Genomic DNA, 114,879 nt, shown 5'->3' with positions numbered 1-114,879 from the left:
TGATCTTCCCGCTGCTGGCCCCCGGCCTGATGTCGACCTCGCTGTTCGGCTTCATCACGGCCTGGAACGAGTTCCCGCTCGTCCTGTGGCTGAACAAGGAGCAGGGCAAGACCCTCCCGCTGTGGCTGTCCTCCTTCAAGACCGCCTTCGGGAACGACTGGGGCGCGACCATGGCGGCCTCCACCATGTTCGCCGTCCCCGTGCTGATCCTGTTCATCTTCCTGCAGCGCAAGGCGGTCGGTGGTCTGACCGACGGCGCCGTGAAGGGCTGAGCCACCGTGAGCATCCTCGTACCCACCGTCCCGGACAGCGACCAGCTCCACCGGGACGCCCTGACCGTCCTGCAGCCCGGCTTCGTCGGCACCGAGCCGCCCGCCTGGCTGCGCCGCCACCTGGCCGCCGGGCTCGGCTCGGTCGCGCTGTTCGACCGCAACGTGGTCGACCTCGACCAGCTCTCCGCGCTGACCGGCGCGCTGCGCGCGGAGAACCCCGACCTCCTGATCGCGATCGACGAGGAGAGCGGCGACGTCACCCGGCTGGAGGCCGGCTCCGGCTCCTCCTGGCCGGGCAACCTCGCCCTCGGCGCGATCGACGACCCGGCGCTGACTCGGGACGTCGCCCGGGAGCTGGGCCGGGCGCTGGCCGCGGCCGGCGTCAACTACAACTGGGCGCCCACCGCGGACGTCAACTCCAACCCGCGCAACCCGGTCATCGGCGTCCGCTCCTTCGGCGCCGACCCGGAACTGTGCGCCCGGCACACCGCCGCCTGGGTGGAGGGCCTGCAGTCGGCCGGCGTGGCCGCCTGCTCCAAGCACTTCCCCGGGCACGGCGACACCGCGGTGGACTCGCACCACGGCCTGCCGGTCATCGACGTCGACCTGGACGTGCTGCGCGCCCGCGACCTGGTCCCGTTCCAGGCCGCGATCGCGGCCGGCACCAAGGCCGTGATGACCGCCCACATCATGGTCCCGGCGCTGGACCCGAAGCTGCCCGCCACCCTGAGCCCGACCGTGCTGCGCGACCTGCTGCGCGCCGCCCCGGCCGACGGCGGCCTCGGCTACCAGGGCCTGATCGTCAGCGACGCGATCGAGATGGGCGCCATCGCCGACACCTTCGGGATGGGCGAGGGCACCGTGCTGGCGCTGGCGGCCGGCGCGGACGCGATCTGCGTCGGCGGCGGGCTGGCCGACGAGGAGACCGTGCTGATGCTGCGCGACGCCATCGTGGCGGGCGTGCGCTCCGGCCGGCTCACCGAGGAGCGGCTGGCGGACGCCGCCGACCGGGTGCGGGCGCTGGGCAGTTGGGGCCGGATCGCGGCCCAGGGCGAGCAGGCCGAGCCGGACCTCGCGGTGGGCCTGCGGGCCGCGCGCCGGGCACTGAAGGTGGTCCGGGCGCCGGGCCGCGAGGTGCTGCCGGTGAGCGAGCGCCCGTACGTGGCCTCGTTCTCGGACGAGCCGAACATCGCGGTCGGCGACGTGACCCCGTGGGGCGTGGCCGGGATGCTGGCCGACCGCTTCCCCGGGACCCGCACCCGTGCGGTGTCGGCCGCCGAGGCCGCGCCGGAGCTGCTGGCGGCCCTGGTCGCCGAGCTGGTGGCCGCGGCGGAGGGCCGCCGCCTGGTGCTGGTGGTCCGGGACGCCCACCGGCACGCCTGGATGGCCGCCGCGCTGGCCCGCCTGGTGGCGGCCCGGCCGGACGCCGCGGTGGTGGAGATGGGGCTGCCCCAGTCCGAGCCGGTCGGCGCGCTGTACATCGCCACCCACGGCGCCGCCCGGGTCTGCGGGCTGGCGGCCGTGGAGGTGCTCACCGGGCAGCCGGGAGCGATCGGCTGAGATCGGGGGGACGCCACCCGGCCGGGGCCGGGAGGCGTCGGCCGACGGGCCCGTCATGCGCATGTCGCATGGCGGGCCCGTTCCGTTTCCCCGCCGTCGACCTGAGTGTTCGTCGCGTGACCGTGCTCCCTCAAGTCAGCCTTAAATCCAGCTAAAGTTCTACCGAGGGTGACGGTCGCGCAACTGATCGCCACACGCTACAACGGCTCTGCAACGGCCCTGGCAGCAAAGCCTGTTGGCCGTTGACACCGCAGTTGGTCTAGGCCAGAGTCCATGCATCCGGTTCGAAATTGAACTCACCGGTTGTGGTATCGCGCCCCCCTCGAAGCTCTTCGCCGCCCCGGCCGGACTCTCCGCCGCGGGCGCCAATCACGCCGTCGGCGGGCACCACCGTTCTTGGACAACCCTCGGAGGATGGCGTGAAGAAGCGTCAGCTCGGTTCGACGCTCGGGATCATGGCGCTGGCCGCCGCACTGACGGCCTGTTCCTCGTCCGGATCACCCTCGGGGGGTGGCCAGAGCGCCTCCGCCGACCCGAAGGACGCCACCGGCACCGTCACCGTCTGGCTGATGGACGACGCCCAGAAGAACTGGCCGGACCTGGTCCAGCGGGTCAACGACGAGTTCGCGGCGAAGTACCCCAAGGCCAACCTCAAGCTGGTGTACCAGGGTTGGGCCGACAAGGTCGGCAAGCTCGACAAGGCCCTCGCCGACGGCAACGCCCCCGACGTGGTCGAGCTCGGCAACACCGAGACGATGAAGTACGTGCTCTCCGGTGCGCTGGCCCCGGTGGACCGCACCACCTTCGACAACTCCGACAGCTGGATCAAGGCGCTCGCCAACACCTGCACCTACCAGGACAAGCTGTGGTGCGTGCCGTACTACGCGGGCGCCCGGGTCGCCATCTACAACTCCGCCGCCTTCCAACAGGCCACCGGCAGCCCGGACTTCCCCAAGACCGAGGGCGACCTGCTGGCCGCCCTGGACAAGATCTCCGACAAGAACAAGTCGGACCGGACCTTCTCCCCGCTCTACCTGCCCGGCCCGTACTGGTACGCGGCGATGAGCTACGTGGCCGCATACGGCGGCAGCATCGCCAAGTTCGACAGCTCCGGCAACTGGCACGGCACCCTGCACGACGCCAAGTCCCAGCAGGGCATCAGCCACTTCGCCGACCTCGTCCGCAAGTACAACAAGGGCGACCTGACGCAGAACGAGCAGAACCAGTACGAGGCGATGGCGCGCGGCCACGCCGCGTCCTTCTACGGCAACGGCTACGAGGCCGCCAGCGTGGTCGCGCCCGGCACCGGCGACGCGAGCCTCAAGGACAGCGTCAAGGTCGCCACCATGCCCGGCCCGGACGGCAAGCCGCTGCCCACCTTCATCGGCGGCTCCGACCTCGCCGTCACCGCCAAGTCCCCGTCGGTGGCACTGGCCGCCGACTGGGTCCGGATGTTCACCAGCACCAAGTCCGAACAGGCGCTGGCCGACAAGGACATCCTGCCGAACAACCTCAACCAGCTGAACCCGCTGAAGAACAAGCCCACCACCGCCGCCGCGGCCAACGCCGTCCCGGACGCCTGGTTCACCCCGCTGGCCCCCGGCTGGGGCGCGGTCGAGAAGCAGAAGATCATCCCCGACATGCTGGCCGCGATCCTCAAGGGCAAGTCCGTCGACCAGGCCACCAAGGACGCCGACGCGGCGATCGACCAGCTGATCAACAGCCCGTCCTGACGCCCGGTCCGCCCCGGCACGCCGCCCCGCCCGCCCCGATCCGGCCCCCGGCCGGGGCGGACCGGGGGTGCCGCGCAGGGGGCCCGCTCGTAGGATTGCCCCGCAAGAACCGCAGCGAGTGTGCGGACTCGCCGCCGTAGAGGTCCCCGTCGGGCAATCCGCCCGGGCGGGGTGGACCCATCTCATCGGAGGCACCCAGATGTCCGACCCGCAGACCGCTTCCGTCCCCGGCCGGATCATGGCGGCGGAGATGGCCGAGCAGCCGGCCGTCCTCCAGCGCATCCTCGACGAGGGAGCGCCGAAGATCCGCGAGATCGCCGCCGGGATCGCCGCCCGCAGCCCCCGCTTCGTCCTGCTGACCGCGCGCGGCACCTCCGACAACGCCGCGCTCTACGCCAAGTACCTGATCGAGATCCTGCTCGGCAAGCCGGCCGGCCTGACCTCGATGTCCACCACCACCGCGTACGGCGCCAAGCCGGACCTCACCGACGTCCTGGTGATCACCGTCAGCCAGTCCGGCGGCTCGCCGGACCTGGTCGCCTCCACCAAGGCCGCCCGCGACGCCGGGGCGATCACCCTCGCCGTCACCAACAACCCGGACTCCCCGCTCGCCGAGGTGTCCGAGTTCCACATCGATGTGCTGGCCGGCCCGGAGAAGGCGCTGCCGGCCACCAAGACCTACACCGCCGAGCTGCTGGCGCTCTACCTCCTGGTCGAGGGCCTGCGGGGTGGGGACGGCTCGGCAGCCAAGGAGCTGCCGGGCCTGGCCGCCGGGGTGCTGGCCCGCCACGCCGAGGTGAAGGCGCTGGCCGAGCGCTACCGCTTCGCCCAGCGCCTGGTCATCACCTCGCGCGGTTACGGCTACCCGACCGCCCGCGAGGCGGCGCTCAAGCTGATGGAGACGACGTACATCCCGGCCACCCCGTTCTCCGGCGCCGACCTGCTGCACGGCCCGCTGGCCATGGTGGACAACGTCTCGCCGGTGATCGCGATCGTTCCGGACGGCAAGGGCGGCGAGGCCCTCCAGCCGGTGCTGGACCGGCTGCGCGGCCGCGGCGCGGACCTCGTGGTGATCGGCCAGCAGGCCCAGGTGGACGCCGCCTCGGCGGGCTTCGCGCTGCCGGCCGGCGTGCCCGAGGAGGTCCAGCCGATCCTGGAGATCCTGCCGCTGCAGCAGCTCGCCCACGAGGTCACCATCGCCCGCGGCCAGGACCCGGACGCTCCGCGCGCCCTGGCCAAGGTGACCGAGACCCACTGAATCCTCGCCCGCTCGCCCATGCGCCTCCGGGGCGGGAAGCGCCCGGAACGGAACCGGCCCCTGTCCACAGGCTGTGGACAGGGGCCGGTCCGCTGAGCGGCGGAAACGGGTCCGGAAAGCACTACGGGCCACGGCGCCGACACGGGACCCTCAACCCATGCGGCACCGCAGCCCGGAGCTGTCGTCGGGCACCGGTGTCGATCGAGAACTGTGCGGGGTCCTCGTTCGGCGGCGTCCGACCGAGGAGGAGCCGCGCGCGGTCAGGGCAGTTGCGCGGTGGGCCTCTCCTTGGTGCCCTTCCATTGTGGACTAGACCAATCTGGGTTGTCCAGGCCGCTCAGTGAATTGGTCTAAACAACTCCGGACAGTCATCCGGCGCCAGCGGACGGTCCGCCGAGCCCCCCGCCGACCGGCGGCGCTACGCTCGCCATGTGCCCTCGTTGAACGAACTCGTCCGCCGCCACACCACCCTGACCGGGGCGGACGTGGAATGGCTCCACATGCTGGTCTCGGAGTGGCAGCTGCTCTCCGACCTCTCCTTCGCCGACCTGGTGCTGTGGATCCCCACCTGGGACGGCATCCGCTATGTCTCGGTGGCGCAGATGCGGCCCAACACCGGGCCCACCTCCTACCAGGACGACATGGTCGGCCACCTCGTCCCGCGCGGCCGCCGGCCGCTGCTGGACGCCGCCTTCGACGAGGGGCGGATCGTGCGCGAGGGCGACCCGGAGTGGCGGGAGGAGGTCCCGGTCCGGGTCGAGTCGATCCCGGTCCGGCGCGAGGGCAAGGTGCTCGGGGTGATCGCCCGCAACACCAACCTGCTGACCGTGCGCACCCCCAGCCGGCTGGAGCTCACCTACCTGCAGAGCGCCTCCGACCTGGCCCAGATGATCGCGGCCGGGAGCTTCCCGTTCCCCGGCGTCGAGCAGGCCGACATGGACGCCGCGCCCCGGGTCGGCGACGGCCTGATCCGCCTGGACGCGGACGGCATCGTCACCTACGCCAGCCCCAACGCCCTCTCCGCCTACCACCGGCTGGGCCTCACCACCGACCTGGTCGGCAGCCACCTCGGCCGGGCCACCGCCGACCTCGTCCCGCCGTCCCGCTCGGCCGTCCACGAGGCGCTGGTGAAGCTGGCCAGCGGCTGGGCGCCCCGGCAGACCGAGGTGGAGGTGCAGGGGGGAGTGGTGACCCTGCGCGCGATCCCGCTCAAGCCCAAGGGAACCCTGACCGGCTCCCTGGTGCTCTGCCGGGACGTCACCGAGCTGCGCCGCCGCGACCGTGAGCTGATGACCAAGGACGCCACCATCCGGGAGATCCACCACCGGGTGAAGAACAACCTGCAGACGGTCGCCGCCCTGCTGCGGCTGCAGTCCCGCCGGATGGAGTCCGAGTCCGCCCGGGCCGCGCTGGACGAGGCGGTGCGCCGGGTCGGCTCGATCGCGATCGTGCACGAGACGCTCTCCCAGGCGCTGGACGAGCAGGTGGCCTTCGACGAGATCGCCGACCGGGTGCTGGCGATGGCGATGGAGCTGTCCCAGGACGGCCGGGTGGCGACCCGCCGGACCGGCAGCTTCGGCATCCTCTCCGCCGAAGTGGCCACCCCGCTGTCGATGGTGCTGACCGAGCTGCTGCAGAACGCCCTGGAGCACGCCTTCGGCCCGACGGCCTCCGGGAACCTGGAGGTGAGTGCTCTGCGCGGGCGGGCCCCGGCGACCGGCATGGGCTGGTCGGACAGCTGGAACGGCGGTGCCAAGCCGGAGGAGTACCTGCTGATCACCGTGCAGGACGACGGCCGCGGCATGCCGGCGGGCTTCGACCCGAAGACGGCCGGCAACCTCGGCCTGCAGATCGTCCGGACGCTGGCCACCGGCGAGCTGGGCGGCACCTTCGACATGGTGGCGGGCCCGAACGGCGGCACCAAGGTGATCCTGGAGATCCCGGTGCGTTGACGCGCTGCGTCGATGTGGCGCGTCGGTGCGTCGGTGCGTTGGCGCGTCGGTGCGTTGGCGCGTCGGGTCGCGCGACAGGGGCGCGCGCTCGGCGCAAGCGCCGGGTGCACGCTCCGTGCGCGGGGAGTGAAACCGGAGCGCACCCGGGTGCGGAAACAGAAACGAGGCCCTGTCGACCGGGGGGGGTGGGTCGACAGGGCCTCTCAACCCGTTCCGGCCGTCGGGGGGAGTCGGTCGGAACGGGGGCTCTGGGTGGTGCGACACCTCGCATGTGCGTTGCACACGGTGAGCGCCTCAGCTCCACAATATTGCTCTAAGTGAACAGTATCAAGTGGTTGGACGGTTCGGTGTCGCGGGACCTCGCGAGGCAAGGCCCTTGGTGCGGAAGGCTTCACCAGGAAGAGCAGGGAAGCCTTTGATCATGTGTTGATCGGTTGTTGATCAGTACTACGGTTACTGCTGGTACTACGGCGTGTGACCGGATGCTGCTGATCAGGCGGTGCGGGCGCGGTTGCGGGCGGCACGGCGCTTCATCGCGCGACGCTCGTCCTCGCTCATGCCGCCCCAGACGCCGGCGTCCTGGCCGGTCTCGAGGGCCCACTGGAGGCACTGCTCCATCACCGGACAGCGGCGGCACACGGCCTTGGCTTCCTCGATCTGCAGCAGAGCAGGACCGGTGTTCCCGATCGGGAAGAACAGCTCCGGGTCCTCTTCGCGGCAGACAGCGCGGTGGCGCCAGTCCATGGTCGTCCAACTCCTCCTGCCGCGGGGGGTGGCCCGATCGGCATAATCGAATGGCTTGTGAATGTGAACGCTTTCACGAATCCCACAACAGCAAAAGAGACCAAAGGCCTACCGGGCCCGGGTGGTCTGTGCTGGGGGGGATTCGGCGATTCGAGGGACACCCCGCGGTCGGTGCTCCTGTGGTTCCGGAGTCGCCGTCGCTGCGATGTGTCCCGATCGCCATGTAGAGGTTCGCAAACCTCGGGCTCGGATACAACCCCCTTCGGGGAGGAATTTTTGATTCTTCGGTGTCGCCTAGCTCACAGCCAGTACTTCTATGGAGTGAAGGGGGCTTGTGCGTTCGAGAAGAAGGGCGAAGCCCCCTTCCGGTCACACAATCACACGCAGTGCCCGCCGAACGCCTGTGAAACTGACGCGACTCCGGTCTCCAAGATGGTCCCCGTCCACCTGGAACGGCACAGGTTCCTGGGAAACCAAGGTGAAGTGTCTGACGTCGTGATAGGAGACGACGTGCTTCCCGGACGGGCCGGTCGGCGGGGCTCCGTCGCTCGAAGGCGCGTACGACCGCAGGATCTGACGGACCGTTCGAGCCGTACCGAACGCCGTCATCCGGGTGACGCCGAAGACGTCCAGATCCGTGTCGAAGGAGGCGAGGGGGGAGGGGTAGACCGGACGGTTGCCGAGGAACGTCCAGGGCGAGGTGTTGCTGACTATGGTCAGCACCAGGCCCGGAACGGCCTCGTGGCCCGGGATTTCCAAGGCCACCGGGCCCGAGCGGCGCTGCTCACGCTGGGTGAAGTAGTGCCGGACGGCCTGCCCGACGTAGAGGGCGTGGGTGGACTTGCGCCCGGCCCTGCGCTGCTCCTCGACCCGGCCCACCACGCCGGCGTCGAAGCCGAGGCCGGCGGTGAAGGTGAACCAGCGGTCCGGCAGCCCCTCGGTCATCGCCTTGCCCAGCCCGATCGGCCGTTCGTGCCCCTGCTCCAGCGCGTTCAGCAGGGCGCCGGTGGCCTCCACCGGGTCGTTGGGCAGGCCCAGCGCGCGGGCGAACACATTGGTCGAACCGCCCGGCACCACGGCCAGTCGCGGGATCTTCTCGCCCGGGCCGTGCGCCAGCAGCCCGTTCACCACCTCGTTGACGGTGCCGTCCCCGCCGAGCGCCACCACCAGGTCGACCGTGCCGTCAGCCGCCGCCTCCCGGGCCAGATCACGGGCATGGCCCCGGTACTGCGTCTCCGCGACCTCCAGCTTGAGATCACTGCGCAGCGCGTGGATCAGTACGTCCCTGGTCCGCCCACTGGTGGTGGTGGCCTTGTGGTTCACGACCAGGAGAGCGCGCATGGGGAAAGCCTACGGGGCCGTACGGACCGACCGGCGGCTACCCTGCTGGAGTGACCGCAGAATCCTCCGCCCCCGCACCCGCCCGTCCGGTCCCGCTCACCCTGGGCGCCGCCATCACCGCCCTGGAGGGCGCCGCGCTGGCCGTCGTCGGTGTCTCGGACATGGTGTCCGCACTGTCCGGCCAGGCCAAGCAGCTGGCCCTGAACGAGTTCGGCGGCCTGGTCATCGTGCTGCTCGGGGTGCTGCCGATACTGGCCGCCCGCGCGCTGCTCAAGGAGCGCCGCTGGGGCCGCAGCCCGGCCGTGCTGACCAACTCGATCTGCCTGCCGGTCGCTTACTACATGATCCAGAGCGGCGGCGCGATGATCGCGGTCGGCGCGCTGGTCGGCCTGCTCGGCCTGGTGGGCATCGGCGCGCTGCTGAACCCGAGGTCGACGGCGGCCCTGTACGCCCAGCCGGAGAGCTGAGCGCCGGGGCCGCCAAGAGCAGGAACAGCAGGAACAGCAGAACGGCCGCCCAGCTCCCGCCGGGCGGCCGTTCCGTCGTTCTCACTCCTCCACGAGGAGCTTCTCCCGCAGCTGGGCCAAGGTCCGGGCCAGCAGTCGGGACACGTGCATCTGGGAGATCCCCACCTCGGCGGCGATCTGCGACTGGGTCATGTTGCGGAAGAACCGCAGCACCAGGATCTTCTGCTCCCGGGGCGGCAGTTGGGCCAGCAGCGGCTTGAGCGACTCGCGGTACTCGACGCCCTCCAGCGCCTCGTCGGTGGCGCCCAGGGTGTCCGCCACGGCCGGCGACTCGTCGTCGCTGTCCGGGACGTCCAGGGACAGCGTGGAGTACGCGTTGGCGGACTCCAGGCCCTCCAGCACGTCCTCCTCGGAGATGCCCAGGTGCTCGGCGAGCTCGTGCACCGTGGGGGAGCGGCCGTGCCGCTGGGAGAGCTCGCTGGTCGCCGTGGTGAGCGACAGCCGCAGCTCCTGGAGGCGGCGCGGGACGCGCACCGCCCACCCCTTGTCGCGGAAGTGCCGCTTGATCTCGCCGACGATGGTCGGCGTCGCGTAGGTGGAGAACTCGACCCCGCGCTCGTGGTCGAAGCGGTCCACCGACTTGATCAGTCCGATGGTGGCGACCTGGGTCAGGTCGTCCAGCGGCTCGCCCCGGTTGCGGAAGCGGCGGGCCAGGTGCTCGACCAGCGGGATGTGCATCCGCACCAGCTGGTTGCGCAGCTCGACGCGCTCCGGGGAGCCCTCGGGCAGCGCGGACAGCCGGACGAACAGCGCGCGGGCGGCCTCCCGGTCCGGGGCGCCGGTGCGGTGCGAGCCCTGGGCGGGCACGGCGGGGCCGTGCGGGTCCGCGCCCTCCTCCGCCGGCTCCGGCGGGGGAGGGGAGGCGGGCGTCGGCTCAGACGTCGGCTCGGTCGGGTGGCTCATCCGGTGGGCGTCCTTCGGGTGCGCTTCGTCGTTGGCGGCGAGGCCGGAAACGCTCGCCTGGGTCGGTACGGCAGGTCCCGCCGTCGCGAGGCCGGTACGGTCCAGATCACTCACGGCCATTCCCCCGTTCCGTTCCGGGAGCACCGGGGCCGCGGCCCCGGCATCGTCTCGTTGGTCGTACCGCTGGGGGGCGGTACCGGGAGCCGCCCGCCTTGGGCCCCCGGAGGGGTGCGGCGGACGGCCCTTGCAGGGTGCTGCTCGGTGCCCGGTCAGTGGGCGGCGGACCCGCCGCGCTTCTTGTGCAGGCTGATCGTGACGGTGTTGTCCTCGGCGACCGAGGAGTCCACCTCGCCGGCCAGCGCGGAGAGCACCGTCCAGGCGAAGGTGTCCCGCTCGGGCGCCTTGCCGTCCGTGGTGGGAGCGGCGACGGTCACCTTCAACGAGTCGCCGACCAGGCGGAACTCGCAGGACAGGACGGAGCCGGGCACCGCCTGCTGGAGCAGGATGGCGCAGGCCTCGTCGACCGCGATCCGCAGGTCCTCGATCTCGTCGAGGGTGAAGTCCAACCGGGCCGCGAGCCCGGCCGTCGCTGTTCGCAGCACGGAGAGGTAGGCCCCCGCCGCGGGCAGCCGGACCTCCACGAAGTCCTGAACTCCGAGATCGCTGTCGATCTGGGACACCCTTGCCTCCTGGGTGACGCGCTGTGCTTGCTTGGTTCCCCCGGTGGGGGCCATTGCTACTGCTGTGCTACCGCTGTCGGCTTCGGCGCAGGCGCCCCTCGCGAGGGGCGTCGACGCGGTGGACCCGTCAGCGTTCCGTGGCCCCCGCAACCGGTGCGGGAGTTACTCATGGTAAGGCATTGCGACGCAGGGTGGCAGGGGCTTTGCCCGTACTCCGTGCGTCCGTTCAACGCTTCCCGGCGGCCGTGAGTGCCTCGTCGGTGAGCCGGTACACCGTCCACCCGTCCATCGGCACCGCGCCGATCGACCGGTAGAAGTCGATCGAGGGCTGGTTCCAGTCCAGCACCGACCACTCGACCCGGGCGTAGCCGCGCTCGACGGCGATCCGCGCCAGCTCCAGCAGGAGCGCCTTGCCGTGGCCGCCGCCCCGGGACTCCGGGCGGACGTAGAGGTCCTCCAGGTAGATCCCGTGGGTGCCGCGCCAGGTCGAGAAGTTGAGGAACCACACCGCGAAACCGACCGGCTCGCCGGTGGTGTCGTCCTCTGCGATCAGGCCGTACAGCGCCGGGTCGGCACCGAACAGCGCCTCGCGCAGTTGCTCCTCGGTGGCCACCGCCTCCTGGGGGGCCTTCTCGTAGTCCGCCAGTTCGCGGATCATGGCCAGGACGGCGGGAACGTCGGAGACGACGGCGGTGCGGATCATGCCGCGAGCCTACTGCTCGGGTCCCTTCTCGCCCAGGCCCGAAGCGGGGCCGGATCGGGGCCGGGGCGGAGCGGACCGGCGGGCCGGCCGGTCCGAGCGTGGGCCGGCGCCCCGGTCGGTGCCCCGGTCAGCGGGCCGGGACGGTGCGCAGGAACTCGGCCAGGGTGCTGATCGCGGCCGGGTTGCGCGGGCTTTCGACCAGGTCGACGTAGTCCATGACGAAGATCCGGTCGTTCCTGACCGCGGCGACGTTCGCCAGCGGCGGGAAGGACTTGAGGAACCTCCGCTTCTCCTCGGCCCCCGGGGTCGCGTAGTTGTTGATCACGATCACCTCGGGGTCGCGCTGCACCACGCTCTCCCAGCCCGCGGTGACCCAGGTGTCCGCGAGGTCGCCCATGATGTTGGTCCCGCCGGCCTTCGCGATGATCTCGTCCGCGGCGGCGAACTTCCCGGCGGTGTACGGCTTGTCCTGCCCGCTGTCGTACAGGAAGACGGACGGGCGGCGCTCCGGCCGGGGGACGGCGGCGATGGTCGCCCTCGACTCGGCGATCAGCTTGTCGGCCCGGTCCTTGACGTCGAAGATCGCGCCCAGGTTGGCCAGGTCGGTGTAGAGCGCCTCCAGCGGGTCCATCACCCCGCGCTCACTGCCCTTGCCGCTGCGGCAGGACTCGCTGAGCACGTAGGAGTCCACGCCGAGCGCCTTGAACGCCTGCGGGGTGACCCCGCTGCCCTCGTCGAAGCCGTAGTGCCAGCCGGCGAACACCAGGTCGGCCTTGGCGTCCAGGGCGATCTCCTTGGTGAGCACCTTCTTGGAGAGCCACGTGGTCTGCTGGTAGCCGTCCTTCCAGGCCACCTGGTCGACCCGGCCCTTGTCGTCGGGCATCACGTAGCCGGCCATCCGGTCGGCGAGGCCGAGGGAGAGCATCAGCTCGGTGATGTTGACGTCGTTGGTCACCACCCGGGCGGGCTTCTGCGCGAAGGTGAGCTGCTCGCCGCAGTTCTCCACGGTCACCGGGTAGTGGGCGGAGGCGGTGGTGGCGCCGGGGCCCGGGGTGAACTCGGCGCCGCAGGCGGTGAGTCCGAGGGTGAGCAGGGCGGTGGCGGCAACGGCCTTGGAGCGCATACGGGTTCCTCTCGGGGCTTCAACGGGGCTTCGGCGGGGCTTCAGGGGAGGCGGTCGAACAGCAGCTGGAGGGCGCCGGTCCCCGGGTGGCGGACCGGGGTGGCCCGGACGCCGAACACCTCGGCCAGCAGCTCGGGTCGGAGCACCTCACCGGGCTCGCCGGCGGCGACGATCCGGCCGGCCGCCAGCACGTACAGCCGGTCGCAGTGGCCCGCCGCCAGGTTGAGGTCGTGCAGCGCGGTGAGCACCGTCGGCCCGGCCTCGCGGGCGAGCGCCAGCACCTCCAACTGGTGCGCGATGTCCAGGTGGTTGGTGGGTTCGTCCAGCACCAGCAGGCGCGGTTCCTGGACGAGGGCGCGGGCGATCAGCACCCGCTGCTTCTCGCCGCCGGACAGGCTCGGGAAGGCGCGTTCGGCGAGGTGCCCGGCCCGGACCCGGTCCAGCGCGGCGGCGCAGCGCTCCCGGTCCCCGGCGGTCGGGCTGCCGCCCAGCCCGCGCCGGTGCGGCAGCCGGCCCATGGCGACCACCTCGGCCACCGTGAACTCGAACTCGGCGGGGTGCTCCTGGGTCAGCGCGGCCACCCGGCGGGCGGCGTCGCGGGCGGTGAGCGCGTGCAGGTCGTCGCCGTCCAGCCGGACGGTCCCGCCGGCCGGGCGCAGCACCCGGTAGACGCAGCGCAGCAGGGTCGACTTGCCGCTGCCGTTCGGGCCGATCAGTCCGATCACCTGCCCGGCGGCGGCCGCCAGGCTCACCTCGTGGACCAGCCGGGCGCCGGCCAGTTCCACCGAGACGCCGTCGACGCGCAGTTCCTCCGCCCCCGTCACCTCGGTGATCCCAGTCATCGCCGGCCCCCGAAGGCCTGGCCGCGGCGGCGCATCATCAGCAGGAAGGCGGGCACCCCGAGCACCGCGGTGAACACCCCGACCGGCAGTTCGGCGGGTGCCAGCAGGGTGCGGGAGGCGATGTCCACCCAGACCAGCAGCAGGGCCCCGGCGAGCGGCGCGACCACCAGCACCCGGCGGTGGCCGGCGCCGACCAGTATCCGGGCCAGGTGGGGCACCAGCAGCCCGACGAAGCCGATCGCCCCGCTGACCGCGACCACGGTGCCGGTGACGGCGGCGGTGACCACGAACAGCTCCCGGCGCAGCCGGTCCGGGTCCACGCCGAGCGAGGCGGAGGTCTCGTCGCCCATCGCGAGCGCGTCCAACCGCCCGGCGGCGCAGGCCAGGTAGGCCAGTCCGGCCAGGACGGTCCCGGCGGCGATCGGCACCGAGCCCCAGGTGGCGCCGCCCAGGCTGCCGAGCAGCCACATCATGGCGTCCCGGGCGGCCTCGGCGTGGTCGGCGGAGAAGACCATCAGGGTGGTGAGGGCGGAGAAGCCGTAGGAGAGCGCGGTGCCGGTGAGCACGAGGCGCAGCGGGGTGAGCCCGTACGCGGTGCGGGCGGCGAGGTAGACCAGCACCATGGCGAGCAGCGCGGAGCCGAACGCGGAGACGGAGATCGCCCACACCCCGAGCGAGGCGAAGGCGCCGAGCAGCAGGACGGCGTTGGCGCCGACGGCCGCGCCGGAGGAGATGCCGAGCACGAAGGGGTCGGCGAGGGCGTTGCGGACCAGGGCCTGGACGGCGACCCCGGTGGCGGCGAGTCCGCCGCCGACCACGGCGGCCAGCAGGGTGCGCGGCAGCCGGAGCTCCCAGACGATCGCGTACGCCGACGCGTCGTCCGGGTCCAGCCGTCCGCCCGTCAGTCCGGCGGCCAACAGCCTCAGGACGTCGGGGAGTTCGATCCCGGAGGCGCCGAACGCGACGCCGCAGACCAGGGAGGCCGCCAGGGCGGTGGCGAGGCCGAGGGCGAGGGGGACGGTCGGTATTCGGCGGACGGGGTCACTCACGTGCGGGCGCGCCTTGCCTCGGGCCGCGGGTGTGCCGGGGCGGGCGCCGGCCGGGGGCGTGCCCGGGCGCCTTCCCCTCGCAGTCCACGGCGAGTTGTCGGGAGTTCAGCGGCCGGGGGCGATCGGGCTGGCACGGCCCCGGGACTGCGGGCCGCGCTCACCGTTGCGGGTCAGCGCCGGACTCTCACCGGACTTCCCCCTCGGACGCCCTGGCAGCATAACAGCCACTCAGGGCAGGCAACCCTTACCGGTTTGGGGGGCGCGTGAACGCACGACCGCCCCCGTCCGACGGTGCGGACGGGGGCGGCCGGGTGGCGACGCGTCAGGCTCAGGCCTGCTTGGTCTCCCAGAAGATCTTGTCGACCTCGGCGATCAGGTCCAGCAGGGCCTGGCCGGTGGCCGGGTCCGTGGACGCCTTGGCGGCCGAGGCGGCCTTCAGGGTGTCGTTGATCAGCTGGTGCAGCTGCGGGTACTTCTCGAAGTGCGGGGCCTTGAAGTAGTCGCTCCACAGCACCGAGATGTGGTGCTTGACGGCCTCGGCGCGCTGCTCCTTGATGATGATGGCGCGGGCGCGGAAGTGCGGGTCCTCGTTGGCCTGGTACTTCTCCTGGGTGGCCTTGACCGACTCGGCCTCCAGCTTGGCCTGCGCCGGGTCGTAGACACCGCACGGCAGGTCGCAGTGGGCGTGAGCAGTGGCACGCGGTGCAAACAGACGAGAGAACATGGGAGTCCTTCCTTAGATCGTCTTCCCGCGCCCGAGATTACCCTTCCGGCCTCCGGGTTTCGCGGCCGGGCGGTGGGCCTAGGGCAAAAGACGGACCCGCAACCGGGGTAATCCGGACATCGAACAGATGACGGTCCGTACGGCAGACTGGGGGCGGTCGGACCGGGAGGAGGAGCCATGGTGCGGAGCACGGAGCCGCAGGGCGGCACGCGGGTCGGCGCGCGGGTCGGCGCGGTGCCGTTCGGGCTGGTGGACGTGGCGGGCCCGTCGATGGTGCCGACCCTGCGCGAGGGCGACCAGCTGCTGGTCCGCTACGGCGCCCCGATCCGGCCCGGCGCGGTGGTGCTGTTCCGCCACCCGCTCCAGCAGGACCTGCTGGTGGTGAAGCGGGCCGCCGAGCGCCGCCCGAAGGGCTGGTGGCTGCTGTCCGACAACCGTCCGGTGGACAGCGACAGCCGCAGCTACGGCCCGGTCCCGGACGAGCTGGTGCTCGGGCGGGTGCTGCTGCGGCTGCGCCCGAGCCCGGCCTGGCTGGCGCCGGGCCGCGGGCTGGAGCGGCTGCTGCTCGGCCCCCGGCTGGCCCGGGTGCCGGGCCTGGCCCGCCGCTTCGGGGTCTTCGTCGACGAGCTCTGAGGCGGCCCGGCCGGAGGGCCCTACTGCCCGGCGTTGAGCGCCGCCTCGGCCTCCTGCCGCTTGCGGGCCCGGTACGCGGCGACGTTGGCGCGGGTCGCGCAGCGGTCGGAGCAGTAGCGGCGGGAGCGGTTGGTCGAGGTGTCCAGGTAGGCGTTGCGGCACGGCGCGGCCTGGCAGATGCCGAGCCGGTCGGCGCCCAGCTCGGTGAGGTGCACGGCGAGGCCCATGCAGGCGACGGCGCTGAAGTGCGCGGTGGCGGTCGGCGAGTTGTCGGCCAGGTGCAGGTGCCAGCGCGGCCGGCCGGCGTCGTCCAGGTAGTCGTGCCCGGAGACCAGCGGGCTGACGGGGTACTCCATCAGCAGGCTGTTCAGCAGGTCGACGGCCCGGATCTCGTCCCCTTCCGCGGCGGCCTCGAACACCCCGCGCAGCCTGGTCCGCACCGCCCGCAGCCGGGGCACGTCGGACTCGTCGGCCAGCGCGGCGGCGCGGGAGGAGTCGGAGAACAGGGCGCGCACGGCGTCCACCGAGGTCAGCGTGTCGGTGCCGCGCTCGGGTTCCTCGGTGTTCACCAGCCGAACGGCGAGATCGGCGTACGAGGCGAGCTCCACGGCGGTCCTTCCAAGAGTGTCGGTAACGGGCCCGGATTGTTTCGGTAACGGGCTGGGCGCTTCCAGCCTATTACCCGGCCGGGGAAAACGTCGGCGCCCGGCAGGAACTGCCTGCCGGGCGCCGACCGTGCGGGCTCAGAGGACCTTGGAGAGGAAGGCCCTGGTGCGCTCGTGCTGGGGGTTGGAGAGCACCTCGCGGGGGTTGCCGGACTCGACCACCACGCCGCCGTCCATGAACACCAGCGCGTCGCCGACCTCGCGGGCGAAGCCCATCTCGTGGGTGACGACCACCATCGTCATGCCCTCCTCGGCCAGGCCGCGCATGACGTCCAGGACGTCGCCGACCAGCTCCGGGTCGAGCGCCGAGGTGGGCTCGTCGAAGAGCATCAGCTTGGGCTTCATGGCCAGCGCGCGGGCGATCGCCACGCGCTGCTGCTGGCCGCCGGAGAGCTGCGAGGGGTAGTTCTTCGCCTTGTCGGCCAGGCCGACCCGCTCCAGCAGGGCCATCCCGCGCTCGCGGGCCGCGGCCTTGCTCTCGCCCTTGACCTGGACCGGCGCCTCGATGACGTTCTCTATGGCGGTCATGTGCGGGAACAGGTTGAAGTGCTGGAACACCATGCCGATGTCGCGGCGCTTCTGTGCGACCTCGCGGTCCTTCAGCTCGTGCAGTCGGCCGCCCCGCATCTGGTAGCCGACGAGTTCGCCGTCCACCGAGAGGAGGCCGCCGTTGATCTTCTCCAGGTGGTTGATGCACCGGAGGAAGGTCGACTTGCCGGACCCGGAGGGGCCGACCAGGACGAACACCTCGCCCTTCTTGACCTCCAGGTCGATGCCCTTGAGCACCTCCACCAGGCCGAACGACTTGCGCACACCCTGCGCCTCGACCATCGGGACGCCTGCGGCGTCCTGCGGTTGCGGCTTCGTCAGATCGGTCATACGTGGCCACCTCCTTCGAGGCCGGGCACCACGTCGTCCTTCGCCGGCGGGACGGGCCGACCGGCGAACAGGCGGCGCAGCCGCTGCAGCGGCGTGGGCGGGAGCACCCGGTTGGCGCCGCGGGCGTAGTGGCGCTCGATGTAGTACTGGACCACGGTGAGGATCGAGGTCATCAGCAGGTACCAGATGCTGACGACGATCAGCAGCGGAATGGTCTGGAACGTGCGCGAGTAGATGTTCTGGCCGGCCCGGAGCAGTTCCTCCAGGGCGATCGACGAGACCAGCGAGGTGGTCTTCAGCATCGAGATGGTCTCGTTGCCGGTCGGCGGGATGATCACGCGCATGGCCTGCGGCAGGATGATCCGCCGCATGGTGTTGAACTGGCTCATGCCCAGTGCGTGCGCGGCTTCGGTCTGGCCGAGCGGCACGGACTGGATGCCGCCGCGGACGATCTCCGCCATGTAGGCGGCTTCGTTGAGGCCGAGGCCCAGCAGTGCGGCGACGAACAGCGGGATCGCCTCGTTGGTCGGCTGGGACCAGAAGGCCGGGCCGAACGGGATGCCGATCGAGATGTTGGCCCACAGCGTGCCCAGGAAGTTCCAGAACAGCAGCTGGACCAGGACCGGGGTGCCGCGGAAGACCCAGATGTAGAACCAGGCGGTGCTGGAGAGCACCGGGTTCGGCGACAAGCGCATGATCGCGAGGATCACGCCGCCCGAGACGCCGATCAGCATGGAGAGGAAGGTCAGTTCGAGAGTGACGCCGAGGCCGTGCAGGATCGAGGAGTCGAAGATGTATTTGCCGACGACGTCCCACTGGAACTGGGGATTCGTGGTGAGGGCGTGGATCAGCATCGCCGCGAGGAGTGCGACGACTGCTGCCCCGACCCAGCGTCCGGGGTGGCGGACCGGGACGGCCTTGAGGGTTTCGGGCCGTCCCGGGGGAACCGACCCCTGGTCGGAAGAGTTCACTGTGTGGCCTCAGGGGTTGTGGTCAGAGCGGCGGGATCAGCTGGTGGCGCCGTTGATGACGGACTTGTCGATCGCGCCTGCCTGCACGCCCCACTTCTCCAGGATGCTCTTGTAGGTGCCGTCGGCCATCAGGGACTGGATGGCTCCCTGGACGGCCTTGGAGAGCGGCGAGTCCTTCAGCAGGACGACGCCGTACGGGGCGGTGTCGGTCACGTCGCCGACCTTCTCCAACTGGCCGTTGGTCTGCTTGATCGCGTAGTCGACGACCGGGGAGTCGGCCAGCATGACCTGGTCGCGGCCGGAGACCAGGGCCTGGGTGACGTCGGTCTGGAGGTCGAACTTGTCGCCGTCGTTCGGGACGGTCGGCTTGCCGGCCTTGGTGCAGGCGGGGTTGATGGTGTCCGTGATGTCCTTGGCCTGCGTGGTGCCGGTCTGGACGGCGACCTTCTTGCCGCAGAGGTCCTTCGGGTCGATCTTGTCGGGGTTCCCCTTCTTGACCGCGGCGCCCGTGCCGGCGCTGAAGTAGGTGACCATGTCGACCGACGCCTCGCGCTCCTTCGTGTCGGTGAAGGAGCTCAGGCTCATCGTGTACTTGTTGCCGGTGATCCCCGGGATGATCGCGTCGAAGGTGGCGTTCTGGACGTCGGCGGTCAGGCCCAGCTTCTTGGCGATGGCGTTGGCCAGGTCCACGTCCATGCCGACGATGGCGCCCTTGTCGTCCTTGAACTCGTTGGGCGCGTAGGAGGCGTCGGTGGCGACCACGATCTTGCCGGCGGACTTGACGTCGGCCGGGACGAGGGCGGCCAGGGACGCGTCGGCGGTCACGGCGGGGACCGTCGCGTTCGGGTTGGCGCCGGTGGAGGAACCGGACGACGACGTGCTGCTGCCACAGCCGGTCAGCACGAGGGACACGGAGACGGCAGCCACGCCGGCCGCGAAGAGGCGGGTGCGCTGGGTACGGGCGGTCATGAGGGGGATCTCCTCCTGGGGAGAGAAATCGGGCGGAGCGCGCCGCGGGAGCGGCGCACCGGGGCAGCTGGCCGTACGGAGCCGTACGGGTGACATGTCGCGTACGTCGTCGTACGTGCGTTGCCGGGTGGTGCAGTTGGCTGGGCGCAGGGGGCCGCCCAGGGTGGTGCCGGGTACTGCTTCCGCCACCCTCCGCCGAGGTGGACGTCGACCTGAACCGCCTCGACCGGTGGTCGGCTCAATCCGAGATGGGGGGAATCCTGCCATCTGATGACGGTCAGGTGGCCCTCATCCAGATCAAAATCGGATAACGAGGGCGCGTGCTGTCCGCTATTCGGACGGATCGCGTGCCCCTGTCACCCTGCGTATAAGTATGCAGATCCGCCCGTGCTCTTCCCGGACGCCCCGCCGCTGCCCCGCCGCCCCGCCCGCGCCCCGCCGGGGTCAGATGCCCCCGTTGACCACCGCGTTCTGCGCCGCGCCCGCGCTCACGTTCCACTTGGCGAGGATCTTGTCGTACTCGCCGCCGCGGATCAGCTGGTCCACCGCCTTGGACAGGGTGTCGCGCAGCTCGGTGTCCTGCTTGCGGACCGCGATGCCGTACGGGTTGGAGGTGGACTGGGCGCCGGTCACCTCGAAGCGGCTCCCGCCGTCCGTGGTCTTCGCCGCGTAGGCGGCCACCGGGAAGTCGTTCAGGCCGGCCGCGGCGGTGCCGGCGGTGACCTCGGCCAGCGCCTTGGCGTCGCTGTCGAGGCGGTGCACGGTCAGCTGCTTGCCGGTGCGGGCGCAGACGGCGATCTGCCGGGTGGCGATCTCGTCCTGGGTGGTGCCCTGCTGGAAGGCGACCGTCCGGCCGCACAGGTCGTCCAGGGTCCGGATGCCCTTGGGGTTGCCCTTCGGGACGATGATCGAGGTGCCGGCGATGAAGTAGTCGACGAAGTCCACGCCCGGGTTGACCTGCTTGCCGTCGGCGTCCAGGCCCTCGCGGCGCGCGCGGACGTCGCTGATCGAGGACATCGCCACGTCGAACTGCTTGCCCTGCAGGTCCGGTATCAGCTTGTCGAACGGGGTGTCCACGAACTCGATCCGCACGTCGAGGATCCGGCCGAGGGCGGTGGCGAGCTCCGGGTCGAGGCCGGTCGGCTTGCCGTCCGGGCCGCGGAACTCCATCGGCGCGTAGTTGACGTCTATGCCGATGCGCAGCACGCCGGCCGAGCGCTGGGCCTTCGGCAGCTTGGCGCGGACGTCCTTGACCGGGTCGGCGGCGGCGGTGGCCTGCCCGCCACCGCCGCAACCGGTGAGCAGCAGGGCGCCGGCCGCGGCCAGGGCGGCCGCGGCGACGGCCGGGCGGCGGGCATGGGGGAGGTGAGGCATGAGGGTTGCTCCTGAGGGCGGAACCGTTGTCTCCGCGATGGCGCACTGGTGTACGCCGAGTGGCGGACAAGCGATCCTGCCATCCCACCCTGCCGGGCCCGGCGGCGGGTGTGTCAGAATTCGGTACCGGGTGACCCCCGAACGCTCGAACCAGACCGACGAGCCCCGACAGGCTCGGGGTGCTCAGGACCGGAAGTCATCACGTGGCTCCGTATCCGGGGCACCGATCCCCTGCGGATCTGCGTTCACACTTGCGGGTGCGCGTGCCTCAACGCCGTTGCCGCCGCCGGAGCCCGGCGCTTCCGACACCGGGCCCCAGCCGACGCGACAGCACGGCGATGAACTGCGCGTGACGAGGACGAAAAGGCATAGGTGCGATGCCTTGGTCCGACCTACGCTCGGCCCGGTAGCACAAGCGGACAACACAAGACCCCATAAAACCCTCATCCGAGGGCGCCACCCGACGGCAGCGCCCCCGCCCCGACCCCGGGTCCGCTTCGGCGTACCCGGTTTCCGGCTTACGGCCGGGGCGCCCGGTCCGTCGGCCGCGCACCTCGCCAGAACAATGACGAAGAGGTCATCGTGGCAGCGGAGATCATCAGCAGCACCCAGGACACCGACGATCCGGTCGACGCCGTTTTCGCGCTCCACCGCGGCGGCAAGATGGAGATCCGGGCGACCGTGCCGGTGCGCGACGCGGACGACCTGTCCCTCGCCTACACCCCCGGTGTCGCCCGGGTCTGCACGGCCATCGCCGAGCAGCCGGAGCTGGTCAACGACTACACCTGGAAGTCCAACACCGTCGCGGTGGTCACCGACGGCACCGCCGTGCTGGGACTCGGTGACATCGGCCCGGAGGCCTCGCTCCCCGTGATGGAGGGCAAGGCCATCCTGTTCAAGCAGTTCGGCGGGGTGGACGCGGTGCCGATCGCGCTCGCCTGCACCGAGGTGGACGAGATCGTCGAGACGGTGGTCCGGCTGGCCCCGTCCTTCGGCGGCGTCAACCTGGAGGACATCTCCGCCCCGCGCTGCTTCGAGATCGAGCGCCGGCTCCAGGACGCCCTGGACATCCCGGTCTTCCACGACGACCAGCACGGCACCGCGATCGTCACCACCGCCGCCCTGTGGAACGCCGCGAAGGTGACCGGCCGGGAGATCGGCTCGCTGCGGGCCGTCATCTCCGGCGCCGGCGCGGCGGGTATCGCCATCGCCAAGATGCTGCTGGCGGCGGGCATCGGCGACGTCGCCGTCTGCGACCGCAAGGGCGTGGTCTACCGGGGCCGTGAGGACCTGACGGACGTCAAGGCCGAGATCGCCGAGCTGACCAACCGTTCGGAGCTCAAGGGCTCGCTGGCCGACGCGCTGGCCGGCGCCGACGTGTTCATCGGCGTCTCCGGCGGCACCGTGCCGGAGGAGGTCGTGGCGACCATGGCCGAGGGCGCGTTCATCTTCGCGATGGCCAACCCCAACCCGGAGATCCACCCCGAGGTCGCGCACAGGTACGCGGCGGTCGTCGCCACCGGACGCAGCGACTTCCCGAACCAGATCAACAACGTGCTGGCCTTCCCGGGCATCTTCGCCGGTGCCCTCCAGGTGCGGGCCTCCCGGATCACCGAGGGCATGAAGCTGGCCGCCGCCAAGGCGCTGGCCGCCGTGGTGGCCGACGAGCTGACCCCGCAGAAGGTGATCCCCTCGCCGTTCGACGAGCGGGTCGCCCCGGCGGTCACCAAGGCCGTGGCCGAGGCCGCCCGCGCCGAGGGCGTCGCCCGGATCTGACGATCGGGCACCAGCCCCCGGGGCCGGGACACGCGTCACACCTACGCGTGGTTCCCGGCCCCGGCCGTCCCGGCTAGTGTCCGGGGCATGTTTGCTGCCTATGCCGCCCGTATCGACGCCGACGACCCGCTCAGCGGGCTGGAGTTGGGCGAACTCCCCGAGCCGCAGGCCCGCCCCGGGTGGAGCGTGGTCACGGTCAAGGCCGCCAGCCTCAACCACCACGACCTGTGGTCGCTGCGCGGAGTCGGCCTGCCCGCCGAGAAGCTGCCGATGATCCTGGGCTGCGACGCCGCGGGCGTCGACGAGGACGGCAACGAGGTGGTCATCCACTCGGTGATCGGCCAGTCCGGCCACGGGGTGGGCCCGAAGGAGCCCCGGTCCATCCTGACCGAGCGTTACCAGGGCACCTTCGCCCAGCGGGTGGCCGTGCCCACCTGGAACCTGCTGCCCAAGCCGGCCGAGCTGAGCTTCGAGGAGGCCGCCTGCCTGCCCACGGCCTGGCTGACGGCGTACCGGATGCTGTTCACCAACGCCGGGGTCAAGCCCGGTGACACCGTGCTGGTGCAGGGCGCCGGCGGCGGGGTGGCGACCGCGCTGATCGTCCTCGGCAAGGCGGCCGGCCTGCGGGTCTGGGTCACCGGCCGGGACGAGGCCAAGCGCCACCGGGCGGTCCGGCTCGGCGCGGACGCGGCCTTCGAGAGCGGTGCCCGGCTGCCCGCCCGGGTGGACGCGGTGATGGAGACGGTCGGCGCCGCGACCTGGTCGCACTCGGTGAAGTCGCTGCGTCCGGGCGGCACCATCGTCATCTCGGGTGCCACCTCCGGCCCCAGCCCGAAGGCCGCCGAGCTGAACCGGATCTTCTTCCTGGAGCTCAAGGTGGTCGGCTCGACCATGGGCACCAAGGAGGAGCTGGCCGGGCTGCTGGCCCTGTGCGCGAACACCGGGGTCCGTCCGGTGATCGACTCGGTGCTGCCGCTGGCCGAGGCCCGGGACGGCTTCGCCCGGCTCGCCAAGGGCGAGGTCTTCGGCAAGATCGTGCTCAACCCCTGACGCGCGGCGGCCCGGCGCCCCGACGGGGCACCGGGCCTGCGCGGCCGGCGGGGGTCAGCCGAGCAGCCGCTTCAGCCGCTCGCCGGCGGTGCCCAGCACCGAGCGGGCCTCGGCCAGCTTGTCGGCGCTCACCCCGCCGTCCCGGGCCGCGTCGCGGACCTGGTCGCGGAAGCGGTCGAGCAGCCGCTCCAGTTCGCGGGCCGGGTCGCCGTCCGGGTCGGTGCGCGCCCACGGCGGCAGGTCGGCGGGGGCGGTCGGCCCCTCCTGGCCCTGGTCGGCGGACGTGCCCGAGTCCGCGCCCGAGTCCTTGTCCAGGTCGATCCGGGTGACCGTGATCCGCTCGGACGCCTCGGACGTCCCGGCGGACGCGCCGGCCTCGCCCGTCGGGTGGCCCCAGCGGGCCGCGTCGGCCAGCCCGGCCAGGCCCTTGGTCAGCTCGGACAGGCCCTCGGCCAGCCCGGTCGGCCAGTCGCCCTTGGCGGCGTGCTCGCGCACCTGCTGCTCGACCCGGCGCTTGATCCGCAGCGCCTCCTGCTGGGCGGCGGTGCGGGAGGCCTTGGCCTGCTCGCGCAGCCGGCGGGCCTCCTCCTCGGCGGCCTTCGCCTTGGCCTTGGCGGCCCGCTCCTGCTCCCGGGCGCGCTTGGCCTGCTCCTTGGCCTGCCGCTTGAACTGGGCGAACTCCTCCTTGGCGCGCTGCCAGGAGTCGTTGTCGCCCCAGGGCCCGGCCCACGGGTCGCCGGTCTCGGCGCGGTCCGGCCGGGGGGCCTGCTTGGCGGCCTGCCAGAGCTCCTCGCGCAGGTCCTTGGCGCTGTCCCGGACGTCCTCCCGGATCGCCCCGGCGAGCTGGGCCACCGAGTCGTGGATCTCCACCTCCAGCTCGTCCAACTCGACCTGTCGGGCTTCGAGTTCGGCGCGCCCGGCGTCGGTCAGCCGGTAGACCTTGCGGCCGCCCTCGGTGCTGTGGCTGACCAGGCCCTCCTGCTCCAGCTTCGCCAGCCGCGGGTAGACCGTCCCGGCGGAGGGGGCGTACAGGCCCTGGAAGCGCTCCTCCAGCAGGCGGATCACCTCGTAGCCGTGCCGCGGGGCTTCGTCCAGCAGCTTCAGCAGGTAGAGCCGGAGCCGGCCGTGGCCGAACACGGGGGTCATCTCAGGCCTCCTTGGTGAGGTCGGGGCCGGTGGGCGCGTCGGAGACGGGGCCGGCCGGGAGCTCCCGGACCACCACCGGGGCGTCGTCCTCCGACTCGGGGCGGCGCAGCACGGTGACCGCGCCGGAGACGGTGGTGACGTTGAGGCTGCCGCGGCCCTCGCCGATCTGGCCGGTGATCTTCTTGGCGCCCCAGGTGCTGCTCATCTTGAGCTCGTCGAAGGTGCTGGAGACGTCGCCGCTGGTGGAGCCGGCCTCGACGGTGGCGTCGGCCAGCGAGGGGATCCGGACCACCACCGGGCCGCTGACCGTGTTGACCTTGACGTCGGTCTCGCCGGCCACGTCGAGGTCCAGGGTGACGGCGCCGGTGACGGTGTTGGCCTGGATCCGGTCGGCGGTGCCGGCGATCACCGTGAGCTGCCCGGAGACCGTGTTGACCTTGAGCTGGCCGCCGACCGCCTGGGCGTCCACGTCGCCGGTGACGGTACTCGCGTCGATCCGCCCGGTCACCCCGGCCAGGGTGGTGTCGCCGCCGGCGCTCTGCACCGAGACGTGGCCGTCGATGCCGCTGACGGTGGAGTGGGCCGAGACGGTGCCGACCTTGACCTCGGTGCCGACCGGCACGGTCAGGGTGATGTCGACGGAGCGCTTGCGCTTGAAGGAGTCGAAGAAGTTGCGGACCGAGCCGACCGACTTGATCCAGGTGCCGAACTCGCCCCAGCTGTTGATGTCCTTGTAGGTGACGGTCAGGACGCCGTCGACCAGCGTCAGGTGCAGCGGGTCGCCCTGGAGGCCGGTGACCTCCAGGCGGGCCGGGCCCTCGGCCGCGACCACGTTCACCGTGCCGTCGATGACGCGCACGTGCAGCGCGCGGACCGCGTCCTCGAACGTGGTCCTGCCGGGCCCCTCGATCGTCCACTGGCTCATCTCTGCCGCCTCCCGTAGCGGATCGCGATGTATCGCGTTCTCTTTCAAAGACGATATATCGCGTGCCGGGAAAAGCAAGCGGTTCACCCCTGAAGCCGTCCCTGACCCGGCCCGGACGCGCCCCGGAGCCGTCCCCTACAGGAGACGCGCGAAGGGCCCGGGAGGCGCTCGCCTCCCGGGCCCTTCGCACGTGCCGTCAGGACGTCACTCGTCGTCGTCCTCGTCGTCGAGCCGGGCCAGCCAGGTGGCCAGCCGCTCGACCGGGATCTCGAAGTCCGGGTTGAGGTCGACGAACTCGCGCAGGCGCTCGGCCAGCCACTCGAAGGTGACCTCCTCCTCGCCGCGCCGGCTCTCCAGCTCCTCGATGCCTCGGTCGGTGAAGTACACGGTTCGCTCCGGTCGGATGGGGATTGACCTGGTCAGGATAGTCGGGGCCGACCGCCGTCGTGGCGGCGATCGGCCGGTACGCCCGCGGCCCCGCCTCCCTGGTGGGGGGACGGGGCCGCGGGCGTCAGTGGTGCTGCGGAGCCTGCACGCGTCAGAGCGCGAAGATCTCCTCGATCAGCGCCTGCTGCTCGGCCGCGTGCCGCTTGGCGGAGCCGACCGCCGGCGACGAGGCCGCGGTGCGGGCCACCCGGCGCAGGCGGGCGTCGCCGCCGGAGCGGCCGATGACGACCTGCAGGTGGTCGACCAGGTTCATCGCGATGAACGGCCAGGCACCCTGGTTGGCCGGCTCCTCCTGCGCCCAGACGAACTGGACGTTGTCGCCGTAGCGGGCCAGCTCCTCCTGGAGCTCGGCCACCGGCAGCGGGTAGAGCCGCTCGACCCGGACGATCGCCGTGTCGGTGACGCCGCGCTCGGCACGGGCCGCCGCCACGTCGTAGTAGAACTTGCCGGCGGTGATGACCACCTTGCGGACCTGCGCCGGGTCGACGGTGGTGTCGCCGATGACCGGGCGGAACGAGCCGGACAGGAACTCCTCGGTCGCACTCGCCGCGGCCTTGAGACGCAGCATCGACTTCGGGGTGAAGACGACCAGCGGCTTGTGGTGCGGGTTGTGCGCCTGCCAGCGCAGCAGGTGGAAGTAGTTCGACGGCAGGGTCGGCATCGCGACCGTCATGTTGTCCTGCGCGCACATCTGCAGGAAACGCTCCGGACGGGCGGACGAGTGGTCCGGCCCCTGGCCCTCGTAGCCGTGCGGCAGCAGCAGGGTGACGCCGGAGTGCTGGCCCCACTTCTGCTCGGCGGAGGCGATGTACTCGTCCACCATGGTCTGCGCGCCGTTGACGAAGTCGCCGAACTGCGCCTCCCACATGACCAGCGCGTTCGGGCGGGTCAGCGAGTAGCCGTACTCGAAGCCCATGGCCGCGTACTCCGACAGCAGGCTGTCGTAGACGGTGTAGCGGGCCTGGTCCTCGGTGAGGTACTGCAGCGGGGTGTAGTCCTCGCCGGTCTTGCGGTCGATCAGGACGGCGTGCCGCTGGCCGAAGGTGCCGCGGCGGCTGTCCTGGCCGGCCAGGCGGACCGGGTGGCCCTCCATGAGCAGCGAGCCGATGGCGAGGGTCTCGCCCATCGCCCAGTCGATGGTGTTGTCCTCGACCGAGGCGGCGCGGCGCTGCAGCTGCGGCAGCAGGCGCGGGTGGACGGTCAGCCAGTCCGGCAGGTTGACCTGCGAGGCGGCGATCCGCTTGACCATCTCCTGGGAGATGCCGGTCTGGATGTTGACCGGGAAGTCGGCCTGCGGCTTGCCGCCGGAGGTCGGGGCCGGCGTCTGGGCCGCGTCGCGGACCTCGGCGAAGACCTTCTCCAGCTGGCCCTGGAAGTCCTGGAGCGCCTGCTCCGCCTCTTCCATGGTGATGTCGCCGCGACCGATCAGGCCCTCGGTGTACAGCTTGCGCACCGAGCGCTTCTTGTCGATCAGGTCGTACATCAGCGGCTGGGTGAACGACGGGTTGTCGGCCTCGTTGTGACCGCGGCGGCGGTAGCAGATGAGGTCGATCACGACGTCCTTGTGGAACGCCTGGCGGAACTCGAAGGCGAGCCGCGCGACGCGGACCACGGCCTCCGGGTCGTCGCCGTTCACGTGGAAGATCGGGGCCTCGATCATGCGGGCCACGTCGGTGCAGTACATCGAGGAGCGCGAGGACGCCGGGGCGGCGGTGAAGCCGACCTGGTTGTTCACCACGACGTGCACGGTGCCGCCGGTGCGGTAGCCGCGCAGCTGCGACATGTTCAGGGTCTCCGCGACGACGCCCTGGCCGGCGAAGGCCGCGTCGCCGTGGATCTGGATCGGCAGCACCGGGAAGGTGGTGCCGCCCTGGTCCAGGATGTCCTGCTTGGCGCGGGCGATGCCCTCGACGACCGGGTCCACGGCCTCCAGGTGGGAGGGGTTCGCGGCGAGCGAGACCTTGATGGTCTCGCCGTCCAGGCCGGTGAAGGTGCCCTCGGCGCCCAGGTGGTACTTGACGTCACCGGAGCCGTGCATCGACTTCGGGTCGAGGTTGCCCTCGAACTCGCCGAAGATCTTGCCGTACGGCTTGCCCACGATGTTGGCCAGCACGTTCAGGCGGCCGCGGTGGGCCATGCCGATGACGGCCTCGTCCAGGCGGTGCTCGGCGGCGGCGTCGATGGTCGCGTCCAGCATGGCGATCAGCGACTCACCGCCCTCCAGCGAGAAGCGCTTCTGGCCGACGTACTTGGTCTGCAGGAAGGTCTCGAAGGCCTCGGCCGAGTTCAGCCGGCGCAGGATCCGCAGCTGCTCCTCGCGCTCGGGCTTCGAGTACGGCTTCTCCAGGCGCTCCTGCAGCCACTTGCGCTGCTTCGGGTCCTGGATGTGCATGTACTCGATGCCGACGGTGCGGCAGTACGTGTTGCGCAGCAGGCCGAGGATGTCGCGGAGCTTCATCATCTTCTGGCCGCCGAAGCCGCCGACCGCGAACTCGCGCTCCAGGTCCCACAGGGTGAGGCCGTGGGTGGTGACGTCCAGGTCGGGGTGCTTGCGCTGCTTGTACTCCAGCGGGTCGGTGTCGGCCATCAGGTGACCGCGGACCCGGTAGGAGTGGATCAGCTCCATGACGCGCGCGGTCTTGTTGACCTCGTCGTCGTGGGTGGTGGCGACGTCGGTGGCCCAGCGGACCGGCTCGTACGGGATCCGCAGCGACTCGAAGATCTCGTCGTAGAAGCCGTTCTCGCCGAGCAGCAGGCGGTGGATCTCGCGCAGGAACTCGCCCGACGCCGCGCCCTGGATGACGCGGTGGTCGTAGGTCGAGGTCAGCGTCATGATCTTGGAGACGCCCAGGCGGGACAGGGTCTCCGGGGCGGAGCCCTGGAACTCGGCCGGGTACTCCATGGCGCCGACGCCGACGATGGTGCCCTGGTTCTGCATCAGGCGCGGCACGGAGTGCACGGTGCCGATGCCGCCGGGGTTGGTCAGCGAGACCGTGACGCCGGTGAAGTCGTCCATGGTCAGCTTGTTGGCGCGGGCCCGGCGGACGATGTCCTCGTAGGCCTGCCAGAAGCCGAAGAAGTCGAGGGTCTCGGCCTTCTTGATGGCCGCGACGACGAGCTGGCGGTCGCCGTTCGGCTTGACCAGGTCGATCGCCAGGCCGAGGTTGACGTGCTCCGGCTTGACCAGGAAGGCCTTGCCGTCCTCCACCTTGTAGCTGTGGTTCATGCCCGGGGCGGCCTTGATGGCCTGGACCAGGGCGTAACCGATCAGGTGGGTGAAGGAGACCTTGCCGCCGCGGGCGCGCTGCAGGTGGTTGTTGATGACGATGCGGTTGTCGATCAACAGCTTCGCCGGGACGGCGCGGACCGAGGTCGCGGTCGGCACCTCCAGCGAGGCGTCCATGTTGGTGGCGACGGCCTTGGCCGGGCCGCGCAGCTGGACCAGCTCGGGGCCGGCCGCAGCGGTGGCGGCGGGCGCGGCCGGAGCCGCGGCCTTGGGGGCCGGGGGCGCGGCGGGCGCGGCGGCGAGCGGGGCGGCAGCCGGGGCCGGAGCGGCCGGGGCGGCGGGCGCGGGTGCGGCCGGAGCAGCAGCAGCGGGCGCGGGGGCAGCGGCAGGGGTCGGCGTGGGGCCGGCCTGGGTCGCGGCCTGGGTCACTGGGGTCACCTCGGTACCGGGCTTGTAGTCGGCGAAAAAGTCCCACCAGGCTCGGTCTACCGAGTTCGGGTCCTGGAGGTACTGCTGGTAGATCTCATCGACGAGCCACTCATTGGGGCCGAAGCCAGTGGAACTTGCCGAGCTGTTGGGGGTTTCAGGGGACTGTGGCGACACGGCGGCAACCGCCCTCTTCCGCTTCCTTTTGGGATGTTTGGACAGCGGGGATTAAGGCTACGCCCCTGACCAGTGATCGCGCAGTCCCCGGGCCCCAGGCGTCGCCCAGATCACAGTCCTGACCTGCAGTTTGGCTGAAAAACTACGTTAGAAAGCCGTATCTGAGGGGAACCGATCGGGCCCGATCACCCACCAAACCGGGGCGAAAACGGACAAAGGGCCACACGAATCAATCGACGATCTTCGTATGCGGCTGTGTCGGATCTGTGACAAATGTCCCGGCCGCTCGGACTGCCCGCCCGGACTGCCCGCCCGGACTGCCCGCTCAGGACTGCCCGGGCAGTCTGACCTCGATCCGGCAGCCGCGCGGCGACTCGGCGACGGCGATCCGTCCGCCGTGCAGGTCCACCGCCCAGCGGGCGATCGCCAGGCCCAGCCCGGTGCCGCCGTCCGAGCCCGGCCCGGAGGCCGTGGCGGTGCCGCTGCGGCTGAACCGCTCGAAGACCCGGCTGCGGTCCGCCGGCGGGATGCCGGGGCCCTCGTCCTGGACCTCCAGCAGCAGGCCGCCGTCCTCGCCGTCGGGCCGGGCGCGCACCGTCACGGTGCCGCCGGGCGGGGAGTGCTTGCAGGCGTTGTCGACCAGGTTGGCGACCACCTGGTGAAGCCGCTCCGGGTCCGCCACGGCGGTCAGGCCGGCCGGGCTGACCTCCAGGGCCAGCCGGACGTCGCCGCGCCGGGAGAAGGCCCCGCCGGCCGTCGCGCCGTCCACGGTGACCCCGCGCAGCACGCCGTCCAGGAACTCGCGCACCTCGAACGGGCGGGCGTCCAGGTCGACCACGCCGTCGTCGATCTTGGAGAGGTCCAGCAGGTGGGTGACCAGGCGGCCGAGCCGCTCGGTCTGCTCCAGTGCGGCCCCCAGCGTCGCCGGATTGGGCTGGACGACGCCGTCCACCACGTTCTCCAGCACGGCGCGCAGCGCGGCGATCGGCGTGCGCAGCTCGTGCGAGACGTTGGCGACCAGCTCGCGGCGGTGCCGGTCGGCGGCCTGGAGGTCGGCGGCCATGCCGTTGAAGGCGGCCGCCAGTTCGCCGATCTCGTCGCGCGAGTTCACCTCGACCCGGCGGCTGTAGTCGCCGGAGGCCATCGCGCGGGCGGCGTCCGTCATCTCCCGCAGCGGGGCGGTCAGCCCGTGCGCGAGGAACTGCATGAACAGCAGCGAGGCGATCATGGAGAAGACCATGATGATCCGGATCTGGGTCTCGGACCGGATCGCCACGACCACCATGCCGGTGGCCAGGAACACGGAGACGATCACCAGCAGGGCGAGCTTGCCCTTGATCGAGCGGACCGGGTCGAGCGGACGGATGTCGGCCCAGACCCGGCTGGCCGCGCGGGCCGCGAGGGTCTGCGGGCGCGCGCCGTCGGCGTCCCCGTTGCGTTGCTGTGGAAAGGTCATTGGTCCCCTGTGGTCCCCGCGGGTCTGCGCTGCGGTGTTCGGACACGGGCCCCCCGGTGGCCCGTCGCCCGAAGTCCCGTCAGGAGAGCGGGGCCTCGAGTGCGTATCCGACACCGTGCACGGTGCGGATCCAGCTGGCGCCGATCTTGCGCCGCAGCGCCTTCACGTGGCTGTCCACGGTGCGGGTGCCGGACGCGTCGGTCCAGTCCCAGACCTCGGCCAGCAGCTGCTCGCGGGTGAGTACCGCGCGCGGCTGGGCGGCCAGGCAGGCCAGCAGGTCGAACTCGGTCGGCGTCAGGTGGACGTCGCCCGAGGCCAGCCGGACCCGGCGCTGCACGTGGTCGATCTCCAACTCGCCGAAGCGCAGGCTGCCCAGTGCCGGCGTACGGGCCGCCTGCTGGGCGCGCTCGACGCGGCGCAGCAGCACGTTGACCCGGGCCGCCAGTTCGCGCATGGAGAACGGCTTGGTCATGTAGTCGTCGGCACCGACGCCGAGGCCGACCAGCAGGTCCGTCTCGTCGTCGCGGGCGGTCAGCATCAGTACCGGCACCGGGCGTTGGGCCTGGATCCGGCGGCACACCTCCAGCCCGTCGAAGCCGGGCAGCATGATGTCCAGGACCACCAGGTCCGGCTGCCAGGTGTGGAAGCCGTCCACTGCGCCGGGGCCGTCGTGGGCCACGGCGACCTTGAAGCCCTCCGCGCCCAGTCGGGCCGCGATCGACTCGGCGATCGTGGGTTCGTCCTCCACCACCAGCACTCTGCGCTGGCTGCTCACAGTGCCGCCGGTGTTGGGGTTGTCCTGCTGAATTTCTGTCACGGTCACGCCACCGCCCCCAGGGCTGCGGGCCGGCCACCTGTGGGGATGGCGGGGCTCCGCTCGTAGTCTTGTTCCGTCGTGGACTGTGCCGGGTCCGCCGTCCCGTTTGATACGCCCGGGAGTGGAGGACGGATGGTCTTCCGTCCACTCCTCCCACGCACTTCGCAGCGTACGGACAGCGGATGCCTCCCGGCAGGCGGACCGGACGTTTCCGGCCCGCTGGGCCGGCTGTCCGGCCGCCCTCGGGCCCACCGCACGAGTGGGCACGGGCCGATACCTTACCCGGCGAATTTTCACTGCGTAACGGTACGTATGCAGTCCAGTTGACGCCAAGTCGCCGGTCAGAGGCCCTACTGACGCGTTAATCGGGAGAAGGTCTGGACCAATGCCGGGAATCCGGCCGGTCCCGGCGTCGACGGCCTTCACGGGCTTTTCTCAGGTGCCTCTCAGAACCTCGACGTAGCGTGGCCGCGACAACGCCCCGCAGCGCGGATTCCGGCCTCCGCGCCGGTGGGTCGGGCGCCTCCGGGCACCGGCGGCTGCGGGGGTGGAGCGGAGGCGTCATGGCTGGACTGCGGTGGGATGCCGGCGGGCGCGCGCCTTCGGCGGCGCGGTACGGAATGCTCCGGTACGGGCCGCGCGGCGGCGCCCTGGAATGGCTGCTGGAACGCGTGCCGACACCTCGGCGCACTCCCTTCACGATCGGATATCTCGCGGTCGTCGGAGTCACCTCGACCTTCGCCCGGATCGCCGATCCGGAACTCGTCCAGCGCTTGCAAGCGGCCTCCAGCTCGGACGGCCACAACCTGCTCCAGCACCCCCTGCGCGCCCTGGTGCTCAGCGGGTTCTGGGTGGCCGGGGGATCGTGGCTGCCCTACCTGTGGGGTTTCGCCCTCACCCTGGCGCCGCTGGAGCGCAGGGTCGGCCCGGCCCGGGCGGCGGCGGTGTTCGCCGCCGGGCACGTCGCGGCCACGCTGCTCTCCCAGGGTGTGGTGATCACCGCGGTGGAGGTCGGGCGGTTGGCGCCGGCGGCGATGGACCAGTTGGACATCGGGGTCAGCTACGGCGTGCTCGCCTGCCTGGGCGCGGCGGCGGGCGCCCTGCCGCAGCGCGCGCGGGTGGTGGCGCTGGCCGGCGTCGGGCTGATGCTCGCCCAGCAGATCGCCACCCAGAAGGACCTGGTCACGGCGGTCGGCCACCCGGCCGCGCTGCTCACCGGGATGGCGCTGTGGCGCTGGCTGGGCCGGATCGAGCGGCGCCCGCCCGGGCCGCGGCTCCGTGCGGCGCGGGCCCTGGCGGTCGGCTCCGCCGCCGCCTCGGCGGTGCGGGCCGGGGTCCGGCCGTCCACCGCGCCCTGACTCCTGGCTCCTGACCCCTGACTCCTGACGCCCTGACGTGCCGGCGCCCGGGTGTTCTTGGGGCGTTCTTTCCGCTCTCTTTTGACGCCCCCTCCCTCCGGCCGTTCCGGTGACAGGCCCGTTCGCTCACAGCGAACAAGAGGTCGGGAACATCCCGCGCTTGCAAATCCTTAGTCAGGTCGACTCAAGTTCACTGACCGGGGAGAGATCATGGCATCGACGTCCACACCGCTCACCCTGCCCGTGCTGCCCCTCGACGACGAGGTCGTGCTCCCGGGCATGGTCGTCCCGCTGGACCTCAAGGACACCGAGGTGCGCGCCGCGGTCGAGGCCGCCCGCGCCGCGGCCACCGGCTCCGGCAAGCCCCAGGTCCTGCTGGTCCCGCGGGTGGACGGCTCGTACGCGGCGGCCGGCACGCTGGCCACCGTGGAACAGGTCGGCCGGCTGGCCGACGCCCCCCATACCGTCGGCCAGCCGGTGGCGCTGGTGCGCGCCGTGCGCCGGGTCCGGATCGGGGTCGGCACCACCGGCCCCGGCGCCGCCCTCTGGGTGGAGACCACGCCGTTCAAGGAGTCCTCGGTCGGCACGCCGGTGGCCGGGCGGGCCGCCGAGCTGGTCAAGGAGTACAAGGCGCTGTCCACCCAGTGGCTGCGCAAGCGCGGCGCCTGGCAGATCGTCGACCGGGTGGCCCAGATCGAGGACGTCGGCGAACTCGCCGACAACATCGGCTACGCGCCCTTCGCCACCGCCGAGCAGAAGCTCAAGGTGCTGCTGGAGGCCGACCAGGTCGCCCGTCTGGAGTACGCGCTCACCCTGCTGCGCGACCACCTCGCGGAGGAGGAGGTCAACGACACCATCCGCAAGGACGTCGAGGAGGGCGTGGCCAAGCAGCAGAAGGAGTTCCTGCTCCGCCGCCAGCTGGAGGCCGTCCGCAAGGAGCTGGCCGAGCTGAACGGCGACCCGGCCGACGAGGAGGGCGACTACCGCGCCCGGGTCGAGGCCGCCGACCTGCCCGAGAAGGTCCGCGAGGCCGCGCTCAAGGAGGTCGACAAGCTGGAGCGCTCCTCCGACCAGTCGCCCGAGGGCTCCTGGATCCGCACCTGGCTGGACACCGTTCTGGAGCTGCCCTGGAACGAGCGCACCGAGGACGCGTACGACATCGCCGGCGCCCGCGCCGTGCTCGACGCCGACCACGCCGGCCTGGCCGACGTCAAGGAGCGGATCGTCGAGTACCTGGCCGTCCGCAAGCGCCGGGCCGACCAGGGGCTCGGCCTGATCGGCGGCCGTCGCGGAGGCGCGGTGCTGGCCCTGGTCGGGCCGCCCGGCGTCGGCAAGACCTCGCTCGGCGAGAGCGTGGCCCGCGCGATGGGCCGCACGTTCGTCCGGGTCGCGCTCGGCGGCGTCCGGGACGAGGCGGAGATCCGCGGCCACCGGCGCACCTACGTCGGCGCGCTGCCCGGCCGCCTGGTGCGGGCGATCAAGGAGGCCGGTTCGATGAACCCGGTCGTCCTGCTCGACGAGATCGACAAGGTCGGCTCCGACTACCGGGGCGACCCGGCCGCCGCGCTGCTGGAGGTGCTGGACCCGGCCCAGAACCACACCTTCCGGGACCACTACCTGGAGGTCGAGCTCGACCTCTCCGACGTCGTCTTCCTCGCCACCGCCAACGTGCTGGAGGCCATCCCCGAGCCGCTGCTCGACCGGATGGAGCTGGTCCGGCTGGACGGCTACACCGAGGACGAGAAGGTCGTCATCGCCCGCGACCACCTGCTCCCGCGACAGCTGGAGAGGGCCGGCCTGGGCGACGGGCAGGTCAGCGTCGAGGAGGAGGCGCTGCGCCGGCTGGCCGGGGAGTACACCCGGGAGGCGGGCGTGCGCACCCTGGAGCGCTCGATCGCCCGGGTGCTGCGCAAGATCGCCGCACAGGCCGAGCTCGGCGAGCGCGAACTGCCCGCCGCGATCGGCGCGGAGGACCTGCGCGCCCTGATCGGCCGCCCGCACCACGTGCCGGAGGCCGCCCAGGCGCCCGCCGAGCGGCGCACCGCCGTCCCCGGCGTGGCGACCGGCCTCGCCGTCACCGGCGCCGGCGGCGACGTCCTCTACATCGAGGCCTCGCTGGCCGACGCCGAGACCGGCGGCACCGGACTGACCCTGACCGGGCAGCTGGGCGACGTGATGAAGGAGTCCGCGCACATCGCGCTCTCCTTCCTCCGCTCGCGCGGCGCCGAGCTGGAGCTGCCGGTCACCTCGCTGCGCGACCGCGGCGTGCACCTGCACGTCCCGGCCGGGGCCGTCCCCAAGGACGGGCCGAGCGCCGGCATCACCATGACCACGGCGCTGGCCTCGCTGCTCTCCGGCCGCAGGGTGCGCACCGACGTGGCGATGACGGGCGAGGTGTCGCTGACCGGGCGGGTGCTGCCGATCGGCGGGGTGAAGCAGAAGCTGCTCGCCGCCGACCGGGCGGGCATCACCACGGTGATCATCCCCAAGCGCAACGAGGCCGACCTGGACGACGTCCCGGCCGAGGTGCTGGAGCGGCTCACCGTCCACCCGGTGGCCGATGTGCGGGAGGTGCTCAAGCTGGCCCTGGAGCCGGCCGGGGTACTGGTCGCCGCGGCCTGACGCGGTCGACGGGGGCGGCCGCGGGCCGGTCCGGCGGATCCGCCGGACCGGCCCGCGGCGTGCCACACTGCGGAGATGCCGTCCCCCACGCAGCGCGTCCTGGCCCGGGTGCCGGCGCGGCTGCGGCCGTTCCTGGTGCGGCACCGCCGGCTGGTGAAGTTCCTGGTGGTCGGCAGCGGCTGCTTCGCCCTCACCACGGTGATCGACGTCGAGCTCAAGTTCACCGTCCTGGCGCACGCGCCGGTGGCGGCCCTCACGGTGGCCACGGTGATCGCCACCGTCGTCTCCTACCTGCTCAACCGCCGCTGGGCCTTCCGGACGGACGGGCGCCGACCGGAGGCGCTGCTGTTCTTCCTGGTCAGCGCGGTGGCGATCGGCGTCAACGTCATCCCGTTGGCGCTCTCCCGGTACGCCTTCGACCTGCGTGAGCCGTACATCGGCCCGTTCCAGCAGGAGGTCGCCGACTTCCTCAGCGGGATGGTCGTGGGCACCTTCGTCGCCATGCTCTTCCGCTTCTGGGCGATGCGGCGCTGGGTCTTCACCAGCCCCGCCGCCCGGGCGCACACCGGGCCGGAACCCGGTTACGCTGCACCCGAGATGCCACGGGATGTGCCGGAAAGACCGTGAGGTGAGAGTTATGCGCGGGGAGCCGGACGGCGTCCGGACCGGGCCCGCCAGCCAGCAGGGGATGCGCCGGGCCAACCTGGCCCTGGTGCTCGGCCTGATCGCCCGCGGCCCCCGCTCGCGCGCCGAGGTGGCCGCCGGGACCGGGCTGACCCGGGCCGCGGTCTCCTCGCTCGCCGAACAGCTGATCACGGCCGGCCTGGTCGTCGAGGAGGGCCCGGCCGCCCCCAGCGGCAAGGTCGGCCGCCCCGGCACCGCGCTCGGGCTCAACCCGCTCGGGCCCGGCGGCCTCGGCGCCGAGATCGGGGTCCGCCACCTCGGCGTCTGCGTGGTCGACCTGCGTGGCGAGGTCCGCGCCTGGCGGCGCCAGGAGAGCGCCAACCGCGGCCGGGAACCCGCCGCCGTCATGGCCGACCTGGCCCACCTGGTGCGCTCGGCCGTCGTCGAGTCGGGCCTGCGCCCGGCCGGGCTGACCCTGGCCGTGCCCGGGCTGGTCGGCAGCGGCGGGGTGCTCCAGCGGGCCGCCAACCTCGGCTGGCGGAACGTCCCGCTGGGCCCCGAACTGCGCCCGGCGTTGCGCCTGGTGGGGGACGGCCTGGCCGAGCTGCCGGTCGAGGCGGACAACGAGGCCAACCTCGGCGGACTCGCCGAACGGTGGCTGGGCGAGGCCCCGGAGGACTTCCTGTACGTCTCCGCCGAGGCCGGCGTCGGCGCGGCCGTCGTGGTCGACGGCCGGCTGCTGCGCGGTGCGCGCGGCTACGCGGGCGAGCTGGGCCACGTGCCCGTCCACCCGGAGGGGCGGCGCTGCGCCTGCGGTGCGCACGGCTGCCTGGAGCAGTACGCGGGCGAGGAGGCGGTGCTGCGCGCGGCCGGGCTGGCCGGGGCGCGCGGCGACTGGGTGACGCTGCTCGCCGAACGCGCCGGCGCCGGGGACGAGCCGGCCCGGGCGGCGCTGGCCGGGGCCGGTTCGGCGCTCGGCATCGCCGCCGCCGGGGCGGTCAACCTGCTGGACCCGGCCGAGGTGGTGCTGGGCGGCGGCTACGCCCGGCTGGCGCCCTGGCTGCTGCCGGCGATGCGGCACGAGCTGGCCGCCCGGGTGACGGTGCGGCCCTGGGTGGAGGACCGGCTGAGGGTCTCCCGGTTCGGTCGGCGCGGGCCGCTGCTGGGCGCGGCGGTGGGCGTGGTGCGCGCGATCGTCGCCGACCCGGGGCGGCTCGCGGGCGGCCAGGGCCTGTCCTGACCCCGTCCCGTACCCCTTCGGAACGCGAACGGGCCCCGGCCGTGCTGGCCGGGGCCCGTTCGGTGCTGCGGGTGGCTCAGTCCGCGGCGGGGGCCTCGGCGGCGAGCTCGCGGTCGGCCTCGCGCGGGCCGCGCAGGACGGCCAGGAAGGCGACGCCGACGCCGACCACCGCCCAGACCACCAGGACCAGGATCGGCATGCCCAGGTTGGTGGAGCCGAAGTAGGCGATCGACTTGGTGGCGCTGGTGCCGGCGCCGTTCGGGATCAGCGAGCCGATCGCCCGCCAGAACGGCGGCATCATCGGGGCCGGGTAGACGCCGCCGGCGCTCGGGTTGCCGAGCACCACGAAGACCAGCACCGCGAGGCCGATGCCGATGATGCCGAACAGGCACTGCAGCGCCATGGTGAAGGCGCCGACCGTGAACACCACCAGGGCGCCGATGGCGGTCAGGGCCAGGATCGAGCCGGGCATCGCGTCCAGCACCGGTCCGGCGATGATCGTGCCGCCGAGGCCGGCGCCGACCGAGTACAGCGCCAGGACGCCGAGGCGGATCAGCAGGCGGTGGACGTTGGCCGGCTTGGAGCCGGCGCTGATGCCGAGGATGGAGGCGACCAGGTAGCCGCCGACGCACCAGCCGATGACCAGGTAGAAGGCGGTGAGGCCGTTGGTGTCGCCCTTGGCCAGCGGCACGACGTCCACGACCTTGACGGTGCGGCCCTGGGCCTTGTCCAGCGCGGTGGTGATGCTCTCGGCGGCCTTGGCCGCGGAGGTGCCGCGGGCGCCGCCGGTCAGCAGGGTGTCCTCGGTGCCGGTCGGGTTCACCACCAGCGCGGCGTAGATCTTCTGGTCCTTGATCTGCTGGGTCGCCGTCTCGGCGTCCGGCGCGGTGACCGGCTTGACCGCGTCGTCCGGCACCGACTCCAGGGCCTGGACCAGCTTGGGCGTGAGCTGCGGCGGGGCGACCACCGCGACCGACAGCTTGTGCGGGGTCGGGTGGTGCAGCGCCCCGACGTACGAGGTGATGAAGCCGAGCTGCAGCAGCAGCACGCCGATCACCAGCAGTGCCGCACGCGGCGTGACCGCGCCCTTCAATTCGGCGACGAATCCCTGCCCCGGGGCGGTCATCCACATCTCCTTGCGTATCGGCGGAAAACGGATACTTAATACCATGAACTAACTAGCTTGTCCTACCTCACGCGCCGGTTCTCGGCCACTGCCGCTGGGCGATACTGGCGCCGTGACGGACGAGGAACGCCTGGTGGCGGTGGAGCGCGAGGTCGGGCTGATGTTCCGGCGGGGCCGCGCCAGAGTGGCGGAACTCTCACGCCGGGTGCACCCCGAGCTGGACGGCATGGCGTACAGCATGCTCGGTTACATCGAGCAGGCCGGGCGGGTGCGGGTGACGGACGTCGGCGTGCACTTCGCGGTCGGCAAGGCGACGGTGAGCCGGCAGATCCGCGCGCTGGAGGAGCTCGGCCTGGTCGCCCGGGAGGCGGACCCGCTGGACCGCCGGGCGGCGCTGGTCTCGCTGACCGAGGACGGGCGGCGGCGCTACGGGTCCGCCCGGGACGTCCGGATGCGGCGGGTGCGCGAGGTGATGGCCGACTGGCCGAGCGAGGACGTGGAGCGCTTCGCCGAGCTGCTGCACCGGTTCAACGAGGTGCTGGGGGAGCCGCCCGCGGAGTGAACGGCCGGTCCTGGCGCGGACTTTACTGGAGCTTGAAGAAAGTTGCCTTAGTCAACCATCGGTCGTATGGTTGCTTAAGGCAACAAAATTTCATGCGCGCGTGCCCTCGCGTGCCCGCGCACCCCCGCCCACCGCGCCCCCACTCCGCCCGCCTCGCCGAAGGACCCAGATGACCGCGACCACCCAGGCCTCGACCGGCACCGCCGCCGCCGCCGTCGACGACCGTCCGATGACCCACCGGCAGGTGATGGAGGCACTGTCCGGCCTGCTGCTCGGCCTGTTCGTGGCCGTGCTCTCCTCGACCGTCGTCTCCAACGCCCTGCCGCACATCCTCACCGACCTGCACGGCGGCCAGTCCGCCTACACCTGGGTGATCACCGCGGCCCTGCTCACGCTGACCGCCTCCACCCCGATCTGGGGCAAGCTCTCCGACCTGGCGAGCAAGAAGCTGCTGCTCCAGATAGCCCTGCTGATCTACATCGCCACCTCGGCGCTGGCCGGCCTCTCGCAGAACACCGGCGAGCTGATCGCCTGCCGCGCCCTTCAGGGCATCGGCGCCGGCGGCGTGGTCGCGCTCGGCCAGATCTGCCTGGCCGCGATGGTCCCGCCGCGTGAGCGCGGCCGGTACAGCGGCTACTTCGGCGCCGTGTTCGCCCTCGCCACCATCGGCGGCCCGCTGATCGGCGGCGTCATCGTCGACACCTCCTGGCTCGGCTGGCGCTGGTGCTTCTACGTCGGCATCCCGTTCGCGCTGGCCGCGATCCTGGTGGTGCAGCGCACCCTCAAGCTGCCGGTGGTCAAGCGCTCGGTGAAGATCGACTACCTCGGCGCGCTGGTCATCACCGGCGCCGTCAGCCTGCTGATGATCTGGATCACCCTGGCCGGCACCGACTACGCCTGGCTGTCCTGGCAGACCGCGGCGATGGTCGGCGGCGGCCTGCTGCTGGCCGCGCTGGCCGTCGTGGTCGAACGCCGCGCCGCCGAGCCGATCATCCCGCCGTCGCTGTTCAAGTACCGCACCGTCACCCTGGCCGCGATCGCCAGCGTGCTGGTCGGCGTCGGGATGTACGGCGCGACCACCTTCCTCAGCCAGTACTTCCAGCTCGCCCGGGACAAGTCCCCGACGATGGCCGGCCTGATGACCCTGCCGATGATCCTCGGCCTGGCGGCCTCCTCCACCGTGGCCGGCCGGCTGATCACCAAGTACGGCAAGTGGAAGGCCTACCTGGTCACCGGTACCGCGCTGCTCGCGATCGGCTTCGGCCTGCTCGGCACCGTCCGGGTCGACACCGGCTACGGGCTGCTCTCGCTCTACATGGCGCTCACCGGCATCGGCCTCGGCCTGACCAGCCAGAACCTGGTGCTCGCGGTGCAGAACACGGTGCCCCGGCACGAGCTCGGCGCCGCCAGCTCCGTGGTCACCTTCTTCCGCACCATGGGCGGCGCGATGGGCGTCTCCGCGCTGGGCGCGCTGATGACCAACAAGGTCGGCCACTACCTGACCGAGAACCTGGCCGCGGCGCACATCCCGGCCGGGCACGCGGCGGCCGGCGGCGGCATCCCGGACCTGGCGAAGCTGCCGGCCCCCATCCTGCCGCTGGTGACCGACGCCTTCGGCCACGGCGTCGGCACCGTCTTCCTCTGGGCCGCGCCCTTCGCGGCGCTGGCCTTCGTCACCGTGCTGTTCATCCGGGAGACCGCGCTGAGGACCACCCAGGAGGGCTGACCGGCGACGGGGAACGCGCGGGTGCGAATGCCGACGGGCCGGGGAGAGTCGAACTCTCCCCGGCCGTCGGCGTTGTTCGGGCGCCGGTACGGCGCGGGTGCTGCTACGGCGCGGGTGCCGCCACGCCTTACGGCGCGGCGATCAGCACCAGTCCGTAGACCACGGCGCAGGCGCAGAGCGCGAAGCAGGCGTACGCGCCGGCCAGCAGGGCGGGCCTGCCGCCGCCGGTCGCCCGGCCGCCCGCCTCGCGGGAGCTCAGCGCGGCCTCCCGGCGGGACAGCGCCAGGATGCCGAGGGCGAAGACGGCCACCACGGCGACGGTGACGCCGAAGCTGATGCCGGCGGTCTGGGCCAGGGCGTTCCACTTGATGTGCATGGTGAGGACTCCTCAGCCTGCGGCGCTCAGGCCGCGACCGTGGTCGAGGCGGGGGTGGGGGCGGCGGTGGCCGGGGTGGTGGTGACCTCGACGGGGGTGACCTCGGGGACGTCGTTGACGTTGTCCGCGCTGACCGGCTGGCGGCGGGAGATCATCCACATCGTGGCCGAACCGGCCACCAGTACGGCGCCGACCACGGCGACGCCCCAGCTGCCCTGGCGGGCCAGCACGGCCGCTCCGCCGGAGACCAGGCCGGCGGCCGGCAGGGTCAGGCCCCAGGTGTAGACCATGCGGCGGACCAGGCTCCAGCGCAGCTCCGGCTTCGGGCCGCCGAGGCCGGCGCCCATGATGCCGCCGGTGCAGACCTGGGTGGTGGAGAGGCCGAAGCCCATGTGCGAGGAGGTCAGGATGACCGTCGAGACGGCCGACTCGGAGGCGAAGCCCTGCAGCGGCTTGATGTCCGCCAGGCCCTTGCCCATCGAGCGGATGATCCGCCAGCCGCCCATGTAGGTGCCGAGCGCGATCGCGGCGCCCGCCGAGACGATCACCCAGGTGGGGGGCAGCGCGCCGTGCGGCAGGGCGCCGACCGAGACCAGGGTCAGGGTGATGATGCCCATCGTCTTCTGGGCGTCGTTGGTGCCGTGCGCCAGCGAGATCAGCGAGGAGGAGAAGATCTGGCCGGTCTTGAAGCCCTTGTCGGTGGCCGCGCCGTTGCCCTTGCGGGTGATCGCGTAGGCCAGCTTGGTGGCGCCCCAGGAGGCGAGGCCGGCGACCAGGGGGGAGGCGACCGCCGGGATGATGATCTTGGTGATCACGGTGTCGAAGTTGACGCCGTTCATGCCGACGCCGACGATCGTGGCGCCGATCAGGCCGCCGTACAGCGCGTGCGAGGAGCTGGACGGCAGGCCGCGCAGCCAGGTCAGCAGGTTCCAGAGGATCGCGCCGGCCAGGGCGGCGAAGATCACCTCGGGGTGGATGCCGGCCTTCTCGTTGACGATGCCGCCGGAGATGGTGGTGGCGACCTTCACCGACAGGAACGCGCCTGCGAAGTTCAGCAGGGCCGCGATGGTGACCGCGACCTTCGGACGAAGGGCCCCGGTCGCGATCGCGGTGGCGGACGCGTTCGCGGTGTCGTGGAACCCGTTGGTGAAGTCGAAGGCGAGCGCTGTGATGATCACAACGGCTACCAGGAACGAGATGTGTTCCATACCCAAACAATCGTCGTAGTTGTCGCACGGACGTTGGTGACGTCGCGACCGTAGGTCTGTTTGGTAAACGGAAGGTGAACTGAGCCGGGAATCGTGGTTCCGTTGGTGGCCCACCGATGGCCGGGAGCTTTCGGAGGGGTGACCTGGACCGCGCTGAGCTGGACATTAGCGGAGAACATCCTGGTTCGTCCCCGTTTGCTGAGAGCTGTCTCACAGATGCCGCTCCGGTCGACAGTTCAATCGAGAATTAACCTCCTGGTCCGCGTGCGCTCTGTTTCCGCCGAGTAACCCGTGGGAGGATCTGCGGGATCGTCCCCGGGGGAGCCCGCGGACGGCGCCACCGGGCAGGGCAAGGGCAAGGGCGGGGAGGACCACCCATGGGCGGGGCTGGAGAGCGCACGGAGAGATCAGGAGTACGCCCCTGGGTGCGGGCGGCCCTGAGGTGCGGGGCCGTCCTCGCGGCCGCCGCGCTCGCACTGCCGGTCGCCACCCAGGCCGCCTACGCCGCACCCGACCCGGGCGCCGGCATCGCCGCCGCCCCCGGAACCGACCCGCTCGCCGCGGCCAAGGCCACCCTCGGCCCGCTGCTCGACCAGCTGCACGGGCTCTACCAGAGCGCCGAGGCCGCCACCGAGCAGTACAACGGCACGGTCGCCAAGGTCGCCGAGCAGCAGACCGCGCTCACCGACCTCCAGGGCCGGCTCGACCGGCAGCAGAAGCAGGTCGACGCCGGGACGGACATCGCCTCCCAGCTCGCCGCCGCCCAGTACCGCAACGGCGCCTCCTCCGCCTACGCCGAGCTCCTGCTCTCCAAGGACCCGTACGAGGCCGTCACCATCGCCGAACTGCTGGCCGCGGCCAGCCGCTCGCAGTCCGAGTTCCTGGACAAGCTGAAGGCCGACCGGGAGTCGCTCGACGGCCTGAAGAAGCAGACCGAGGAGGCCCTCAAGGCCTCCCGGGCGCTGGTCGTCCAGCAGGACGCCGCCAAGGCCAAGGTCGCGGCCGACCTCGCCTCGGTCGAACAGCTGGTCTCCTCGCTCACCGGTGCGCAGCGCACCGAACTCGAACAGCTGGAGAAGGCCAAGGCCGACGAGGCCCAGCTCGCCTTCCTCGCCTCCGGTGCCCTCGGCAAGGGCGAGCGCACCCCCTCGCTGACCGGTCGCGGCGCCGTCGCCTTCGCGCTCGCCCAGATCGGCAAGCCGTACCTGTGGGGCGGCACCGGCCCGGACTCCTACGACTGCTCCGGCCTCACCTCGCAGGCCTGGCTGCACGCCGGGAAGGCGATCCCGCGCACCAGCCAGGAGCAGTGGGCGCAGCTCCAGCACGTGCCGCTCAACCAGCTGCGGCCCGGCGACCTGGTCGTCTACTTCCAGGACGCCTCGCACGTCGCGATGTACATCGGCGGCGGACTGATCGTCCAGGCGCCGCGGCCGGGGGCCTTCATCAAGGTCTCGCCGATCGGCTCGATGGCGATCCTCGGCGCCGTCCGGCCCGACCCGGACGGCGCGGCCGACGACGCCGGCGGCGCCTGGAAGGTGCCGGACCTGCCCAAGGGCTGGGACTCCGTCACCCCGATCGCGCCCAGCCCGGCCAACCAGACCCCGGCCCCGCCGGCCCCCGGCGGCACCCCGGCCACGCCCGCCCCGGGCGGCACCGGCACCCCGACCGGGACGCCCACCGGCACCGGCACGCCGACGCCGACCGACCCGGGCACGCCGACCGGGACGCCCACCGGCACGCCGACGCAGACCCCGACCGGTACGCCGACGCAGACGCCGAGCGACAAGCCCACCCAGACCCCGACCGGAACCGGTACCCCGACCCCGAGCGGTACGGGCACCCCGGGCGCCACCGGCTCGTCCGGCGCCTCCGCGCCGGGCAGCCCCACGGCCACGCTGCCGCTGGGCCTGGGCGGCCTGCTGCACTGACCCGGCACCCACCGGGAGAGGCCGCCCCACGTCACCGGACGTGGGGCGGCCTCCGTGCCGTCCGGGGGCGCCTCGCTACCCGGCGGCGCCGCTGTCGGGTTCGAAGCGGACCACGACGGCCTTGGAGGTGGGGGTGTTGCTGATGTCCGCGGTGGAGTCGAGCGGCACCAGCACGTTGGTCTCGGGGTAGTAGGCCGCCGCGCCGCCCCGGGCGACCGGGTAGTGCACGACGCGGAAGTGCGGGGCACGGCGCTCGGTGCCGTCCGTCCACTCGCTGACCAGGTCGACGTACCGGCCCTCGACGAGGTCGAGCTCGGCGGCGTCGGCCGGGTTGACCAGGACGACCCGGCGGCCGCCCTTGATGCCGCGGTAGCGGTCGTCCAGGCCGTAGATCGTGGTGTTGTACTGGTCGTGGGAGCGCAGGGTCTGCAGCAGCAGGCGGCCCGGCGGGACCTCCGGGGCGGTCAGCGGGTTGACCGTGAAGTTGGCCTTCCCGGTGGCGGTGGGGAAGGTCCGGGTGTCGCGAGGGCCGTGCGGGAGGGTGAAGCCGCCGGGGCGGCGGACCTTCTCGTTGAAGTCCTCGAAGCCCGGCACGACCCGGGCGATCCGGGCGCGCAGGGTGTCGTAGTCGGTCGCGAAGTCCTCCCACGGCACGGTGTCCTGCGGGCCGAGGACGCTCCGGGCGAGGCGGCAGACGATCGCGGTCTCGGAGAGCAGGCCGGGGGCCGGCGGGCGCAGGCCGCCGCGGGAGGAGTGGACCTGGCCCATCGAGTCCTCGACGCTGACGAACTGGGCGCCGGCCGTGGTGACGTCCCGGTCGGTGCGTCCGAGGGTGGGCAGGATCAGGGCGCGGGCGCCGGTGACCACGTGCGAGCGGTTGAGCTTGGTGGAGACGTGCACGGTCAGCCGGCAGCGGCGCATCGCGGCCTCGGTGACCTCGGTGTCCGGCGTCGCGGCGACGAAGTTGCCGCCCATCGCGAAGAACACCTTGACCTTGCCGTCGCGCATCGCCCGGATGGTGTCGACCGAGTCGAGGCCGTGCTCGCGCGGCGGCTCGAAGCCGAACTCCCGGCCCAGCGCGTCGAGGAACGCCGTCGACGGCCGCTCGAAGATGCCCATGGTGCGGTCGCCCTGGACGTTGCTGTGCCCGCGCACCGGGCACACCCCGGCGCCGGGGCGGCCGACGTTGCCGCGCAGCAGCAGGAAGTTGACCACCTCGCGGATGGTCGGCACGGCGTGCTTGTGCTGGGTGAGGCCCATCGCCCAGCAGACGATGATCTTCTTCGAGGCCAGTACCAGCCGGCCGAGCTCCTCGATCTGCTCCCAGGGCAGGCCGGTCGCGGCCAGCACCTCGTCCCGGTCCGTCTTCCCGGCCTGCTCCTCGAACTCCTCGAAGCCGTGGCAGTGCTCGGCGACGAAGGCGCGGTCGACGCCGTCCCGCTCCAGGATGATCCGGTTGAGCGCGCGGAACAGCGCCAAGTCCCCGCCGAGGCGGATCTGCAGGAACAGGTCGGTCAGCTTGGTGCCGGGGCCGACCAGGCCGCGGGCGTTCTGCGGGTTCTTGAACCGCTCCAGGCCCGCCTCCGGCAGCGGGTTGACGCTCACGACGGTGGCACCGGCCCGCTTGGCGCGCTCCAGCGCGGAGAGCATCCGGGGGTGGTTGGTGCCCGGGTTCTGGCCGGCCACGATGATCAGGTCGGCCTGGTAGAGGTCCTTGAGGCTGACGCTGCCCTTGCCGACGCCGAGCGTCTCGGTGAGCGCCGAACCGGACGACTCGTGGCACATGTTGGAGCAGTCCGGCAGGTTGTTGGTGCCGAGCCGGCGGGCGAACAGCTGGTACGCGAACGCGGCCTCGTTGCTGGTGCGGCCGGAGGTGTAGAAGGCGGCGCCGTCCGGGGTGTCCAGGGCGCGCAGCTCCTCGGCGATCAGCGCGAAGGCGTCGTCCCAGGAGACCGGGGTGTAGTGGGTGGCGCCCTCGTCCAGCAGCATCGGCTGGGTGAGCCGGCCCTGCTGGCCCAGCCAGTAGCCGGAGCGGTCGGCCAGGTCGGCGACCGGGTGGGCGGCGAAGAACTCGGCCCGGATCCGGCGCTCGGTGGCCTCCTCGGCGACGGCCTTGGCGCCGTTCTCGCAGAACTCGGCGGTGTGGGTCTTGTCCGGCTCGGGCCAGGCGCAGCCGGGGCAGTCGAAGCCGTCCGGCTGGTTGACCTTGAGCAGGGTGGCGAGGGTGCGCCGGGCGCCCATCTGCTCGGCGGCCATCCGCAGGCTGTGACCGACGGCGGGCAGGCCGGCGGCCGCGTGCTGGGGTGCGGACACCTCGGGGGCGTCCTGCACCGGGTCGCTCTGCGGGGCCTGCTTGGCCATGACTGCGCTCCTCGGGGCTGTGCTGCTGCGAGCCGTCGCACCGTTGCGGGCTCTCCGCCCATCCTTCCACCTGGGCCATCAGGTGGGGAGGGCCGTCGGTCGTCGAGAGGGAGGGCCGTCGGTAGAGTCTGGGCGTCACAACGGGAGGGGGAGGGGCGCGTGCGAGTCGGAGACGTCCTGGACGGTCGGTACGAGCTGCAGGAGAAGCTCGGTCAGGGCGGATTCGGGGTGGTGTGGCGGGCCCAGGACACCCGGATGCGGCGGCCGGTGGCGGTCAAGGTCATCGGGCACCACGGCGGCGACCAGGCGAAGGCCGCGCTGCGCTTCGTCCGGGAGGCCTGCGCGGCCGGGAACCTCTCGCACCCGCACATCGTGACCGTGCACGACCTGGGGCAGAGCGAACTCGGCGACCAGGAGGTCACCTTCCTGGTGATGGAGCTGCTCACCGGCCGCACCCTGACCGAGGTGCTCCGGGCCGGCCTGCCCGACCCCGCGCTCAGCCTGCGCTGGGGGCGGGAGATCTGCGGGGCCCTGGCGGCCGCGCACGACGCCGGCATGGTGCACCGGGACATCAAGCCGGACAACGTGATGGTCACCGACGCCGGGCACCTGAAGGTGCTGGACTTCGGCATCGCCCAGCTGGACACCGGCGCCGGTGGGCTGACCACCACCGGGACGATCGTCGGCAGCCCCGCCTACATGGCGCCGGAGCGGTGGACCGGCGGCCGGGTGGACGGCCGGGCGGACCTGTACGCGCTGGGCTGCGTGCTGGTCGAACTCTTCACCGGGGCGCGGCCGTTCAGCGGTGACTCGACGCCGGTGCTGATGTACCAGCACCTCAACGAGCCGCCGCCGGCGCTGGATCCGGCGCAGTTCGGGCTGCCGCCGCAGGTGGCCGGGCTGGTCGCGGAGCTGCTGGCGAAGGAGCCGGCGGAGCGGCCGGCCGACGCCCGTACGGTCGAGCGGCGGCTCGCCGAGCTGGCCGGGTGGCCGGGCGGCGGGGCGGGGGCGGTGGCGGCGGAGCCGACGATGGTGGACCGGGCGGCTGCGGGCGGCTCCGGTGCTCCGGCTGCTGTTGTCGCGGTGGCACCAGTGGCACCGGTGGTGCCGGTAGTGCCTGTGGTGCCTGTGGTGCCGCCCGCTCCGGTGGCGCCGCCCGTCGTTCCCGCACCGGTCGCGCCGCCTGCGCAGCCCGTCCCGCCCTCGGCTCCCGTGCTGTCCCCGCTGACCACCCCGCCGGTGATCGCCGCCGGGGCGGCCGGGGACGCCGTGCGGGACGGGCTGCGCGCGCGCCGCTCGGCCGCGTACCGGGCCGCGACGGCGGGCGAGTCGGCGATCCTGCTGCAGACGATCGCCCAGGAGAGCGTCACCGCGCTCGGCGCGGGCGACCGGGACACCCTGGGCGCCTGGCGGGACTTCACCTGGTACCTCAGTCGGACCGGGGACCTGGACGGCGCGATCCGGCTGCTGACCAGTGTCGTGGCCGACATGCGCGCCACGCTCGGCCCGACCGATCCGGACACCCTGGGCGCCCGCTACCACCTCACCTGGTGCATCGGCGAGAGCGGCTCGGCCGTCACCGCGATCCGACTGCTGCGCGAACTGCTGCCGGACCTGACCGCGGCCTGGGGCCCCCAGGACAGCCGGGTCCTGAAGGGCCGGCACGACCTCGCCGTCCACCAGGCCAACCGGGGCGACCTCCAGGGCGCGGTGGTGCAACTGCACGCGCTGCTGCCCGACCTCGCCCGGACGCTGGGCGACCACCACCCGAGCACCGTCCAGGCCTGGCAGGACCTGGCCGGCTACCAGCAGCGGCTCGCCCAGGCCGGCCGCAAGGGCGGCGGCCACCGCCGCCGGGCGCCGAGGATGAGCCCGATCGAGGCCTTGGTGCTGGTCCGGCGGTTGCGGGTGTGGGACTTCGGCACCGACCAGGAGGGCGCCGCCTGCGTCGCCGCGCTGGAGCGGGGCATCGGCCTCAAGGGCGTGGCCGACCTGGTCTTCGAGGCACCGGACCACGTCTCGGACGAGGACCTGGTGGAGGAGATCTTCGGCCCCTGAGGCCGGTGGCTGAGGCCGGCGGCGCGGTGGCGCCGGACGCCCCCGCTAGAGTCGGTGGGTACACGGCCGACGGGGGAGGGCATGTGCGAGTCGGTGAGGTCCTGGACGGCCGGTACGAGCTGCGGGAGAAGCTCGGCCAGGGCGGGTTCGGGGTGGTCTGGCGGGCCGAGGACACCCGGGTGCGGCGGCCGGTGGCGGTCAAGGTCATCCGGCACGACGACGGCGACCAGGCGAAGGCCGCGCTGCGGTTCGCCCGGGAGGCGTCGGCGGCGGGCAACCTCTCGCACCCGCACATCGTCACCGTGCACGACCTCGGCCACAGCGAGTCCGACGACCAGCAGGTCACCTACCTGGTGATGGAGCTGCTCACCGGCCGCACCCTGACCCAGGTGATCCGGGAGGGCCGGCCGGATCCGCGGCAGGGCCTGCGCTGGGCGCGCCAGATCTGTGAGGCCCTGGCGGCCGCGCACGACGCGGGCATGGTGCACCGGGACATCAAGCCGGACAACGTGATGGTCACCGAGGACGGCATCCCGAAGGTGCTGGACTTCGGCATCGCCCAACTGGACACCGGTGCCAGCGGGTTGACCACCGTCGGAACGGTGATCGGCAGCCCGCCGTACATGGCGCCGGAGCGGTGGAACGGCGGCCGGGTGGACGGCCGGGCGGACCTCTACGCGCTGGGCTGCGTGCTGGTCGAACTCTTCACCGGGAAGCGGCCGTTCAGCGGTGACTCGACGCCGGTGCTGATGTACCAGCACCTCAACGAGCCGCCCCCGCCGGTGGATCCGGTGAAGTACCGGCTGCCGCGCCGACTGCCCGACTTGCTCGCCCAGTTGCTGGCGAAGGAGCCGGCGGACAGGCCGGCCGACGCCCGGACGGTCGCCCAGCGGCTCGCGGACCTGGCGGAGGGCCGGGAGCCGCCGCCGGCGCCCGCCGCCACCCGGACCGGGGCGGACCGGACGGCGGCGGCGGACCAGGCTCCCGCGACCCCGCCCGTCGAGCTGGTCGAGCCGGTCCGGCGGCGCGTCCAGGCGCGGGAGCCGAAGCAGCCGGTGCTCCGGCCGGTGGGGCGGCCCGCGCTGCACTACCTCCAGCCGGTGCCCGGCACCGCCCGGCGCGGACAGCCCGTCCCGCCGCCCGAGCCCGTCGAGGACGAGGCGGCTGTCCGGTCCCGGCTGGCGAAGGCCGAACGGGCGGCACGGGACGAGCGGCCCGCACTGGCCGTGCACCACCTCAGGCCGGCGGTGGAGGCCGCCGTGCGGGCGCTCGGCGGGGTCGACCCGGAGGTGGTCGCCGCCCGCCGGGACCTCGCCCGGTACCTCGGCAGGTCCGAGCGGCCCGCCGCGGCGGTCGCACTGTTGCAGGACCTGGCGGGGGAGCTGGGGCGGGCCCTCGGCGCGGCCGATCCGGTCGCACTGGAGGTCCGGTGGGAGCTGGTCGCGCTGGTTCGGGAGAGCGGCTGGACGGTCACCGCGATCCGCCTGCTGACCGAACTCCTGCCCGCGCTGGAGCTCGCCGGGGGACCGCGGGGGCCGTTCGTCCTCCGGGCCCGGGCCGACCTCGCGGCCTGCCGGGCCCGGCGGGGCGACTTCCAGGGCGCCGCCGAGCAGTTGGAGGAGCTGCTGCCCCAACTGGTCGAGGTCCACGGACCGGTCGACCGGCGTTGCATGGGGGCCCGGGCCGACCTGGCTGAGTACCGGAAGCGGGCCCGGTTCCACCGCTGGCCGCACCGGGTCGCCCGCGCCTGGCGGCCGCAGCTCGAGCGCGAGCGGGCGTTGCGACTGGTCCGGCGGCTGCGGGAGGTCGGGCAGCCCGTTCCGGAGCTGGTCCGCGAGCTGGAGCGCGGGACTGGTGCCGAGGGCGTCGCGGAGCGGGTGGTCTCCGCGCCGCCGTACGTCTCGGACGAGGACCTGGTGGAGGAGGCCTTCGGCCCGTAGCGCCCGCCCCGCCCGCCCGCCCCGCCCTTGCGCGCGCTCCCGTCCCGCCCGCCCGTCCTGCCCGTCCCGGCCCTCAGGCCGCCAGCACCGCCGCCGGGAGCGCCGCCAGGGCTCGCAGCAGGGCGCGGGCCGCGGCGTCGTTCTGCCGGAAGCCCGGCGAGTTGGTGCGCGGCCGGGCGAAGGCGGCGGCCGCGCGCAGGCTGGTGTGCGGGCCGAGCGCGGTGCGGCGCGGGTGCGGGGCGCCGCCCAGGGCCGGGTCGATCAGTCGGCTGTCGGCGGGGTCGATGGTGACCAGCCCGGAGCGGTGGGTGTGCTCCTCGTCGCTCACCACCTCCTCCGACACCCGTCCGGCGCGGTGCAGTTCGCCCAGCACCGGGTCGAGGGTGCGGGCCAGCGCGTGCTTGGGCAGGTAGGCCTCGACCAGTGCGGTGGCGGTGACGGTGTGGCCGGGCACGGTGGCGCCGGAGGCCCGCCAGGTGCCGGTGGCCTCGTCCCGTTCGACCCGTACGCCGGCGCCGAGGAAGCGCACCACCCCGGCCTCGGAGAGCGCGAGCAGCTGGCGCAGCCGGAAGCCGGGCGGGCCGGAGGCGAGAAAGCTGAAGTAGCCGAAGAACCACTCGTCCACGTCCTCGGCGACCGAGCGGGCGGTGAGCCGGCCGGAGGCCAGGATCCGGGGGAGCTGGCCGAACAGCGACAGCAGGGCGAGGAAGGCGCCCAGGTCGGCGCTGTGCGCCGGGTCGGCGCGGCGGTCGGCGTCGGCGGTGACGTACCCGCGCAGATGGGCCTGGAGCTCCTCGGCGGAGCCGAGTTCGAGCCCGGCCAGCGGGTGGTCGAGCCGTTCGAAGTCGATCCGGTCGGCCGGGTCGGGGACGGCCTCGGTGACCAGAGCGGTGAGTTCCGGTGAGTACCAGTCGTGCCGGTCGTACCGGGCCAGGAAGTCGGGCCAGGGCAGCGCGGTGCGGTCCGGGTGGGCGTGGAACAGTTCGTGGTAGTGCCCGAAGCCGATCTCCTTGGCCATCAACGGCCAGACGTCGCCCCGGAGTCGGAGCGGCCGGCCGGTGGCGAGCAGGGCGTCCACGGCGGCCGCGTCGAAGTACCGGGGGAGCGGGGCGGGCGGCCCCTGGAGCCGGTAGCCGGTCTTGGAGTGGTAGGGCACGCCGCGCCGGGAGCCCAGGTGCAGCACCGGTTCGCGGCCGGACGGCAGGTAGCGCAGGGCGGGCCCCTCGCCGGTGGGCTCGAAGCGGCCGCCGCGCCCCTCGGTGAGCATCGCGAGGAGGTCGACGGCGGCCAGGCCGAAGCCGCGCAGCACCACCTGCTCGCCGGGTGCGATCCGGGCCAACTCGGCCTCGGCGTCGGCGGAGAAGGCGGGCGGCAGGTGGAAGCGGCCGTGCCGGGCGGCGAAGGCGGCGTCGTCGGCGTACCGGGGGTGCGGGGCGGAGTCGAGGTGGCCCAGGGTGAGGGCTACGTGGTCGGCGGTGAGGGTGGCGCCGTCGAGGTGGACGGTCTGCGGTCCGTCGGCCGGTCCGTCGATCCGCCGTACGGTGCTCCGGTGCACGGTGACCGTGATGTGGGCCGGCAGGTCTGCGACGGCGCGGCGGAACACCCAGTCCAGGTAGGCGCTCTGGGCGCGCCGGGTGGGGAAGTCGGTGGGTGCCAGGGCGTCCAGCTCGGCCCGGACGGCCGGGTTGGCGACCTCCCGGTAGGGGGCGAACTCCCGTTGCCGGAGCGCCCATTCGGCCAGCGATGGGCCGGGGCGGACCGGGCCCTCGATGGTGGCGCGCTCGTCGGTGAACATGGTGACGTCCTCGGCCATCGAGTTCATCCGCAGCAGCGGGGACTGGTCGTGGCGCCAGATCCGGCCCGCGCCGGGCGGGTGCGGGTCGACCAGGTGGATTTCCAACGGCCGGTCGGCGGGCAGCAGTTCGGCGGCGTTGGCGGCGATCCGCTCCAGCAGGCCGGTGCCGCGCGGCCCGGCGCCGACGATCACGAGCGTCGTCATGCCCGGACCACCTTGCCGAAGGCGGCGCGGGCGCGCTGCAGCGGGGTGGGCGGCAGCCCGTCCCGGGTGGCGCCCTTGGCGAAGTGGCGCTCGACGTAGTACTGGCCGATCGACAGCACAGTGGTGACCACCAGGTACCAGAGGGTGGCGACCATCAGCATCGGGATGACCTGGTAGGACTGCAGGTAGACCAGCTGCACCGAGTAGAGCAGGTCGGAGACCGCCAGCACGCTGACGATGCTGGTGCCCTTGAGCGCGCCGATCAGCATGTTCCCGGCGGTCGGCACGATCGCGCGCATCGCCTGCGGCACCACGATCCGGCGCAGCACCCGCCACCGGCCGAGCCCGAGCGCGGCGGCGGCCTCCAGCTGGCCGCGGTCGACCGAGAGGATGCCGCCGCGGATCACCTCGGCGGCGTACGCGGTCTCCAGCAGGGTGAGGCCGATGACGGCGGTCAGGGTGGGGCCGATCAGGTTGACGGTCTTGACCGTGACGAACTCGGGGCCGAAGGGGATGCCGAGGCCGAGGGTCGGGTAGAGCGCGCCGATGTTGAAGAAGAACAGCAGCTGCACCAGCGGCGGGGTGGACCGGAAGATCCAGATGTAGCCCCAACTGAGCGTGCGCAGCACCGGGTTGGTGGACAGCCGCATGGTGGCGAGGACGGTGCCGAAGACGAAGCCCAGGGCGAGGGTGACGGCGGTGAGCCAGAGGGTCAGGGTGAGGCCGTCCAGGACGGACCGGGCGGTGAACCAGTCGGCGACCACGCTCCACTGGAAGGCCTTGTTGCGGATCACCGAGCCGACCGCCATCGCGGCCAGCAGCAGGGCGACGGCCGCGGCGATCCACTGTCCGGGCTTGCGGCGGGCGACGATCCGGGCCTCGGGGGCCGGGGTCGGCGGTGAACCCTCGACAAGGGCGGGGGCGGGGGCGGTTGAGGGCAGGACGTCCTGCGGGGTGGCCATGGCGGCGGCTCCTGGGCGGAGGGCGGGCGGGGAGAGGCACGGGTGTGATCGCGTACGGGCCCTCGGGCGCCGGCCCGCGTCCCTCAACGCGGTCGGCGCAGCGCACTGCACTCCGCTTCGATCGTACGCATGCGCGATCGACGGCTGTCAAGGGTGATCGGTGGACGATCGGATCGCGGAGCGGGGTGCGGTCACCGCCGCCCGCGGCGCGTAGGAAGAGCGACAGGAGATCGCAACAGTGCGGCAATGATGAATGGTTGACGTACCGCTCGGCCGACTGCTCAACTTGAACCCATGTACGCCGAGCAGCCCCTGGTCACCCGCGACCACATCGACTTCGGTCGGGTGTGGTCCGCGGCGTGTCGCGGCTGACCCGGCAGCGGGCCGCCCGTCCGGCCCTGATCCCCTTCGGGGAGTCCTCCCTCGGTGTGCCCCGTCGCGGGCCGGGAACCGTCGTCCGTCGCACCAGCTGACGGACCGTCAGGCGCACGCTGCCGCCTCGCACGTCACCACCCTCGTTCTGCGCTCCGGCAGTTCCCTCGCGTCCTCCTCCGCTCGCGCCCCCGCTCCCTCGTACCCCGTCACCGCCGCACCTCCCCGTGCCAGGCGGCCGCGCCCCACCGCGGCCGCCTCCGGTCCGCCCACCCGCGGCCCACCGGAGTCAGCCCACCCCGAAAGGTTCCGCCATGCCCGTCGAATTCCTCGGCATCGCCGCCACCGGCGACGGTTCGGAGACCAGCCCGCGCACCACCGCCTCCTTCGACCGCGACTACACCCTGCGGCTGGCCCGGGCGCACGAGGACCACGGCTGGGACCGGGTGCTCTTCGCGTACGGCTCCGGCTCCCCGGAGCCCGCGGCGGCGGCGGCCTTCCTGGCCTCGCACCTCGACAAGCTGCAGATCCTGCTCGCGCACCGGCCGAACGTCTCGTACCCGACCTTCGCCGCCAAGACCTTCGCGACCCTCGACCGGATCAGCGAGGGCCGGCTGACCGTCCACTTCATCACCGGCGGCACCGACCACGAGCAGCAGCGCGAGGGCGACTTCCTCACCAAGGACCAGCGCTACGAGCGCACCCGCGAGTACATCGGCATCGTGAAGAAGGCCTGGACCAGCCGGGAGCCCTTCGACCACGAGGGCCCGCACTACCGCTTCAACGACTTCGTCTCCGACGTCTTCCCCGTCCAGCAGCCGCGCCCGGCGGTCTCCTTCGGCGGCTCCTCGGACGCCGCCTACGCGGCCGGCGGGGCCGAGGCCGACATCTACTGCCTGTGGGGCGAGCCGCTGGCCCGCACCGCCGAGCAGATCGAGCGGGTGAAGGAGGCGGCCCGGGCCGCCGGACGGACCGACCTGCCGCGGATCCAGGTGGCGTTCCGGCCGATCATCGCGCCGACCGAGGAACTGGCCTGGGAGAAGGCGCACCGCACGGTGGCCGCCATCCGGGCCCGCCGGGAGAGCGGGGAACTCGCCCCCCGCCGCCGTCCGGCCACCGCCCAGCCGGAGAACACGGGCTCCCAGCGGCTGATCGAGATCGCCGAGGCCGGCGAGCGCTACGACCGCGCGCTGTGGACGCCGACCGCGGCTGCCACCGGCGGGGCGGGCAACTCCAACGCGCTGGTCGGCACCCCGGAGACGGTCGCCCAGGCCCTGCTGGACTACTACGACCTCGGCGTGGACATCCTCTCCGCCCGCGGCTACCACCTGCTGGACGACGCGATCGACTTCGGCCGGTACGTCATCCCGATCGTCCGCGAGGAGGTCGCCAAGCGGGACGCCGCCAAGGCCGAGGCGGCGGCCCGCGCCGAGCGGGACCGGCACCAGCTGATCGCGGTGCAGGCGTGAGCCCGGCACCGGCCCGGGAGTTCCGGCGGGTCACCCTGGCGGACCCGCTGGTCGAACCGCTGCTGCGCGAACTCACCCACGAGTACGTCACCCGCTACGGCCCCGACGCCCACCAGGAGATGACCCGCTACCCGGTCGACGCCTTCGCCGAGCCGCACGGAGTGCTGCTGCTCCTGCTGGAGGAGGGCGAACCGGTGGCCGGCGGCGCGTACAAGCGGTATGACGAGCACACCGCCGAGGTGAAGCGGATGTGGACCCACTCCGCGCACCGTCGCCGCGGCCTGGCCCGCCGGGTGCTCGCCGAACTGGAGCGGACCGCCGCGGCCGTCGGCTACCGCCGCGTCTACCTCACCACCGGCCCGCGCCAGCCCGAGGCCAAGGGCCTCTACCTGGCCGCCGGCTACACCCCGCTGTTCGACGTCACCGCCGATCCGCTGACCATCGGCCCGCTCCCCTTCGAGAAGCCCCTGCCCGCGCTGGTCCCGGCCCACTGACCTGCGCTGGTCCCGGCCCACCGGCCCGCGCTGGTCCCGGTCCACTGATCCGCCCCGGGCCGGGCCCACCGGCCCGCCCCGCCCCACTGAAAGGCCCCCCGTGAGAACCACCACCGTCCGCCGCCGCCTCCTCGCGACCACCGCCCTGCTGCCGGTCCTGGCACTGGCCGCGTGCGGCTCGGACCCGAAGATCGGGGGCCCGGCCGGGGCGGGCGGGCCGGCCGCCACCGCCACCGAGGACGTCGTCTCCGGCCTGGGGAAGTCGGAGGCCGCCGCCGCGCTGCTGCCCGAGGAGGTGCGCAAGTCCGGGGTGCTGAAGTTCGGTTCGTCCTTCGGCGCCCCGCCCAGCGCCTACTACGCCGACCAGGCCACCAAGAAGCCGGTCGGGGTCGACGTGGACTTCACCGACGCCGTGGCCAAGGTCCTCGGCCTGACCGTGCAGCGCCAGGACGCCGCCTTCGAGACCATCCTGCCCGCCCTGGACAGCGGCAAGTTCGACGTCGGCACCGGGAACTTCGGGGTCACCACCGCGCGCCTGAAGACCATCGACTTCGTCACCTACATCGACGACGGCCAGGGCTTCGCGGTGAAGAAGGAGAACACCGCGATCCAGCCGGTCACCGACCTGGCCCAGCTCTGCGGGCTGACCATCGGCACCGGCGCCGGCACCACCTTCGAGACCACGCTCAACACCAAGAAGAACGTCTGCACCGACGCCGGGAAGAAGCCCTACGAGGTGAAGGCGTTCAGCGAGGGCGGCGCGCTGCTGACCGGCCTCCAGCAGGGCCGGGTGGACGTCGAGATGTCCACCATCAACGGGCTGCGCCACCAGGCCGCGCAGGAGGCCGCGGGGGTGCGCTTCCTCAACGAGTTCCACCGGCTGGACGTCGGCTTCGCCTTCAAGAAGGGCTCCCCGCTCACCCCGGCCTTCCAGGCGGCGGTCAACCAGCTGATCAAGGACGGGACGTACGAGCGGATCCTGCGGAAGTGGGGGCTCGCCGACTCGGCGATCAAGGAGTCGCAGATCAGTCCGCCCGAACACCCGTGACCGGCGGGCCTGTTACCCACCGGCCCGTTGAAGGAGTCCTCCGATGACCACCAGTACGCCGGCGGCGCCCAGCACCCCGGCAGCGCCGTCCCCGCCCAGACCCGTCGCCGCCCCCGGCCCCGGGCTCGACGCCGAGGAGCTGGACGGCCTGCGGACCGTCCCCGCCCGGCACCCGTGGCGCTGGGCGGCCGGCACCGCCGCCCTCGTCGTCCTGCTCCAGTTCCTGCACGGCCTGGCCACCAACCCCGGCTGGGACTGGGCCACCTTCCGGCTCTACTTCACCGCCGACACCATCCTCCAGGCGATCGGCCGCACCCTCGAACTCACCGCCTACGGCACCGTGCTGGGCTTCGCGCTCGGCGCCGTGGTGGCCGGGATGCGGCTGTCCCGCAGCGCGGTGCTGCGCACCATCGCCTGGGCGTACGTCTGGGTGTTCCGCTCGATCCCGCTGATCGTCCAGCTGGTGTTCTGGTTCAACCTCTCCTACCTCTACAAGCGGTTCGGCTTCGGCATCCCGTTCGGCCCGACCTTCGGCGACTTCGAGACGGTCGGGGTGCTCGGCGCGCTCGGCGCCGCGGTGCTCGGCCTCGGACTGCACCAGGCCGCGTTCGCCGCCGAGATCATCCGCGGCGGCATCATCGCGGTGGAGGCCGGCCAGCGCGAGGCCGCCGCCGCGCTCGGCATCCCGCGCTGGCGGCAGGCCTGGCGGATCGTGCTGCCGCAGGCCATGCGGGGGATCCTGCCGGCCGCCGCCAACGAGGTGATCTCGCTGCTCAAGGGCACCTCGGTGGTCTACGTGATGGCCATCGGCGAGCTCTTCTACCAGGCCCAGGTGATCTACGGCCGGACCGGCCGGGTGGTGCCGCTGCTGATGGTGGCCACGGTCTGGTACGTGGTGCTGACCACGGTGCTGTCGATCGGCCAGTACTACGTCGAGCGCTACTTCGCCCGCGGCGCCCGGCGCACCCCGCCGCCCACCCCGCTGCGGCGGCTGCGGACGCTGCTGGGCGGCCTGCCCGCCCGTGCGGACGCCCGTACCGCCGCCCGTACTGCCGCCCGCACCTCCGGAGGAACCCCGTGACCACGCTGACCAAGGCCGACCCGACCCCGCCGGCCGACCGCGCCGACGCCGCCGGGGCCGCCCCGATGGTGCAGGTCCGCGGCCTGCACAAGAGCTTCGGCCGGCTGGAGGTGCTGCGCGGGGTCGACCTGGACGTCCCGGCCGGCTCGGTCACGGTGGTGCTCGGCCCGTCCGGTTCCGGCAAGTCCACCCTGCTGCGGGCGATCAACCACCTGGAGAAGCTCGACCGCGGCTACGTCGCGATCGACGGGGAGCTGATCGGCTACCGGCGCGCCGGTGACCGGCTGTACGAGCTCAAGGAGCGCGAGGTGCTGCGCCAGCGCACCGGCATCGGCTTCGTGTTCCAGAACTTCAACCTCTTCCCGCACCTGACCGTGCTGGAGAACGTGGTCGAGGCGCCGATCGCCGCGCTGGGCCGCCCCCGGGCCGAGGCCAGGGCGGCGGCGCTGGCGCTGCTGGAGCGGGTCGGGCTGGCCGACAAGGCCGCCGCCTACCCCCGGCAGCTGTCCGGCGGCCAGCAGCAGCGGGTGGCGATCGCCCGGGCGCTGGCCCTGGAGCCCAAGGTGCTGCTGTTCGACGAGCCCACCTCGGCGCTCGACCCCGAGCTGGTCGGCGAGGTGCTGGACGTCATCAAGGATCTCGCCCGCAGCGGCACCACGATGATCGTGGTCACCCATGAGATCGGCTTCGCCCGCGAGGTCGCCGACACGGTGGTCTTCATGGACGGCGGGGTGGTGGTCGAGCAGGGCCCGCCCGCCGAGCTCCTGGACCGTCCGCGGCACGAGCGCACCCGGGCCTTCCTGGCCAAGGTGCTGTAACACGCCGCCCCCCGTCCCTTCCCTCTCCCCGTCCTTCCCTCTCCCCGAACCCCCTTCACCCGAGCAGGAGTTCCGCCATGTCCCTACCCCGTCGCGCCCTCGTGACCGCCGCCGGCTCGCTCGCCGCCGCCCTCGTCCTGGCCGGCTGCAGCAGCGGTGCGAACGGCGCCTCGGCGGAGCTCGCCCCGGCCAAGGGCAGCACGGCGCCGAACGGCACCGTGGTGAACCTGTCGCCGCAGCAGAACCGGGTCTCCACGGCAAAGGTCGACGCGATCGCGGCGCTGGTCCCGGAGGAGATCAGGAAGAGAGGCACCCTGAAGGTCGTCGACTCGATCGGCACCACCCCGCCGCTGGACTTCTACGCCAACGACGACAAGACGATCATCGGCGTCGAGCCGGACATCGCCTCGCTGATCGGCGACGTGCTCGGCCTCAAGGTCGAGCTCAACCCGGTCTCCTGGGAGAACATCTTCGTCGGCCTGGACAGCGGCAAGTACGACGCGGGCCTGTCCAACATCACCGTCACCGAGGAGCGCAAGGAGAAGTACGACTTCGCCACCTACCGGCTGGACGTCCTCGGCTTCGAGACCAAGAAGGGCAGCGGGATCAAGGTCACCGGCGCGAAGGACCTGGCCGGCCGGTCCGTCGGCGTCGCCACCGGCACCAACCAGGAGAAGCTGCTGATCTCCTGGAGCGAGGAGAACGTCCGCAACGGCCTCAAGCCGATCGACATCAAGTACTTCTCCGGCACCGAGTACTACCTGGCGCTCTCCTCCGGCCGGATCGACGTCTACACCGGCCCCAACCCCAGCCTCGCCTTCCACGCCGTGCAGACCGGCGAGACCGAGGTGGTCGGCACCTACTCGGGCGGCGGCGCGGACGTCCTCGGCAAGATCGCGGCGACCACCCACAAGGACAACGGCCTGGTCAAGGCGCTCAACGGCGCGCTCAACGAGGTGATCAAGAACGGGACGTACGGGCAGGTGCTCAAGCGCTGGGGCCTGGAGAGCGAGGCCGTCCCGACCTCCGAGATCAACCCCGTCGGCCTGCCCAAGCCGAAGGCGTGACACCGAGGAGAACTCCGTTCACCCGTTCGTCCCCGCCCGCCGCTATGGTGACCCCTCCGACGGCGAACGCCGTTCGGGCGGGGGCACGTTGGGGGAGGGCATGCGCAAGGGGAAGGTGCTCGGCGGCCGTTACCGGCTGGAGGAGTGGCTGGGCAAGGGCGGCTTCGGCGTGGTCTGGCGGGCGACCGACACCGTGCTGGACCGGCCGGTCGCGGTCAAGCTGCTGCTGCCCGAGCACGCGGCCGACCGGGAGGCCGTCGGCCGGTTCGTCGGCGAGGCCAAGCTGGCCGGCAACCTCTCCAACCCGTACATCGTCACGGTGCACGACTACGGCCGGGTCACCGACGTCGAGGGGGAGATCCACTACCTGGTGATGGAGCTGGTCCGCGGCCGCCCGCTGTCCGCGGTGCTCAAGGACGGTCTGCCGGACCACGGCCGCTCGCTGGCCTGGATGACGCAGATCTGCGAGGCGCTCGACGTCGCGCACCGCAGCGGGGTGATCCACCGGGACATCAAGCCGGAGAACGTGATGATCGCGGACAGCGGGGACCGCGCCAAGGTGCTGGACTTCGGCATCGCCCGGCTGCTCGCCCAGTCCACCGGGCTCACCTCCACCGGCAGCGTGGTCGGCACCGTCCCCTACCTGGCGCCCGAGTGCTGGTCCGGCGGCACCGTGGACGGCCGGGCCGACCTCTACGCCTTCGGCGTGATGCTGTACGAGGTCAGCACCGGCCGGCGGCCGTTCCGCGGCGACTCGCCGTACGAGTACATGCGTAAGCACATGGACGAGACCCCGCCCCGGGTACGCGGCAAGGACCCGGAACTGGCCGAGCTGGTCGCCCAGTTGCTGGCCAAGCGGCCCGCGGACCGGCCCGCCGACGCCGCCGAGGTGCTGGAGCGGCTGCGCGGGATCCGGCCCGGGATGCAGGGGGCGGGGCCCAGCCCGGAGCAGCTGCGCCGCCGGGCCGACCAGGCCTGGCAGCACGGCGCCGAGGGCCGGGCCGGGGACGCGGTGGACATGCTGCTGCAGCTCGTCCCCGACTTCGTCCGGATCTGCGGCCCGGCCGACCCGCGCACCCTGCGCACCTGCCACGACCTGGCCCTCTGGCTGGCCCGGGACGGCCGTCGGGCCGCCGCCGTCGCCCTGCTGGAGGCGCTGGCCGAGCAGCCCGGCACCGCCCCGGAGGCCCGGTCCGACCTGCGGCGCGACCTCGCGCACTGGCGGCGGGAGGCCGACCGGCTCGGCCCGGGCCCGGGGCGGGCGCTAGACCTGCGGGTGCTGCTCGGCGGCGGCACGCAGCGCGGCTGAGGCGCCGGCGGCGATCGGGTCGCCGTGGCCGAAGACGGCCGTCTCCACCGGCAGCGCGGCGAGCCGGTGGAAGGAGGCGAGGGCCAGCGCCGGGTCGGTGTGGAACACCCCGGGCGCGGTCCGCCCCTGCACGTTGGACACCACGTCCCCGGTGAAGAGCACTCCGGGGCCGGGCAGGTGCAGGGCGATGCTGCCGTCGGTGTGCCCGGGCACGTGCACCACCACGGCGCCGCCGCCGATGTCCAGTACGTCCCCGTCCTCGACCTCGCGGTGCACCGGGCAGGGCTCGGCGGGCGGGATCGGCGGCAGCCCGTCCCACAGCTGTTGCTCGAAGGGGCTGAGCACGGGCGGCGCGGGCGGCTGCTCGCGCCGGACCACCGGTGCCTCCAGCCGGTGCGCCACCACCTCGGCGGACCAGCGGCGGGCCAGCTCGGCGGCGGAGCCGGTGTGGTCCTCGTGGTGGTGGGTGAGCACGATCCGGCGCACGGCGGCCGGCTCCGGTGCGATGGTGCGGACGGCCTTCTCGACGTCGTCCGCGGATCCGGCGATGCCGGTGTCGACCAGGGTGAGGCCGTGGTCGTCCCGCCAGAGGTAGGCGGTGCCGAACTCCAGACTGATCATGTGCAACTCGTCGCGTACCCGGGTGATCTCCATGCCCAGGATCCTGCGCCCTGCGGCGCCGCGACACACGGACGTTCGCCCTGGGCGTGGTCGGCCGTCGGCGGATCCGCCGGGGCGCGGGGCGCTGTCAACCGTAGGGGTCGCCGATTCGGGCCCCCACGGCTTCGTGCGATTTGATGAGAATCCGCCCATCGGGATGGTCTGGTCCACCGGCCCGGGCCGTTGATATACCTCGTTGCCGGACTCGGGAGCGGTGTCCGCGCCGCCCCGGTGAGCTGCGACGAAAGGCTGGTGACGGATCGATGAAGCTCCTCCGCGTCGGACCCCCGGGCGCCGAGCGCCCGGTCGTGCTGGGAGAGGACGGCACCGCGTACGACCTCTCCGGGCGGGCCCGCGACCTCGACGGGGTCTTCCTCGCCCGGCTGGACACCGCCGAGCTGGCCCGGGAGGTGGCCGCCGGCGCGTTGCCGGTGGTGGACCTGGCCGGCCTGCGGGTGGGCGCGCCGGTGGCCCGGCCGGGCAAGGTGGTCGGCATCGGGCTCAACTACCGCGACCACGCGGCCGAGGCCGGGGCCGCGATCCCGGACGAGCCGGTGGTCTTCCTCAAGCCGAGCTCCACCGTGGTCGGCCCCTACGACGAGGTGCTGGTGCCGCGCGGCGGCGAGAAGACCGACTACGAGGCCGAGCTGGCGATCGTGATCGGCCGTACCGCCCGCTACCTGGACTCGCACGCCGAGGCCGCCGCCGTGATCGCCGGCTACACGATCGCCAACGACGTCACCGAGCGGGCCTTCCAGCTCGAACGCGGCGGCCAGTGGGACAAGGGCAAGTCGGCCGAGACCTTCACCCCGCTGGGGCCCTGGCTGGTCACCGCCGACGAGGTGGCCGACCCGCAGGCCCTGGCCCTGCGGCTGTGGGTCAACGGCGAGCGGCGGCAGCACGGCAGCACCGCGGAGATGATTTTCCCGGTGCTCGAACTCGTCCGCTACGCAAGCCAGTTCATGGTGCTGGAGCCCGGCGACGTGATGGTCACCGGCACCCCGGCCGGGGTCACCCTGGGCCACCCGGGCAGGTCGTTCCTCGCCCCGGGCGACGTCGTCGAGATCGAGATCGACGGCCTCGGCCGTCAGCGCCAGGTGTTCGGCAAGGCCTGACCCACGCCGCCCGACCCTTGGCACGGGGGTCGGGAGTGCCGTCAGGGCGCGTCCGGGGAGGCGCCGCCCAGCACCGCCCGCAGCCGTTCGGCCCGCTCCGCCCGCGGCCCCTCCAGCGCGAGCAGCCCCGCCAGCACCTCCGCGGTCTGCGGATCGTGCAGCGCCGTCGCCGCCGCCATCGCCGTGAACTGGTCCACCAGCCAGTCCCGCAGTCCCTCCACCGGCAGCGCGCGCCCCTCGTCCAGCCAGCTCAGCGACGCCCCCTCGACGACCGCGATCCACGAGCGCACCAGCAGCGTCAGCCGCGGCCCGGCCTCGCGCACGCCCAGGTACCGCAGGGTCCGCCGGAGCGCCGCCCGCCGGACGTCGTCCACGATGGCCGTGGTCCGGGCCGTCTCGACCACCGAACCGCCGCGCAGCAGCGCCGAGTAGCCGGCGTCGTGCTCGGCCACGAAGGCGAAGTAGCCGTCCAGCGCGGAGGCCAGCTGCTCGGACGGCCGCCCGGCCGGCGGGACGGCGAACCGGCCGGTCAGCTCGTCGGCCGCGGTGCGCAGCGCGGCCTCGTACAGCTGCTGTTTGCCGCCCGCGAAGTAGCGGTAGACCAGCGGTCGGGAGGCGCCGGCGGCCTCGGCGACGTCGTCCAGGCTCACCTCCTCGGGCGGCCGGGCGGCGAACAGTTCCAGGGCGACCGCGATCAGCTGCTCGCGCCGCTGTTCCACCGGCAGCCGCCGGTAGCCGGAGCGGCGCGGGCGCGGTGCGGGGGCGGCCGGGGCGGGCACCGGGTCGGTTGCCGTGGCGGGGCGGGCTTCCATGGCGGTCAGCGTAATGGGCGTCGGACCGATCGGGACCTGTCGCGCGCCGGATCTTTCCGAACGGATGTTTGTGCCGCTCACCGTGCGTCAGGCCGGGCACCCCGGCCGGTCAACGGTCGCTGACAGGGCTTGCAATCGGCCCGGGCGCCGCGATGATGTCCGAATGGTTGAAGAACTGATCACCGCCGGCGGGGACACTCCCCGCCGCATCGCCGACGGTTACGTCCAGGCGCTGGCCGACCTCGACCCGCTGACCGCGGTCTACCTCGGCCTCAATCCCGAGGACGACCGGCTGCCGGACCTCTCCCCGGCCGGCGCCGAGGCGATCGCCGAACTCGCCCGCCGCACCCTGGCCCGGCTGGACGAGGCCGAGCGGGCCGGTGCCGCCGACGACGAGGCCGAGCGCCGCTGCGCCCGGCTGCTGCGCGAGCGGCTGACCGCCGAACTCGCCGTGCACGACGCGGGGGAGGACTACCGCGCGGTGCGCAACCTGGGCTCCCCGGTGCACAACACGCGGGAGGCCTTCACCCTGATGGCCACCGGCACCGAGGCCGAGTGGCAGCTGATCGGCCGCCGGCTGGCCCGCGTCCCGCTGGCGCTGGAGCAGTACCGGCGGACGCTGACCGAGGGCATCGAGCGCGGCCTGCTGTCCGGCCCGCGCCAGGTCGAGACGGTGGTGGGCCAGTTCGGCGAGTGGCTGGCCGGGGACGTCCCGGGCGGCTGGTTCGGCGAGTTCGTCCAGGACGCCCCGGAGGGTGTGCGCGCCGAGCTGTCCGCGCACGCGGTGGCCGCCGCCGAGGCGCTGGCCGCGCTGCGCGACTGGCTGCGCGACGTGTACGGCCCGGCCGCCGCGGACGCCCCGGACACCGCCGGCCGGGAGCGCTACGCCCGCTGGGTGCGCTACTGGACGGGCGCGGACCTGGACCTGGACGAGGCGTACGCGTGGGCCTGGAGCGAGTTCCACGACCTGTACGCGCAGATGGAGGCCGAGGCGGAGAAGGTCCGCCCGGGCGTCGGCCCGATGGCCGCGATGAAGTGGCTGGAGACGGACGGCCCGGCGATCGAGGGCGCCGAGGCGGCCCGGGAGTACCTCCAGGGCCTGATGGACCAGGCCGTCCGGGACCTCCAGGGCACCCACTTCGACCTGGCCGAGCCGGTCACCCGGGTCGAGTCCAGGCTCGCCCCGGCCGGCAGCGCCGCCGCGCCGTACTACACCCAGCCCGCCCTGGACTTCAGCCGCCCCGGCCGGACCTGGCTGCCGGTGCTCGGCGAGGAGCGCTTCCCGGTCTGGGACCTGGTGTCGACCTGGTACCACGAGGGCGTCCCCGGCCACCACCTGCAGCTCGCCCAGTGGGTGTACGTCGCCGACCGGCTCTCCAGCTACCAGGTGAGCCTCGGCGGGGTGAGCGCCAACCTGGAGGGCTGGGCGCTGTACGCCGAGCGTCTGATGGACGAGCTCGGCTACCTCACCGACCCGGGCCACCGGCTGGGCTTCCTCAACGCCCAGATGATGCGGGCGCTGCGGGTCATCGTCGACATCGGCATGCACGTCGGCCTGGACTTCCCGGCGGACTCCCCGTACCGGCCGGGCGAGCCGGTGAGCCCGGAGCACGGACGGGAGTTCTTCGGCCGGTACTGCGGCCTGTCCGCCGACTTCCTGGACAGCGAGCTGGTCCGCTACCTGGGCATGCCCGGTCAGGCGATCGGCTACAAGCTGGGCGAGCGGGCCTGGCTGCGCGGCCGGGCGGCGGCGCGGGCGGCGCACGAGGCGCGCGGCGAGGAGTTCGACCTCAAGGCCTGGCACATGGCGGCGCTCTCGCAGGGCTCGCTGGGGCTGGACGACCTGGTCGCGGAGCTGTCGGCGCTCTAGGGGTGGTGCCGGGGCCGGGGCCCCGGGGCTCGGTCATGAGTCCCGGGGCCCTGGTCCTTTTGTCCGACAAAGGTCGATTTGGTGAGGTTTTTCCTTGCGATTCGCCTGCGGCGGCGTTTGGCTGGAAGGCGACTGCGTGACCTCTCCGTACCCCATCCGGAAGGCTCGACCAGTGTCTGCTCAAACCGCCATCGGTCATGACACCGCGGACAGCCGTCGTTGGTGGGCGCTCGCGATCATCGCCATCGCCCAGCTCATGATCGTCCTCGACATCACCATCGTGAACATCGCGCTGCCGTCGGCCCAGCGGGACCTGGGCATCTCCGACGCGAACCGGCAGTGGGTGATCACCGCCTACACCCTCGCCTTCGGCGGCCTGCTGCTGCTCGGCGGACGACTGGGCGACCTCTTCGGCCGCAAGCGCGTCTTCATCGTCGGCCTGCTGGGCTTCGCCCTCGCCTCCGCCCTCGGCGGCGCGGCGGTCGACCCGGCCATGCTCTTCGGCGCCCGCGCCCTCCAGGGCGCGTTCGGCGCCCTGCTCGCCCCCTCCGCGCTGGGGCTGCTCTCCACCACCTTCTCCGATCCGAAGGAACGCAGTACGGCCTTCGGCATCTTCGGCGCGATCGCCGGCGGCGGCGCCGCGATCGGCTTCATCGCCGGCGGTCTGCTGACCGAGTACCTGGACTGGCGCTGGTGCCTGTTCGTGAACACCCCGATCGCCGTGGTCACCGCCTTCTCGGCGTTCCGGGTGCTCAACCGCGACCACGTCGAGAAGGGGCGCCGGATCAAGCTGGACCTGCCCGGGGCGCTGCTCGGCTGCGGCGGCCTGCTGGCCATCGTGTTCGGCACCTCCGAGGCCGTCACCCGGGGCTGGAGCGACGGCCTGGTGATCGGCTCGCTGCTGCTGGGCGTGGCGCTGCTCGGGGCGTTCGTCCTGGTCGAGAAGCGCTCCACGCACCCGCTGCTGCCGATCCACATCGTGGCCGAGCGCAACCGCGGCGGCGGCGCCCTCTCGGTGGGCCTGGCCATGGTCGGCATGTTCGGCCTGTTCCTGTTCCTGACCTACTACATGCAGGCGATCAAGCACTTCTCGCCGGTGGTCTCGGGCGTCTCCTTCCTGCCCATGACGGCGGCCATCATCGTGAGTTCGACCGGCGTCGCGGCCCGGCTGATGACCAGGGTGCCGTCCCGGAACCTGATCGCCCCCGGGCTGCTGCTGGCCGCGGCCGGCATGGCCTGGCTGACCCAGATGAAGGTGGACAGCCCGTGGGCCGCCATGGTGCTGCCCTCGGTGCTGCTGATCGGCTTCGGCATGGGCCTGGTGTTCATGCCGGCGATGAGCCTGGCCACCCTCGGGGTCGCCCCGAACGAGGCCGGTGCCGCCTCGGCCACCATCAACTCGGCCCAGCAGGTGGGCGGTTCGCTCGGTACGGCGCTGCTGAACACGATCGCCGCCAGCGCCACCGCGACCTGGCTGGCGACCCGGATCACGAGCGATCCGCTGGTGCGGGCCCAGGGCGCGGTGCACGGCTACGTGGTCGCGACCTGGGTCGCGATGGGCGTGCTGCTGCTCGCCGCACTGGTCGCCTTCCTGATGATCGACCACCGTCCGGTACCGGTCGGGGCGACCACCGTCCCGGGCGGGGCGGAGGCGGCGGCCGCCGCACCGGCCGCCGTGGACGGCCGGCCGAGCCCCCGGGCCGCGGCCATGGCCGACGTGAAGGCCAATGTGAAACCGGCCGCGGAGGCCCGCGCGACGGCGGGGACGGAGCGGCCGCAGGCGGACTGACGGGAGCAGCGCGACCCGAACCCCTCTGCGGGGCCGCGGCAGTCGAGTCACGGCGCCCCCGGGTCCCCGGCCACCGCCCGAGGGCCTGGGGCCCGTCCCGGGGCGCTCCGCTGTGCGCAACGTCCAGTGCGCCGCTGCGGGTCCACCGCCGTCATGGCGGCATCCGTTTTGGATACGCTCATGACCCGGTGGTCGATTTCTCATCGAGCTCCAAGCCTGCGGTAACGAGCCTTCCAGGCTGAGGCGGCATAGTCGTCGACCGAACGAGGCGCCACCGACCAGGGCAGGGGAGTCAGGAATGGGCCAGCACCGCCGCGCGAGGTCGCGCCGCCACCGTCTGCTGGCCCCGTCGGTGGTCACGGCGCTGTCCGCGGTCGCGGTGGCCGCGGTGGTGGCCGGGACGCACGGGTTCAGCCTGTCCGACGCGTCCGCCGCCGGGAAGGAGGCCCGCAGCACCCGGACCGTCGTGTCCGCTCCGGCGAGCTCCCCGGCCGCCCCCACCGCGGCGCCCGCCCCGGCCGCGGACACCACCCCGAGCGCGGCCCCGACGCCCACAGACACCCCGGCTCCCACCGACACCCCCACGGCCACCGCCACCGCCTCCGCGGCCGGCGCGCCCGCCGCCCCCGATGCGCACGGCGCGACGTTCGGGGCGACCGCCGCGGCCCCCGCCGACGACCGGGAATCCTCCACCGTCGGCGCCCTGTTCAGCGGACCGGTCGGCCCGGGCGACCACTTCTGCACCGCCAGCGTGCTGCACAGCGCCACCGGCAACCTGCTGCTGACCGCCGCCCACTGCGTCAGCAGTCCCGACGGCGTGACCTTCGCGCCCGGCTACCGTGACGGCTCCGCTCCGTACGGGACCTGGAAGGTGACCGCGGTCCACACCGCCGCCGGCTGGTCCCAGAACGGCGACGTGGACGAGGACTTCGCGATCCTGGAGACCGCCCCCAACAACGGCCGCAACGTCGAGGACGTGGTCGGCGGCAACAAGCTGGGCACCGACGAGCCCTTCGGCGCCACCGTCCGCCTCTACGGCTACCCGGCCGACGCCGAGACGCCCAGCCTCTGCACCAACTCCACCGCCCAGGAGGGCGCCTACCAGCGGGTCATCCAGTGCCCGGCCTACCCGGCCGGCACCAGCGGCGGCCCCTGGATCAACGCCGCGACCGGCGACGTGGTCGGCGCCATCGGCGGCTACCAGCAGGGCGGCGACAACGACGACACCTCGTACAGCGCCTACTTCGACCACACCATCGCCGCGCTGTACACCCAGGTCGAGGGCAGCGCCCCCTGACCCGACGGGCCCGGGCCCACCCCCTCGGGGGCCGGTCCCGCCGGTACCGGTCGGGTCCGGGCCGCCCGTGCCCGGACATGACGAAGGCCCAGACTGGCGGTAACCACCGCTGGTCTGGGCCTGTTCTGCACTTCCTGCGAAGTGCCCCCGGTAGGATTCGAACCTACGCACCCGCCTCCGGAGGGCGGTGCTCTATCCCCTGAGCTACGGGGGCCTGTTGGCCTGTCGGCCACTTGCGCGTTCCGACGGGAAGAACACTACCAGGCTTCCCACGGGGTCCGTGCACGGGTTTCCGGAAAGATCGTCGGGGCGCCCCCGGCGGGCCCGTGGGCGGAAGTGCCCAAAGGCCGGACGGGGCGGTGGGGCCGCCGATACCCTCGGTGAGGTGTCGGGAGTGTCCGGGCGGGTCCTCGTGGTGGACGACAGCGAGGTGATCCGCCAGCTGATCAGGGTCAACCTGGAGCTCGAGGGCTTCGAGGTGGTGACCGCCGCCGACGGTGCCGAGTGCCTGGAGGTCGTCCGCCGGGTGAAGCCCGACGTGGTGACGCTGGACGTGGTGATGCCGCGGCTGGACGGCCTGCGGACGGCGGCCCGGCTGCGCGCGACCCCGGACACCAGCGGGCTGCCGATCGCGATCGTGAGCGCCTGCACCCCGGCGGACCTCGACCTGGGGGAGGCGGTCGGGGTGGACGGCTACCTCGGCAAGCCCTTCGACCCCGCCGACCTGGTGGCCCTGGTCCGGCGACTGATGCGGGCGGTGGAGCACCCCCGCGGGTTTCGCCCTGAGCGAACAGAGCGCACGGATCACGGCTGACACCCCAGGAGGCGGCGTCCCGCGACGTCTCAACCGGTAAACCGGGTGGCGGGCGGGCACCCCGTCTCGCCTACGCTTGGCGTCGTGACCCCCGCAGACCTTTCCCAGGCAATCCAGGCCGCAGTGAGCTCCGCCGTCGAGGCGGGCGAGCTGGCCGTCGCCGTGCCCGAGCACGTGACGGTCGAACGGCCCAAGAACAGGGACCACGGCGACTACGCGACGAACGTGGCCCTCCAGCTCGCCAAGGCGGCCGGCAAGCCGCCGCGAGCCGTTGCCGAGGCCCTGGCCGAGCGCCTGCGAGGGATCACCGGCGTCGCCAAGGTCGACATCGCCGGTCCGGGCTTCCTGAACATCACCCTGGACACCGCCACCGCCGGTGCGCTCGCCCGCACCGTCGTCGAGGCGGGCGAGGCCTACGGCCGCAACGAGGCCCTCAAGGGCCTGAAGATCAACCTGGAGTTCGTCTCCGCCAACCCCACCGGCCCGATCCACATCGGCGGCGTCCGCTGGGCGGCCGTCGGCGACTCGCTGGCGCGCGTGCTGCGGGCCTCCGGCGCCGACGTCACCACCGAGTACTACCTCAACGACGCCGGCGTGCAGATCAGCAAGTTCGCCGCCTCGCTCCAGGCCGCCGCGAACGGCCGCGAGGCGCCCGAGGGCGGCTACGTCGGCGAGTACATCGTCGACATCGCCAAGGCGCTCACCGACGCGATCCCGGGCGTGCTCGACCTGCCCGAGGCCGAGCAGCTGGAGGTCTTCCGCACCGAGGGCCTCAAGCTCATGGTGGCCGAGATCAAGCGCTCCATGGACGAGTTCGGCACCCACTTCGACGTGTGGTTCTCGGAGAAGACGCTGCACGACTCGGGCGCCGTCGAGAAGGCCATCGAGCGGCTGCGCGAGCAGGGCCACGTCTTCGACCAGGACGGCGCGGTCTTCCTGCGCACCACCGACTTCGGCGACGACAAGGACCGCGTCCTGATCAAGGCCGACGGCGACAAGACCTACTTCGCCGCCGACGCCGCGTACTACCTGTCCAAGCGGGACCGCGGCGCCGAGGTCGCGCTCTACATGCTGGGCGCCGACCACCACGGCTACGTCAACCGCCTCAAGGCCATCGCGGCCTGCGCGGGCGACGACATGAACCACAACATCGAGGTGAAGATCGGCCAGTTCGTGAAGATGCTTCGCGACGGCGAAGAGGTCCGCATGTCCAAGCGGGCCGGCAACATCATCACGATCGACGACGTGGTCGACTGGATCGGCGTCGACGCTGCCCGCTACACGCTGGCGCGCTCCTCCACGGACTCGACGATCACGCTCGACATCAACATCCTGACCAGCCAGACCAACGAGAACCGGGTCTTCTACGTCCAGTACGCGCACGCCCGGATGTCCTCGCTCCAGCGCAAGGCCGCCGACCTGGGCATCACGCGCTCGGCGGACTTCAAACCGGAGCTGCTGAGCACGGAGTGGGAGAACGAGCTGCTCGGTCAGCTCGCCGCGTTCCCCGAAGTCCTGGCCGACGCCGGCCAGTTCCGCCAGCCGCACCGGGTCGCCGTGTACCTGGAGACCCTGGCCGGCGCCTACCACCGCTTCTGGGACAACTGCCAGGTCCTGCCCAAGGGCGACGAGGAGGTCACCGACCTCACGCACGCCCGCCTCTGGCTGGTCGAGGCGACGCGCACCGTGCTCGCCAACGGCCTCACGCTCCTGGGCGTGACGGCGCCCGAGCGGATGTAAGCACCACCCCCAAGCGCACCGGAAGGGGGCGGCTGACGGTCAACGAGGACCGTCGCCGCCCCTTGCCATAGGTCTCGAAGGACTTAAGGACAATGAGCCGTTCCGCACACCCGGCAGGCCCCCGTCACGGCGACGTCCTGCCCGAGGGCCACTACCAGGCCCCGCCGGCCGACCTGAACGCGCTCGACCCCAAGGTCTGGTCGCGCACCGTCGCCCGCAACGCCGAGGGCGTGGCCACCGTCGGCGGGATCGACGTCAAGCGGCTGGCGGCCGAGTTCGGCACCCCGGCCTACGTGCTGGACGAGGAGGACTTCCGCAGCCGGGCCCGCGCCTGGCGGGACGCCTTCGGCGCCGACGCGGACGTCTACTACGCCGGGAAGGCGTTCCTCTCCAAGGCGATCGTGCGCTGGCTGCACGAGGAGGGCCTCAACCTCGACGTGTGCAGCGTCGGCGAGTTGGCGGTGGCGCTGGCCGCCGGGATGCCGCCGGAGCGGATCGCGCTGCACGGCAACAACAAGTCGGTGGACGAGCTGGAGCACGCGGTGAAGACCGGCGTCGGGCACATCGTGGTCGACTCCTACGAGGAGATCGAGCGCCTGGCCGCGATCGCCACCCGCCACGGCGTGCGCCAGCAGGTGCTGATCCGGATCACCGTGGGCGTGGAGGCGCACACCCACGAGTTCATCGCCACGGCACACGAGGACCAGAAGTTCGGCCTGTCCCTCAACGGGGGAGCGGCCGCCGAGGCGGTGCGCCGGGTGCTCCGGCACGACAGCCTGGAGCTGCGCGGGATCCACTCGCACATCGGCTCGCAGATCTTCGACATGGCGGGCTTCGAGGTCGCCGCCCGCCGGGTGGTCGGCCTGCTGGCCGGGATCCGCGACGAGCACGGCGTCGAGCTGCCCGAGATCGACCTCGGCGGCGGCCTCGGCATCGCGTACACCAGCGAGGACGACCCGCGCGAGCCGGCCGAGATCGCCGCCGCGCTGGCCGAGATCGTCCGCCGGGAGTGCGCGGCCGCCGACCTGAACGCCCCCCGGCTGAGCGTGGAGCCGGGCCGGGCGATCGTCGGCCCGACCGCGTTCACGCTGTACGAGGTCGGCACCGTCAAGCCGCTGGAGGGCCTGCGCACCTACGTCAGCGTGGACGGCGGGATGTCCGACAACATCCGCACCGCGCTGTACGACGCCGAGTACTCGGTGGCCCTGGTGTCGCGCACCAGCGACGCCGAGCCGATGCTGGTGCGGGTGGTCGGCAAGCACTGCGAGTCCGGCGACATCGTCGTCCGGGACGCCTTCCTGCCGTCCGACCTGGCCGCGGGCGACCTGATCGCGGTGCCCGCCACCGGCGCCTACTGCCGTTCGATGGCGAGCAACTACAACCATGCCCTCAAGCCTCCGGTGCTCGCCGTCAAGGACGGCGCGGCCCGGGTGATCGTCCGGCGCGAGACGGAGGAGGATCTCCTGCGTCTGGATATCGGATGACGAAATTCTCGTCTCAGATCATGGAACGACCGTAGATCCGTGCGGAAAGTCCCCGAGACTGGTACGGACCGAAGTTGCCGGCGGGCCCCGAAAACCGCCGGAAATACCGAAGCACGAAGAATGCAGAGCGGAGTCGGATGATGCGTACGCGCCCGCTGAAGGTGGCGTTGCTGGGTTGTGGTGTGGTGGGCTCCGAGGTGGCGCGCATCATGACGACGACGGCCGACGACCTCGCCGCTCGCATCGGTGCCCCGGTCGAGCTCGCCGGGATCGCGGTCCGCCGGGCCGGCCGGGTGCGCCCCGGGGTGCCCGAGCACCTGATCACCACCGACGCCGAGGCCCTGGTCACCCGGGGCGACATCGACGTCGTGGTCGAGGTGGTGGGCGGCATCGAGCCGTCCAAATCGCTGATCCTGTCGGCCTTCGAGCAGGGCGCCTCGGTGGTCAGCGCCAACAAGGCGCTGCTCGCCAAGGACGGCACCGAGCTGCACGCGGCGGCCGCCGCGGCCGGGGTGGACCTGTACTACGAGGCCGCGGTGGCGGGCGCGATCCCGCTGCTGCGCCCGCTGCGCGAGTCCCTCGCGGGGGACAAGGTCAACCGGGTGCTGGGCATCGTCAACGGCACCACCAACTTCATCCTCGACAAGATGGACACCACCGGCGCCGGTTACTCGGAGGCGCTGGAGGAGGCCACCGCGCTCGGCTACGCGGAGGCGGACCCGACGGCCGACGTCGAGGGCTTCGACGCCGCCGCCAAGGCCGCGATCCTGGCCGGGATCGCGTTCCACACCGAGGTCACCGCGGCGGACGTCTACCGCGAGGGCATCACCGAGGTGACCGCGGCCGACATCGCCTCCGCCAAGGCGATGGGCTGCGTGGTCAAGCTGCTGGCGATCTGCGAGCGGGCCGCCGACGGCGCGTCCGTGACCGCGCGGGTCCACCCGGCGATGATCCCGCTCTCGCACCCGCTGGCGTCCGTCCGCGAGGCCTACAACGCGGTGTTCGTCGAGGCCGAGGCGGCCGGTCGGCTGATGTTCTACGGCCCCGGCGCGGGCGGTTCGCCGACCGCCTCCGCGGTGCTCGGCGACCTGGTCGCGGTCTGCCGCAACAAGCTGGCCGAGTCCACCGGTCCCGGTGACTCCGTGTACACGCAGCTGCCCGCCAAGCCGATGGACGAGGTGGTCACCCGCTACCACGTCAGCCTGGATGTGGACGACCGGGCGGGCGTGCTTGCCCAGGTCGCGTCCGTCTTCGCCGAGCACGGCGTCTCCATCGACACCGTGCGCCAGCAGGGCCGCGACGGCGACGCCTCGCTCGTCGTGGTCACCCACCGTGCCACCGACGCCGCGCTGTCGGCGACGGTCGACAAGCTCCGCGCGCTGGACAGCGTGCGGGACGTGGCCAGCATCATGCGGGTCGAAGGGGAATAAGGAACCAGCCATGAACGCCGTTGCCGAGAACGTCGTCCGAGGCGCGCACACCCACCAGTGGCGCGGCCTGATCGAGGAGTACCGGGACCGCCTGCCGGTCACCGCGGCCACCCCGGTGGTCACCCTGCTGGAGGGCGGCACGCCCCTGGTACCCGCCCAGGTGCTCTCCGAGCGCACCGGCTGCGAGGTCTACCTCAAGGTCGAGGGTGCCAACCCGACCGGCTCCTTCAAGGACCGCGGGATGACGATGGCCATCTCCAAGGCCAAGGAGGACGGCGCCCAGGCCGTCATCTGCGCGTCCACCGGCAACACCTCGGCTTCCGCCGCCGCCTACGCGGTGCGGGCCGGGATGGTCTGCGCGGTGCTCGTCCCGCAGGGCAAGATCGCCCTGGGCAAGATGGGCCAGGCGCTGGTGCACGGCGCGAAGATCCTGCAGGTCGACGGGAACTTCGACGACTGCCTGACGCTGGCCCGCGAACTGTCCGAGAAGTACCCGGTGGCGCTGGTCAACTCGGTGAACCCGGTGCGGATCGAGGGCCAGAAGACGGCGGCCTTCGAGATCGTCGACATGCTCGGCGACGCCCCGGACATCCACGTCCTGCCGGTCGGCAACGCGGGCAACATCACCGCGTACTGGAAGGGCTACCGGGAGTACGCGGCCGACGGGATGGCCGCCCGCACCCCGCGGATGTGGGGCTTCCAGGCCGCCGGTTCGGCCCCGATCGTGGACGGCGCGCCCGTCCTCAAGCCGCAGACCATCGCCACCGCGATCCGGATCGGCAACCCGGCCTCCTGGGACTTCGCGCTCGCCGCGCGGGACGAGTCCGGCGGCCTCATCGACAAGGTGACGGATCGTCAGATCCTGGCCGCCTACCGGCTGTTGGCCGCACAGGAGGGCGTCTTCGTGGAGCCCGCCTCGGCCGCCTCGGTGGCCGGCCTGCTGGCCAAGGCGGAGGCCGGCCTGGTCGACCCGGGCCAGCGGATCGTCTGCACGGTGACCGGCAACGGCCTCAAGGACCCGGACTGGGCGGTGGCCGGCGCGCCGCAGCCGCAGGTCGTCCCGGTCGACCCGGAGGCCGCGGCACAGCGGCTCGGACTGCTCGACTGACGGCGGGGCCTGACACTTCGACGGGCCGACCCTTTCGGGGGTCGGCCCGTCAAAGTTCTCCGGTGACACTTTTGTGTCAATTCCACGGCGCATTCCGATCCGATTACGGCCCGCTTACGGCCCGCGTTTTGACGGAGCGGGGTGCGCATTCCGGCCAGAACCGGCAACACACCAGATCGAAGGCCCACGGGGTGTACCACTGGGGAACCTCTCTTCGATACTCTGGGTCCGGCCGTGTGGCACATGCCCCGGGCCCGTCCGGGTACGGGCCGCGCCGACGACAGTGACCGCCAGGCCCGTGGGGCCCGCGGCCGATTCCCCACCTTCGCACCGACGACGCGCTCCGCGCCGCCCGATTTCCCCAGGAGAGTCCACCGCATGGCCGGTCCTGCGTTCCGTGCCGCCGCCGTCCGGGTCAGGGTTCCCGCGACCAGCGCCAACCTCGGCCCGGGCTTCGACGCCTTCGGGCTCGCGCTGGGCCTGTACGACGACGTCGTCGTCCGGGTCGCCGACTCCGGCCTCTCCGTCGACATCGCCGGGGAGGGCGCCGAGACGCTGCCCCGGGACGAGCGCCACCTGCTGGTCCGCGCGATGCGGGCCGCCTTCGACCGGCTCGGCGGCCAGCCGCGCGGCCTCGAAGTGGTCTGCGCCAACCGGATACCGCACGGCCGCGGCCTGGGGTCCTCCTCGGCCGCCATCTGCGCGGGCATCGTGGCCGCCCGCGCCGTCACCATCGGCGGCCCGTCCGCGCTGGACGACGACGCGCTGCTGGCCCTCGCCTCCGAGCTGGAGGGCCACCCGGACAACGTCGCGGCCTGCCTGCGCGGCAACTTCACCATCGCCTGGACCGACGAGGAGTCGGCCAAGGCGGTCGCCCTGGAGCCCTCCGAGCAGGTCGTCCCGGTGGTGTTCGTGCCGGCCGGCGAGGTGCTCACCGAGACCGCCCGCGGCCTGCTGCCGAAGACCGTCCCGCTGGCCGACGCCGCTGTCAACGCGGGCCGTTCGGCGCTGCTGGTGGAGGCCCTGACCAGGCGGCCCGAGCTGCTCCTCGCCGCCACCGAGGACCGGCTGCACCAGGACTACCGCGCCTCCGCCATGCCGGAGAGCGCCGCGCTGGTCGGCGTGCTGCGCGCGGAGGGCGTCCCCGCGGTCATCTCCGGGGCCGGCCCGACGGTGCTGGCGCTCACCGACGAGGCGGGCGTCGACAAGGTGCTGTCCTTCGCCGGACACCACGGCCACGGCGGCGACCCGGCGTTCGCCGCGCACCGGCTCGACGTCGACCGGACCGGGGCCACCGTGCTCCCGCTGGGCGTCTGACCTGCTGGGACGCGCCCCGGCGCGGGCCCGGCGCCGAGCCGGGCCGTCCGGACACGATTGGCAAGCCCGAGGTCGGGGAATGTCTGAGGGGGTCGGTAGTGTTAACCTCATTGCTGCACCAGGTGCCCTCCGGGGCTCGGTGCGCCGCGTCCCGATCCCAGCGTTCCACTGCCGTGGAACCGCCGCGATGTCCGGGGCGACGATTCTCCGGGAGCCCACCGCAGCGCGTACGCAGCCTGCCTGCGCGACATGCGGCCGCATCCCGAAGCCGTGACGGCACCTGACTCCCACCCGCGGCCTCCCACCTCGAGGCCAGGACGGGCGGAGCGCGGGCCACCGTCACGCGACGGGGGCCCGGGATTCGCAGGCAGCGTGGGCGCAACGCCCTCTGGGGAGGTCGACACACGACCGGCCCACGCGCCACCTCAGCACCACCGTGCTTCACGCACCGCACCTCGCAGCTCTCCCTCGACAGGCTCCCGCCATTCGAGGGATCACCGCCTCGGACCGACGCAGTCGAGCGTTGGTCAGGACAGCACAACCGGTCGCCGAGCCAGACAGGCCGACGTCCGCTCCAGGGAAGGACCCTTAGTGAGCGACTCCACCGATCTGATGGGCGCGCGCCCGGACGCCGAAGCGTCGGACGCAGCCGCCGCCCCCGCTGCCCCGGCCCGCCGCCGCCGCAGTGCCGCCGCGGGCCTGGACGGCATGGTCCTCGCCGAGCTGCAGAAGCTCGCCGCGGACCTGGGCATCACCGGTACCGGGCGCATGCGCAAGAGCCAGCTGATCGAGACCATCAAGGAGAAGAGCGGCGGGGACCCGCTGCTCGCCGCCGGTGGCGCCCCGGCCGCCAAGCGCACCGCCGCCAAGGCGGACGCCGAGGCCCCGGCCGAGAAGCCGGCCCGCCGCACCAAGGCCGCCGCCGCCGCTGCCGCGGCCCCGGCCGCCGAGCCGCAGGCCCAGATCGAGATCCCGGTCCAGGCCGCCGCCGAGACCGCCGCGCCGGCCCGTGCCGAGCGCACCCGCCGCCGCGCCACCTCGGCCGCCGGCGCCCCGACCGCGCCCGTCGCGGCCGCCGAGGCCGTCGCCGAGGCCGCCACCGTCGTGGTGGCCGAGCCCAAGCAGGCCGACCGCCCGGCCGAGACCCGCGCCTTCGAGGGTCGCGAGGAGGGTCGCGAGACCCGTCGTGACCGCCGCGAGCGCCGTGACCGCCGTGACGGCGGCGAGCGCACCGAGCGCACCGAGCGCTCTGAGCGCACCGAGCGCACCGAGCGTCAGGACGCCGGCGACGCCCAGGCCGGGCAGGACGGCGACGGCCGCGAGTCGCGCCGTGACCGCCGCAACCGCCGTGAGCGCACCGACCGCCAGGGCCAGCAGGGCCAGCAGCAGGGCCAGGGCGAGGGCCAGCAGCGCCGCGAGGGCGGCCAGGGCCAGCAGGCCCAGCAGCCGCAGATCCAGCAGGGCGGTTACGACGACGACGAGTTCGGCGAGGGCCGCCGGGGTCGTCGGGGCCGTTACCGCGACCGTCGGGGCCGGCGCGGCCGTGACGGCTTCGAGGCCGGCCCGGTCGAGACGCAGATCGGCGAGGACGACGTCCTGATCCCGGTCGCGGGCATCCTCGACATCCTGGACAACTACGCCTTCGTGCGCACCTCCGGCTACCTGCCGGGCCAGAACGACGTCTACGTCTCGCTCGCCCAGGTCCGCAAGAACGGCCTGCGCAAGGGTGACGCCATCACCGGTGCGGTCCGCCAGCCCCGCGAGGGCGAGCGCCGCGAGAAGTTCAACGCCATGGTGCGGCTGGACTCCGTCAACGGCATGGACCCGGAGACCGGCCGCGGCCGCCCCGAGTTCAACAAGCTCACCCCGCTGTACCCGCAGGAGCGGCTGCGCCTGGAGACCGACCCGGGCGTGCTGACCACCCGGATCATCGACCTGGTGTCGCCGATCGGCAAGGGCCAGCGTGGTCTGATCGTCGCCCCGCCGAAGACCGGCAAGACCATGGTGCTGCAGGCGGTCGCCAACGCGATCACCCACAACAACCCCGAGTGCCACCTGATGGTCGTCCTGGTCGACGAGCGTCCGGAAGAGGTCACCGACATGCAGCGGTCGGTGAAGGGCGAGGTCATCTCCTCGACCTTCGACCGCCCGGCCGAGGACCACACCACCGTCGCCGAGCTGGCCATCGAGCGCGCCAAGCGCCTGGTGGAGCTGGGCCACGACGTGGTCATCCTGCTGGACTCGATCACCCGCCTGGGCCGCGCCTACAACCTGGCGGCGCCGGCCTCCGGCCGCATCCTGTCCGGTGGTGTCGACTCGACCGCGCTGTACCCGCCGAAGAAGTTCTTCGGCGCCGCGCGCAACATCGAGAACGGCGGCTCGCTGACCATCCTGGCCACCGCGCTGGTCGAGACCGGCTCGCGCATGGACGAGGTGATCTTCGAGGAGTTCAAGGGCACCGGCAACATGGAGCTCAAGCTCGACCGCAAGCTCTCCGACAAGCGCATCTTCCCCGCCGTCGACGTGGACGCCTCCAGCACCCGCAAGGAGGAGATCCTGCTCGGCAGCGAGGAGCTCGCCATCGTCTGGAAGCTGCGCCGGGTGCTGCACGCGCTCGACTCGCAGCAGGCGATCGAGCTGCTCCTGGACAAGATGAAGCAGACCAAGAGCAACGCCGAGTTCCTGATGCAGATCGCCAAGACCACCCCCGGTTCCGGCGACTGACCGTAGCCGGACGGCTGTTGGGACACGGAACCCCGGATCGCGCGAGCGGTCCGGGGTTCCGTGCGTCGTGACGCCGGGCGGGCGGCCGCTTTGTTCCAGAGTTGGGACAGCTTGGGACTATTTGATCTTCTTGTCCGATTTACTCTGGATCGTATGGCCGAGCACAAGAGGGTCCCCAGTCGCCGCCGCAAGGTCCTGCGGTGGTCCGCCGGCGCGGTCGCCGCGCTCGTCGTCGCCGGCGGCGGCGCGGGTGCGTACGCGTACCTGAAGCTCAACGGCAACATCAAAAGCGTCGACATCGACTCCCGCCTCGGTGACGCCCGGCCCCCGGCCGCCACCGACGGCTCCTTCAACATCCTGGTGCTGGGCTCCGACTCCCGCGTCGGTGAGAACGGCGACCTGGCCGGTGGCGACACCGGCGACTCCGCCCGCTCCGACACCGCGATGGTGGTCCACGTCAACCAGGACCACTCCCGGGCCTCGATCGTCTCGATCCCGCGCGACACCCTGGTCGACCGCCCCCAGTGCACCGACAGCGCCGGCAAGGCCGTCCCGGCGGTCAAGCGGGCGATGTACAACAGCGCCTTCGAGGCCGGCGGCGCGGCCTGCGCCGTCTCGACCACCGAGCAGCTCACCGGGCTGCGGATGGACCACTACCTCCAGGTGGACTTCGCCGGCTTCGCCCGGGTCGTGGACGCGATAGGCGGGGCCACCGTGACCACCACGGTGGCCATCCACGACAAGGACAGCGGGCTCGACCTGCCGGCCGGCCGGCACCACCTGGACGGGCAGCAGGCGCTGGCCTTCGTGCGCACCCGGCACGGCGTCGGCGACGGCAGCGACCTCGGCCGGATCGAGCTGCAGAAGCAGATGGTCAAGTCGCTGCTCCAGCAGGCCGGCGGGATCGGGCTCTTCTCCAACCCGGTCAAGCTCTGGTCGATCGGCGACACCATGACCAGGAGCATCACCACCGACTCGGCGCTCGGCTCGGTGAACTCCCTGGTCGGACTGGTGCAGGAGTTCAAGGGGATCGGGCCGGACCAGCTCACCATGGTCACCCTGCCGGTGGTGACCGCCCCCAGTGACCCCAACCGGGTGGTCGAGCAGCAGCCGCAGGCCGGGAACGTCTGGGCGGCGCTCAAGGCCGACCAGCCGATCCCGCAGGCGGTCGTCTCGACCCAGCCCGAGAACCCCGCCCAGGCGGCCCCCACGGCCCCGTCGGCGGGCGCGGCGAAGCCGTCCGTGAAGTCCACGGCCAAGGCCTCCGCCGTCCGCTGAGCCGCCCGTCCAGCCGTCCGCCCAGCCGTCCGCATGGTCGTCCCCGGACGTCCGCCGGGGCGCCCGGAATGTCCCCCGGAATAAGCCGCGGCGGGACCCGGTTTGGGAAGATGCGGCCGGTCCTGGCAGACTGGTCCGTCGGTCCCGGTTCACGTGCGGCACTCCCAGCCGCCGACCCGGTGCCCTCCCGAAAACTAGGAGAACCCCTTGAAGTCCAACGTTCACCCGGAGTACGTGGTCACCAACGTGACCTGCACCTGCGGCGCCGAGTTCACCACCCGCTCGACCGAGACCAGCGGCGTCATTCGCGCCGAGGTCTGCTCGCAGTGCCACCCGTTCTACACCGGCAAGCAGAAGATCCTCGACACCGGTGGCCGCGTCGCCCGCTTCGAGGCCCGCTTCGGCAAGCAGCACAGCGCGAAGGCCTAGCGCTCCCACGGCGCCGGTTTCCGGTGCCCCCGTACTCGTTGTCGGGGGCGCTGGGGACCGGCGCCGTTCGCGTCCCAGCACGCGTCGCGGTTCCACCCGTTCCGAAGCCCTCACACGTTCCGAGCCCCCCGGGAAGAAGGCCACCCCATGTTCGAGGCAGTCGAAGAGCTCCTCGTCGAGCACGCCGCCCTCGAGACGAGGCTGGCCGACCCGTCCGTCCACGCCGACCAGAACAACGCCCGCAAGCTGGCCAAGCGGTACGCCGAGCTGACCCCGATCACCCGGGTCTACCGGCAGTGGCGACAGGCCGGCGAGGACATCGAGGCCGCGCGTGAACTCGCCGCCGAGGAGCCGGAGTTCCTCGCCGAGGTGAAGGACTCCGAGGCGCGCCGCGACGAGCTGACCGAGGAACTGCGGCTGCTGCTCGTCCCGCGTGACCCGAGCGACGACAAGGACGTCATCCTGGAGATCAAGGCGGGCGAGGGCGGCGAGGAGTCCGCGCTGTTCGCCGGCGACCTGCTCCGGATGTACCTGCGCTTCGCCGAACGGATCGGCTGGAAGACCGAGATCATCGACTCCAACGAGTCCGACCTCGGCGGCTACAAGGACGTCTCGGTCGCCGTGAAGACCAAGGGCGCTCTGACGAACCCCGACGGCTCGCCCGGCCAGGGCGTCTGGGCCCGGCTGAAGTACGAGGGCGGCGTGCACCGCGTGCAGCGCGTCCCCGCCACCGAGTCGCAGGGCCGCATCCACACCTCCGCGGCGGGCGTGCTGGTCACCCCCGAGGCGGAGGAGGTCGAGGTCGAGATCCTCGCCAACGACCTGCGGATCGACGTCTACCGCTCCTCCGGCCCCGGCGGCCAGTCCGTCAACACCACCGACTCGGCGGTCCGGATCACCCACCTGCCGACCGGTATCGTGGCGTCCTGCCAGAACGAGAAGAGCCAGCTGCAGAACAAGGAGCAGGCGATGCGCATCCTGCGTTCGCGGCTGCTGGCCGCCGCGCAGGAGGAGGCCGAGCGGGAGGCCTCGGACGCGCGTCGCAGCCAGGTCCGCACGGTGGACCGCTCCGAGCGGATCCGGACGTACAACTACCCCGAGAACCGCATCTCGGACCACCGCACGGGGTTCAAGGCGTACAACCTGGACCAGGTCCTGGACGGCGACCTGAACGCCGTGATCCAGTCCTGCGTCGACAAGGACGCGGCGGCCAAGCTCGCCGCGGCCCAAGAGAACTGAGACCGGCGCGCCCCAGCCCGACGCACGCCTGAAGCCGGAGCGCAGAAACATGAGGTCGTACGGATGAACCTGCTGCTCGCCGAGGTGGCCCAGGCCACCCAGCGGTTGGCCGCGGCCGGCGTGCCGTCGCCGCGCTTCGACGCGGAGGAACTCGCCGCCTACGTCCACAACGTCAAGCGCAGCCAGCTGCACACGGTGAAGGACGCGGACTTCGACGCCCGCTACTGGGAGGCGGTCTCGCGCCGCGAGGCCCGCGAGCCGCTGCAGCACATCACCGGGCGGGCGTTCTTCCGCTACCTCGAACTGGCGGTCGGCCCCGGGGTCTTCGTGCCCCGGCCGGAGACCGAGACGGTCGTCGAGTGGGCGATAGACGCGGTGCGCGACATGGACGTCGCCGAGCCGCTGGTGGTCGACCTGTGCTCCGGCTCGGGCGCCATCGCGCTCGCCCTCGCCCAGGAGCTGCCGCGCTCGACCGTGCACGCCTTCGAGCTCGACGAAGGGGCGCTGGAGTACACCCGGCGCAACATCGAGGCCAGCCCGGACCGGGCCCGGGTCACCCTGCACGCCGGTGACGCCACCAAGGCCTTCGAGGACGACCGCTCCTGGGACGGCCGCTTCGACCTGGTGATCTCCAACCCGCCGTACATCCCGCTCACCGAGTGGGAGTACGTCGCGCCGGAGGCCCGCGACCACGACCCGCAGATGTCCCTGTTCTCCGGCGAGGACGGCCTGGACACCATCCGCGGCATCGAGCGGGTGGCTGCCCGGCTGCTGCGCCCGGGCGGCGCGGTGGTCATCGAGCACGCCGACCAGCAGGGCGGCCAGGTGCCGTGGATCTTCAACGAGGAACGCGGCTGGACGGACACCGCCGACCACCGCGACCTGAACAACCGGCCGCGCTTCACGACCGCCCGGAGGGTCGGGTCGTGAACATCGAGCACAGCACGACCGCCCGGAGGGTCGGGTCGTGAACATCGAGCACAGCACGACCGCCCGGAGGGTCGGGTCGTGAACACCGCCGCCGCGAACGTCATGAGCCATTCCGGAAGGGGACCGCACCGATGAGCCGCCGCTACGACTGTGCCGATGCCGGGGACCGCGCCACCGGCCTGCGCGAGGCCGCCTCGGCCATCCGCCGCGGCGAACTCGTCGTGCTGCCCACCGACACCCTCTACGGGGTCGGCGCGGACGCCTTCTCCCCGGAGGCCGTCGGCGAGCTGCTGGCCGCCAAGGGCCGTGGCCGCAACATGCCCTCGCCCGTGCTGGTCGGCTCGCCGACCACCCTGCACGGCCTGGTCACCGACTTCTCCGAGCAGGCCTGGGAGCTGGTCGACGCCTTCTGGCCGGGTGGCCTCACCCTGGTCGCCAAGCACCAGCCCTCGCTGCGCTGGGACCTCGGCGAGACCCGCGGCACCGTCGCGGTCCGGATGCCGCTGCACCCGGTCGCCATCGAGCTGCTGAACACCACCGGCCCGCTCGCCGTCTCCAGCGCCAACAGGACCGGCGGCCCGTCCCCGGTGACCTGTGACGAGGCGCAGGCCCAGCTGGGCGACGCGATCTCGGTCTACCTGGACGGCGGGAACGCCGACCACGCCACCGCCTCGTCCATCGTCGACGTGACCGGCAAGGTGCCCGTCCTCCTGCGGGCCGGGGCGATCAGCATCGAGCAGCTGAGGGAGGTCGTCCCCGACCTGGAGGCCGGAAGTTGACACCCACCGCCTCGCTCCATGACGGGCCCGGCATAGCGCCGTACCTGGCTGTGGGTCCCAGGCCGCTGGACCACTTCCGGATCCTGTTCGTCTGCACGGGGAACATCTGCCGCTCGCCGATAGCCGAGCGGCTCACCCGGCGTGAGCTGGACACCCGGCTCAGCCCCCGGGTGGCCGGGCGCATCCTGGTGGAGAGCGCCGGCACCTGGGGCCACGTGGGCGCGCCGATGGAGGACCACGCCGCCACCGTGCTCGACGAGTACGGCGCCGACAGCGGCGGCTTCACCGGCCGGGAACTGCTGGACGAGCACGTGGTCGAGGCCGACCTGGTGCTCACCGCGACCCTGGACCACCGCGCCCAGGTGATCTCGATGGGCCACGAGGCGGGCCTGCGCACCTTCACCATGAAGGAGTTCACCCGCCTGGTGCGGACGATCGACCCGGGCACCCTGCCCGACCCGCGCAGCGGCGTCGACGTCACCGAGCGGGCCCGCGCCCTGGTCCGGGCCGCCGCCGCGCTGCGCGGCTGGCTGCTGGCCGCGACCCCGGAGTCCGACGAGGTGGACGACCCGTACGGGGCGCCGATCGGCATGTTCCGCAACTGCGGCGAGGAGATATTCCACGCGGTCGACCCGGTGGTCACCGCGCTGACGGGCGTGCCCGCGCCGCGCTGACGGCCGAACGGCCCCGTCTCGGCGGGCCGGGCGGGCAGGACGGTCCTACGCTGGGCCTCACCTCCCCCAGCCTCCGGCCGGGGCCTCCATCCGCAGCGCCCGGGAGCCTGCCATGACCGTCACCGATGCCGCGACCGGCTCGACCGCGACGAAGGGGCGCCCGTGGGCGTCCGAAGCGCTGCACCGGGCGGATCCGCAGATCGCCGACCTGCTGGCCGCCGAGGCCGAGCGGCGCGCCGAAACGATCCAGCTGCTGGCGGGGGAGAACCTCACCACCCCGGCCGTGCTGGCGGCGCTGACCGGGCCGCTGATCGACAAGTACGCCGAGGGCTACCCGGGCCGCCGGCACCACACCGGCTGCGCGCTGGCGGACGCCGCGGAGCTGCTGGCGATCGACCGGGCGCGCGGGCTGTTCGCCGCGCCGCACGCCAACGTCCAGCCCCGGTCGGTGACTTCGGCGATGCTCGCGGCGTACGCGGCGCTGCTGCGGCCCGGCGACGGGGTGCTGGCGATGTCGCTGGAGCACGGCGGCCACCTCAGTTGCGGCTCGCGGGCCAACTTCTCCGGCCGCTGGTTCGAGTGCACCGGTTACGGCGTGCGCGAGGCCGACGGCCTGATCGACCTCGACCAGGTGCGCGACCTGGCCCGGCGGCACCGCCCCAAGGCGATCGTGGCGGGTTCGATCTCCCACCCGAGGCACCTGGACTGGGCGGCCTTCCGGGAGATCGCCGACGAGGTGGACGCCTATCTGATCGCGTCCGTCGCGCAGACCACCGGCCTGGTGGCGGCCGGGGTGGCGCCCTCTCCGGTGCCGTACGCGGACGTCACGGTGGCGGCCACCCACAAGCTGCTGCGCGGCCCGCGCGGCGGCCTGCTGCTGTCCACCGCCGAGCTGGCCGAGCGGATCGACCGGGCGGTGTTCCCGTTCAGCCAGGGCGGCGCGGCGATGAACGAGGTGGCCGGCAAGGCGGTGGCCCTGGCGGAGGCCATGACGCCCGCCTACCGGGCGTACGCGCAGCGGACGGTGTCCGGGGCGCAGGCGCTCGCCAGGGGGCTCGCAGAGGCCGGTGTGCGCCCTCTGACGGGCGGGACCGACACCCACCTGGTGACCGCCGACGTCAGCCCGCTCGGGGTGACCGGCGCGGAGGCCGAACGGCGCTGCGCGGCGGCCGGGCTGCTGCTCGGCAAGTGCGCGCTGCCGTACGATCCGGCGCCCGCCGCCGACGCCTCCGGGATCAGGCTGGGCACGGGCACCGTGACCAGCCAGGGGATGGGGGAGGCGGAGCTGACCGGGATCGCCGGACTGATCGCCCGGCTGCTCGCCGGGGACGCCCCCGGGCCGGTCGCCGAGCGGGTCCGGGAGCTGGCGGCGGCCTTCGCCGGGGGAGACTGAGGCGCGAGCGTCCACAGGTATTCGGATCTCCTACCCGGGAGGGCGAACCGCGATGCACGTCCCGGGCGTCCGACTCAATAAGGTGGGTGCCGTGGCGACGCACCTCGATTCCCGGGAAGGCAGGGGAGTACCTTCGGTACCTCCCCGTTCGACAGTGTTGCAGGAGGCCAGTGGTGCGTGAGTATCTGCTGGTGCTGTTCTGCACCGCCGCCGTCACCTACCTGCTGACCGGCCCGGTCCGGAAGTTCGCCATCGCGGCGGGCGCGATGCCCCCGGTCCGCGCCCGCGACGTGCACCGCGAGCCCACTCCGCGGCTCGGCGGCATCGCGATGTTCGGCGGACTGTGCGCGGGCATCCTGGTCGCCTCGCAGCTGGACAACCTGAGCAAGGTGTTCAACGGGGGCAGCGACATCCGCGCGCTGCTCTCCGGCGCCGGGATCATGTTCCTGCTCGGGGTGCTGGACGACAAGTGGGGCGTGGACGCCCTGGTCAAGCTGGGCGGTCAGATGATCGCGGCCGGCGTGATGGTCTGGCAGGGCGTCACGGTGATCACCCTCCCGGTGCCCGGGGTCGGCCCGGTCGCGGTGAGCCCGACCCAGGGCATGGTCATCTCGGTCACCCTGGTCGTCGTCATGGTCAACGCGGTGAACTTCATCGACGGCCTGGACGGCCTGGCGGGCGGCATGGTCTGCATCGCCGCGATGGCGTTCTTCCTGTACAGCTACCGGCTCTGGTACGGCTACACGATCTCCGACGCGGCCCCCGCCGTGCTGTTCAGCGTGCTGCTGATCGGCATGTGCCTGGGCTTCCTGGCGCACAACATGCACCCCGCGCGGATCTTCATGGGCGACTCCGGCTCGATGATGCTGGGCCTGATGCTGGCCGTCGCCGCGATCTCGATCACCGGCCGGGTCGACCCCGACCTGATCAACAGCGAGACCGGTTCGCAGACCGCCACCGTGCACACCCTGGTGCCGATCTACATCCCGCTGCTGCTGCCGCTGACGGTCATCGCGCTGCCGCTGGCCGACCTGCTGCTCGCGGTGGTGCGCCGCACCTGGGCCGGCCAGTCCCCGTTCGCCGCGGACAAGCGCCACCTGCACCACCGGCTGCTCCAGGTCGGGCACTCGCACAGCCGAGCCGTCCTGATCATGTACTTCTGGGCCGCGCTGATCGCCTTCGGCACGGTCGCCTTCTCGGTGACCAACACCGGCCGCGCGGTGGTGCTGACCCTCGCCGGGCTCTGCCTGGTCGGCCTGGTGGTGCTGCTGACGCCGCGGTTCCGGCCGCGGGCGCCCCGGGCGGTGCAGTCCTTCGTCCCGCCGCGGTACCGGCGGCGTCCGGCCGCGGCCCCGATGGCTGAACTGTCGGCGAAGGACAAGCAACTTCTGGGTGAAGCCAGTCGGGGCTCGTCCGCCTCCTCCGGCCACGACGACAAGGCCACCGGACGCCGCTGACCAGCAGGTTGACGATCCGTCAAACGGGCTCACCCGTACGGCGGAATCGTTGCTCCGCCGGTGTGACAGGAGCCACACATTCATGGTAAAGCTCTCATCAAATAGTTTGTGATACCGTTCACGAGTACCGAGAACACGCCGAAAGACCTGACAGGTGGAGGACTTCCGTCCCTCGTCGGTCTCCCTCGACGGGCCCGCCGCTCACCGCGGGCGGCCCGGCGGCGGCCACTCGGTCCGGTGACACCCCGCCACCATCTGTGCCCGTCCCCCGCCACATCGACATGCCGCCGGAGCTGCCGACATGCCGTCCCCCGACGCCCGGGTCCTCCGAGGCGCCGCGATTCCCACTGCGGCCGCCGGGATCATCGCCATGGCGATCTCCTTCGCCGTCGCCGGCGGGAAGGGCCTGCTCGGCGCCCTGTTCGGCGCCCTCCTGGTGCTGGCCTTCTTCAGCTCCGGCCAGGTCGCACTCGACCGGCTGACCAGGTCGAACCCGCAGATCATGATGGCCGCGGCGCTGCTGGTGTACACCACTCAGATCCTGCTGGTCGGCATCGTGCTGGCGGTGTTCAAGAACACCGAGCTCTTCAACCGCCAGGCCTTCGCCTTCACGCTGATCGGCTGCGTGCTGATCTTCACGGGCTTCCAGGTGCGTGGCGCACTCAAGGCCAAGACCTTCTACGTCGACCCTCACGCCTCGGAAAACAAGGGCGACAAGCCCTCCGACAAGGGTCGTCAACAGTGACGAGGCCCGACTGTCCCCCCAACGAGGGGGGCGGTGTTTATGCCGCACTGACGGGCTGCTATCGTCCGTCGCAACAACGGAGTACGGGAAGAGGCCTGGTCTGTCCGGATCGCGGACTGATCGCCCCCCGGACCCGCGAAGTCTTCGATGATCCCGCAGTCGCGCAGTGCGCCGTCGTGCGGGGTCGGCGAGAAACCCATCAAGTTCCAGTGCCGCTCCGTGGTCGCAGGCCACGCCGACACACCGAGGTTGCCGTAACCATGCGCCACGACGAAGGAGTCCGCGGTGAGTGCTGAACTCACGTCCTCGCTCGCCTCAGGCAGTTGCCACTTCGGGGACGCTGGCTGCGGCTTCCCGGCCCCGGGCCTGAACGAGTTCCAGTTCAAGCCGATCTTCTCGGTCGGCGGCATCGACTTCAACAAGCCGATGCTGCTGTCGATCATCGTCGCGCTGCTGGTGGTCGTGTTCTTCTGGGCCGCCTTCGCCAAGCCGCGCCTGGTCCCCGGCAAGCTGCAGCTGGTCGGCGAGATCGGCTACGACTTCGTCAAGCGCTCCATCGTGATGGAGACGATCGGCAAGAAGGGCGAGAAGTACGTCCCGATGCTGGTCTCGATGTTCTTCTTCGTCTGGTTGATGAACATCATGTCGATCATCCCGTTCGCGCAGTTCCCGGTGACGGCGTCGATCGCCTTCCCCGCGGGCCTGGCCGCGGTCGTGTGGATCACCTACATGACGCTGACCTTCAAGAAGCACGGCTTCGTCGGCGGTCTGAAGAACCTCTGCTGGCCGTCGGGCATCCCCGGCTGGGTCATGTTCATCCTGGTGCCGATCGAGTTCTTCTCCAACATCTTCGTGCGCCCCTTCACGCTCGCGGTCCGAGCCTTCGCGAACATGTTCGCCGGCCACCTGCTGATCGTGATGTTCTCCATCGCCTCCTGGTACCTGCTCAGCCCGACCCTGGGCGCGCTGTACGGCTCGGCCTCCTTCGTGGTCGCCGTCGGCCTGACCGCCTTCGAGCTGCTGGTGCAGTTCCTGCAGGCCTACATCTTCGTGATGCTGGCCAGCAGCTACATCGCCGGTGCCCTGGAAGAAGCGCACTGAGCCACGCAGCTCCGGCTGCCTCCCCTCCCGAACGCCCGGTGGCCAACCACCACCGGTCCACCACCCCGCAAAGGACAAGCTGAAATGCAGAACCTCGCTGAGGTCTACGGTTCCGTCGCCTCGATCGGTTACGGCCTCGCCGCGATCGGCCCCGGCATCGGTGTTGGTCTCATCTTCGGTAACGGTGTCCAGGCCATGGCCCGTCAGCCCGAGGCTGCCGGCCTGATCCGCTCCAACATGTTCATCGGCTTCGCGCTGACCGAGGCGCTCGCCCTCATCGGCATCGTCATGCCGTTCGTCTTCGGCGCCGGCAAGTAATTCCCCGCCGTTAGACCCTTTCGAGGAAGGTCCAGATATGAACGTCGCGGCTCACCTCGCGGAGGAGGGGGAGAAGATGAACCCCCTGCTTCCCGCGTGGCCCGAGGTCATCATCGGCCTGCTCTGCTTCTTCATCGTCTTCGGTCTGCTCGGCAAGAAGCTCCTCCCCAGCATCGAGAAGGTGCTGTCGGAGCGTCGGGACGCCATCGAGGGCGGCATGGAGCGCGCCGAGGCCGCCCAGGCGGAGGCCCAGGCCCTGCTTGAGCAGTACCGTGCCGAGCTCGCCGAGGCGCGCCACGAGGCTGCCCGTATCGTCGAGCAGGCTCGCGAGCAGGGTGCCGCCCAGCTCGCCGAGATGCGCGAGGAGGGCCAGCGTCAGCGCGAGGCCATCGTCGCCGCCGGCCACGCCCAGATCGAGGCCGACAAGAAGCAGGCGACGTCCGCCCTGCGTCAGGATGTGGGTTCGCTGGCCACCCAGCTGGCTTCCCGCATCGTGGGCGAGTCCCTTGAGGACAACGCCCGGCAGAGCGGCGTGATCGACCGCTTCCTGAACGAGCTCGAGGCCAAGGCCGCCGTGGCTCAGGGTGCGGCCAAGTGATCGGCGCCAGCCGCGAGGCTCTCGCCGCCGGCCGGCAGAACCTGGACAGCCTGACCGACTCCACCTCGGTGGACGCGGCCAAGCTGGCCGAGGAGCTCACCGCCGTCACGGCCGTACTGGACCGTGAGGTGTCGCTGCGCCGCGTCCTGACCGACCCGTCCCGGTCGGGCCAGGACAAGGCCCAGCTGATCACCTCGCTGCTGACCGGTCAGGTCTCCGGCGTGGCCGTGGACCTGGTCTCCGGCCTGGTCCGCTCCCGCTGGTCGGGTGCGCGTGACCTGGTGGACGCGGTCGAGGAGCTCGCCGCCTACGCCGAGGTCATCGCCGCGGACAAGGCCGGCGTCCTGGACGACGTCGAGGACGAGCTGTTCCGCTTCGGCCGGGTGGTCAGCGGCTCGCACGAGCTGCGCGCCGCGCTCACCGAGCCGAAGGCCGGCGCCGTCGCGAAGGCCGAGCTGATCAACAAGCTGCTCGGCGGCCGCGCCAACGCCGGCACCGTCCGGCTGGTCACCGCCCTCGTCAACGTGCCGCGTGGCCGTAGCCTGGAGCAGGGCCTCGAGTCCTACTCGAAGCTCGCCGCCGCACGCCGCGACCGCGTGGTGGCCCTGGTCACCAGTGCGGTGCCGCTGTCGGACGCCCAGAAGGAGCGCCTCACCGGTGCTCTGGGCCGGATGTACGGCCGCCAGGTCCACCTGAACATCGACATCGACCCCGAGGTCGTCGGCGGTGTCCGGGTGCAGATCGGCGACGAGATCATCGACGGCACCGTGTCGAGCCGCCTCGAAGGCGCTCGCCAGTCGCTCGAAGGCTGAGCAAACCCGAGCAGCACATCCGACCCTCGGTCGGGGAACCGGCTCCCCAAGGAGTCGGCAAAACGTACGGCCGGTTCATACGACCCGGCCGAGAGTCGAGTACTTGCGGCCCTCAATGGCGGGCCGAGGATCGCAAACTAGGAGAGCAGGGAAGCCTGATGGCGGAGCTTACGATCCGTCCGGAGGAGATCCGGGACGCGCTGGCCGACTTTGTCCAGTCGTACCAGCCGGACGCCGCTTCTGTGGAAGAGGTCGGCAAGGTCACTGACGCGGCGGACGGCATCGCGCATGTCGAGGGCCTGCCCTCGGTCATGGCGAACGAGCTGCTGAAGTTCGAGGACGGCACGCTCGGCCTCGCGCTGAACCTCGACACCCGCGAGATCGGTGTCGTCGTCCTCGGTGAGTTCGGCGGCATCGAAGAGGGCCAGACCGTGCGCCGCACCGGCGAGGTCCTCTCGGTTCCGGTCGGCGACGGCTACCTCGGCCGCGTCGTGGACCCGCTGGGCAACCCGATCGACGGTCTCGGCGAGATCGCCGCCAGCGGCCGTCGCGCCCTGGAGCTGCAGGCCCCCGGCGTCATGGCCCGCAAGTCGGTCAAGCAGCCGCTGCAGACCGGCATCAAGGCCATCGACGCGATGACCCCGATCGGCCGCGGCCAGCGTCAGCTGATCATCGGTGACCGCCAGACCGGCAAGACCGCGGTGGCCGTCGACACGATCATCAACCAGCGCGACAACTGGCGTTCGGGCGACCCGGAGAAGCAGGTCCGCTGCATCTACGTCGCCGTGGGCCAGAAGGGCTCCACCATCGCGTCCGTCCGCGGCGCCCTGGAGGAGGCCGGCGCGCTGGAGTACACCACCATCGTGGCCGCTCCCGCGTCCGACCCGGCCGGCTTCAAGTACCTCGCCCCGTACACCGGTTCGGCCATCGGCCAGGAGTGGATGTACGACGGCAAGCACGTCCTGATCATCTTCGACGACCTGTCGAAGCAGGCCGAGGCCTACCGCTCCGTCTCCCTGCTGCTGCGCCGCCCGCCGGGCCGCGAGGCCTACCCGGGTGACGTCTTCTACCTGCACTCCCGCCTGCTGGAGCGCTGCGCCAAGCTGAACGACGCCCTGGGCGGCGGCTCGATGACCGGTCTGCCGATCATCGAGACCAAGGCCAACGACGTCTCGGCGTACATCCCGACCAACGTCATCTCCATCACCGACGGCCAGTGCTTCCTGGAGTCCGACCTGTTCAACGCCGGCATCCGCCCGGCCGTGAACGTCGGTATCTCGGTCTCCCGCGTCGGTGGCTCCGCCCAGATCAAGGCCATGCGCTCGGTCGCCGGCCGTCTGCGCCTGGACCTCGCCCAGTACCGTGAGCTGGAGGCCTTCGCCGGCTTCGGCTCCGACCTGGACGCGGCCTCCAAGGCCCAGCTGGAGCGCGGTGCGCGCATGGTCGAGCTGCTGAAGCAGGGCCAGTACCAGCCGTTCCCGGTCGAGGAGCAGGTCGTCTCCATCTGGGCCGGCACCACCGGCAAGCTGGACGACGTCCCGGTCGCCGAGATCCGCCGCTTCGAGCGCGAGTTCCTGGACCACGTCCGCCTGCAGCACAAGGACCTGCTCGCCGGCATCGTCGAGACCGGTCTGCTGGCCGACGGCACCGTCGACGCCCTGACCGGCGCGATCGAGGCCTTCAAGCAGGGGTACCAGACCGCCGACGGCAAGCTGCTCTCCGAGCAGGCCTGAGTCCGGTAGCGAGGGAAAGGACGTAACGACCCATGGGAGCACAGCTTCGGGTCTACAAGCGCCGGATCCGCTCTGTCACCGCGACGAAGAAGATCACCAAGGCGATGGAGATGATCTCCGCGGCGCGCATCGGCAAGGCGCAGCGCGCGGTGGCGGCCTCCGCTCCGTACGCCGATGAGCTCACCCGGGCGGTGACGGCGGTGGCCACCCGGTCCAACGCCAAGCACCCGCTCACCACCGAGAACCCGAACGCCACCCGCGCGGCGGTCCTGCTGATCACGGCGGACCGCGGCCTGGCCGGCGGTTACTCGTCCAACGCCATCAAGGCCTCGCTGACGCTCTCCGAGCGCCTGCGCGGCGAGGGCAAGGACGTCGTGACCTACATCGTCGGTCGGAAGGGTCTGTCGTACTACACCTTCCGCAACCTGGCGGTGGGGAACTCGTGGACGGGCTTCTCGGACAAGCCGACCTACGGCGACGCGAAGACGGTGGCGGCCGAGCTGATCGAGGCCTTCACGGCCGAGACCGGCGGCGTGGACGAACTCCACGTGGTCTCGACCGAGTTCGTGTCCATGCTGACGCAGGACGCGGTCGCGGCGCGGCTGCTGCCGCTGAAGCTGGACGAGGTCCAGCTCAGCGACCAGTCGTCGGCCAAGTCGGAGATCTTCCCGCTGTACGACTTCGAACCGTCGGCGGAGGGCGTGCTCGACGCGCTGCTGCCGCGGTACGTCGAGAGCCGGATCTACAACGCGCTGCTGCAGTCGGCCGCTTCCGAGCACGCCGCCCGCCGCCGCGCGATGAAGAGCGCGACGGACAATGCCGGCGAGCTCATCAAGTCGCTCACGCGGCTTGCCAACTCGGCCCGTCAGGCCGAGATCACCCAGGAAATCAGCGAGATCGTCGGCGGTGCCAACGCCCTCGCCGACGCTAGCCGCGGGAGCGAATGAGTATGACCACCACTGTTGAGCCGACCACGGCGACGGGCCGCGTCGCGCGGGTCATCGGCCCGGTCGTCGACGTGGAGTTCCCCGTCGACGCGATTCCGGACATGTTCAACGCCCTGCACGTCGAGGTGGACAACCCCGACGGCTCGGGCAAGAAGACCCTCACCCTCGAGGTCGCCCAGCACCTCGGCGACGGCCTGGTCCGCGGCATCTCGATGCAGCCGACCGACGGCCTGGTCCGCGGTTCGCAGGTCACCGACACCGGTTCGGCGATCTCCGTGCCGGTCGGCCAGATCACCAAGGGCAAGGTGTTCAACGCCCTCGGTGACGTGCTGAACGTCGACAAGGCGGAGTTCGACAAGCAGGTCGAGGTCCGCTGGCCGATCCACCGCAAGGCCCCCGAGTTCAAGGACCTCGAGTCCAAGACCGAGATGTTCGAGACCGGCATCAAGGTCATCGACCTGCTCACCCCGTACGTCACGGGTGGCAAGATCGGTCTGTTCGGTGGTGCCGGTGTCGGCAAGACCGTTCTGATCCAGGAGATGATCTACCGCGTCGCCGAGAACTTCGGTGGTGTGTCGGTGTTCGCCGGCGTCGGCGAGCGCACCCGTGAGGGCAACGACCTCATCGACGAGATGGTCGACTCGGGCGTTCTGGACAAGACCGCGCTGGTCTTCGGCCAGATGGACGAGCCGCCGGGCACCCGTCTGCGCGTCGCGCTCTCCGCGCTGACCATGGCGGAGTACTTCCGTGACGTCGAGAAGCAGGACGTGCTCCTCTTCATCGACAACATCTTCCGGTTCACCCAGGCCGGTTCCGAGGTGTCGACCCTGCTCGGCCGCATGCCCTCCGCGGTGGGCTACCAGCCGAACCTGGCCGACGAGATGGGCCTCCTCCAGGAGCGCATCACCTCGACCCGCGGTCACTCGATCACCTCGATGCAGGCGATCTACGTCCCCGCGGACGACCTGACCGACCCGGCCCCGGCCACCACCTTCGCCCACCTGGACGCGACCACCGTTCTGTCGCGCCCGATCTCGGAGAAGGGCATCTACCCGGCCGTCGACCCGCTGGACTCCACGTCCCGCATCCTCGACCCGCGGTACATCACGGCGACCCACTACGAGACGGCCGTCCGTATCAAGGGGATCCTGCAGAAGTACAAGGACCTCCAGGACATCATCGCCATCCTCGGTATGGACGAGCTGTCCGAAGAGGACAAGATCACGGTGCACCGCGCCCGTCGCATCGAGCGCTTCCTCTCGCAGAACACCTACGTGGCGAAGCAGTTCACCGGTGTCGAGGGCTCGACCGTGCCGCTGTCGGAGACCATCGAGGCCTTCAACTCGATCGCCGACGGCAAGTACGACTCCGTCCCGGAGCAGGCCTTCTTCATGTGCGGTGGCATCGAGGACCTGGAGAAGAACGCCGCCGAGCTGGCGAAGAAGTAATCGCGGCCGGTAGCAGCTGAGTGACCGTGAGGGGTGGGCCCCAGCCCTGGGACCCACCCCTCGCGTCGCATCGGCTGTGATTCCGGTCAAATCCGTGCCGCCGGTTTCATGCCGGAGGCGCGGGGCCGTTATTCTTACCGAAACTCCCGAGTAATCGGGGGTTGCATGAGCCTAGGAGCCCACGTTGGCTGAGCTGCACGTCGAGCTGGTCGCAGCCGACCGCAAGGTGTGGTCCGGTGCGGCCACCATCGTCGTCGCCCGTACGGCCTCCGGTGACACCGGCATCATGCCGGGCCACACCCCGGTGCTGAGCGTGCTGGAGACCGGTCCGGTCACCATCCGCACGGTGGACGGCGGCACCGTGATCGCCGCGGTGCACGGCGGCTTCATCTCCTTCGCCGACAACAAGCTGTCTCTGCTCGCGGAGATCGCCGAGCTGGCGGACGAGATCGACGTCGCGCGTGCCGAGCGCGCGCTGGAGCAGGCCCAGTCCGACCTGGACGCGCACGCCGAGCGTCGCGCCGAGGTCCGACTGTTCGCGGCGCGCGGCCTCAAGGCCCACGCCTGAGTGTGCCTGACCCCGGCTTCACGGGGTCGACCGACGGTCCCGGGGACGCGCGAGCGTGACCCCGGGACTGTCGTCGTAGTTGGTAGGTCAGCGCGGTCGTCTGGTACGACCGTAACGGGGAACGCGGGTAGCGAGGAGGTAGGTGAGCATGGTCCTCGCGCTTGTGGTGTGTGCGGCGGTCGTGGCGCTGGGAGTGATCGGCCTGATGGCCTTCGCCGTACGCCGCCGCCTGATCCAGCGGGTCGGCGGCACGTTCGACTGCAGTTACCGGCTCAAAATGCCGGCCGACGCCTCGACGCAGCCCGACCTCGACGAGAACGGCAAACCCACCTCCGCCCCGGTCCCACCGACCGACGGCAAGGGGTGGGTTTTTGGTATCGGCCGGTACAGCGGCGACTCGATCGAGTGGTTCCGGGTCTTCTCGTACGCCCCGCGCCCGCGCCGGGTGCTGCCGCGCCGGGAGATCGAGGTCCTCGGCCGGCGCTACCCGGAGGGCCAGGAGGAGCTGGCGCTGCTCTCCGGCTCGGTGGTGTTGCGCTGTCTGCACAACGGGGTGCCGCTGGAGCTGGCGATGAGCGAGGACGCGCTCACCGGCTTCCTGGCCTGGCTGGAGGCCGCTCCCCCCGGGCAGAGGGTCAACGTCGCCTGACCCGCCCGGCTAGGGTGGCCGCATGGTCAATCTGACGCGCATCTACACCCGTACCGGGGACGACGGCTCCACCGCGCTCGGCGACATGAGCCGGACCACCAAGACCGACCCGCGGCTGATGGCGTACGCCGACGCCAACGAGGCGAACGCGGCGATCGGGGTGGCCCTGGCGGTCGGCGCACTGCCCGAGGACGTGGCGGCCGTGCTCATCCGGGTCCAGAACGACCTGTTCGACGTCGGCGCGGACCTGTCCACGCCGGTGGTCGAGGACCCGAAGTACCCGCCGCTGCGGGTGCTGCAGTCCTACATCGACCGGCTCGAAGGGGACTGCGACCACTACCTGGAGCAGGTGGAGAAGCTGCGCAGCTTCATCCTGCCCGGCGGTACGCCCGGTGCGGCCCACCTGCACCTGGCCTGCACGGTGGTGCGGCGGGCCGAGCGCTCGACCTGGGCGGCGATCGACGCGTACGGGGACTCCGTCAACCCGCTGACCGCGAAGTACCTCAACCGGTTGTCCGACCTGCTGTTCATCCTGGCCCGGGTGGCCAACAAGGAGCGCGGCGACGTGCTCTGGGTGCCCGGCGAGAACCGCTAGCGCACCTTCTCCGGGGCCGGCTGCTCCACCACCCGGCCGTCGACCACCGCGACGCCGGCCGGCGCCTCCTTGGGCCAGCGCGAGAAGCAGCCGGCCACGACCACGTTGACGACGGCCGCGATGCCCAGCCTCCAGTACCACTGGGCGAAGGTGCCGAAGTGGGCGGAGCCCGCGGACAGCGGGACGAGCAGGGTGATCAGGGTCAGGGTGATCACGGCCGAGACGACCGTCCGCCTGGCGATCTGCCACTCGTGGGCCGTCCGCTCCGGACCGTACTTGGGGGCGGGCAGCGGCTTGGGGCCGCCGGCGAAGCGGTGCAGGAAGTGCCGGTCGGCCCAGGCGACCAGCGAGGGGCCGTAGCCGACCGAGAAACCCGCGTAGCTCGCCGCCAGGGCGTGCGTCCAGCTCGCGGTGGCGCCGCCGCGCAGGTCCAGGACGGTCAGCGCGTACAGGGCGAGGTCCACCGCCGGCAGGCCGAGCAGCAGCAGGGTGCTGGTGCGGCGCCACCGCAGCAGGTAGCGGGCGGAGAGGCCCAGGCCGAGCACGATCCACCAGGAGATCTCGGCGGCGACGATGAGGGTGACGATCACGTTCTGCTCCCGGTCGGTGGGGTGTGCCTCCAGGCTCGTGCGCGGGCGTGCGGTTGTCGTCGTCGCCGGGTGCCGTCCGGGCCTGCACCTTTCGATGTAGCGGGCTCCTCCGTGGACCGGAGCCGGGCGGGCCGCCGGGGATGGTGGGATGGGGGTGTGCTCGTACCGTCCCTCCCCCCGCGGCAACTGGACCGGCTGATCGCCCTGTGCGGGCTGCTCGGCGGTGCCGTGCTGATCGTGTTCAAGGTGTACGACCGGGCCGGCCGCCTGCCGCTGTGGGCGGTGGTGGCGCCGCTGCTGGTGATGGCGGGGCTGGAGCTGGTCCGGCGGACCAGGCCGGTGCTCGCGGTGTCGCTGGGCGGGCTTGCCTTCGCGGGGGGCATCCTCGCCGGCAGCCTGCTGGCGACGACGATCATGTACACCGACCTGCTGTACGCGGCGGTGCTCTACGGCACCCACCGGATGTCCCGGGTGCTGCACCTGACCGGTGGTTCCACGGTGCTGGGGCTCTCCGCCCTGGCGTGGTGGGCGTCCGGTACGGCGGCCGGGCTGCTGATCGTGGTGGTCAGCTCCCTGGTGTTCCTGGCGCCGGTGTGGACCGGCGACCTGGTGCGCAAGCACCGGGAGGTGGCGGAGGCCGAGCGGCTGCGGGCCGAACAGACCGCGCTGCTCTCGGAGATGGACCGGCGTGAGGCGGTCGGCGCCGAACGCGCCCGGATGGCAAGGGAGTTGCACGACGTGGTGGCCAACCACCTGTCGGCGATCGCGATCCACGCCACCGGCGCCCAGTCGGTCGCCCGGCGGCGGCGGTTGCCCGAGGACGATCCGCTGGTCGAGGTGCTGGCGGTGATCCGGGAGAACAGCGTCCAGGGATTGGCCGAAATGCGTCGCATGATCGGGCTGCTCCGGGACAGCGGCGGGGGAGAGGCCGACGAGTCGTACGCGGCGCCGGACCTCGCCGCGGTGGACGCCCTGCTGGACCACGCCCGGGCCGCCGGACAGGACGTCGGCCTGGACTTCGAGCTGACCGAGAGCGGCGAGCGTGGCGAACTGCCGGTGCCGGTCGGGCTGGCCGCCTACCGGATCGTGCAGGAGTCGCTGACCAACGCGCTCAAACACGCCGGGCCCGGACTGGTCGCGCTGCGGCTGGAGTTCGGCCCCGACGCGCTGCGGATCGCGGTCGACAGCCCGTACCGCGGCGGGCCGGGCCGCGAACTGCCCGGCGCCCGGGCCGGGCTGGTGGGCATGTCGGAGCGGGCGGGGCTGCTCGGCGGCAGTTTCGAGGCCGGGCCGCGGGACGGGTACTGGAGGGTGCGCGCGGTGCTGCCGCGCGGCCGGGAGAGCGAGGGACGGACATGACGATCCGGGTGCTGGTGGCCGAGGACCAGGCGGCGGTGCGGGCGGCGCTGGTGATGATCCTGCGCGCCGAGCCCGGGATCGAGGTGGTCGGGCAGGCCGCCGACGGGCAGGAGGCCGTCCGGCTGGCCCTGGAGCTGCGGCCCGACGTGGTGCTGATGGACGTGCAGATGCCCCGGCTGGACGGCGTCTCGGCGACCCGCCAGGTGGTCGAGGCCGGAGCCGCCCAGGTGCTGGTGCTGACCACCTTCGACCTGGACGAGTACGTCTACGGCGCGCTGCGGGCCGGCGCGGCCGGGTTCCTGCTCAAGGACCTGGAGGCGGACACCCTGGTCGAGGGCATCCGCACGGTGGCGCGCGGGGACGGCATGCTGGCGCCCTCGGTGACCAGGCGGCTGATCGGCACCTTCGCCCGCCCCGGGCGCCCGGTCGGACCGGAGGCCCGGACGGCGGTGACGGGCCTGACCGTGCGTGAACGGGAGGTGCTGGCCTGCCTCGGGGCCGGGATGTCCAACGGGGAGATCGCGGCCCGGCTGGAGATGGCGGAGGCGACCACCAAGACCCACGTCAGCCGGATCCTGGCGAAGCTGGGGCTGCGCAGCCGGGTGCAGGCGGCGATCCTGGCGCAGGACCTCGGTCTGACCATCTGACGACCATCCTGGTCGGGTGACCAGGTCGGTTGCAGATCACACTCCCGATTGCTATTGCACGGACGATTTGGGCATTAGAGTCCCGCGTGAGCGAGCGGAGCGAGCGAACGAATTGATCTGCGCGCTTCGCGAGAGCGACCGCCGAGCGCCAGCGAGGCGGCGGAATCGAGCACAGCGGCTCGTTGGCGGTGATCCCTGCCCTGAGCCGCCTTCAGGGCCCGCCCGCGAGGCGGCGACGGCATCGGGAGACCCAGCCATGAGCAATGCGTCCAGCAAGCAGATCGCCGTGATCGGTGCCGGCCTGATGGGCGCCGGCATCGCCCAGGTGTCGGCACAGGCCGGCCACCCGGTGGTGCTGCGGGACGTGACCGAGGAGGCGCTGCAGCGCGGCCTCGCCGGCATCCGCGCCTCGTACGAGAAGTTCGTCTCCAAGGGCAAGTTGAGCGCCGAGGACGCCGAGGCCGCGCTGGGCCGCATCACCACCACCACCGACCTGGGCGCCGTCGCCGAGGCCGACATCGTGGTCGAGGCCGTGTTCGAGAACCTGGACGTCAAGGAGAGCGTCTTCCGCGAGCTGGACAAGCTCGCCAAGGACGGCGCCGTCCTGGCCTCCAACACCTCCGCGATCCCGATCACCCGGATCGCCGCCGTCACCCAGCGGCCGGAGTCGGTCGTCGGCGTCCACTTCTTCTCGCCCGTCCCGATGATGAAGCTGGTCGAGCTGGTCCGCGGCTACAAGACCAGCGACGAGACCCTGGCCGCCGCCCGCGCCTACGCCGAGGGCGTCGGCAAGGACGTCGTGGTGGTCAACCGCGACGTGGCCGGCTTCATCACCACCCGCCTGATCACCGCGCTGGTCATCGAGGCCGCCAAGCTCTACGAGTCGGGCGTGGCCACCGCCGAGGACATCGACACCGCCTGCCGCCTCGGCTTCGGCCACGCGATGGGCCCGCTGCAGACCGCCGACCTGACCGGCGTCGACATCCTGCTGCACGCCGCCCGCAACATCTACACCGAGACCCAGGACGAGAAGTTCGCCGCCCCGGAGATCATGGCCCGCATGGTCACCGCCGGTGACCTCGGCCGCAAGAGCGGCCGCGGCTTCTACCCGTACGAGAGCAAGTGAGCCGACGGGGCTGAACGCCCTGGTGGGCCGTGCGATCGGGCATCGTACGGCCCGCTGCGCCGGGGCGGGTGAGCTTCCTCACGCCGGGTGCCGCAGACGGGTGATTTGGGCGGTAATCGAGCGTAGGTATGGGGAGTTCCTGCGTATATTCCCTCGGACGAGTGAAGTTGCTTCAGATCACGGCGGAAACCAGCAACCTGCGGCGCTGCTCCACCGTCAGATGAGGGAACCCGGTATTCCGCCCGGGGCCGGGCGCGAGCCGAGCCGTCACAGGCGCTCCGCCCGGGCAGTCCCACTCCGATCCGGGGGCCGTCCCGCCTCCCGACCCGTCGCGGCCGGGGCCGGACCCACCCCGCACCAGGCCACCCAGGCGAAGGAGGAGAGCATGCGCATCACCGGCGACCACACGGCGCTGGCCATCGAAGGCCGCCTCGACGTGCGCACCGCCGCCGACGCGCGGGCCCGGCTGCACCAGGCCGTGGACGGCGGCCTCGGCGACCTCGTGCTGGACCTCGGCCGGCTGGAGTTCTGGGACGCCACCGGCCTCGGGGTGATCATGGGCACCCACCGGCGGGCCGGCCGGATCGGCCGCCGGCTCGTGCTGCGCGCCGTCCCCGCGCAGCTCCAGCGGCTGCTGGTGGCCACCAAGCTGCACCGCATCCTCGCCGTCGACGGCGGGATCCCCGAGGTGCAGGTCTCCTAGGGCTTCTCCCTTCACCTTTCCCGCACCGGACCGCGCTGCACTCTCGGGCCCGGATGTGCGAGAGTCTGCCCGTCAGATGACGGCCGCCCGGGGCCGGCTGCCCACAGCCCGCCCGCGGCCGCGACCGAGACGTGTGCCGGCCGGCGCGGGGCGCCGGCGGCCGAACACGATGCGGAGCAGAACGTGGCACAGCCATCCGGGGAGTTCCGGCAGGAGGCCGCCCGCACCCGCGGCGGCGAACTGGTCTCCGGCGGCCTGCTGGTCGGCGTCGGCGCCCCGGACGGCTCCGAGGCCCGCCCCTGTCCGGAGGAGTGGCGGCCCCGCCCGCGCCGGATCGAACGCAGCGAGCCCGCCCGCGGCCCGGTCGGCGGCGTCGGCCGGGCGGTCGGCCCGCTCGCCCTCGGCGCCGGTCCCACCGACCTGCCGCTGCTCGACCGCGAGGCCGACATCGCCGAGCTGCTCGGCCTGCTCTCCGAGGGCCGATCGATACGCCTGGTCGGCCAGGCCGGCTCGGGCCGCAGCACCCTGCTGTCGGCCGTCGCCGAGGCCGCCGCCGACCTCGCCCCCGGCGGTGTCGTCCAGCTCTGCGGCCACCGCCGCACCTCCGCCGACCTGCTCCAGGACCTCTTCGCGGCCACCCACCACGCCCCCGGCTACCGGCCCGACCCGGGCCAGCTGGCCGCCCACCTCGCCGGGGTCCGCGCGGTCGTCGTGATCGACGAGGCCGAGCCGGTCGGCGCCGAGCTGGAGGAACTGCTCGCCGCCGCCCCCGGCTGCGCCTTCCTGATCTCGGTCGCCCCCGGTGGCCCGTCGCTGCCCGCCGACTCCCGGCTGCGGGACCACCTCGTCCCCGGGCTCTCCCGGCCCGCCTGCCTGGCCCTCACCGGCCGGCTCGCCGGGCGTCCGCTGGACGTCGCCGAGAAGGCCTGGGCGGTCGACCTCTGGTTCGAGTCCGAGGGCCTGCCGCTGCGCTTCGTCCAGGCCGCCGCGCTGCTGCGCCAGCGGGACGTCGCGGTGGACGCGCTGGTCGCCGCCGAGCAGGACCGGCTGGACGTCTTCGGCGCGGTCGAGGAGCCCGTCCACGACCCCGACCCGGCGGTCCGGGAGAACGCGCTGCGGCGCACCGTCCCGCTGCCCTCGGTCGCGGAGACCGCCTCGCCCGCCGTCCGGCTCGCGGAGGGGCTGAGCGAGGCCGCGCAGGCCGTGCTGCGGCTGGCCGTCGCGCTCGGCGGCGAGTGTCCCACCGCGCCGCACCTGCCCGCGCTGATCGACGTCGGCCAGGGCGAGAGCGCGCTGGCCGAACTCGCCGACGCCGGACTCGCGGTGTCCATCGGCGGGCACCACCGGCTGACCGCCGGGGCGCTCGAACTGCTCGTCCCGCACTGGCCGGCCCGCGGCAGCGTCGACGGCGCCGCCCAGCACTTCGCCTGGTGGGTCGGGCACAGCTCGGTGTCGCTGGCGCAGATCGCCGCCGAGGCCGAGGTGCTGATCGGGGTGCTGCTCGCGGACCGGACCGCCGGGCGACACGACGCGGTCGTCCGGCTGGCCCGGGCGGCGGCGCCCGCCCTGGCGCTGTCGCTGCGCTGGGGCGCCTGGGAGCGGGTGCTGCAACTCGGCCTGGAGGCGGCCCGGCGGACCGGCTCGACGGTCGACCAGGCCTGGTTCCACCACGAGGCGGGCGTGCTCGCGATCTGCCTCCAGCAGCCCTCCCGGGCGATCGCCGAACTGGAGACCGCGCTCACCCTGCGGGCCACCATCGGGGAGCAGCGCGGGGTCGCCTCCGCGCGCCGGATGCTCGACCTGCTGCGCGCCGACGGCCGTCAACTGCCCGCCGCGGCGGCCGCCGCGCCGAGTCGCGGGCCGGTGATCCGCAAGATCGCCGCCCGGGTGCCGGCCGGCCTGAAGGCCCGGGCCGGCAAGCGCCGCCGGGTGGTGGTGGCCTCCGCGGCGCTGCTCACCTTCGGGGTGCTCGGTACGGCGGTGGCGATGAGCCTCACCGGGCCGGAGGAGCCCAAGGGGAAGGAGCCGCACGGTCAGCTGGACCAGGTCGGCGAGAACGGCGACGCGCCGGCGCCGCTGCCGTCCGCGGACAACTCGCCGGGCCCGTCCGGTGCTCCCGGCACCGAGCCGGGCGCGCCGACGGGGACGGGGACCAGCCCGGAGCCCTCGGCGAGCGGCAGTGCCTCGCGCTCGCCGAGCGCCTCGCCGTCGAAGCGGCCCAGCGCCTCGCCGGGGGCGACCGGGTTGGACGCCCCGCAGGGGCAGTCGCAGCAGCCCGTCCCGGGGCAGCCGCAGCCGCCGGAGCCGCCGAAGCAGGGCGGTTCGGGCGGCGGCAGCGGCGGTGGGAACGGCGGGGGCAACGGCGGGGGAGGCACTCAGCCGGGCGGCGGTACCTCGTCGTCGCCGAGCCCGACAGCGACGACGACCGCCAAGCCGAGCCCGACGCCGAGTGCGACGGCCACGTCGACCGGCACGCCCGGCCCGACGCCGAGTCCGGCCTGACCGGTCAGAACAGCTTGAGCTTGTCGTCGTCGATGCCGCGCAGCTCGTCGTAGTCCAGCACCACGCAGCCGATGCCCCGGTCGGTGGCCAGGACGCGGGCCTGGGGCTTGATCTCCTGCGCGGCGAAGACGCCCTTGACCGGGGCCAGCAGCGGGTCCCGGTTGAGGAGTTCGAGGTAGCGGGTGAGCTGCTCGACGCCGTCGATCTCACCGCGGCGCTTGATCTCGACGGCGACGGTGGCACCGTCGCCGTCGCGGCAGAGGATGTCGACGGGGCCGATCGCGGTCGGGTACTCGCGGCGGATCAGCGACCAGCCGCTGCCGAGCACCTCCATCCGGTCCGCGAGCAGCTCCTGGAGGTGGGCCTCGACGCCGTCCTTGATCAGGCCGGGGTCCACCCCGAGTTCGTGGGAGGAGTCGTGCAGCACCTCCTCCAGCGTGATGATGAGCTTCTCGCCGGCCTTGTTCTCCACCGTCCAGACCCCGTCGGCCACCTTGAGGGCGCACGGCGGGGACATCCAGTTGAGCGGCTTGTAGGCGCGGTCGTCGGCGTGGATGCTGACGCTGCCGTCGGCCTTGACCAGGATCAGCCTGGTGGCGGAGGGCAGATGGGCGGAGAGCCGACCGGCATAGTCGACTGAGCAGCGGGCAATTACGAGACGCACGGTCGACCACGCTAGCCCACCGGGGCCAGTTGATGCGATTCCGCGAGGACCGGGTGAAGAAAGCGCGAACCCCGCGAACATGGAGGTTCGCGGTCCCGCCACCGCTCGCCGCGCTCTGGCGTACGCCCCCTCGGGTCGCTACGGTGTGTGACGGTACGGATGCGGGGTCGCTGTCAACGGGGATGGAGACTTCAGATGAACGATCCGACGGGATCAGGCCATTCTGGTGCACCACGGCGTATTTCCGGAGCAATCCGTAGGAACGACAGGCCTGCCCCGCCGTTGACTGCCACGCTGTTCTGACGCGGTCGGTGTTCAGGACGTCACGTCCAGTGGCGCCGCCGCCTTCGCAACAGGTACCGGAAACGCCCGTCCGACGGCGTTCCGGACACCACCTGCTGTTTCGCCCACCCTCCCTGTGAGCTTGGACTACGCATGACCACCCGGGCGCCGCGCGGGTGGACCGCGAGAGGAGAATCCATGTCGCTCGACGTCTCACCGGCCCTGCTGGAAAAGGCCGAGCGGGGCGAGGTCGACGAGCGGGAATTCGTCGACTGCGTCCGCGTCTCGCTGCCGTACGCCTGGGACCTGATCAGCTCGCTGGTCGCCCAGGCGAAGGTCGACGGCACCGACTTCGCCGACAACCAGGTGCCGCCGCCCAGCGAGCAGGCCCGTGGCCAGCTGCTGCGCGCCCTGGCCAGCGATGCCATCCGGGGCGCCCTGCAGCGCCACTTCGGCGTCCGGCTGGCGTTCCAGAACTGTCACCGGGTGGCGGTGTTCGTGCCGTCGGAGGCCAACGAGGCGCGGTACGACCGCTTCACCTCCGTCCGGGAGCAGCTGCTCAACCAGTCCGAGGAGCTGCGGGACTGCTGAACCGGCCGGAGCCGGCCGCCCCCGTCCTCCGGTGCGGGGGGAGGGGCGGCGGTCCGGGCCGGTGCGGTCAGCCCAGCTGCGGCAGCACCTCGGAGCCGAGCCTGGCGATGTTGTGCAGGGTCGCCTCGCGGTCGCCGCTGCCCTCCGCGAGCAGGGCGAAGCGGCGGATGCCGGTGCGCTCGGCGGTGGCCAGCAGCCGGTCGGCGCACTGCCTCGGGGTGCCCACCGCGTGCAGGTCGCAGAGCAGTTCGGTGTACTGGTGCGGGTCGCGCATCTTGCGCTCGCGGCCGTCCACGGTGCGGTGGGCGCCGAGCCCGTGCTCGAACCAGCCGGGCATCGCGTTCAGCAGGGTCGCCCGGGCGGTCGAGGCGCGGTCGTCCACCTGGGCCACGCCCGCCGCGACGTGCTGGCGGGTCACCCGGCGCAGCTGCTCCTCGCCGCGTCCGGCGGCCAGCCAGGCCGTGCGGTAGAGCTCCAGCATCCGCAGCTTGTCGTCGTCGCCGGAGTGCATGCCGAGCAGCATCGGCAGGCCGCGTTCGGCGGCCAGCCGCACCCCGCCCGGGGAGGTGCAGGCGACCACCACCGGCGGTCCGGCCACCGGCCGTCCGGCGCGGTTGCGTTCCTCGGCGAGGCCGTCGGCGTCCTGGCGCTGGCGCGGGAAGAGCACCGGGCCGGTGGGCTCGTCCAGGCCGAGCCAGCTGCCCAGACCCGGTCGGCGCGGCGACTCGGTGGCCTGCGGCACCACGGCCACCTCGGGGAAGGAGAACTGCGGCCCGTCCGCGCCCACCCGGGAGCCGCGCAGCCAGCGCAGCAGCAGGTCCAACCGCTCCGGGAAGCCGTTCTCGAAGGCGCCCACGCCGCTGCCGAACACGTCCAGGTCGATCCACGGCCCGCCGCGGCCCACCCCGAGCGTGAAGCGCCCGCCGGAGGTGAGGTGCAGCAGCGCGGCCTGCTCGCCGAGGGTCACCGGGTGGCTGGTGGAGAGCACACTGACCGCGGTGCCGATGCCGATCCGGCGGGTGCGGCCGAGCAGCAGTGCGGCCAGGGTCGCGGCGTTGGGGCAGACCCCGTACGGGACGAAGTGGTGCTCGGCCAGCCATACGCTGTCCAGGCCCGCACGTTCGGCCTCGACGGTGGCCCGGACGGTGCGCTCCAGCACCTCGCCGTGGCTCTGGCCGGGGAACTGCGCGGACAACAGGAACGCGCCGACCCGTACCGGTGCGGTGTCCGGCGGCAGTGCGCCGACACGTTGCACGGCGCCCAGCGGTTCGCCCGTGACGGCGAGCGGCGGCACGGAGGTGAGCGTCGGGCCGGGGGCGGGCGGGCGCACACCGATGGGTCGGCGGGTCTCGGCGCGCGGGCTGGTCTTGGTCATCCTGGGGGCCTCCTCGGGTGCACGCAGGGTCTGCGGGCCCCGCCTGTCCACTCGTGGGTATCCGATGTCATGTGCCAATGGCACGCGGAACCCAGAATTTCCCCGATGATCGGGTGGATCTCGGCAAAAAGCCCGGACGGTCGGCCGATGCCGTGATAGAGGCCAATAAAAGGGTTTGACACCCGTAGGCTGGAACGACTTCGAGCCCCCGGAAGAGAGGCAGTCCGCCGTGCCCCGCCGCAACCGGATCAAGAGCGCCGCCGACCGCGAGAACGCCGAGCCGGCCGCCGCCCCGCTCGGCGGTTCGCTGCGCCGCACCGAGAGCTACCAGGGTGACGACTGGGTGGTGCAGACGGTCGCCGGGACGTCGGGACGCTTCTACCGCTGCCCGGGCTGCGACCAGGAGATCCCGCCCCGGGTGGGCCACGTGGTGGCCTGGCCGGTGCACGGCGGCGGGGTGGACGACCGGCGGCACTGGCACCGGGCGTGCTGGGGAGCGCGGGAGCGCCGGGCCTCCAACGTGCTGCGAGGCCGCGGCGCTCCGCGGTACTGATCCGAACCGGTCCGGCTGATCCGGCTGATCCGGCTGGTCCGCTGCCGCTCGAAAGTCCGAACGCCCTTACGCGTCGCGGTTCTTGAGCACCAGCGCGCCGCCGGCCAGCGCGGCCAGCGTCCAGGCCAGGCAGATCGTGAAGCCCGCCCACGGCCCGTACGGCTGGCCGTTCTGCTCGTAGACCAGCAGCATCCGCGAGCCGGCGTAGTCGGGGAAGTAGTGGGCCAGGGTCTTGACCTTCGGCACCGCCGAGAGGATCGGCGAGAGCAGGAAGAAGAACGGCACCAGCACGCCCAGGGCGAGCGTCTGGTTGTGCAGCATGGCGGTGACGCCGGCCGAGAACAGGCAGAGCATCGTCAGGTAGAGCGCGGCGCCGAACACCGCGCGCAGCACGTTCGGCTCGCCCAGGGTGGTGGAGTGCGGGCCGAGCAGCGCCTGGCCGACGAAGAAGGTGACGAACGCGGTCACCAGCGAGACGGCCAGGGCGAGCGAGCCGAGCACCATCGCCTTGCCGGCCAGCAGGGTGCCGCGCTGGGGGACGGCGGCCAGGGTGACCCTGATCATGCCGCTGCTGTACTCGTTGCCGATCGCCAGCACCCCGAAGACGATGATGGCCAGCTCGCCGAGCATGATGCCGGAGAAGGCCGTGCCGGTGGCGTCGAACGGGGTCTGCTCGTGGCGTCTGAACTCGGTGAAGTTGTTGTTGGTGAGCAGGGACAGCAGCGCGCCGATGCCGACGGTGACCACGAAGGCCAGGGCGAGCGTCCAGACCGTGGAGCGGACGCTGCGGATCTTCGTCCACTCGGAGCGCAGGATCGCCGGGAAGGACGTCATCTCAGTTCTCCTCCTGCCGCGCCGCCGCGGCCGGCCGGCTGCCGTCCGCGTTCCAGCCCGCGCCCCACTCCCCGGGGGCGCCGGCGGCGTCCCGGCCGGGGCCGTCGCCCGCGTGGTACTCGACCGAGTCCGCCGTCATCTGCATGAACGCCTCCTCCAACGAGGCCTGTTGGGGGCTGAGTTCGTGCAGCACCACACCGTGAGCGGAGACCAGTTCGCCGAGCCGGGCGATGTCGCCGTCGACCACCTCGTAGGAGCCGTCGGGGCCCGGTTCGTGCCGAAGCCCGGCCCCGGCCAGGACGTCGAGCAGGCGCTCGGGCTGGGGGGTGCGCAGCCGGACGGCGGAGCGGGAGTTGCGCCGGATGAACTCCGGCATCGGCAGGTCGGCGAGCAGCCGGCCCTTGCCGATGACCACCAGGTGGTCGGCGGTGACGGCCATCTCGCTCATCAGGTGGGAGGAGACGAAGACCGTCCGGCCCTCGCCGGCCAGGCGCTTCATCAGGTTGCGGATCCAGAGGATGCCCTCCGGGTCGAGGCCGTTGACCGGTTCGTCGAACATGACGATCTCCGGGTCGCCGAGCAGGGCGGAGGCGATGCCCAGGCGCTGGCCCATGCCGAGGGAGAAGCCGCGGGCGCGCTTGCGGGCGACCGGGGTGAGGCCGACCAGGGCGAGTACCTCGTCCACCCGCCTGGTCGGGATCCGGTTGCTCTGGGCGAGCCAGAGCAGGTGGTCGCGGGCGGTGCGGCCGGGGTGGACGGCCTTGGCCTCCAGCAGGGCGCCGATGTACTTGAGCGGCTCGCTGAGCTGCCCGTAGCGCCTGCCGTCGATGGTGACCCGGCCGCCGGTGGGGCGGTCCAGGTCGAGGATCATGCGCATGGTGGTGGACTTGCCCGCGCCGTTGGGGCCGAGGAAGCCGGTGACCACGCCCTGGGGGACGGTGAAGCTGAGCCGGTCCACCGCGAGCGTCTTGCCGTAACGTTTTGTCAGGTCGTGCAACTCGATCATTGGCGCTCCCTTACTCTCTGTCAGGCTAGGACAAAGCGGATGCCGGGGCCCGTCGGGTGGGCCCGCTGAGTGGGCTCACCCCGTCCACCCGAATACGGTGGCTGCATGAGTCAGCTCCCTTCCGCAGTGTCCGTCCGCGAGAGCGGTACCGGAACACCCCTCGTGCTGCTGCACGCCTTCCCGTTGAACTCCTCGATGTGGTCCGCCCAGCTGGACGCGCTGCCCGGACTCACCGGGGACGAGGTCCGGGTGCTCGCCCCCGACCAGCGGGGTTTCGGCGGCACCGAGCTGGGCGCCGACGAACCCTCGCTGGACCTCGTCGCCGACGACCTGGCGCTGCTGCTGGACGCGGCCGGGATCGACCGCGCGGTGGTCGGCGGCCTCTCCATGGGCGGCTACGTGGCGCTCGCCTTCGCCCGCCGCCACCCGGACCGGCTGTCCGGCCTGCTGCTGGCCAACACCCGCGCCACCGCGGACACCGACGCCGCCCGGGCGAACCGGGAGCGGATCGCCGCCGCCGTCACCGCCCGGGGCAGCGTCCAGCTGCTGCTGGACGAGCAGGTCGCGGCCGGGCAGCTCGGCCCCGACTCGCAGCACCTGGTGGAGCGGGTGCAGGCGATGGTGGCCGCCGCGCCGCCGGCCTCCGTCGCCTGGGCCCAGCGGGCCATGGCGGCCCGTCCGGACTCCCTGGACGTACTGGCCGGGCTCCGGGTGCCGGTCGCGCTCCTCGCGGGCGCCCTGGACGCCCTGGTGGCGCCGGAGGAGGCCGAACTGATGCTCCGGGCCCGCCCGGACGCCGAGCTGACCGTCGTCCCCGGCGTGGGCCACCTGAGCGCCCTGGAGTCCCCGGGGGCGTTCGACGCCGCCGTCCGCCGTCTGCTCGCCCGGGTGGCCGCCGGATGAGCCCGGACCCGGCGGGCTGGGACTTCTCCGCGCTGGAGGTCACCGGCCGGATGCCGGTGACCAACCGCGGCGAGGGGCTGGTGGAGCTGACCCTGGAGCCGCTCGGCGAGGACTACTGGATGCGCCCGGGCGAGACCTTCATCGTCACCTCGTACGGCGACTACGGGTCCGGACACCCCTTCGAGGTGCAGTACTGGCCCGACTCGGTGTCGGTCTGGTGCACGTCCTGGTACGGCACCGTGTCGGACGACGAGGGCAACCAGCTCAGCAGCGGGCACCAGCGGCCCGACGGGGCCTACCCCCGGTGAAAGAGGGCCCGGAGTGGTGACACGCGGACGTGCGACAGGCCCTCACCCGGGCGGGTGAGGGCCTGTCGCGGGACCGCGTCGGCGGCTGCGTCAGCGCGACTGCTGGGCCGGCACGCCCATGGTGTCGTCGTTCGGCAGCGAGGCGGCGGCCACGGCCGCGCCGGTCAGCGTCGCCAGCATCTCGCGGACGTTGGTCAGCTGGGCGTTGATGCTGTCGCGGCGGTTGGTCAGCGCCGCCAGCTCGCGCTCGGATTCGCTGCGGATGCGGTCCGCCTTGGCGTTGGCGTCCGCCACGATGTCCTCGGACTGGCGCTGGGCCGTCTCGACGGTCTGGCGGGCCCGGCGCTCGGCGTCGGTGCGCAGCTTCTCGGCCTCCAGGCGCAGCTGCTCGGCCCGGTGCTCGATCTCGGCGAGGCGCTTCTCGGCCTTGGCCTGACGGGCGGCCAGGTCGCGCTCGGACTGCTCGCGGCGCTTGGCCAGGTTCGTCTCGAACTCCAGCGCGGCCTGGGCGGCCTTGGTGCGGGTCTCCTCGAAGAGGGCGTCCGCCTCCTCGCGCTTGTTCTGGGCGTCCTTGTTGGCCTCGGCACGCAGCTGGGCGGAGTCGCTCTTCGCCTTGTCGACGATCCGCAGACCCTCGTCCTCCGCCTTGGCCTTGCGGTCCTTGGCGTAGTTCTCGGCCTCGGTGCGGACCTGCTGGGCGGCGGCCTCGGCCAGCTCGCGGTGCTGCTCGGAGGCGCGGTGCGCCTCGTCGCGCAGGTCCTTGGCCTCCTCCTCGGCGAGCCGCAGGATCTTCTCGACCCGGGCGCCGAGACCGGCGTAGGAGGGCTCCTGCTCGGCCACCGCCGCCTGGGCGGTCTGGGTTTCGAGGTGGAGCTCCTCGATGCGCTTCTCCAGCGCACTGATCCGGGTCAGTGCGCTGTCACGGTCGGCCACCAGCTTGGTGATCCGCTCGTCGACCTGGGCGCGCTCGTACCCACGGCGTACCAGGTCGAAGCCGTGAGGGGAGTGACTGTCGCTCATGGGACTCTGGGCTTCCTGTCGTCAAACCGCTGAGGTGGTTGAGGGAATCCTGACACGGTACCGGAGTGTCGACGGCGAAATGCCGTTGTCTCACGGACAATGACCGCCAATGTCCGCTCAATCGGGTGGTGCGCTCTTGGAGCGATTGCCACCCGACCGGGGCGAGCCGACTCCGGCGCCGGCCTTGGCGCCCCCGTCCTTCTTGGTGTTGCTTCCCCCGTTGCCCTGGGCGACCGGTGACGGTGCCTCGAACGCCTCCAGCGCCGACAGCACGTCCTGGACCCTGGAGATCTCGGTGTTGATGTCCTTGCGGCGGCGCACCAGTTCGTCCAGCTCGCGCCGGCCCTCCTCGGTGACCCGCTCCGCCTCCGCCTTCGCCTCGGCGATCAGCCGCTCGGCCTCCGCCTTCGCCAGCTCGATCTGCTCGTCCGCGGTGCGGTCTGCGTCGCGCAGCCGCTTCTCCGCCTCGGCGGCCGCGCTGTCGAGCCGCTCCTCGGCCTCCGCCTCCGCCGAGCGCAGCTTCGCCTCGGACTTCTCGATCAGCGACTCGGCCCGGTCGGTGGAGTTGGCGAGCTTGGTCTCCGCCTCCTTGAGCAGGCCCTCGGCCTTGCGGACGGCGGACAGCCGGACCTTGCTGGCCTCCGCGGAGGCCTCCGAGGTGAGCTCGGCGGCCCGGTCCTCGGCGGCCGCGACCAGGGCGGCGGCGCGGTCCTCGGCCTCGGCGACGGTGGCCACCGCCTGCTCCTCGGCCTCGGTCAGCTGCTCCTGGGCGGCCGTCACCAGCGCGTCCACCCGCTCGCCGGCCGACTTCATGGCCGCCGCGTTCTCCTTGCGGGCCCGCTCGTGCAGCGCCTCCACCTCGGCGTCGGTGCGCTCGCGCAGCTCCTCGGCGCGCTCGCGGATCGCGGTGGCGTCCCGGCGGGCCTCGGCGAGCAGGGTGTCGGCGTCGGAGCGGCCCTTCTCGACCTCGGCCTGACCTGCGGCCTCGCCGGCCGCGACCAGCCGGTCGGCCTCCTTGCGGGCGGCGGCGACCATCGCGTCCGCCTGCTCCTCGGCGGCGGCGGTGGTGGCCAGCGCGGTGGTCTGGGCGTCCTCGCCGAGCGACTCGGCGTCGGCGAAGGCCTTCTCCAGGACGGACTTGGCCCGCTCGCGGGTGGCCTTGTCGAACTGCTCGGCGGCCTCCCGGGTCTCCGCGTCGTAGGCGTCGGCGCGGGCGCGGGTGGCGGTGTCGTACTCGTCGGCCAGGGTGCGGGTGGCGAGCGCGTACTCCTCGGCCTCGGCGCGCAGCCCGGCGGCCAGCTCCTCGGCGTCGGCGATCGTCCGCAGGCCCAGGGCGTCGGCGTCGGCGACGGTACGGGCGGCCTGCGCCGCGGCGTCCGCGCGCAGCTGCTCGGCGGCCTCCTGGGCGGCCCGCAACTCGGCCTCGGCCTCGGCGCGCAGCTGCTCGTCGTAGGCCTGGGCCTCGGCCCGTTGGTGGCCGAGCTCGGCCTCGACGGCCTCGCGCTCGGCGGTGAGCTCCCGCTCGGTCCGCTCGCGCAGGGCGGTGGTCTCGGCCTCGGTCCGGGCGCGCAGCTCGGCGGCGTACCGGTCGGCGGCCTCGCGCTGCTCGGCGGTCTCGCGCTCGGCCAGGTCGCGCTGCTCGGCGGTCTCCCGGTCGGCCAGCTCGCGCACCTCGGCCGCGTACCGGTCGGCGGCCTCGCGCTGCTCGGCGGTCTCCCGGTCGGCCGACTCGCGCACCTCGGCGGCGTCCAGCTCGGCGCGCTCGCGGGTGTCCGCGGCGTCCTGCTCCGCGGTGGCCCGCAGCGCGGCGATCTGCTCGGCGGCGGCCTCGTGCAGGCCGGCCACCGACTGGCGGACCTCGGCGGCCTCCTCGTCGGCGGCGGCGACCAGCTCGGCGCCCTCGGCCCGGGCGGCGGCCAGCAGGTCCTCGCCGTCGGCGCGCGCCTGCTCCAGCTCGGCGGCGGCCTCGGCGCGGATGCCGTCGGCGGTGGCGCGGGCCTCGGACAGCTCCCGGCCGGCCTCCGCCCGGACGGTCTCGGCCTGCTCGTTGGCCAGCGCCAGTTCGGCGGCGGCCTTCTCGCGGGTGGCCTTGGCGTCCTGGGCGGCCTCGGCCCGGCGCTGCTCGGCGGCGGCCTCGGCCTGCTCCAGCAGCTCGTCGGCCTCGGCGCGGTGGTCGGCGGCGTACTGCTCGACTTCGGTGCGCAGTTCGGCGGCGTACTGCTCGACCTCGGTGCGCAGCTCGGTGGCGTGCTGTTCGGCTTCGGTGCGGACGCGGTCGGCGTGGGCCTCTGCGGCCTCGCGCTGCTGGGTGGTCTCCCGCAGGGCGAGGGCGCGCAGCTCGGCCGCGGCCTGCTCGGCCTCGGCGCGCTGCTCGGCGGCGTACTGCTCGACCTCGGTGCGCAGCTCGGTGGCGTGCTGTTCGGCTTCGGTGCGGACGCGGTCGGCGTGGGCCTCTGCGGCCTCGCGC

General features: G+C 72.4%; 99 protein-coding genes and 1 tRNA gene (1 of these 100 only partly in view). 64 read left to right on the top strand and 36 right to left on the bottom strand.

Translation table 11 applies throughout. From position 1 onward, the window contains the following. From ABTY61_RS09890 to ABTY61_RS09870, 5 genes are all read left to right on the top strand, one after another. On the top strand, positions 1-272 hold the 3' portion of the coding sequence (locus ABTY61_RS09890; RefSeq protein ID WP_350504444.1) for a carbohydrate ABC transporter permease. Its footprint begins 556 nt before the window's first position; 272 of the gene's 828 nt are visible here — the last part of the coding sequence; its start codon lies off the left edge, out of view; the stop codon is at positions 270-272. A 6-nt stretch (positions 273-278) separates the two neighbouring features. Next, a complete protein-coding gene (locus ABTY61_RS09885) occupies positions 279-1,832 on the top strand; it encodes a glycoside hydrolase family 3 protein (protein WP_350504443.1) in 1,554 nt (517 codons plus the stop codon). Between the two features lie 455 nt (positions 1,833-2,287). Further along, complete coding sequence (locus ABTY61_RS09880; protein ID WP_350504497.1) at positions 2,288-3,565, top strand: extracellular solute-binding protein; 1,278 nt, start codon at positions 2,288-2,290, stop codon at positions 3,563-3,565. Positions 3,566-3,764: 199 nt separating this feature from the next. Continuing rightward, complete coding sequence (locus ABTY61_RS09875; protein WP_350504442.1) at positions 3,765-4,823, top strand: SIS domain-containing protein; 1,059 nt, start codon at positions 3,765-3,767, stop codon at positions 4,821-4,823. 431 nt (positions 4,824-5,254) lie between these two features. Continuing rightward, on the top strand, positions 5,255-6,775 hold the full coding sequence (locus ABTY61_RS09870; RefSeq protein WP_350504441.1) for a sensor histidine kinase: 1,521 nt from the start codon (positions 5,255-5,257) through the stop codon (positions 6,773-6,775). 492 nt (positions 6,776-7,267) lie between these two features. On the opposite strand, the gene ABTY61_RS09865 is transcribed toward ABTY61_RS09870, so the two are convergent. Next, complete coding sequence (locus ABTY61_RS09865) at positions 7,268-7,519, bottom strand: WhiB family transcriptional regulator (protein ID WP_014138019.1); 252 nt, start codon at positions 7,517-7,519, stop codon at positions 7,268-7,270. Positions 7,520-7,888: 369 nt separating this feature from the next. Beyond that, entirely contained in the window at positions 7,889-8,860 is a 972-nt protein-coding gene (locus ABTY61_RS09860; RefSeq protein WP_350504440.1) for a diacylglycerol/lipid kinase family protein, read from the bottom strand. Between the two features lie 50 nt (positions 8,861-8,910). Here ABTY61_RS09860 and ABTY61_RS09855 point away from each other — a divergent pair, with 50 nt between their 5' ends. Then, positions 8,911-9,327 (top strand): hypothetical protein, encoded by a 417-nt coding sequence (locus tag ABTY61_RS09855; protein ID WP_350504439.1) that lies wholly within the window; start codon positions 8,911-8,913, stop codon positions 9,325-9,327. Between the two features lie 81 nt (positions 9,328-9,408). Here ABTY61_RS09855 and ABTY61_RS09850 read toward each other — a convergent pair whose 3' ends face one another. The 7 genes from ABTY61_RS09850 to sodN form a co-directional block, all read right to left on the bottom strand. Beyond that, the gene (locus tag ABTY61_RS09850; RefSeq protein ID WP_502895257.1) at positions 9,409-10,404 is read right to left on the bottom strand and encodes an RNA polymerase sigma factor SigF; all 996 of its coding nucleotides are present in this window, start codon (positions 10,402-10,404) and stop codon (positions 9,409-9,411) included. Positions 10,405-10,559: 155 nt separating this feature from the next. After that, a complete protein-coding gene (locus tag ABTY61_RS09845; protein WP_502895256.1) occupies positions 10,560-11,024 on the bottom strand; it encodes an ATP-binding protein in 465 nt (154 codons plus the stop codon). A gap of 172 nt (positions 11,025-11,196) precedes the next feature. Further along, complete coding sequence (locus tag ABTY61_RS09840; RefSeq protein WP_350504436.1) at positions 11,197-11,673, bottom strand: GNAT family N-acetyltransferase; 477 nt, start codon at positions 11,671-11,673, stop codon at positions 11,197-11,199. Between the two features lie 127 nt (positions 11,674-11,800). Then, positions 11,801-12,796 (bottom strand): ABC transporter substrate-binding protein, encoded by a 996-nt coding sequence (locus ABTY61_RS09835; RefSeq protein ID WP_350504435.1) that lies wholly within the window; start codon positions 12,794-12,796, stop codon positions 11,801-11,803. A 41-nt stretch (positions 12,797-12,837) separates the two neighbouring features. Then, positions 12,838-13,638, bottom strand: a complete 801-nt coding sequence (locus ABTY61_RS09830) for an ABC transporter ATP-binding protein (protein WP_350504434.1) — start codon at positions 13,636-13,638, stop codon at positions 12,838-12,840. Beyond that, the gene (locus ABTY61_RS09825) at positions 13,635-14,687 is read right to left on the bottom strand and encodes a FecCD family ABC transporter permease (RefSeq protein WP_350504433.1); all 1,053 of its coding nucleotides are present in this window, start codon (positions 14,685-14,687) and stop codon (positions 13,635-13,637) included. The genes ABTY61_RS09830 and ABTY61_RS09825 overlap by 4 nt, the downstream gene beginning before the upstream one ends. A 328-nt stretch (positions 14,688-15,015) precedes the next feature. Beyond that, positions 15,016-15,411: a superoxide dismutase, Ni gene (gene sodN / locus ABTY61_RS09820; protein ID WP_045699892.1), complete on the bottom strand. Its 396-nt coding sequence runs from the start codon at positions 15,409-15,411 to the stop codon at positions 15,016-15,018. Positions 15,412-15,588: 177 nt separating this feature from the next. Between sodN and sodX the strand changes: the two genes are divergently transcribed. Continuing rightward, entirely contained in the window at positions 15,589-16,044 is a 456-nt protein-coding gene (gene sodX, locus ABTY61_RS09815) for a nickel-type superoxide dismutase maturation protease (RefSeq protein ID WP_350504432.1), read from the top strand. Between the two features lie 20 nt (positions 16,045-16,064). Here sodX and ABTY61_RS09810 read toward each other — a convergent pair whose 3' ends face one another. The 5 genes from ABTY61_RS09810 to ABTY61_RS09790 form a co-directional block, all read right to left on the bottom strand. Then, positions 16,065-16,652, bottom strand: a complete 588-nt coding sequence (locus ABTY61_RS09810; protein WP_350504431.1) for a CGNR zinc finger domain-containing protein — start codon at positions 16,650-16,652, stop codon at positions 16,065-16,067. A 135-nt stretch (positions 16,653-16,787) separates the two neighbouring features. After that, entirely contained in the window at positions 16,788-17,540 is a 753-nt protein-coding gene (locus tag ABTY61_RS09805; RefSeq protein ID WP_350504496.1) for an amino acid ABC transporter ATP-binding protein, read from the bottom strand. Positions 17,541-17,584: 44 nt separating this feature from the next. Continuing rightward, the gene (locus ABTY61_RS09800) at positions 17,585-18,442 is read right to left on the bottom strand and encodes an amino acid ABC transporter permease (RefSeq protein WP_350504430.1); all 858 of its coding nucleotides are present in this window, start codon (positions 18,440-18,442) and stop codon (positions 17,585-17,587) included. Positions 18,443-18,595: 153 nt separating this feature from the next. Then, on the bottom strand, positions 18,596-19,528 hold the full coding sequence (locus ABTY61_RS09795) for an ABC transporter substrate-binding protein (RefSeq protein WP_350504429.1): 933 nt from the start codon (positions 19,526-19,528) through the stop codon (positions 18,596-18,598). 444 nt (positions 19,529-19,972) lie between these two features. After that, positions 19,973-20,902, bottom strand: a complete 930-nt coding sequence (locus ABTY61_RS09790) for an ABC transporter substrate-binding protein (protein ID WP_350504428.1) — start codon at positions 20,900-20,902, stop codon at positions 19,973-19,975. A 582-nt stretch (positions 20,903-21,484) separates the two neighbouring features. On the opposite strand from ABTY61_RS09790, the gene ABTY61_RS09785 reads away from it, so the two are divergent. Together ABTY61_RS09785 and ABTY61_RS09780 are read left to right on the top strand one after the other, a co-directional pair. Next, the gene (locus ABTY61_RS09785) at positions 21,485-22,678 is read left to right on the top strand and encodes an NAD(P)-dependent malic enzyme (protein WP_350504427.1); all 1,194 of its coding nucleotides are present in this window, start codon (positions 21,485-21,487) and stop codon (positions 22,676-22,678) included. 87 nt (positions 22,679-22,765) lie between these two features. Next, positions 22,766-23,728, top strand: coding sequence for a zinc-binding dehydrogenase (locus tag ABTY61_RS09780; protein ID WP_350504426.1), 963 nt, complete (start codon positions 22,766-22,768; stop codon positions 23,726-23,728). Positions 23,729-23,782: 54 nt separating this feature from the next. Here ABTY61_RS09780 and ABTY61_RS09775 read toward each other — a convergent pair whose 3' ends face one another. From ABTY61_RS09775 to ABTY61_RS09750, 6 genes are all read right to left on the bottom strand, one after another. Continuing rightward, positions 23,783-24,874 carry a PadR family transcriptional regulator gene (locus ABTY61_RS09775; protein WP_350504425.1) on the bottom strand — a complete coding sequence of 364 codons (1,092 nt, stop codon included), beginning with the start codon at positions 24,872-24,874 and terminating at the stop codon, positions 23,783-23,785. Between the two features lies 1 nt (position 24,875). Next, the gene (locus tag ABTY61_RS09770) at positions 24,876-25,799 is read right to left on the bottom strand and encodes a DUF4097 family beta strand repeat-containing protein (RefSeq protein WP_350504424.1); all 924 of its coding nucleotides are present in this window, start codon (positions 25,797-25,799) and stop codon (positions 24,876-24,878) included. 204 nt (positions 25,800-26,003) lie between these two features. Then, entirely contained in the window at positions 26,004-26,186 is a 183-nt protein-coding gene (locus ABTY61_RS09765; RefSeq protein WP_350504423.1) for a DUF6104 family protein, read from the bottom strand. Between the two features lie 151 nt (positions 26,187-26,337). After that, positions 26,338-30,075 carry a multifunctional oxoglutarate decarboxylase/oxoglutarate dehydrogenase thiamine pyrophosphate-binding subunit/dihydrolipoyllysine-residue succinyltransferase subunit gene (locus ABTY61_RS09760; RefSeq protein WP_350504422.1) on the bottom strand — a complete coding sequence of 1,246 codons (3,738 nt, stop codon included), beginning with the start codon at positions 30,073-30,075 and terminating at the stop codon, positions 26,338-26,340. A 325-nt stretch (positions 30,076-30,400) separates the two neighbouring features. Then, a complete protein-coding gene (locus tag ABTY61_RS09755; RefSeq protein WP_350504421.1) occupies positions 30,401-31,531 on the bottom strand; it encodes a sensor histidine kinase in 1,131 nt (376 codons plus the stop codon). Positions 31,532-31,610: 79 nt separating this feature from the next. Continuing rightward, positions 31,611-32,348 carry a response regulator transcription factor gene (locus ABTY61_RS09750; protein ID WP_094742879.1) on the bottom strand — a complete coding sequence of 246 codons (738 nt, stop codon included), beginning with the start codon at positions 32,346-32,348 and terminating at the stop codon, positions 31,611-31,613. A gap of 563 nt (positions 32,349-32,911) precedes the next feature. Between ABTY61_RS09750 and ABTY61_RS09745 the strand changes: the two genes are divergently transcribed. The 4 genes from ABTY61_RS09745 to ABTY61_RS09730 all read left to right on the top strand — a co-directional run bounded on the left by ABTY61_RS09745 (position 32,912) and on the right by ABTY61_RS09730 (position 38,192). Next, the gene (locus tag ABTY61_RS09745; protein ID WP_350504420.1) at positions 32,912-33,706 is read left to right on the top strand and encodes a rhomboid-like protein; all 795 of its coding nucleotides are present in this window, start codon (positions 32,912-32,914) and stop codon (positions 33,704-33,706) included. A gap of 210 nt (positions 33,707-33,916) precedes the next feature. Further along, positions 33,917-36,328, top strand: a complete 2,412-nt coding sequence (lon, locus tag ABTY61_RS09740; protein ID WP_350504419.1) for an endopeptidase La — start codon at positions 33,917-33,919, stop codon at positions 36,326-36,328. A 75-nt stretch (positions 36,329-36,403) separates the two neighbouring features. Further along, a complete protein-coding gene (locus tag ABTY61_RS09735) occupies positions 36,404-36,955 on the top strand; it encodes a GtrA family protein (RefSeq protein ID WP_350504418.1) in 552 nt (183 codons plus the stop codon). Between the two features lie 10 nt (positions 36,956-36,965). After that, positions 36,966-38,192, top strand: a complete 1,227-nt coding sequence (locus ABTY61_RS09730; protein WP_350504417.1) for an ROK family protein — start codon at positions 36,966-36,968, stop codon at positions 38,190-38,192. A gap of 76 nt (positions 38,193-38,268) precedes the next feature. Here the strand turns inward: ABTY61_RS09730 and ABTY61_RS09725 are convergent, their stop codons facing one another. Further along, the gene (locus tag ABTY61_RS09725) at positions 38,269-39,318 is read right to left on the bottom strand and encodes a YhgE/Pip domain-containing protein (protein WP_350504416.1); all 1,050 of its coding nucleotides are present in this window, start codon (positions 39,316-39,318) and stop codon (positions 38,269-38,271) included. Positions 39,319-39,430: 112 nt separating this feature from the next. Between ABTY61_RS09725 and ABTY61_RS09720 the strand changes: the two genes are divergently transcribed. Together ABTY61_RS09720 and ABTY61_RS09715 are read left to right on the top strand one after the other, a co-directional pair. Continuing rightward, positions 39,431-39,880 carry a MarR family winged helix-turn-helix transcriptional regulator gene (locus tag ABTY61_RS09720; RefSeq protein WP_350504415.1) on the top strand — a complete coding sequence of 150 codons (450 nt, stop codon included), beginning with the start codon at positions 39,431-39,433 and terminating at the stop codon, positions 39,878-39,880. A 169-nt stretch (positions 39,881-40,049) separates the two neighbouring features. Then, positions 40,050-41,606, top strand: a complete 1,557-nt coding sequence (locus tag ABTY61_RS09715) for an MDR family MFS transporter (protein ID WP_350504414.1) — start codon at positions 40,050-40,052, stop codon at positions 41,604-41,606. 127 nt (positions 41,607-41,733) lie between these two features. Here the strand turns inward: ABTY61_RS09715 and ABTY61_RS09710 are convergent, their stop codons facing one another. Next, on the bottom strand, positions 41,734-41,982 hold the full coding sequence (locus ABTY61_RS09710) for a hypothetical protein (protein WP_350504413.1): 249 nt from the start codon (positions 41,980-41,982) through the stop codon (positions 41,734-41,736). A 26-nt stretch (positions 41,983-42,008) separates the two neighbouring features. Further along, positions 42,009-43,190, bottom strand: a complete 1,182-nt coding sequence (locus tag ABTY61_RS09705) for an inorganic phosphate transporter (protein ID WP_350504412.1) — start codon at positions 43,188-43,190, stop codon at positions 42,009-42,011. 425 nt (positions 43,191-43,615) lie between these two features. Here ABTY61_RS09705 and ABTY61_RS09700 point away from each other — a divergent pair, with 425 nt between their 5' ends. Continuing rightward, positions 43,616-45,118: a C40 family peptidase gene (locus ABTY61_RS09700; protein WP_350504411.1), complete on the top strand. Its 1,503-nt coding sequence runs from the start codon at positions 43,616-43,618 to the stop codon at positions 45,116-45,118. A gap of 75 nt (positions 45,119-45,193) precedes the next feature. On the opposite strand, the gene ABTY61_RS09695 is transcribed toward ABTY61_RS09700, so the two are convergent. Continuing rightward, positions 45,194-47,479: an FdhF/YdeP family oxidoreductase gene (locus ABTY61_RS09695; RefSeq protein WP_350504410.1), complete on the bottom strand. Its 2,286-nt coding sequence runs from the start codon at positions 47,477-47,479 to the stop codon at positions 45,194-45,196. A 159-nt stretch (positions 47,480-47,638) separates the two neighbouring features. Between ABTY61_RS09695 and ABTY61_RS09690 the strand changes: the two genes are divergently transcribed. After that, positions 47,639-49,537: a serine/threonine-protein kinase gene (locus tag ABTY61_RS09690; RefSeq protein WP_350504409.1), complete on the top strand. Its 1,899-nt coding sequence runs from the start codon at positions 47,639-47,641 to the stop codon at positions 49,535-49,537. 83 nt (positions 49,538-49,620) lie between these two features. Then, positions 49,621-51,477: a serine/threonine-protein kinase gene (locus ABTY61_RS09685; protein ID WP_350504408.1), complete on the top strand. Its 1,857-nt coding sequence runs from the start codon at positions 49,621-49,623 to the stop codon at positions 51,475-51,477. A gap of 73 nt (positions 51,478-51,550) precedes the next feature. On the opposite strand, the gene ABTY61_RS09680 is transcribed toward ABTY61_RS09685, so the two are convergent. After that, positions 51,551-53,476, bottom strand: coding sequence for an FAD/NAD(P)-binding protein (locus ABTY61_RS09680; protein ID WP_350504407.1), 1,926 nt, complete (start codon positions 53,474-53,476; stop codon positions 51,551-51,553). Then, positions 53,473-54,438, bottom strand: coding sequence for an amino acid ABC transporter permease (locus ABTY61_RS09675; RefSeq protein ID WP_350504406.1), 966 nt, complete (start codon positions 54,436-54,438; stop codon positions 53,473-53,475). The genes ABTY61_RS09680 and ABTY61_RS09675 overlap by 4 nt, the downstream gene beginning before the upstream one ends. 686 nt (positions 54,439-55,124) lie before the next feature. Between ABTY61_RS09675 and ABTY61_RS09670 the strand changes: the two genes are divergently transcribed. From ABTY61_RS09670 to ABTY61_RS09640, 7 genes are all read left to right on the top strand, one after another. Beyond that, positions 55,125-56,279, top strand: a complete 1,155-nt coding sequence (locus ABTY61_RS09670; protein WP_350504405.1) for an LLM class flavin-dependent oxidoreductase — start codon at positions 55,125-55,127, stop codon at positions 56,277-56,279. Continuing rightward, positions 56,276-56,773: a GNAT family N-acetyltransferase gene (locus ABTY61_RS09665; RefSeq protein WP_350504404.1), complete on the top strand. Its 498-nt coding sequence runs from the start codon at positions 56,276-56,278 to the stop codon at positions 56,771-56,773. The genes ABTY61_RS09670 and ABTY61_RS09665 overlap by 4 nt, the downstream gene beginning before the upstream one ends. Positions 56,774-56,873: 100 nt before the next feature. Further along, complete coding sequence (locus ABTY61_RS09660) at positions 56,874-57,821, top strand: ABC transporter substrate-binding protein (RefSeq protein ID WP_350504403.1); 948 nt, start codon at positions 56,874-56,876, stop codon at positions 57,819-57,821. Positions 57,822-57,864: 43 nt separating this feature from the next. Next, positions 57,865-58,902 carry an amino acid ABC transporter permease gene (locus tag ABTY61_RS09655; RefSeq protein WP_350504402.1) on the top strand — a complete coding sequence of 346 codons (1,038 nt, stop codon included), beginning with the start codon at positions 57,865-57,867 and terminating at the stop codon, positions 58,900-58,902. A 65-nt stretch (positions 58,903-58,967) separates the two neighbouring features. Next, positions 58,968-59,720, top strand: coding sequence for an amino acid ABC transporter ATP-binding protein (locus ABTY61_RS09650; protein ID WP_350504495.1), 753 nt, complete (start codon positions 58,968-58,970; stop codon positions 59,718-59,720). Between the two features lie 77 nt (positions 59,721-59,797). Then, positions 59,798-60,787, top strand: a complete 990-nt coding sequence (locus tag ABTY61_RS09645; RefSeq protein WP_350504401.1) for an ABC transporter substrate-binding protein — start codon at positions 59,798-59,800, stop codon at positions 60,785-60,787. Positions 60,788-60,887: 100 nt separating this feature from the next. Beyond that, entirely contained in the window at positions 60,888-62,096 is a 1,209-nt protein-coding gene (locus tag ABTY61_RS09640) for a serine/threonine-protein kinase (RefSeq protein ID WP_350504400.1), read from the top strand. Here ABTY61_RS09640 and ABTY61_RS09635 read toward each other — a convergent pair. Then, on the bottom strand, positions 62,052-62,750 hold the full coding sequence (locus ABTY61_RS09635) for an MBL fold metallo-hydrolase (RefSeq protein ID WP_350504399.1): 699 nt from the start codon (positions 62,748-62,750) through the stop codon (positions 62,052-62,054). The two genes, ABTY61_RS09640 and ABTY61_RS09635, sit on opposite strands and share 45 nt — an antisense overlap. 269 nt (positions 62,751-63,019) lie before the next feature. Here ABTY61_RS09635 and ABTY61_RS09630 point away from each other — a divergent pair, with 269 nt between their 5' ends. Further along, positions 63,020-63,871: a fumarylacetoacetate hydrolase family protein gene (locus ABTY61_RS09630; protein WP_350504398.1), complete on the top strand. Its 852-nt coding sequence runs from the start codon at positions 63,020-63,022 to the stop codon at positions 63,869-63,871. Positions 63,872-63,912: 41 nt separating this feature from the next. Here the strand turns inward: ABTY61_RS09630 and ABTY61_RS09625 are convergent, their stop codons facing one another. Next, entirely contained in the window at positions 63,913-64,683 is a 771-nt protein-coding gene (locus ABTY61_RS09625; protein ID WP_350504397.1) for a TetR/AcrR family transcriptional regulator, read from the bottom strand. A 163-nt stretch (positions 64,684-64,846) separates the two neighbouring features. On the opposite strand from ABTY61_RS09625, the gene ABTY61_RS09620 reads away from it, so the two are divergent. The 3 genes from ABTY61_RS09620 to ABTY61_RS09610 all read left to right on the top strand — a co-directional run bounded on the left by ABTY61_RS09620 (position 64,847) and on the right by ABTY61_RS09610 (position 69,639). Then, positions 64,847-66,553 carry a DUF885 domain-containing protein gene (locus ABTY61_RS09620; protein ID WP_350504396.1) on the top strand — a complete coding sequence of 569 codons (1,707 nt, stop codon included), beginning with the start codon at positions 64,847-64,849 and terminating at the stop codon, positions 66,551-66,553. 172 nt (positions 66,554-66,725) lie between these two features. Then, entirely contained in the window at positions 66,726-68,342 is a 1,617-nt protein-coding gene (locus ABTY61_RS09615; RefSeq protein ID WP_350504395.1) for an MFS transporter, read from the top strand. A gap of 298 nt (positions 68,343-68,640) precedes the next feature. After that, positions 68,641-69,639, top strand: a complete 999-nt coding sequence (locus ABTY61_RS09610; RefSeq protein ID WP_350504394.1) for a trypsin-like serine peptidase — start codon at positions 68,641-68,643, stop codon at positions 69,637-69,639. Positions 69,640-69,781: 142 nt separating this feature from the next. Here the strand turns inward: ABTY61_RS09610 and ABTY61_RS09605 are convergent. Continuing rightward, positions 69,782-69,853: transfer RNA gene (locus tag ABTY61_RS09605), tRNA-Arg, on the bottom strand. A gap of 171 nt (positions 69,854-70,024) precedes the next feature. On the opposite strand from ABTY61_RS09605, the gene ABTY61_RS09600 reads away from it, so the two are divergent. The 26 genes from ABTY61_RS09600 (at position 70,025) to ABTY61_RS09475 (ending at position 97,949) form a co-directional block, all read left to right on the top strand. Next, positions 70,025-70,453 (top strand): response regulator, encoded by a 429-nt coding sequence (locus ABTY61_RS09600; RefSeq protein WP_350504393.1) that lies wholly within the window; start codon positions 70,025-70,027, stop codon positions 70,451-70,453. A gap of 84 nt (positions 70,454-70,537) precedes the next feature. Beyond that, on the top strand, positions 70,538-72,193 hold the full coding sequence (gene argS, locus ABTY61_RS09595; protein ID WP_350504392.1) for an arginine--tRNA ligase: 1,656 nt from the start codon (positions 70,538-70,540) through the stop codon (positions 72,191-72,193). A 92-nt stretch (positions 72,194-72,285) separates the two neighbouring features. Next, positions 72,286-73,677 (top strand): diaminopimelate decarboxylase, encoded by a 1,392-nt coding sequence (gene lysA / locus ABTY61_RS09590; protein WP_350504391.1) that lies wholly within the window; start codon positions 72,286-72,288, stop codon positions 73,675-73,677. 137 nt (positions 73,678-73,814) lie between these two features. After that, positions 73,815-75,107, top strand: coding sequence for a homoserine dehydrogenase (locus ABTY61_RS09585; protein ID WP_350504390.1), 1,293 nt, complete (start codon positions 73,815-73,817; stop codon positions 75,105-75,107). A 10-nt stretch (positions 75,108-75,117) separates the two neighbouring features. Beyond that, positions 75,118-76,215 carry a threonine synthase gene (gene thrC, locus ABTY61_RS09580; RefSeq protein ID WP_350504389.1) on the top strand — a complete coding sequence of 366 codons (1,098 nt, stop codon included), beginning with the start codon at positions 75,118-75,120 and terminating at the stop codon, positions 76,213-76,215. Positions 76,216-76,593: 378 nt separating this feature from the next. Then, positions 76,594-77,532 (top strand): homoserine kinase, encoded by a 939-nt coding sequence (gene thrB / locus ABTY61_RS09575; protein ID WP_350504388.1) that lies wholly within the window; start codon positions 76,594-76,596, stop codon positions 77,530-77,532. Between the two features lie 591 nt (positions 77,533-78,123). Continuing rightward, on the top strand, positions 78,124-80,256 hold the full coding sequence (rho, locus tag ABTY61_RS09570) for a transcription termination factor Rho (RefSeq protein ID WP_350504387.1): 2,133 nt from the start codon (positions 78,124-78,126) through the stop codon (positions 80,254-80,256). Between the two features lie 153 nt (positions 80,257-80,409). Beyond that, complete coding sequence (locus ABTY61_RS09565; protein WP_350504386.1) at positions 80,410-81,534, top strand: LCP family protein; 1,125 nt, start codon at positions 80,410-80,412, stop codon at positions 81,532-81,534. 207 nt (positions 81,535-81,741) lie between these two features. Continuing rightward, complete coding sequence (gene rpmE, locus ABTY61_RS09560; RefSeq protein WP_350504385.1) at positions 81,742-81,963, top strand: 50S ribosomal protein L31; 222 nt, start codon at positions 81,742-81,744, stop codon at positions 81,961-81,963. A gap of 147 nt (positions 81,964-82,110) precedes the next feature. Beyond that, positions 82,111-83,202 carry a peptide chain release factor 1 gene (prfA, locus tag ABTY61_RS09555; protein WP_350504384.1) on the top strand — a complete coding sequence of 364 codons (1,092 nt, stop codon included), beginning with the start codon at positions 82,111-82,113 and terminating at the stop codon, positions 83,200-83,202. Between the two features lie 63 nt (positions 83,203-83,265). Next, positions 83,266-84,132: a peptide chain release factor N(5)-glutamine methyltransferase gene (gene prmC / locus ABTY61_RS09550; protein WP_030057537.1), complete on the top strand. Its 867-nt coding sequence runs from the start codon at positions 83,266-83,268 to the stop codon at positions 84,130-84,132. A gap of 131 nt (positions 84,133-84,263) precedes the next feature. After that, complete coding sequence (locus ABTY61_RS09545; RefSeq protein WP_350504383.1) at positions 84,264-84,911, top strand: L-threonylcarbamoyladenylate synthase; 648 nt, start codon at positions 84,264-84,266, stop codon at positions 84,909-84,911. A gap of 32 nt (positions 84,912-84,943) precedes the next feature. After that, positions 84,944-85,585 (top strand): arsenate reductase/protein-tyrosine-phosphatase family protein, encoded by a 642-nt coding sequence (locus ABTY61_RS09540; protein WP_350504494.1) that lies wholly within the window; start codon positions 84,944-84,946, stop codon positions 85,583-85,585. 112 nt (positions 85,586-85,697) lie between these two features. Next, positions 85,698-86,978, top strand: a complete 1,281-nt coding sequence (glyA, locus tag ABTY61_RS09535) for a serine hydroxymethyltransferase (protein WP_350504382.1) — start codon at positions 85,698-85,700, stop codon at positions 86,976-86,978. Between the two features lie 173 nt (positions 86,979-87,151). Further along, positions 87,152-88,435: an MraY family glycosyltransferase gene (locus ABTY61_RS09530; RefSeq protein WP_350504381.1), complete on the top strand. Its 1,284-nt coding sequence runs from the start codon at positions 87,152-87,154 to the stop codon at positions 88,433-88,435. Between the two features lie 301 nt (positions 88,436-88,736). Next, a complete protein-coding gene (locus ABTY61_RS09525) occupies positions 88,737-89,180 on the top strand; it encodes a Cg1360 family ATP-synthase-associated protein (RefSeq protein WP_350504380.1) in 444 nt (147 codons plus the stop codon). Between the two features lie 285 nt (positions 89,181-89,465). Next, positions 89,466-90,281, top strand: a complete 816-nt coding sequence (gene atpB / locus ABTY61_RS09520) for a F0F1 ATP synthase subunit A (RefSeq protein WP_350504379.1) — start codon at positions 89,466-89,468, stop codon at positions 90,279-90,281. Positions 90,282-90,365: 84 nt separating this feature from the next. Further along, positions 90,366-90,599 (top strand): ATP synthase F0 subunit C, encoded by a 234-nt coding sequence (gene atpE / locus ABTY61_RS09515; protein WP_350504378.1) that lies wholly within the window; start codon positions 90,366-90,368, stop codon positions 90,597-90,599. Between the two features lie 37 nt (positions 90,600-90,636). Further along, positions 90,637-91,197 (top strand): F0F1 ATP synthase subunit B, encoded by a 561-nt coding sequence (locus tag ABTY61_RS09510; RefSeq protein ID WP_350504377.1) that lies wholly within the window; start codon positions 90,637-90,639, stop codon positions 91,195-91,197. Then, positions 91,194-92,009 carry a F0F1 ATP synthase subunit delta gene (locus tag ABTY61_RS09505; protein ID WP_350504376.1) on the top strand — a complete coding sequence of 272 codons (816 nt, stop codon included), beginning with the start codon at positions 91,194-91,196 and terminating at the stop codon, positions 92,007-92,009. The genes ABTY61_RS09510 and ABTY61_RS09505 overlap by 4 nt, the downstream gene beginning before the upstream one ends. A 158-nt stretch (positions 92,010-92,167) precedes the next feature. Then, entirely contained in the window at positions 92,168-93,742 is a 1,575-nt protein-coding gene (gene atpA, locus ABTY61_RS09500) for a F0F1 ATP synthase subunit alpha (RefSeq protein WP_350504375.1), read from the top strand. Between the two features lie 32 nt (positions 93,743-93,774). Further along, complete coding sequence (locus tag ABTY61_RS09495; RefSeq protein WP_350504374.1) at positions 93,775-94,689, top strand: F0F1 ATP synthase subunit gamma; 915 nt, start codon at positions 93,775-93,777, stop codon at positions 94,687-94,689. 2 nt (positions 94,690-94,691) lie between these two features. Further along, entirely contained in the window at positions 94,692-96,137 is a 1,446-nt protein-coding gene (atpD, locus tag ABTY61_RS09490; protein ID WP_350504373.1) for a F0F1 ATP synthase subunit beta, read from the top strand. A gap of 184 nt (positions 96,138-96,321) precedes the next feature. Continuing rightward, positions 96,322-96,705 carry a F0F1 ATP synthase subunit epsilon gene (locus ABTY61_RS09485; protein ID WP_350504372.1) on the top strand — a complete coding sequence of 128 codons (384 nt, stop codon included), beginning with the start codon at positions 96,322-96,324 and terminating at the stop codon, positions 96,703-96,705. A gap of 148 nt (positions 96,706-96,853) precedes the next feature. Further along, the gene (locus tag ABTY61_RS09480; RefSeq protein WP_350504371.1) at positions 96,854-97,354 is read left to right on the top strand and encodes a DUF2550 domain-containing protein; all 501 of its coding nucleotides are present in this window, start codon (positions 96,854-96,856) and stop codon (positions 97,352-97,354) included. Between the two features lie 22 nt (positions 97,355-97,376). After that, positions 97,377-97,949: a cob(I)yrinic acid a,c-diamide adenosyltransferase gene (locus tag ABTY61_RS09475; RefSeq protein ID WP_350504370.1), complete on the top strand. Its 573-nt coding sequence runs from the start codon at positions 97,377-97,379 to the stop codon at positions 97,947-97,949. Here ABTY61_RS09475 and ABTY61_RS09470 read toward each other — a convergent pair. Then, a complete protein-coding gene (locus ABTY61_RS09470; protein ID WP_350504369.1) occupies positions 97,946-98,539 on the bottom strand; it encodes a hypothetical protein in 594 nt (197 codons plus the stop codon). The genes ABTY61_RS09475 and ABTY61_RS09470 overlap by 4 nt on opposite strands. A 156-nt stretch (positions 98,540-98,695) precedes the next feature. Here ABTY61_RS09470 and ABTY61_RS09465 point away from each other — a divergent pair, with 156 nt between their 5' ends. The 5 genes from ABTY61_RS09465 (at position 98,696) to ABTY61_RS09445 (ending at position 104,876) form a co-directional block, all read left to right on the top strand. Beyond that, entirely contained in the window at positions 98,696-99,898 is a 1,203-nt protein-coding gene (locus ABTY61_RS09465) for a sensor histidine kinase (protein WP_350504368.1), read from the top strand. Beyond that, positions 99,895-100,545: a response regulator gene (locus ABTY61_RS09460; protein WP_350504367.1), complete on the top strand. Its 651-nt coding sequence runs from the start codon at positions 99,895-99,897 to the stop codon at positions 100,543-100,545. The genes ABTY61_RS09465 and ABTY61_RS09460 overlap by 4 nt, the downstream gene beginning before the upstream one ends. Positions 100,546-100,801: 256 nt before the next feature. After that, the gene (locus ABTY61_RS09455) at positions 100,802-101,671 is read left to right on the top strand and encodes a 3-hydroxyacyl-CoA dehydrogenase family protein (protein ID WP_350504366.1); all 870 of its coding nucleotides are present in this window, start codon (positions 100,802-100,804) and stop codon (positions 101,669-101,671) included. Positions 101,672-102,056: 385 nt separating this feature from the next. Continuing rightward, complete coding sequence (locus ABTY61_RS09450; protein ID WP_350504365.1) at positions 102,057-102,374, top strand: STAS domain-containing protein; 318 nt, start codon at positions 102,057-102,059, stop codon at positions 102,372-102,374. A 183-nt stretch (positions 102,375-102,557) separates the two neighbouring features. Next, complete coding sequence (locus tag ABTY61_RS09445) at positions 102,558-104,876, top strand: AAA family ATPase (RefSeq protein WP_350504364.1); 2,319 nt, start codon at positions 102,558-102,560, stop codon at positions 104,874-104,876. A gap of 4 nt (positions 104,877-104,880) precedes the next feature. Here the strand turns inward: ABTY61_RS09445 and nucS are convergent, their stop codons facing one another. After that, positions 104,881-105,540, bottom strand: coding sequence for an endonuclease NucS (gene nucS / locus ABTY61_RS09440; RefSeq protein WP_350504363.1), 660 nt, complete (start codon positions 105,538-105,540; stop codon positions 104,881-104,883). Between the two features lie 480 nt (positions 105,541-106,020). Between nucS and ABTY61_RS09435 the strand changes: the two genes are divergently transcribed. Beyond that, on the top strand, positions 106,021-106,413 hold the full coding sequence (locus ABTY61_RS09435; protein WP_350504362.1) for an SCO5389 family protein: 393 nt from the start codon (positions 106,021-106,023) through the stop codon (positions 106,411-106,413). Positions 106,414-106,480: 67 nt separating this feature from the next. Here the strand turns inward: ABTY61_RS09435 and ABTY61_RS09430 are convergent, their stop codons facing one another. Continuing rightward, the gene (locus ABTY61_RS09430) at positions 106,481-107,788 is read right to left on the bottom strand and encodes an LLM class flavin-dependent oxidoreductase (RefSeq protein WP_350504361.1); all 1,308 of its coding nucleotides are present in this window, start codon (positions 107,786-107,788) and stop codon (positions 106,481-106,483) included. Between the two features lie 229 nt (positions 107,789-108,017). Between ABTY61_RS09430 and ABTY61_RS09425 the strand changes: the two genes are divergently transcribed. Further along, entirely contained in the window at positions 108,018-108,341 is a 324-nt protein-coding gene (locus tag ABTY61_RS09425) for an Rv1322 family protein (protein WP_350504360.1), read from the top strand. Positions 108,342-108,407: 66 nt separating this feature from the next. Here the strand turns inward: ABTY61_RS09425 and ABTY61_RS09420 are convergent, their stop codons facing one another. Next, positions 108,408-109,175: an ABC transporter permease gene (locus ABTY61_RS09420; RefSeq protein ID WP_350504359.1), complete on the bottom strand. Its 768-nt coding sequence runs from the start codon at positions 109,173-109,175 to the stop codon at positions 108,408-108,410. 1 nt (position 109,176) lies between these two features. Continuing rightward, on the bottom strand, positions 109,177-110,181 hold the full coding sequence (locus ABTY61_RS09415) for an ABC transporter ATP-binding protein (protein WP_350504358.1): 1,005 nt from the start codon (positions 110,179-110,181) through the stop codon (positions 109,177-109,179). 105 nt (positions 110,182-110,286) lie between these two features. Here ABTY61_RS09415 and ABTY61_RS09410 point away from each other — a divergent pair, with 105 nt between their 5' ends. Next, entirely contained in the window at positions 110,287-111,084 is a 798-nt protein-coding gene (locus ABTY61_RS09410; RefSeq protein WP_350504357.1) for an alpha/beta fold hydrolase, read from the top strand. Beyond that, positions 111,081-111,392 carry a hypothetical protein gene (locus tag ABTY61_RS09405; RefSeq protein ID WP_350504356.1) on the top strand — a complete coding sequence of 104 codons (312 nt, stop codon included), beginning with the start codon at positions 111,081-111,083 and terminating at the stop codon, positions 111,390-111,392. Before ABTY61_RS09410 ends, ABTY61_RS09405 begins: the two co-directional genes overlap by 4 nt. 90 nt (positions 111,393-111,482) lie before the next feature. On the opposite strand, the gene ABTY61_RS09400 is transcribed toward ABTY61_RS09405, so the two are convergent. Together ABTY61_RS09400 and ABTY61_RS09395 are read right to left on the bottom strand one after the other, a co-directional pair. Further along, entirely contained in the window at positions 111,483-112,412 is a 930-nt protein-coding gene (locus ABTY61_RS09400; protein ID WP_188306039.1) for a coiled-coil domain-containing protein, read from the bottom strand. A gap of 117 nt (positions 112,413-112,529) precedes the next feature. Further along, a partial coding sequence (locus tag ABTY61_RS09395) for a polarized growth protein Scy-related protein (protein WP_502895254.1) occupies positions 112,530-114,879 on the bottom strand: 2,350 nt, incomplete at its 5' end.

Origin of the sequence: Kitasatospora sp. NPDC096128 (genome assembly GCF_040303105.1) — a bacterium.
Taxonomy (GTDB): domain Bacteria; phylum Actinomycetota; class Actinomycetes; order Streptomycetales; family Streptomycetaceae; genus Kitasatospora.
Note: the sequence above shows the minus strand (reverse complement) of the source record. Positions and strands in the feature narration are given on the sequence as shown.

Excerpts from the sequence above, each read along its gene's own strand:
- ABTY61_RS09880 (WP_350504497.1), top strand. The coding sequence starts at position 2,288 with ATGGCGCTGGCCGCCGCACTGACGGCCTGTTCCTCGTCCGGATCACCC.
- ABTY61_RS09875 (WP_350504442.1), top strand. The coding sequence starts at position 3,765 with ATGTCCGACCCGCAGACCGCTTCCGTCCCCGGCCGGATCATGGCGGCG.
- ABTY61_RS09865 (WP_014138019.1), bottom strand. The coding sequence starts at position 7,519 with ATGGACTGGCGCCACCGCGCTGTCTGCCGCGAAGAGGACCCGGAGCTG.
- ABTY61_RS09860 (WP_350504440.1), bottom strand. The coding sequence starts at position 8,860 with ATGCGCGCTCTCCTGGTCGTGAACCACAAGGCCACCACCACCAGTGGG.
- ABTY61_RS09845 (WP_502895256.1), bottom strand. The coding sequence starts at position 11,024 with ATGGCCCCCACCGGGGGAACCAAGCAAGCACAGCGCGTCACCCAGGAG.
- ABTY61_RS09840 (WP_350504436.1), bottom strand. The coding sequence starts at position 11,673 with ATGATCCGCACCGCCGTCGTCTCCGACGTTCCCGCCGTCCTGGCCATG.
- ABTY61_RS09835 (WP_350504435.1), bottom strand. The coding sequence starts at position 12,796 with ATGCGCTCCAAGGCCGTTGCCGCCACCGCCCTGCTCACCCTCGGACTC.
- ABTY61_RS09830 (WP_350504434.1), bottom strand. The coding sequence starts at position 13,638 with ATGACTGGGATCACCGAGGTGACGGGGGCGGAGGAACTGCGCGTCGAC.
- sodN (WP_045699892.1), bottom strand. The coding sequence starts at position 15,411 with ATGTTCTCTCGTCTGTTTGCACCGCGTGCCACTGCTCACGCCCACTGC.
- sodX (WP_350504432.1), top strand. The coding sequence starts at position 15,589 with ATGGTGCGGAGCACGGAGCCGCAGGGCGGCACGCGGGTCGGCGCGCGG.
- ABTY61_RS09805 (WP_350504496.1), bottom strand. The coding sequence starts at position 17,540 with ATGGTCGAGGCGCAGGGTGTGCGCAAGTCGTTCGGCCTGGTGGAGGTG.
- ABTY61_RS09800 (WP_350504430.1), bottom strand. The coding sequence starts at position 18,442 with ATGCTGATCCACGCCCTCACCACGAATCCCCAGTTCCAGTGGGACGTC.
- ABTY61_RS09795 (WP_350504429.1), bottom strand. The coding sequence starts at position 19,528 with ATGACCGCCCGTACCCAGCGCACCCGCCTCTTCGCGGCCGGCGTGGCT.
- ABTY61_RS09790 (WP_350504428.1), bottom strand. The coding sequence starts at position 20,902 with ATGCCTCACCTCCCCCATGCCCGCCGCCCGGCCGTCGCCGCGGCCGCC.
- ABTY61_RS09780 (WP_350504426.1), top strand. The coding sequence starts at position 22,766 with ATGTTTGCTGCCTATGCCGCCCGTATCGACGCCGACGACCCGCTCAGC.
- ABTY61_RS09775 (WP_350504425.1), bottom strand. The coding sequence starts at position 24,874 with ATGACCCCCGTGTTCGGCCACGGCCGGCTCCGGCTCTACCTGCTGAAG.
- ABTY61_RS09770 (WP_350504424.1), bottom strand. The coding sequence starts at position 25,799 with ATGAGCCAGTGGACGATCGAGGGGCCCGGCAGGACCACGTTCGAGGAC.
- ABTY61_RS09755 (WP_350504421.1), bottom strand. The coding sequence starts at position 31,531 with ATGACCTTTCCACAGCAACGCAACGGGGACGCCGACGGCGCGCGCCCG.
- ABTY61_RS09745 (WP_350504420.1), top strand. The coding sequence starts at position 32,912 with ATGGCTGGACTGCGGTGGGATGCCGGCGGGCGCGCGCCTTCGGCGGCG.
- lon (WP_350504419.1), top strand. The coding sequence starts at position 33,917 with ATGGCATCGACGTCCACACCGCTCACCCTGCCCGTGCTGCCCCTCGAC.
- ABTY61_RS09735 (WP_350504418.1), top strand. The coding sequence starts at position 36,404 with ATGCCGTCCCCCACGCAGCGCGTCCTGGCCCGGGTGCCGGCGCGGCTG.
- ABTY61_RS09730 (WP_350504417.1), top strand. The coding sequence starts at position 36,966 with ATGCGCGGGGAGCCGGACGGCGTCCGGACCGGGCCCGCCAGCCAGCAG.
- ABTY61_RS09725 (WP_350504416.1), bottom strand. The coding sequence starts at position 39,318 with ATGACCGCCCCGGGGCAGGGATTCGTCGCCGAATTGAAGGGCGCGGTC.
- ABTY61_RS09715 (WP_350504414.1), top strand. The coding sequence starts at position 40,050 with ATGACCGCGACCACCCAGGCCTCGACCGGCACCGCCGCCGCCGCCGTC.
- ABTY61_RS09710 (WP_350504413.1), bottom strand. The coding sequence starts at position 41,982 with ATGCACATCAAGTGGAACGCCCTGGCCCAGACCGCCGGCATCAGCTTC.
- ABTY61_RS09705 (WP_350504412.1), bottom strand. The coding sequence starts at position 43,190 with ATGGAACACATCTCGTTCCTGGTAGCCGTTGTGATCATCACAGCGCTC.
- ABTY61_RS09695 (WP_350504410.1), bottom strand. The coding sequence starts at position 47,479 with ATGGCCAAGCAGGCCCCGCAGAGCGACCCGGTGCAGGACGCCCCCGAG.
- ABTY61_RS09680 (WP_350504407.1), bottom strand. The coding sequence starts at position 53,476 with ATGACGACGCTCGTGATCGTCGGCGCCGGGCCGCGCGGCACCGGCCTG.
- ABTY61_RS09675 (WP_350504406.1), bottom strand. The coding sequence starts at position 54,438 with ATGGCCACCCCGCAGGACGTCCTGCCCTCAACCGCCCCCGCCCCCGCC.
- ABTY61_RS09670 (WP_350504405.1), top strand. The coding sequence starts at position 55,125 with ATGCCCGTCGAATTCCTCGGCATCGCCGCCACCGGCGACGGTTCGGAG.
- ABTY61_RS09655 (WP_350504402.1), top strand. The coding sequence starts at position 57,865 with ATGACCACCAGTACGCCGGCGGCGCCCAGCACCCCGGCAGCGCCGTCC.
- ABTY61_RS09650 (WP_350504495.1), top strand. The coding sequence starts at position 58,968 with ATGGTGCAGGTCCGCGGCCTGCACAAGAGCTTCGGCCGGCTGGAGGTG.
- ABTY61_RS09645 (WP_350504401.1), top strand. The coding sequence starts at position 59,798 with ATGTCCCTACCCCGTCGCGCCCTCGTGACCGCCGCCGGCTCGCTCGCC.
- ABTY61_RS09640 (WP_350504400.1), top strand. The coding sequence starts at position 60,888 with ATGCGCAAGGGGAAGGTGCTCGGCGGCCGTTACCGGCTGGAGGAGTGG.
- ABTY61_RS09635 (WP_350504399.1), bottom strand. The coding sequence starts at position 62,750 with ATGGAGATCACCCGGGTACGCGACGAGTTGCACATGATCAGTCTGGAG.
- ABTY61_RS09630 (WP_350504398.1), top strand. The coding sequence starts at position 63,020 with ATGAAGCTCCTCCGCGTCGGACCCCCGGGCGCCGAGCGCCCGGTCGTG.
- ABTY61_RS09625 (WP_350504397.1), bottom strand. The coding sequence starts at position 64,683 with ATGGAAGCCCGCCCCGCCACGGCAACCGACCCGGTGCCCGCCCCGGCC.
- ABTY61_RS09620 (WP_350504396.1), top strand. The coding sequence starts at position 64,847 with ATGGTTGAAGAACTGATCACCGCCGGCGGGGACACTCCCCGCCGCATC.
- ABTY61_RS09610 (WP_350504394.1), top strand. The coding sequence starts at position 68,641 with ATGGGCCAGCACCGCCGCGCGAGGTCGCGCCGCCACCGTCTGCTGGCC.
- lysA (WP_350504391.1), top strand. The coding sequence starts at position 72,286 with ATGAGCCGTTCCGCACACCCGGCAGGCCCCCGTCACGGCGACGTCCTG.
- ABTY61_RS09585 (WP_350504390.1), top strand. The coding sequence starts at position 73,815 with ATGATGCGTACGCGCCCGCTGAAGGTGGCGTTGCTGGGTTGTGGTGTG.
- thrC (WP_350504389.1), top strand. The coding sequence starts at position 75,118 with ATGAACGCCGTTGCCGAGAACGTCGTCCGAGGCGCGCACACCCACCAG.
- thrB (WP_350504388.1), top strand. The coding sequence starts at position 76,594 with ATGGCCGGTCCTGCGTTCCGTGCCGCCGCCGTCCGGGTCAGGGTTCCC.
- ABTY61_RS09565 (WP_350504386.1), top strand. The coding sequence starts at position 80,410 with ATGGCCGAGCACAAGAGGGTCCCCAGTCGCCGCCGCAAGGTCCTGCGG.
- prfA (WP_350504384.1), top strand. The coding sequence starts at position 82,111 with ATGTTCGAGGCAGTCGAAGAGCTCCTCGTCGAGCACGCCGCCCTCGAG.
- prmC (WP_030057537.1), top strand. The coding sequence starts at position 83,266 with ATGAACCTGCTGCTCGCCGAGGTGGCCCAGGCCACCCAGCGGTTGGCC.
- ABTY61_RS09545 (WP_350504383.1), top strand. The coding sequence starts at position 84,264 with ATGAGCCGCCGCTACGACTGTGCCGATGCCGGGGACCGCGCCACCGGC.
- glyA (WP_350504382.1), top strand. The coding sequence starts at position 85,698 with ATGACCGTCACCGATGCCGCGACCGGCTCGACCGCGACGAAGGGGCGC.
- ABTY61_RS09525 (WP_350504380.1), top strand. The coding sequence starts at position 88,737 with ATGCCGTCCCCCGACGCCCGGGTCCTCCGAGGCGCCGCGATTCCCACT.
- atpE (WP_350504378.1), top strand. The coding sequence starts at position 90,366 with ATGCAGAACCTCGCTGAGGTCTACGGTTCCGTCGCCTCGATCGGTTAC.
- ABTY61_RS09510 (WP_350504377.1), top strand. The coding sequence starts at position 90,637 with ATGAACGTCGCGGCTCACCTCGCGGAGGAGGGGGAGAAGATGAACCCC.
- atpA (WP_350504375.1), top strand. The coding sequence starts at position 92,168 with ATGGCGGAGCTTACGATCCGTCCGGAGGAGATCCGGGACGCGCTGGCC.
- ABTY61_RS09495 (WP_350504374.1), top strand. The coding sequence starts at position 93,775 with ATGGGAGCACAGCTTCGGGTCTACAAGCGCCGGATCCGCTCTGTCACC.
- atpD (WP_350504373.1), top strand. The coding sequence starts at position 94,692 with ATGACCACCACTGTTGAGCCGACCACGGCGACGGGCCGCGTCGCGCGG.
- ABTY61_RS09480 (WP_350504371.1), top strand. The coding sequence starts at position 96,854 with ATGGTCCTCGCGCTTGTGGTGTGTGCGGCGGTCGTGGCGCTGGGAGTG.
- ABTY61_RS09475 (WP_350504370.1), top strand. The coding sequence starts at position 97,377 with ATGGTCAATCTGACGCGCATCTACACCCGTACCGGGGACGACGGCTCC.
- ABTY61_RS09460 (WP_350504367.1), top strand. The coding sequence starts at position 99,895 with ATGACGATCCGGGTGCTGGTGGCCGAGGACCAGGCGGCGGTGCGGGCG.
- ABTY61_RS09455 (WP_350504366.1), top strand. The coding sequence starts at position 100,802 with ATGAGCAATGCGTCCAGCAAGCAGATCGCCGTGATCGGTGCCGGCCTG.
- ABTY61_RS09450 (WP_350504365.1), top strand. The coding sequence starts at position 102,057 with ATGCGCATCACCGGCGACCACACGGCGCTGGCCATCGAAGGCCGCCTC.
- ABTY61_RS09435 (WP_350504362.1), top strand. The coding sequence starts at position 106,021 with ATGTCGCTCGACGTCTCACCGGCCCTGCTGGAAAAGGCCGAGCGGGGC.
- ABTY61_RS09430 (WP_350504361.1), bottom strand. The coding sequence starts at position 107,788 with ATGACCAAGACCAGCCCGCGCGCCGAGACCCGCCGACCCATCGGTGTG.
- ABTY61_RS09420 (WP_350504359.1), bottom strand. The coding sequence starts at position 109,175 with ATGACGTCCTTCCCGGCGATCCTGCGCTCCGAGTGGACGAAGATCCGC.
- ABTY61_RS09415 (WP_350504358.1), bottom strand. The coding sequence starts at position 110,181 with ATGATCGAGTTGCACGACCTGACAAAACGTTACGGCAAGACGCTCGCG.
- ABTY61_RS09410 (WP_350504357.1), top strand. The coding sequence starts at position 110,287 with ATGAGTCAGCTCCCTTCCGCAGTGTCCGTCCGCGAGAGCGGTACCGGA.
- ABTY61_RS09405 (WP_350504356.1), top strand. The coding sequence starts at position 111,081 with ATGAGCCCGGACCCGGCGGGCTGGGACTTCTCCGCGCTGGAGGTCACC.
- ABTY61_RS09400 (WP_188306039.1), bottom strand. The coding sequence starts at position 112,412 with ATGAGCGACAGTCACTCCCCTCACGGCTTCGACCTGGTACGCCGTGGG.